At 57.3% G+C, this 92,220-nt stretch carries 83 protein-coding genes, 3 tRNA genes, 2 rRNA genes and 1 pseudogene (1 of these 89 running past the window's edge); 56 read left to right on the top strand and 33 right to left on the bottom strand.

The features are described 5' to 3' along the window. A 23S ribosomal RNA gene (locus ACN0XM_RS16120) occupies window positions 1-109 on the top strand; the annotation flags it as partial. 81 nt (window positions 110-190) lie between these two features. Further along, window positions 191-305, top strand: a 5S ribosomal RNA gene (gene rrf / locus ACN0XM_RS16115). Between the two features lie 67 nt (window positions 306-372). Here the strand turns inward: rrf and ACN0XM_RS16110 are convergent. The 8 genes from ACN0XM_RS16110 to ACN0XM_RS16075 all read right to left on the bottom strand — a co-directional run bounded on the left by ACN0XM_RS16110 (window position 373) and on the right by ACN0XM_RS16075 (window position 11,753). Continuing rightward, a complete protein-coding gene (locus ACN0XM_RS16110) occupies window positions 373-1,053 on the bottom strand; it encodes a sensor histidine kinase (RefSeq protein WP_417567957.1) in 681 nt (226 codons plus the stop codon). Further along, a complete protein-coding gene (locus ACN0XM_RS16105; RefSeq protein ID WP_417567956.1) occupies window positions 1,050-2,687 on the bottom strand; it encodes a response regulator in 1,638 nt (545 codons plus the stop codon). The genes ACN0XM_RS16110 and ACN0XM_RS16105 overlap by 4 nt, the downstream gene beginning before the upstream one ends. After that, a complete protein-coding gene (locus ACN0XM_RS16100; protein ID WP_417567955.1) occupies window positions 2,684-6,202 on the bottom strand; it encodes a NahK/ErcS family hybrid sensor histidine kinase/response regulator in 3,519 nt (1,172 codons plus the stop codon). Before ACN0XM_RS16100 ends, ACN0XM_RS16105 begins: the two co-directional genes overlap by 4 nt. Before the next feature lie 53 nt (window positions 6,203-6,255). Beyond that, window positions 6,256-6,762: a hypothetical protein gene (locus tag ACN0XM_RS16095; RefSeq protein ID WP_417567954.1), complete on the bottom strand. Its 507-nt coding sequence runs from the start codon at window positions 6,760-6,762 to the stop codon at window positions 6,256-6,258. Between the two features lie 97 nt (window positions 6,763-6,859). Next, window positions 6,860-8,626 carry a sodium:solute symporter family protein gene (locus tag ACN0XM_RS16090; protein ID WP_417567953.1) on the bottom strand — a complete coding sequence of 589 codons (1,767 nt, stop codon included), beginning with the start codon at window positions 8,624-8,626 and terminating at the stop codon, window positions 6,860-6,862. 6 nt (window positions 8,627-8,632) lie between these two features. Continuing rightward, entirely contained in the window at window positions 8,633-8,899 is a 267-nt protein-coding gene (locus tag ACN0XM_RS16085) for a DUF4212 domain-containing protein (RefSeq protein ID WP_417567952.1), read from the bottom strand. Between the two features lie 212 nt (window positions 8,900-9,111). Then, window positions 9,112-9,819, bottom strand: a complete 708-nt coding sequence (locus tag ACN0XM_RS16080) for a PolC-type DNA polymerase III (protein ID WP_417567951.1) — start codon at window positions 9,817-9,819, stop codon at window positions 9,112-9,114. Between the two features lie 17 nt (window positions 9,820-9,836). Then, window positions 9,837-11,753 carry a putative nucleotidyltransferase substrate binding domain-containing protein gene (locus ACN0XM_RS16075; RefSeq protein WP_417567950.1) on the bottom strand — a complete coding sequence of 639 codons (1,917 nt, stop codon included), beginning with the start codon at window positions 11,751-11,753 and terminating at the stop codon, window positions 9,837-9,839. Between the two features lie 128 nt (window positions 11,754-11,881). On the opposite strand from ACN0XM_RS16075, the gene smrA reads away from it, so the two are divergent. The 9 genes from smrA to ACN0XM_RS16030 all read left to right on the top strand — a co-directional run bounded on the left by smrA (window position 11,882) and on the right by ACN0XM_RS16030 (window position 19,532). Further along, window positions 11,882-12,505 carry a DNA endonuclease SmrA gene (gene smrA, locus ACN0XM_RS16070; protein ID WP_417567949.1) on the top strand — a complete coding sequence of 208 codons (624 nt, stop codon included), beginning with the start codon at window positions 11,882-11,884 and terminating at the stop codon, window positions 12,503-12,505. A gap of 62 nt (window positions 12,506-12,567) precedes the next feature. Next, window positions 12,568-12,759: a hypothetical protein gene (locus tag ACN0XM_RS16065; RefSeq protein WP_417567948.1), complete on the top strand. Its 192-nt coding sequence runs from the start codon at window positions 12,568-12,570 to the stop codon at window positions 12,757-12,759. 79 nt (window positions 12,760-12,838) lie between these two features. Beyond that, window positions 12,839-13,315: a (2Fe-2S)-binding protein gene (locus ACN0XM_RS16060; RefSeq protein WP_417567947.1), complete on the top strand. Its 477-nt coding sequence runs from the start codon at window positions 12,839-12,841 to the stop codon at window positions 13,313-13,315. 1 nt (window position 13,316) lies between these two features. Beyond that, the gene (locus tag ACN0XM_RS16055) at window positions 13,317-15,521 is read left to right on the top strand and encodes a molybdopterin cofactor-binding domain-containing protein (protein ID WP_417567946.1); all 2,205 of its coding nucleotides are present in this window, start codon (window positions 13,317-13,319) and stop codon (window positions 15,519-15,521) included. A 1-nt stretch (window position 15,522) separates the two neighbouring features. Next, window positions 15,523-16,518, top strand: coding sequence for an XdhC family protein (locus ACN0XM_RS16050; protein WP_417567945.1), 996 nt, complete (start codon window positions 15,523-15,525; stop codon window positions 16,516-16,518). 50 nt (window positions 16,519-16,568) lie between these two features. Further along, on the top strand, window positions 16,569-17,195 hold the full coding sequence (locus ACN0XM_RS16045) for a methylthioribulose 1-phosphate dehydratase (RefSeq protein ID WP_417567944.1): 627 nt from the start codon (window positions 16,569-16,571) through the stop codon (window positions 17,193-17,195). Further along, window positions 17,192-17,752 carry a 1,2-dihydroxy-3-keto-5-methylthiopentene dioxygenase gene (locus tag ACN0XM_RS16040; protein WP_417567943.1) on the top strand — a complete coding sequence of 187 codons (561 nt, stop codon included), beginning with the start codon at window positions 17,192-17,194 and terminating at the stop codon, window positions 17,750-17,752. Before ACN0XM_RS16045 ends, ACN0XM_RS16040 begins: the two co-directional genes overlap by 4 nt. Continuing rightward, window positions 17,749-18,441 (top strand): acireductone synthase, encoded by a 693-nt coding sequence (mtnC, locus tag ACN0XM_RS16035; protein WP_417567942.1) that lies wholly within the window; start codon window positions 17,749-17,751, stop codon window positions 18,439-18,441. Before ACN0XM_RS16040 ends, mtnC begins: the two co-directional genes overlap by 4 nt. A 35-nt stretch (window positions 18,442-18,476) precedes the next feature. Then, window positions 18,477-19,532, top strand: a complete 1,056-nt coding sequence (locus ACN0XM_RS16030) for a DUF3080 domain-containing protein (protein WP_417567941.1) — start codon at window positions 18,477-18,479, stop codon at window positions 19,530-19,532. Window positions 19,533-19,539: 7 nt separating this feature from the next. On the opposite strand, the gene ACN0XM_RS16025 is transcribed toward ACN0XM_RS16030, so the two are convergent. The 4 genes from ACN0XM_RS16025 to arsC are packed head-to-tail and all read right to left on the bottom strand — an operon-like array spanning window position 19,540 to window position 22,811. Next, entirely contained in the window at window positions 19,540-21,357 is a 1,818-nt protein-coding gene (locus tag ACN0XM_RS16025) for a GspE/PulE family protein (protein ID WP_417567940.1), read from the bottom strand. Between the two features lie 33 nt (window positions 21,358-21,390). Beyond that, window positions 21,391-21,750 (bottom strand): DUF2069 domain-containing protein, encoded by a 360-nt coding sequence (locus ACN0XM_RS16020; protein ID WP_417567939.1) that lies wholly within the window; start codon window positions 21,748-21,750, stop codon window positions 21,391-21,393. A gap of 58 nt (window positions 21,751-21,808) precedes the next feature. After that, window positions 21,809-22,414, bottom strand: a complete 606-nt coding sequence (gene wrbA / locus ACN0XM_RS16015; protein ID WP_417567938.1) for an NAD(P)H:quinone oxidoreductase — start codon at window positions 22,412-22,414, stop codon at window positions 21,809-21,811. A gap of 43 nt (window positions 22,415-22,457) precedes the next feature. Further along, a complete protein-coding gene (gene arsC / locus ACN0XM_RS16010) occupies window positions 22,458-22,811 on the bottom strand; it encodes an arsenate reductase (glutaredoxin) (RefSeq protein WP_417567937.1) in 354 nt (117 codons plus the stop codon). 68 nt (window positions 22,812-22,879) lie between these two features. On the opposite strand from arsC, the gene ACN0XM_RS16005 reads away from it, so the two are divergent. The 17 genes from ACN0XM_RS16005 (at window position 22,880) to ACN0XM_RS15925 (ending at window position 41,592) form a co-directional block, all read left to right on the top strand. Next, on the top strand, window positions 22,880-23,347 hold the full coding sequence (locus tag ACN0XM_RS16005) for a TlpA family protein disulfide reductase (RefSeq protein ID WP_417567936.1): 468 nt from the start codon (window positions 22,880-22,882) through the stop codon (window positions 23,345-23,347). A gap of 46 nt (window positions 23,348-23,393) precedes the next feature. Beyond that, window positions 23,394-26,876, top strand: coding sequence for a DNA polymerase III subunit alpha (gene dnaE / locus ACN0XM_RS16000; RefSeq protein WP_417567935.1), 3,483 nt, complete (start codon window positions 23,394-23,396; stop codon window positions 26,874-26,876). Window positions 26,877-27,016: 140 nt separating this feature from the next. Continuing rightward, entirely contained in the window at window positions 27,017-27,970 is a 954-nt protein-coding gene (gene accA, locus ACN0XM_RS15995) for an acetyl-CoA carboxylase carboxyl transferase subunit alpha (RefSeq protein WP_417567934.1), read from the top strand. After that, window positions 27,936-29,309: a tRNA lysidine(34) synthetase TilS gene (tilS, locus tag ACN0XM_RS15990; protein ID WP_417567933.1), complete on the top strand. Its 1,374-nt coding sequence runs from the start codon at window positions 27,936-27,938 to the stop codon at window positions 29,307-29,309. The genes accA and tilS overlap by 35 nt, the downstream gene beginning before the upstream one ends. A gap of 87 nt (window positions 29,310-29,396) precedes the next feature. Then, on the top strand, window positions 29,397-31,025 hold the full coding sequence (locus ACN0XM_RS15985; RefSeq protein WP_417567932.1) for a CTP synthase: 1,629 nt from the start codon (window positions 29,397-29,399) through the stop codon (window positions 31,023-31,025). 2 nt (window positions 31,026-31,027) lie between these two features. Next, window positions 31,028-31,873, top strand: a complete 846-nt coding sequence (gene kdsA, locus ACN0XM_RS15980) for a 3-deoxy-8-phosphooctulonate synthase (protein ID WP_417567931.1) — start codon at window positions 31,028-31,030, stop codon at window positions 31,871-31,873. Window positions 31,874-32,073: 200 nt separating this feature from the next. Continuing rightward, the gene (gene eno / locus ACN0XM_RS15975) at window positions 32,074-33,369 is read left to right on the top strand and encodes a phosphopyruvate hydratase (RefSeq protein WP_417567930.1); all 1,296 of its coding nucleotides are present in this window, start codon (window positions 32,074-32,076) and stop codon (window positions 33,367-33,369) included. 205 nt (window positions 33,370-33,574) lie between these two features. Continuing rightward, entirely contained in the window at window positions 33,575-33,847 is a 273-nt protein-coding gene (locus tag ACN0XM_RS15970) for a septum formation initiator family protein (RefSeq protein ID WP_417567929.1), read from the top strand. Between the two features lie 6 nt (window positions 33,848-33,853). Then, window positions 33,854-34,555 carry a 2-C-methyl-D-erythritol 4-phosphate cytidylyltransferase gene (ispD, locus tag ACN0XM_RS15965; RefSeq protein ID WP_417567928.1) on the top strand — a complete coding sequence of 234 codons (702 nt, stop codon included), beginning with the start codon at window positions 33,854-33,856 and terminating at the stop codon, window positions 34,553-34,555. Window positions 34,556-34,580: 25 nt separating this feature from the next. Next, window positions 34,581-35,060: a 2-C-methyl-D-erythritol 2,4-cyclodiphosphate synthase gene (gene ispF / locus ACN0XM_RS15960; RefSeq protein ID WP_417567927.1), complete on the top strand. Its 480-nt coding sequence runs from the start codon at window positions 34,581-34,583 to the stop codon at window positions 35,058-35,060. Further along, window positions 35,057-36,106, top strand: coding sequence for a tRNA pseudouridine(13) synthase TruD (truD, locus tag ACN0XM_RS15955; RefSeq protein WP_417567926.1), 1,050 nt, complete (start codon window positions 35,057-35,059; stop codon window positions 36,104-36,106). Before ispF ends, truD begins: the two co-directional genes overlap by 4 nt. 11 nt (window positions 36,107-36,117) lie before the next feature. Then, a complete protein-coding gene (gene surE, locus ACN0XM_RS15950; protein ID WP_417567925.1) occupies window positions 36,118-36,876 on the top strand; it encodes a 5'/3'-nucleotidase SurE in 759 nt (252 codons plus the stop codon). Then, window positions 36,873-37,529 carry a protein-L-isoaspartate(D-aspartate) O-methyltransferase gene (locus ACN0XM_RS15945; protein WP_417567924.1) on the top strand — a complete coding sequence of 219 codons (657 nt, stop codon included), beginning with the start codon at window positions 36,873-36,875 and terminating at the stop codon, window positions 37,527-37,529. Before surE ends, ACN0XM_RS15945 begins: the two co-directional genes overlap by 4 nt. A 2-nt stretch (window positions 37,530-37,531) precedes the next feature. Further along, window positions 37,532-38,515 (top strand): DUF368 domain-containing protein, encoded by a 984-nt coding sequence (locus tag ACN0XM_RS15940; RefSeq protein WP_417567923.1) that lies wholly within the window; start codon window positions 37,532-37,534, stop codon window positions 38,513-38,515. A 210-nt stretch (window positions 38,516-38,725) separates the two neighbouring features. Beyond that, window positions 38,726-39,616, top strand: coding sequence for a peptidoglycan DD-metalloendopeptidase family protein (locus ACN0XM_RS15935; protein WP_417567963.1), 891 nt, complete (start codon window positions 38,726-38,728; stop codon window positions 39,614-39,616). A 201-nt stretch (window positions 39,617-39,817) separates the two neighbouring features. Further along, the gene (rpoS, locus tag ACN0XM_RS15930) at window positions 39,818-40,813 is read left to right on the top strand and encodes an RNA polymerase sigma factor RpoS (RefSeq protein ID WP_417567922.1); all 996 of its coding nucleotides are present in this window, start codon (window positions 39,818-39,820) and stop codon (window positions 40,811-40,813) included. Window positions 40,814-41,016: 203 nt separating this feature from the next. Next, window positions 41,017-41,592, top strand: coding sequence for a chalcone isomerase family protein (locus ACN0XM_RS15925; protein ID WP_417567921.1), 576 nt, complete (start codon window positions 41,017-41,019; stop codon window positions 41,590-41,592). Between the two features lie 77 nt (window positions 41,593-41,669). Here the strand turns inward: ACN0XM_RS15925 and nth are convergent, their stop codons facing one another. From nth to metG, 8 genes are read right to left on the bottom strand one after another with little or no spacing between them, the layout of a single operon-like run. Next, entirely contained in the window at window positions 41,670-42,308 is a 639-nt protein-coding gene (nth, locus tag ACN0XM_RS15920) for an endonuclease III (protein ID WP_417567920.1), read from the bottom strand. Between the two features lie 26 nt (window positions 42,309-42,334). Beyond that, window positions 42,335-43,051 (bottom strand): electron transport complex subunit E, encoded by a 717-nt coding sequence (locus tag ACN0XM_RS15915; RefSeq protein ID WP_417567919.1) that lies wholly within the window; start codon window positions 43,049-43,051, stop codon window positions 42,335-42,337. Between the two features lie 2 nt (window positions 43,052-43,053). Beyond that, window positions 43,054-43,755 carry an electron transport complex subunit RsxG gene (gene rsxG / locus ACN0XM_RS15910; protein WP_417567918.1) on the bottom strand — a complete coding sequence of 234 codons (702 nt, stop codon included), beginning with the start codon at window positions 43,753-43,755 and terminating at the stop codon, window positions 43,054-43,056. Between the two features lie 3 nt (window positions 43,756-43,758). After that, window positions 43,759-44,808 carry an electron transport complex subunit RsxD gene (gene rsxD / locus ACN0XM_RS15905; RefSeq protein WP_417567917.1) on the bottom strand — a complete coding sequence of 350 codons (1,050 nt, stop codon included), beginning with the start codon at window positions 44,806-44,808 and terminating at the stop codon, window positions 43,759-43,761. A gap of 20 nt (window positions 44,809-44,828) precedes the next feature. Further along, the gene (gene rsxC, locus ACN0XM_RS15900; RefSeq protein ID WP_417567916.1) at window positions 44,829-46,655 is read right to left on the bottom strand and encodes an electron transport complex subunit RsxC; all 1,827 of its coding nucleotides are present in this window, start codon (window positions 46,653-46,655) and stop codon (window positions 44,829-44,831) included. Then, complete coding sequence (rsxB, locus tag ACN0XM_RS15895; RefSeq protein WP_417567915.1) at window positions 46,655-47,233, bottom strand: electron transport complex subunit RsxB; 579 nt, start codon at window positions 47,231-47,233, stop codon at window positions 46,655-46,657. Before rsxB ends, rsxC begins: the two co-directional genes overlap by 1 nt. Window positions 47,234-47,262: 29 nt before the next feature. After that, window positions 47,263-47,844: an electron transport complex subunit RsxA gene (gene rsxA / locus ACN0XM_RS15890; protein WP_417567914.1), complete on the bottom strand. Its 582-nt coding sequence runs from the start codon at window positions 47,842-47,844 to the stop codon at window positions 47,263-47,265. Window positions 47,845-47,876: 32 nt separating this feature from the next. Next, on the bottom strand, window positions 47,877-49,907 hold the full coding sequence (gene metG / locus ACN0XM_RS15885) for a methionine--tRNA ligase (RefSeq protein ID WP_417567913.1): 2,031 nt from the start codon (window positions 49,905-49,907) through the stop codon (window positions 47,877-47,879). Between the two features lie 198 nt (window positions 49,908-50,105). Between metG and apbC the strand changes: the two genes are divergently transcribed. The 4 genes from apbC to ACN0XM_RS15865 all read left to right on the top strand — a co-directional run bounded on the left by apbC (window position 50,106) and on the right by ACN0XM_RS15865 (window position 53,996). Beyond that, window positions 50,106-51,206 (top strand): iron-sulfur cluster carrier protein ApbC, encoded by a 1,101-nt coding sequence (gene apbC, locus ACN0XM_RS15880; RefSeq protein WP_417567912.1) that lies wholly within the window; start codon window positions 50,106-50,108, stop codon window positions 51,204-51,206. 274 nt (window positions 51,207-51,480) lie between these two features. After that, the gene (dcd, locus tag ACN0XM_RS15875; protein WP_070968270.1) at window positions 51,481-52,047 is read left to right on the top strand and encodes a dCTP deaminase; all 567 of its coding nucleotides are present in this window, start codon (window positions 51,481-51,483) and stop codon (window positions 52,045-52,047) included. Beyond that, entirely contained in the window at window positions 52,044-52,643 is a 600-nt protein-coding gene (locus ACN0XM_RS15870; protein WP_417567911.1) for a YjaG family protein, read from the top strand. Before dcd ends, ACN0XM_RS15870 begins: the two co-directional genes overlap by 4 nt. 75 nt (window positions 52,644-52,718) lie before the next feature. Continuing rightward, window positions 52,719-53,996 carry a valine--pyruvate transaminase gene (locus ACN0XM_RS15865; protein WP_417567910.1) on the top strand — a complete coding sequence of 426 codons (1,278 nt, stop codon included), beginning with the start codon at window positions 52,719-52,721 and terminating at the stop codon, window positions 53,994-53,996. On the opposite strand, the gene ACN0XM_RS15860 is transcribed toward ACN0XM_RS15865, so the two are convergent. The 3 genes from ACN0XM_RS15860 to purM form a co-directional block, all read right to left on the bottom strand. Beyond that, window positions 53,993-54,721: a DUF3108 domain-containing protein gene (locus ACN0XM_RS15860; protein ID WP_417567909.1), complete on the bottom strand. Its 729-nt coding sequence runs from the start codon at window positions 54,719-54,721 to the stop codon at window positions 53,993-53,995. The genes ACN0XM_RS15865 and ACN0XM_RS15860 overlap by 4 nt on opposite strands. A gap of 90 nt (window positions 54,722-54,811) precedes the next feature. Then, the gene (gene purN, locus ACN0XM_RS15855) at window positions 54,812-55,474 is read right to left on the bottom strand and encodes a phosphoribosylglycinamide formyltransferase (protein WP_417567908.1); all 663 of its coding nucleotides are present in this window, start codon (window positions 55,472-55,474) and stop codon (window positions 54,812-54,814) included. Next, window positions 55,471-56,535 (bottom strand): phosphoribosylformylglycinamidine cyclo-ligase, encoded by a 1,065-nt coding sequence (purM, locus tag ACN0XM_RS15850; protein WP_417567907.1) that lies wholly within the window; start codon window positions 56,533-56,535, stop codon window positions 55,471-55,473. Before purM ends, purN begins: the two co-directional genes overlap by 4 nt. A 219-nt stretch (window positions 56,536-56,754) precedes the next feature. Here purM and ACN0XM_RS15845 point away from each other — a divergent pair, with 219 nt between their 5' ends. From ACN0XM_RS15845 to ACN0XM_RS15825, 5 genes are all read left to right on the top strand, one after another. Continuing rightward, window positions 56,755-58,035, top strand: a complete 1,281-nt coding sequence (locus ACN0XM_RS15845) for a DUF2066 domain-containing protein (protein ID WP_417567962.1) — start codon at window positions 56,755-56,757, stop codon at window positions 58,033-58,035. 21 nt (window positions 58,036-58,056) lie between these two features. Continuing rightward, the gene (locus ACN0XM_RS15840) at window positions 58,057-58,617 is read left to right on the top strand and encodes a CDP-alcohol phosphatidyltransferase family protein (protein ID WP_417567906.1); all 561 of its coding nucleotides are present in this window, start codon (window positions 58,057-58,059) and stop codon (window positions 58,615-58,617) included. Then, window positions 58,614-59,312, top strand: coding sequence for a DnaA regulatory inactivator Hda (gene hda, locus ACN0XM_RS15835; RefSeq protein WP_417567905.1), 699 nt, complete (start codon window positions 58,614-58,616; stop codon window positions 59,310-59,312). Before ACN0XM_RS15840 ends, hda begins: the two co-directional genes overlap by 4 nt. Before the next feature lie 61 nt (window positions 59,313-59,373). Further along, complete coding sequence (locus ACN0XM_RS15830) at window positions 59,374-60,171, top strand: ParA family protein (protein ID WP_117620186.1); 798 nt, start codon at window positions 59,374-59,376, stop codon at window positions 60,169-60,171. A gap of 12 nt (window positions 60,172-60,183) precedes the next feature. Then, on the top strand, window positions 60,184-60,519 hold the full coding sequence (locus tag ACN0XM_RS15825) for a YqcC family protein (RefSeq protein ID WP_417567904.1): 336 nt from the start codon (window positions 60,184-60,186) through the stop codon (window positions 60,517-60,519). On the opposite strand, the gene nadC is transcribed toward ACN0XM_RS15825, so the two are convergent. Continuing rightward, entirely contained in the window at window positions 60,520-61,359 is an 840-nt protein-coding gene (nadC, locus tag ACN0XM_RS15820) for a carboxylating nicotinate-nucleotide diphosphorylase (protein WP_417567903.1), read from the bottom strand. A 245-nt stretch (window positions 61,360-61,604) separates the two neighbouring features. Here nadC and ACN0XM_RS15815 point away from each other — a divergent pair, with 245 nt between their 5' ends. The 4 genes from ACN0XM_RS15815 (at window position 61,605) to ACN0XM_RS15800 (ending at window position 67,572) form a co-directional block, all read left to right on the top strand. Continuing rightward, the gene (locus tag ACN0XM_RS15815; RefSeq protein WP_417567902.1) at window positions 61,605-63,836 is read left to right on the top strand and encodes a DUF1631 domain-containing protein; all 2,232 of its coding nucleotides are present in this window, start codon (window positions 61,605-61,607) and stop codon (window positions 63,834-63,836) included. A 69-nt stretch (window positions 63,837-63,905) separates the two neighbouring features. Continuing rightward, window positions 63,906-64,532, top strand: a complete 627-nt coding sequence (ampD, locus tag ACN0XM_RS15810; protein ID WP_417567901.1) for a 1,6-anhydro-N-acetylmuramyl-L-alanine amidase AmpD — start codon at window positions 63,906-63,908, stop codon at window positions 64,530-64,532. Beyond that, window positions 64,533-65,420, top strand: coding sequence for a histidine kinase (locus tag ACN0XM_RS15805; protein ID WP_417567900.1), 888 nt, complete (start codon window positions 64,533-64,535; stop codon window positions 65,418-65,420). A gap of 121 nt (window positions 65,421-65,541) precedes the next feature. Beyond that, the gene (locus tag ACN0XM_RS15800) at window positions 65,542-67,572 is read left to right on the top strand and encodes a methyl-accepting chemotaxis protein (RefSeq protein WP_417567899.1); all 2,031 of its coding nucleotides are present in this window, start codon (window positions 65,542-65,544) and stop codon (window positions 67,570-67,572) included. Window positions 67,573-67,608: 36 nt separating this feature from the next. Here the strand turns inward: ACN0XM_RS15800 and ACN0XM_RS15795 are convergent, their stop codons facing one another. The 5 genes from ACN0XM_RS15795 to ACN0XM_RS15775 form a co-directional block, all read right to left on the bottom strand. Further along, window positions 67,609-68,166 (bottom strand): cob(I)yrinic acid a,c-diamide adenosyltransferase, encoded by a 558-nt coding sequence (locus ACN0XM_RS15795; protein WP_417567898.1) that lies wholly within the window; start codon window positions 68,164-68,166, stop codon window positions 67,609-67,611. Between the two features lie 13 nt (window positions 68,167-68,179). Continuing rightward, window positions 68,180-69,073, bottom strand: coding sequence for a ketopantoate reductase family protein (locus tag ACN0XM_RS15790; RefSeq protein WP_417567897.1), 894 nt, complete (start codon window positions 69,071-69,073; stop codon window positions 68,180-68,182). Window positions 69,074-69,078: 5 nt separating this feature from the next. Further along, entirely contained in the window at window positions 69,079-71,931 is a 2,853-nt protein-coding gene (locus tag ACN0XM_RS15785) for a valine--tRNA ligase (RefSeq protein ID WP_417567896.1), read from the bottom strand. A 173-nt stretch (window positions 71,932-72,104) separates the two neighbouring features. Next, window positions 72,105-72,620 carry a DNA polymerase III subunit chi gene (locus ACN0XM_RS15780; protein ID WP_417567895.1) on the bottom strand — a complete coding sequence of 172 codons (516 nt, stop codon included), beginning with the start codon at window positions 72,618-72,620 and terminating at the stop codon, window positions 72,105-72,107. Then, window positions 72,607-74,100, bottom strand: a complete 1,494-nt coding sequence (locus tag ACN0XM_RS15775; RefSeq protein WP_417567894.1) for a leucyl aminopeptidase — start codon at window positions 74,098-74,100, stop codon at window positions 72,607-72,609. The genes ACN0XM_RS15780 and ACN0XM_RS15775 overlap by 14 nt, the downstream gene beginning before the upstream one ends. A gap of 242 nt (window positions 74,101-74,342) precedes the next feature. On the opposite strand from ACN0XM_RS15775, the gene lptF reads away from it, so the two are divergent. Both lptF and lptG read left to right on the top strand, forming a co-directional pair. After that, window positions 74,343-75,452, top strand: a complete 1,110-nt coding sequence (gene lptF / locus ACN0XM_RS15770; protein ID WP_417567893.1) for an LPS export ABC transporter permease LptF — start codon at window positions 74,343-74,345, stop codon at window positions 75,450-75,452. Continuing rightward, window positions 75,439-76,500, top strand: a complete 1,062-nt coding sequence (gene lptG, locus ACN0XM_RS15765; protein ID WP_417567892.1) for an LPS export ABC transporter permease LptG — start codon at window positions 75,439-75,441, stop codon at window positions 76,498-76,500. Before lptF ends, lptG begins: the two co-directional genes overlap by 14 nt. A gap of 24 nt (window positions 76,501-76,524) precedes the next feature. Here the strand turns inward: lptG and ACN0XM_RS15760 are convergent, their stop codons facing one another. Beyond that, window positions 76,525-77,079, bottom strand: coding sequence for an RDD family protein (locus tag ACN0XM_RS15760; protein ID WP_417567891.1), 555 nt, complete (start codon window positions 77,077-77,079; stop codon window positions 76,525-76,527). A gap of 141 nt (window positions 77,080-77,220) precedes the next feature. Between ACN0XM_RS15760 and alaS the strand changes: the two genes are divergently transcribed. The 9 genes and pseudogenes from alaS to ACN0XM_RS15715 all read left to right on the top strand — a co-directional run bounded on the left by alaS (window position 77,221) and on the right by ACN0XM_RS15715 (window position 83,300). Continuing rightward, on the top strand, window positions 77,221-79,851 hold the full coding sequence (gene alaS, locus ACN0XM_RS15755; RefSeq protein WP_417567890.1) for an alanine--tRNA ligase: 2,631 nt from the start codon (window positions 77,221-77,223) through the stop codon (window positions 79,849-79,851). A 104-nt stretch (window positions 79,852-79,955) separates the two neighbouring features. Beyond that, window positions 79,956-81,194 (top strand): aspartate kinase, encoded by a 1,239-nt coding sequence (locus ACN0XM_RS15750; RefSeq protein ID WP_417567889.1) that lies wholly within the window; start codon window positions 79,956-79,958, stop codon window positions 81,192-81,194. Between the two features lie 183 nt (window positions 81,195-81,377). Continuing rightward, the gene (gene csrA / locus ACN0XM_RS15745; RefSeq protein ID WP_417567888.1) at window positions 81,378-81,575 is read left to right on the top strand and encodes a carbon storage regulator CsrA; all 198 of its coding nucleotides are present in this window, start codon (window positions 81,378-81,380) and stop codon (window positions 81,573-81,575) included. A gap of 126 nt (window positions 81,576-81,701) precedes the next feature. Further along, window positions 81,702-81,791, top strand: a tRNA-Ser gene (locus ACN0XM_RS15740). 63 nt (window positions 81,792-81,854) lie between these two features. Further along, a tRNA-Arg gene (locus ACN0XM_RS15735) sits at window positions 81,855-81,931 on the top strand. Between the two features lie 26 nt (window positions 81,932-81,957). Then, window positions 81,958-82,034 (top strand) — tRNA-Arg (locus ACN0XM_RS15730). A gap of 128 nt (window positions 82,035-82,162) precedes the next feature. Continuing rightward, window positions 82,163-82,324: pseudogene (locus ACN0XM_RS15725) on the top strand (cytochrome D ubiquinol oxidase subunit II); the annotation flags it as partial. A gap of 200 nt (window positions 82,325-82,524) precedes the next feature. Beyond that, entirely contained in the window at window positions 82,525-82,716 is a 192-nt protein-coding gene (locus ACN0XM_RS15720; protein WP_417567887.1) for a hypothetical protein, read from the top strand. A 74-nt stretch (window positions 82,717-82,790) separates the two neighbouring features. Next, window positions 82,791-83,300 (top strand): BCAM0308 family protein, encoded by a 510-nt coding sequence (locus ACN0XM_RS15715; protein WP_417567886.1) that lies wholly within the window; start codon window positions 82,791-82,793, stop codon window positions 83,298-83,300. A gap of 8 nt (window positions 83,301-83,308) precedes the next feature. Here ACN0XM_RS15715 and ACN0XM_RS15710 read toward each other — a convergent pair whose 3' ends face one another. Beyond that, entirely contained in the window at window positions 83,309-85,138 is a 1,830-nt protein-coding gene (locus ACN0XM_RS15710) for a HAMP domain-containing methyl-accepting chemotaxis protein (protein ID WP_417567885.1), read from the bottom strand. A 278-nt stretch (window positions 85,139-85,416) separates the two neighbouring features. Continuing rightward, window positions 85,417-85,953, bottom strand: coding sequence for a DUF2058 domain-containing protein (locus tag ACN0XM_RS15705; RefSeq protein WP_417567884.1), 537 nt, complete (start codon window positions 85,951-85,953; stop codon window positions 85,417-85,419). A gap of 106 nt (window positions 85,954-86,059) precedes the next feature. Here ACN0XM_RS15705 and dbpA point away from each other — a divergent pair, with 106 nt between their 5' ends. The 4 genes from dbpA to ACN0XM_RS15685 all read left to right on the top strand — a co-directional run bounded on the left by dbpA (window position 86,060) and on the right by ACN0XM_RS15685 (window position 91,073). Next, complete coding sequence (dbpA, locus tag ACN0XM_RS15700) at window positions 86,060-87,433, top strand: ATP-dependent RNA helicase DbpA (protein ID WP_417567883.1); 1,374 nt, start codon at window positions 86,060-86,062, stop codon at window positions 87,431-87,433. 223 nt (window positions 87,434-87,656) lie between these two features. Further along, window positions 87,657-87,908, top strand: a complete 252-nt coding sequence (locus tag ACN0XM_RS15695) for an OadG family protein (RefSeq protein WP_417567882.1) — start codon at window positions 87,657-87,659, stop codon at window positions 87,906-87,908. A gap of 41 nt (window positions 87,909-87,949) precedes the next feature. Further along, a complete protein-coding gene (oadA, locus tag ACN0XM_RS15690) occupies window positions 87,950-89,737 on the top strand; it encodes a sodium-extruding oxaloacetate decarboxylase subunit alpha (RefSeq protein ID WP_417567881.1) in 1,788 nt (595 codons plus the stop codon). Between the two features lie 13 nt (window positions 89,738-89,750). Next, complete coding sequence (locus tag ACN0XM_RS15685; RefSeq protein ID WP_417567880.1) at window positions 89,751-91,073, top strand: sodium ion-translocating decarboxylase subunit beta; 1,323 nt, start codon at window positions 89,751-89,753, stop codon at window positions 91,071-91,073. A gap of 50 nt (window positions 91,074-91,123) precedes the next feature. Here the strand turns inward: ACN0XM_RS15685 and ACN0XM_RS15680 are convergent, their stop codons facing one another. After that, window positions 91,124-92,220 carry the final stretch of an error-prone DNA polymerase gene (locus ACN0XM_RS15680; RefSeq protein WP_417567879.1) on the bottom strand. 2,023 nt of this gene lie beyond the right edge of the window, so the window shows 1,097 of its 3,120 coding nt (coding positions 2,024-3,120); the start codon falls outside the window, past its right edge; the stop codon is at window positions 91,124-91,126.

The following is a 92,220-nucleotide window of genomic DNA, read 5'->3' as shown; positions in this document are numbered from 1 at the left end:
CTTGAGGTCCCTGAAGAGCCGTTCAAGACCAGGACGTTGATAGGTCGGGTGTGTAAGCGCTGCGAGGCGTTGAGCTAACCGATACTAATTGCTCGTGCGGCTTGACTATATAACACCCAAGACAATTGCGGATAACCAACGAAATCCACATCACATGTTCCATCTCGTCCCCCAGTGATCAACCGTTTTGCCTGACGACCATAGCGGTCTGGAACCACCTGATCCCATCCCGAACTCAGAAGTGAAACAGACCAGCGCCGATGGTAGTGTGGCGTTGCCCATGTGAGAGTAGGTCATCGTCAGGCGCCTAATGCCTAAACCCCAGTACCCAACGGTACTGGGGTTTTTTATTGCCTGAGAAATGGGTCTACATCAGGGCAGCCAGATCTCAAAAACACCCCCACCAAAGCTGCCGCCATTGTGCAGTTTGATCGAACCGGTTCTTGCTCCTTCGCTATGGAGCCTGGCAACGGAAGACGCAAAGAACAGTCCAAGGCTAGTGCTGCCACTCTTGAAATCCAGGGATTTAAAACTCAGGGTGCCAGTGTGATGCATGCTGGGAGGGTACCCCTCGCCGTCGTCTTCAACGCCGATTACGAGGTAGCCGTCCCTTTCGCCGGCGGTAAGGCGGATCTTACTCTTAGTGTAGCGTATGGCATTATTGATGGTGTTGTTGAGTGCGCCGGTCAAGAGATCTTCGTCAAAGAAGCCGTTAATCTCATCAGCCTCTATCGAGCAATCAATTCCCAAGCCATTGAGTAGCGGAGTATGCCGGGCCAGGTGCTCGGAGAGAAAGTCGGGCACAAAGTGCTCCTCGATATGAGCCGACAGGTTATTTTCTCCCAGCCGATAGATACCCAGGAGCTGAACCAGGTCGTTATGCATGCGTTCAGCTTCGTACTGCAGGGTATTGAATCGCTTAGATTCCCCCAGAGCTTCGTCATGCTCGGATCTCAATTCGTCCAGGGAATTCAGGAGCATGCCGAGGGAGTTCTTCATATCGTGAACAGCGGAGGCAAGTACCATGGAGAAATCAATATTCTGGTTGTTCATTCGGTAAGGCCCTTCAGCTTGCGTTGCAAAGCGATATAGCGTCGGTGTTGGCGGTGTTGCTCTGGCAGCTTTGACAACCGGTCCAGGCAGGTCTGGCAACGCCTGAGAAGATCCGTTTTACCCGGGTTGCTGTCGTATTCCTTCATCAGAACCTGGACCAGGTTCAGGTTCAGCGAGGCATGATCAGGAACAATTTTCAGGGCTTCGGTAAAGGTGTTCGCCGCCTCCTGTAGGTTCCCGGATTCAAATGCCCTGATGCCGTTGCGGTTAAGAGTGCGGGCCTTGATCTTTTGCCGAAAGCCGACAGGCTCGTCCAGGAGACTTTCGATTTGCCGCATCGTGTCTGGATCATCGCTGAAACGTTCGGCCATGTCGGCCAGTAGTTGTTTTGCCTCTGTCTCATGGTTCATCCGGAACAGGGTTTTTGCATAATCCAGCCCGGTTTGGGCATCCAGAGCTGCAGTATTTTCGAGCTCAGGTCGGATAGTTTGGAGCATCTTTGCGGCTTGCTGATTCTGTCCCTGGCCGGCATATACCCGGCACTGAATGATCTGACTGCGTACAGCGATGCCCTCTTCCTCCGCGAACCGCTTTTCCATTTTTCTCAACACAGCCAGCGCTTCCTTGGCCCGCCCAGCGCCTTCTTCGTCCAGATCTCCCTCACTCAGGTCTGACAGCGTTTGCCCGAGAGCAAGATAGTGCTGAGAGTTGTCGTGAATTGAGTAGGTTCCGAGTTGAACAGTTCGGCGCCATGCATCTGATGCAGTGTCCATGTCTTGATTAGAGTCGGCAAGTTCTGCCAGATGCTTCTGCCTGAGCAGGGCGTTAGGGGAGTGTTGTGCTGCCTGCTCCAGTATTTGCTGAGCTTGGGTCGGACGTCCCTGTCGCTCTAGGCCTTCCGCCAGGAGGTCATAGGCTTCCATATAATCCGGATGTCTGGCGATAAGCTCCCGAAGGCCATCAACGGCAGCGTCGAAGCTTCGGTTGGCAAGCAGTACCTTGCACCGGCCAAGCTTTGCCCATGAAAGCTCACGTTGGGCCAGCACATCGTCATAAACTTTGAGCGCGTGAGCGAGATCGCCCAAGCGAAAATAAAGGTCTCCGAGGGTTTTCATCAGCCAGGTTTTGTAGCGGGGTTGCCTGGGAAGTGCCTGGAGGCACAGCGAGATGGCTTCCGGATAGTTCTCCCGGTCGATTTCCCGGTTAATGGGCATCAGCGCGTTACGCTGATTGATGAGGCTGCCAATCCTTTTCTCCAGCACTGCCCGGTTGATCGGCTTGGTCAGGTAGGCGTCAGGCTGGTTTTCCCGTGCACCCATAACCATTTCTTTGGATGTCTCGGCTGTGACCATGAGAAACAGTGAGGAGCGTTTCAGGAGCTTCTTGTGACGGAGCTCCTCAAGTATGTGCTGCCCGTTTTTACCTTCCCCAAGGTTGAAGTCACAGAGCACCACATCCGCGTGATTGTACGTGCAGTACTGGATCGCCTGGTTGGCGTGGGCAACCAGCTCGATCTTGTCTGCGCCGCAGCTGCGCAGCATCTGGCGCATGGACAACCGGAAGTTCTCGAAATCGTCAATAATCAGGTATGTCAGCTTCCCGAAAGGATTGAAGCCGGCTTTAAAATCGGTCATGAGCGCTTCTGCTTAAGTAACTTGTTAACCAATGCGCGCAATGCAGCGGGTTTTACAGGTTTGTAGAGAATCTGATAACCACGGTTCATGGCATCTTGTCGGACCTCGGGTGCCATATACCCCGTGATAAGTATTCCCGGGATGTCCTCGCTAAGCGCGTCACGGATACTGTCCATGGCATCCAGACCATTCTTGTTATCATCAAGCTGGTAATCGGCAAGTATAATATCGGGTCTCTGGCCTTGCAGTTTTTCCATAGCATCTTCAAGGCTTTCTGCGGCGGTCACGTCACACTTCCAGTTACCGAGCAAAGCTACCATACCCTGAAGAATGGCAGGGTCATTGTCGATACACAGAAAGTGCAGGCCACCGAGGTTTGATACCCGTCGTGAGCTGGAGGCGGATTTGGTGACAGCTGGTTCGCTCTGTTCTGGCGCGGCGACGGGGACGGTAATTCCGAATACGCTGCCGCGGCCCTGGACTGAGTGTACGCTGACCGGATGGTTCAGCATGCCACTGATCCGGTCCACGATGGCGAGTCCGAGCCCGAGCCCTTTCTTGTCCCGACCGTGCTGAAAGCGACGGAATTCCTCGAAAATGTGTGCCAGTTGGTCTTCGGGTATCCCTGGCCCCGTATCCCAGACCTCAATGCGGATATACCCTTTCAATCTCCGACAGCCAAGCAGAATCTTGCCTTCAGGTGTGTAACGAATGGCATTGGACAGAAAATTCTGGACTACACGGCGTAGCAGTTTGGAGTCCGATCGGATCCAGGCGCTGCTCGGTACAACGTGCAATTCCAGATCCTGATCCTTGGCAATGGCCGAAAAGTCGGTCGCAAGATGGCGCATGATCTCATTGACCGGGAACACGCCGATATCAGGTTCCAGGGCACCTGCATCAAGCTTGGAGATATCCAGTAATGTGCTGATGATCTCTTCGGCGGCTCCGAGGGAGCTGTCAATATGGTCCACCAGATCTTTCATTTCAGTATCGTCTGCTTTACCAGCCAGGGCAGAGGTAAACAGACGGGCCGCATTGAGGGGCTGCAACAGATCATGACTGGCGGATGCCAGAAACCGGGTCTTGCTCTGGTTGGCCTGCTCGGCAACAGATTTGGCTTTCAGCATCTGCTCGTTGATGACCTGAAGCTCCTGTGTACGCTCCTTTACCCGCTGCTCCAAGTATATATTGGTTTCCTTCAGGGCCTGCTCGGTCCGCCGCATGGCGGTTATGTCCTGGAAGGTAGTGACATAACCTCCCCCGGGGATCGGGCTGCCATCGACCCGTAAGACCGTTCCATCCGGTCTCTGGCGCTCATAGGACATCGGGCGCCCCTCCCGCATGCTGGCGCATCGGTCCGCGACAACTTCATCAATCCTGCGAGCTGAGAGGTTGGCGTTCGTAAGGTTATACCGCATCAGATCTTCCACCGGGCGACCAACCCTCACAAACCCTTTGGGGTAGGTGAACAGTTCAAGGTAGCGGTGATTCCAGACCACAAGCTGTTGCTGGTGGTTGACCACCGAGACGCCCAGACTGATGTTTTCAATGGCTGACTGCAGCAGTTCACGACTGAACGTCATGGCCTGGGAGGCTTCATCGACAATGCTGACCACGTCCTCAATCTGCATGTCGCGACCGGTGAGCGTGGATTCCAGCACCACACGGGCAGTGGATGCCCCGATAACGGAAGCCAGTTGACGCTCAATATACTTCATAAGGTGAGCAGAGGCCGGGCGGTGCGGATGCAGCCGGATAGCGTTTCTCCGCTCGTAATTCCGGAATATCGTTTCAGAGCGCTCCTCACCCATAAAGCGGTCAGTAAGGGCCTGTAGGTCGGAGGTCAGAATTTCGCCCTGCCAGCTCTGGTGCTGAGCCGTTTCCGCCTTGGGTTGGGGATCGTGAAAGAACGAGGCAATCTGGATCTTCTCGCGAACACGCTGACGGGTCAGCATTGAAAGCACAATGTAGACTACAGTGTTGATGCCCAGGCTCCAGATGATGCCATGGCTGGTCTGGTCCAGTTCTGAGCCGAACAACGCTGTGGGCCGGGTCCAACTGAGGCCCCAGATTCCCAGCTCTATCAGGGAATCGGTTACCCATCCTGTAGTTGCCAAGGCTGGCAGGAGCAGGGTGTAGCACCACATGAGAAAGCCCAGCCCGAGGCCCCAGGCAGCCCCCATGAAATTGCCCCGCCGCCAGATAATGCCGCCAACCAGAGCCGGACCGAACTGCGCAGCGGCTGCGAAGGACAACAGCCCGAAGGCGGTGAGGCTGTAGTCCTCGCCGGCCATGCGATAGAAACCATAGGCCGTCAGAAGAACCACAAAGATAGCTACCCGCCGGATGCTTAGCAGCAGGTAACTGAGGTCGCTGCGCCGGTTCATGCCTGGCCGGAAGAACTTGAGCAGGGCGGGCATGATGATCTCGTTACTCACCATGGTGGCAATGGCTACAGAGCAGACGATAACCATGGCGGCGGCGGCCGAGCCACCGCCTAGAAAAGCCAGCACTGCAAGCCATTCCACACCGGCCATTATCGGCAACTGGAGGATCAGTGTGTCGGGGTTGCCCGCTGCCAGCTCAGGCGAAAGGAGGCCGGCAGCGGCAATTGGGAGCACAAAAGCGCTGGCAACGATCAGATAGATGGGCATGGCCCAGCGGGCTATTTCGAAGTCCCGGTGATCGGTGTTCTCGACCACCATGACATGGAATTGTCGTGGCAAGCAGATGATCGCGAGCATCGCGATAAGTGTCTGGGTAATGAAGGCTGGCGCCTCAATACCATCGGTAGTCAGGGTGCCGAGCAGGTCCGCATCTTTCGCCCGAGAAAACAGGTCTCCGAATCCGCCATACAGGCCGAAGCCTACAAAAAGGCCGACGGCGACGAATGCCACGAGCTTGATCAGCGATTCGAAGGCAATCGCCTGAATCATGCCTCGGTGGTGCTCTGTGGATTCAAGATGCCGAGTGCCGAAAAGCACGGTAAAGACTGCCAGAGCCAGTGTGATGTACCAGGCAGAATCGTTCCAGGCGGCCGAACTCAGCTCGCTATATCCCGGATTGGTCGCGGATAGCACATTAAAGCCCATGGCAATGGCCTTGAGCTGCAAAGCAATGTAAGGAACGCTGCCGATCAGGGCAAACGTGGCAATCATCGCTGCCAGAAGTTGGGATTTCCCGTAGCGTGAAGCTATGAAGTCGGCGATGGAGGTACTGTTATTGCGTTTGCTGATGTAGATAATTCGACGCAGTAGGGGCGCGCCGAACACAAAGACCAACAGCGGACCGAGGTATATCGGAAGGAAGCCAAGACCCTCCTGGGTGGCTCGGCCAACGGCGCCATAGAACGTCCAGGAGGTAAAGTAAACCGCCAGTGACAGGGCGTAGACATGGGTCCGTGCAAGGCGCCGGCGGTAAAGGCCCGGGTGCTTGTCGCCGGCCCAGGCGATCACAAACAGGATCGAGATGTAAGTGATGGATATCAGAACCAGCAGCCAGGCACTAATCATAAATACACATTTCCGTCGGGGTTGGCACGTTGTGGCGTCATGCTATCGTTGCATCACTCCACACAGACGGTTTTATACAGAGTGTCTCCAGGCTCCAGTACCTTCAGGTTGTCAATTCGTGGGGTTCCATCAGATCCCAGTGGCACCAGTTCCCGGGTCGCGCAATTGATAATGTGAATGCGATGGGAAACGGCGTCCGCCAGCTTCTGTTCAAAGCGGTAGAGAGTAAACCGGACGATGTCATCGCTGTTCGTGTCTCGGGCGATACTTTTGGTATCCACCGTCGAAAAAGCCGTGACATAGGGAAAAACAAAGGTCCAGGGCCGCCAGAGAATGCCATCAGTTTCGGTATTTACAACCACCGCTTCTTCCGGCAAGCGGGATTGCTTGTGGTCATACCAGGTGTACTCGGTGTAGATCAGATAGCCGAGCATGCCAGCGCCGGCAAAAACGGGGATGATCCACTTAGGGGCTTTGTTTCGGGTCGCGGCTCTGATACCGAGAGCGATACCTGCTGCACCCAGGCCGCAGACTACAGTGGCAACAAATGTCCAGAACATAAAATATTTTCCTTAAAAAAGAACGGGCTCCCTCATTGAGGAAGCCCGTTCAGTATCAACCTGTCAATTCAATGATTGAATCAGGTTGGGATGTTGCTTAGTGGTCTTGAGCTTGACCGGAACCACGCGGGTAACGGACGCTTTCAACCAGTTCCTGAATCTCAACGGGCGGTTCTTCAGTTGCGTTGGACACAACGAAGGCTACCGCAAAGTTGACGATTGCACCAACCGCACCGATAGACAGCGGGGAAATACCCAGAACCCAGTTTTCAGGGGTATCCGGCAGGTTATTGGTGCCAGGGATGAACAGCCAGCCTTTGTACACGAAGATGTACGCCAGGGTAAAGGCCAGGCCGGTCAGCATACCTGCGATGGCACCGACGTTGTTAACGCGCTTGGAGAAGATGCCCATCATCAGCGCCGGGAACAGAGATGCAGCGGCAATACCAAATGCCAAAGCAACGACCTGTGCCGCAAAGCCCGGAGGATTGGCACCGAGCCAGGTGGCCACCACGATAGCGACAGACATGGAAATCCGCGCCGCCAACAGTTCGCCTTTCTCCGAGATGTTCGGGTTGATTGAGCCCTTGATCAAGTCGTGACTCACTGCGGAGGAGATTGCCAGCAACAGACCCGCCGCTGTGGACAGTGCTGCTGCCAAGCCGCCTGCCGCGATCAGGCCAATGACCCAGCCGGGAAGATTGGCGATTTCCGGGTTAGCCAGTACCAGGATATCCCGGTTTACGACCAGCTCATTGCCTTTCCAGCCCCTTGCCTCAGCCTGTGGTGCGAAGGCCTCGCTATCATTATACAGCTGGATGCGCCCGTCTTCGTTCTTGTCGGTGAACTGAATCAGGCCCGTTACTTCCCACTCTTTCACCCAGTTCGGACGTTCATCGTATTGGATCGGTGCAGAAGCAGTGCCGTCCGGGTAAATGGTGGTCATCAGGTTCAGTCGAGCCATGGAAGCAACAGCAGGTGCTGTCAGGTACAGCAAGGCGATGAAAACCAGAGCCCAGCCAGCTGACCAGCGCGCATCGGCAACCTTCGGTACGGTGAAGAAGCGGATGATGACGTGTGGCAGGCCGGCGGTACCGATCATCAGTGACAGCGTAAACAGGACCATGTTCAGTTTGTTGTCCACATCCGCCGTGTACTCGTTAAAGCCCAGCTCAGTGATGACCTGGTTCAGTTTGGTGAGCAATGGTAGGCCGGAATCCACGTGGGTGGAGAACAGACCGAGGCCAGGGACAGGGTTGCCTGTGAGTTGGAACGAAATGAACACTGCCGGAATGGTGTAGGCGACGATCAGGACGCAATACTGAGCTACCTGTGTGTAGGTAATGCCTTTCATGCCGCCAAGCACGGAGTAGATGAAGACTACGACCGCAGCAATGATCAGACCCATTGTGGCGTCGACTTCGAGGAAGCGTGAGAAGGCAACACCGGCGCCTGCCATCTGGCCGATAACGTAGGTTATAGACGCTACGATCAGGCAGATAACGGCCACCAGACGGGCGTTCCTGCTGTAGAAACGGTCACCGATGAACTCTGGGACGGTGAACTTACCAAACTTTCGCAGGTACGGAGCCAGCAGCATCGCCAGAAGCACATAGCCGCCGGTCCAGCCCATAAGGAACGTGGAATTGGCATAACCACCAGCGGCAATGAGGCCCGCCATGGAGATGAAAGATGCCGCTGACATCCAGTCCGCACCGATAGCCATACCGTTGGTAATCGGGTGAACGCCGCCGCCGGCAACGTAGAAGTCTTTGGTGCTACCGGCTTTCGCCCAGATAGCAATACCGATGTAGAGGAGGAAAGAGCCCCCTACGAAGATGAGGTTAATGGCAAATTGGCTCATTCGTTCTTACTCCTCGTGCACGCCGAATTTTTCGTCGATCTTGTTCATACGCCACGCGTAGTGAAAAATCAGAGCGATGAACGTAAGGATGGAGCCTTGCTGGGCGAACCAGAAGCCCAGATCAGTACCACCAATGGGAATACCGGCAAGCATCGGGCGAAGCAGAATCGCAAAGCCGTAAGATACCAGGGCCCAGACAATCAGGCTCCCGAATATCAGGCGCAGATTCGCCTTCCAGTACTTCTCAGCGTCGTAGCTATGACCTGCTGACATAGGATCACTCCTGTGTTGTTTTTGTGGAGGTTGGGTGGGTTTTGGGTAAGGCACTACTGTTAGAGAATTTATTATTCATATAGGTATTTCTCCGACTAGTTGTCCCTACTGACTTTACTGGTCAAGCGATTTATAGATATTGGCAAAAGGTCTAATTCTCAATCATTTGCCGCATATTTGACCGAATTCTGCGCACTCGTTCGTACTTAGAGTCAAAAACGATGCATGTTTTGCAGTCGCCGGTGATAATGAAGCTTATCGTGGAGTCCCTTAAGGGTTTTGACGCCTTCTTTTCGGGCCTTATTCAGAGCCACCAGAGTCAATTCGGCGGTCGCCAGCGCATCGGACGCTGCGTGGTGCCTTTCTGTCACCTCCAAGCCGAAATAATCGGCCCAATGATCAAGGCCCTTGCCCCCCGTCTTTGCATTCGGAAAAAACGCCGGCATCAGGTCGGCAACATCCATCCAGGTATGGCTCAAAGTGTAGCCAAGCTCGGCCCTCAGGGTCTTTTCCAGGAATTTCTGGTCGAATGCCGAGTGATAGGCCAGCACCGGATCGCCGTTCATCCATTCCAGCAGATAAAGCAAAGCATCTTCGGTTTCTTGGCCCTGGGTCAGGGCCTCCGGGCCGATGCCGTGAATTAACACCGTTTCCCGTATATCCAGTTCTGGTCGCCGCAGTATCAGATCAAACTGGTCACCGAGGTGGATAAGGCCACCCCGGATAGCAACGGCACCGATCGCGATGACCTCATCCCTGGAGGGATTCAGCCCCGTGGTTTCCAGGTCAAGAACAATCAGGCGGCAATCAGAGAGCAGCTGCTCCCCCGGTGATTTGGGGTGGGGCAGATTGCCCGGGTCGTGGCTGCCAATCCTTCCCCCCCGGCGCTGCTCTATCCATTGTTTGATCTGTTCCAGCATGACGTGTTGCCTGACGGTCAGAGTTGGTACGTTACTTCGAGTTTCTGCTGCAACCGCTGAGCCTGTCTGAAGGACTCCCGGAGGATGCGTCGATCCAATGGATTCAGGTCATCCGGATCAATATAGTTGGTCAGTTCTTCGCCTTTTGCGAGCATTTCCTGGTGGGCCCGCATTCGGATAGCCTGGATCAGGCTATAGCCTTCCTTCCAGGCATTGGCATCTTTCGGATCAAAGACTCCTTTTTTGGCCAGCTCATCCATGCGCTCCAGGGTGTTTGCAGTTTCTACCCCGTTGGCGAGGGCAAAGACCCTGACCGCTTCCACGAACGGGGCTAGCCCTTGGCGTTTGAGATCGAGTGCATGCTTTTTTCCGTCCGAGACGTAGCGAAAATTCCGGAACATTGTCAGCGGCGGTTTTCTCTGGAAAGCGTTGCCGGCCAGCATCTTCTGGAACAGGGCGTTTTTCCGGATCCGCGAAAGCACTTTATCGAGCAAAACCTGCAGTGGTTCGGTGGGGCCGAAAACCGCTCTCATATCGAGAAAGATTGAGGAGTACACCAGGTTCTGGGGGGTCGAGGCATCTATGAACCGGATGAACCACTCGTCCCATTCCCGATCACTCAGGCACAGCTTCGGGTTGCTGGCCATGATGTTGCCTTTACACAGGGTAAAGCCGCACTCTGCTAACTCCTGGTTGACGTTCTGGGCGAACGGCAGCAGTTTCTCACGGACCTGCTCTTCGGTCATGCCGTCCGGAGTCTGGAACAGAATACCGTTGTCCTGATCAGTCAGCAGTGTCTGCTCCTGTCGACCTTCGCTGCCGAAGGTGAGCCAGGTAAAGGGAATGCCGGGATCGTGTTTCTTGATGTTCAGTTCCAGCACCCGCCTAACGGTTACGTCGTTCAGGGTAGTGATGATCTTGACAACCTGCCCGGAATCCGCGCCGTGGGCGAGCATGGCGTCGACCAGCCGAGACACATCGGTGCGCAGGCTGACCAGGGTGCGCAAGTGGGTCGCGGTGCCGATGGTGCGTGCAAGATTGACCAGATCCACCCGTTGCAGGGAGAAAAGATCGCGCTCCGATACCACACCAATAAGTTTGTGTTCATCATCGACCACGCACAAATGGGCGAAATGGTGTTCGGCCATCAGCATGGCAGCCTCAAAGGCATCCGCATGAGACGGAAGACAGCAGGGATCTTTGGTCATGACCTGCTGAATTGGCGTGTCCAGGGGGCCCTTTTCCTCGGCGATCATGGTGCGAAGATCCCGCAGCGTAAAAATGCCGGTGGGATGGCGGTTGTCGTCGGTAATGATAATGCTGCCGACGTTGTTGTCGTGCATGCGCGCCACCGCTTTGCGTACCGGAAGGTCCGGTGAGCATACAATCGGGTTGCGCAGCGCATAGCGCTCGAGGGGTGTGTCCAGTGATGTGCTGGAGCCCATCGAAGCCATGGCGCTGGACTGGATGCGCCGGTTTACCTGATCAAGAAGGCTGCTGACGCCGCGCAGACAGAAATCCCGAAACGGCTCGCTCTCGGAAAACAGGGTAATAAAGGCATCCTGTCCGATGCTCAGACAGAAGGTGTCTCCCGACGCACGGTGCAGGGTTCGGGTGGGGCGCTCGCCAATAATGGCAGCGAGTGGAAAACATTCACCCTGGCTGATTTCAAAGGTGGTTTCCGTCCGGTTTTCCTTTTCATTGTGCCGCTCGCCACGAATCCGCCCCTGTTTGACCACGTAGAATCTTTTGACGACGCCCTGGTCTGGGGAAAGAACAGCATCGCCGTCTGCGTAGAATTGGAGAGAAGCGTGCTCGGCAAAATGTGCGAGGTGTGAATCATCCATGCTGGAGAACGGTGCATGTTCCCGCAGAAAGGTCATTATTGCGCGGATGTTCTGGGGAAGGTTGCTTTCCGGATTTGCTGCGGCCATGTCCGTATCTACTCGCTCGTTATTATTTTCTTTTTGGAAGTGTAGTTCAGTGAATAAGGTCGTTGCCCTACGATTTTCGTCGCAAACTGACTGGCGCAAGTCAGTTTTCTTTGAGGGAAGGAGGCCGGGTGGTAAAGTTCCTCTCGAACCCGGCCATTAATTGTAATGCCATGACCACTAAAGACGAACGCCTAAGTTTCCTCGAGGAAATGAAAGATGTCCGGCGCATCCGCAAGCCCAACCGCGCCGAGGTATCGACACCCCGTGAACTGACGCCAGGTCATCTGGAGCGGCAGCGGGCCGCCGTGGAAAGTCCAATCCGGGACAAAAACCCACTGACCTCCGACATCGTCGAACCTCTCACCGCCCACGACGTTCTGAGCTGGCAGCGTCCAGGCATACAACACGGGGTATTCCGCAAGCTACGGCTGGGGCAATACCCCATTGAAGCCCGGCTGGATTTACACCGAATGACGGTGGAACAGGCCCGGAGAGAAGTGTTTTCGTTTGTCGGTGATTGCGTCCGGTATGGTCTGCGCTCTGTCATTATTCTCCACGGCAAGGGGGAGCGCAATCCGGATGGCATTGCACAGCTGAAAAGCTACCTCGCCAAGTGGTTGCCGGAACTGGCTGATGTCATGGCCTTCCATTCGGCCCAAAGACACCATGGTGGAACCGGAGCGGTTTATGTCATGGTGCGTAAAAGTGAACGGGACAAACTGCATAATCGTGAAGTTCACGGAAGCCCTTAGCGGTCTCAGTTTCTCAAGTCTTCAAATCTGGCCGTTCAAATGGCCAAACGGAGGTTATCGTCGTGAAAAAAGCAATGTTGGTTGTATTTGCAGTGCTGGCTCTTGCGGGCTGTAAGGATCGCGTAATCTGGAACGACAATGGCAAAGTGGATGAGGCAACCTCGGACCGCGAAGTCTGGGACTCCAATGGTCAGATGGAAACCGGGGAGCGCAAGATCTGGGTTAACAAGGACGGACAGGACGTCATCAAGTAAAGCCGGGTGAACTTGGGCGCCAAAAAGAATGACATATCCGGGGGACAGAACCGGAATGGTTACAACGGAGAGAGCAGGAATGGCATTGAGGCTGACAGTCAACGGCGAGCAGCATTCGCTGGATGTGGAGGGAGATACGCCCCTGTTGTGGGTTATCCGTGACGAGCTGGGGCTGAAAGGTACCAAGTTCGGTTGCGGTGCCGGACTTTGCGGCGCCTGCACAGTGCATCTGAACGGCCTGCCGATTCGCTCCTGCTCGACACCGGTTGAGATGGCAGTCGGTGGCCAGGTGGAGACGATTGAAGGGCTTGGTGGCGGTAATCAGCTTCATGCCCTGCAGGAGGCCTGGATTGCGCATGGCGTTCCGCAATGCGGTTACTGCCAGTCGGGTCAGATTATGAGTGCGGCTCATCTGCTGGCTAACAATCCGGCTCCCTCGCGAGACGACATTGTTGCCGCCATGACAGGCAATCTGTGCCGTTGTGGTACTTATTCCCGGATTATTGCGGCGGTGGAATCCGTCGCCGCCGGTTCATCGAACGGTCAGGGGGCGTGACATGGCGATGAATCGACGGGATTTTCTGAAGGTCAGCGCTGGTGCCTCTGGCAGCCTTGTGGTCTCTCTGGCTTTGCCGGGTTGTGCCGGAATCCAGACCGGTTATGAGCCTCAATCCGGCGAATGGCGGCCGGATGCCTGGCTGGAGCTGACTGAAGCCGATGAAGTGTTTTTCACCCTGGCCCGGGTCGAGATGGGACAGGGTACCTACACCGGGCTGACCACCCTGATCGCGGAAGAACTGGAAATCGAGCCGGAGAGGATTACCCCCCGTTTCGCGCCAGTTGCGCCTGAGTACCGAAACCCCCTCTACAAATTGCAGCTCACCGGGGGGAGCACCAGCGTGGCCACCAGCTGGGAGCCCCTTAGAATGGCGGGAGCCGAAGCCCGGCTGATGCTGATAATGGCTGCGGCCCGGGTCTGGAACGTGGACGCCGCCGAATGCCACGCCAGTGAAGGGCGGGTGGTACACCCGAACGGCATTGATTCCATGACCTACGGCAAGTTGGTGGCACTGGCTTCAAAGGAAGTGGTTCGCGGTGACATTGCCCTGAAACAGCCTAAACAATGGAAATACATTGGCAAGCAAGGAGGCAAGCTGGATGCTCGCGCCAAATCCACTGGTGCGGCTGTGTATGGTATTGATGTGGAGCTGCCGGACATGGTGTACGGGGTGGTCGCCCGGCCACCCAGACATGGCGGCCGTGTGCGAGGATTTAACGGCGATGAAGTCCGGGGCATGACCGGCGTGATTGACGTTTTTGAAACCGGGCGGGGCGTTGCCGTGGTTGCCGACAAGTACTGGCGCGCCCGGAAGGCACAGGAGGTGCTGAGCGTCGAATGGGATTTTTCGGACGCTTTGTCAGTGTCCACAGATGACGTTTTTGAGTCTTATCGAACCGCGGCCGATGAGGATCCGGGGGAGTCTGAGCGAAGTGAAGGCAGCTTTGATCGGGCGGTTGATGGAGCGGAGCGGGTGCTGGAAGCAGAGTATGCCCAACCCTATCTCGCCCACGCTACCCTCGAGCCGATGAACGCAACTGCCTGGTACCGGGGAGGGCGGATGGAAGTCTGGGCGCCGACCCAGGCGCCAGACCTTGGCCGGATTGCGGTTGCCAGGGTGACGGATCTTGAGCCGGATGACGTCACCATTAACACCACCTTCCTCGGCGGCGGCTTTGGCCGCCGACTGACCCAGGATTTCATCGAGGAAGCCGCTGCCGTGGCGTATCGGGTCAAGCGGCCGGTAAAAGTGCTCTGGTCCCGGGAAGAAGATACCCGGCACGACCTGTATCGTCCTGCCATGCTGCACAGAATGAAAGCCAGCCTTGCTGGCGGCGATCTCACTGGCTGGCATCACCAGATTGTCGGGCCTCAGATTCTGGACTGGTATGTGCGAAATGCCGCGCCCGCTCAGTACCCATGGGCGCCAAAGTTCCTGTATGACAGCCTGGGCAGGGTAGGCCTGATGGCCGAAGGCATTGCCACACCGAAGGATATGTCTGCCATTGAGGGGGCAGTCGAATATCCTTATCAGGTGGATAATATCGATATCCGCCATACCCACACGGACCCCGGCGTACCCGTCACCTGGTGGCGATCGGTAGGCTATTCCCATAACGGCTTCGCGGTCGAAACCTTCATGGACGAACTTGCCCACGAAGCCGGGGAGGATCCCTATGAGTTCCGTCGCCGGCTGGTGTCCTCGGAGCCCAGGCATCTGGAAGTGCTTGACCGGGCTGCGCGCCTTGCAAACTGGGCCGCACCTCTGCCACAAGGCCGCGCCCGGGGCATTGCGCTGTTCGGGAGCTTTGGCACCTACGTTGCGCAGGTGGTAGAGGCGGGAATCGAGAACGGTGCGATTCGGGTTTACAAGGTCTTCTGCGCGGTCGATTGTGGGCAGGTGGTTAATCCCCGCATCGTGGAAGACCAGATTGAAGGCGGTATCCTGTTCGGACTGACCGCCGCGCTCTATGGCGAAATCACGCTGGAGAATGGACAGGTCCAGCAAAGTAATTTTCACGACTACCAGCTGATGCGGCAGTATGAGCGCCCGGAAGTAGTGGTGGATATTGTGGACAGCGCTGAAGCGCCAACTGGTGTCGGCGAGCCGGGTGTGCCGCCGGTGATTCCGGCTCTTGGCAATGCGCTGTTTGCCCTGATCGGTAAGCGCCAGCGCAGCCTGCCACTGAAAGCGGAGGCCTGATATGCCGTTTCCCCGGTCGTCGCTCGCTGCGGGCCATCAATCCGTGATTCGTGACATCGCAGGCTGGCTAGAAAAGGGCGAGAGGGTCTGGCTGTGCACCGTCGTGGAAACCTGGGGCTCCTCGCCACGACCGGTGGGCTCGTGGCTGGCCATCGGCGAATCCGGCCAGTGGAGCGGTTCGGTATCCGGCGGTTGCCTGGAAGAAGACTTGCTCAGGCGCACAGCCGGCAACGGTCCGGATCAACCGGTCCTGATTGACTATGGCATTACCGATGACGACCGTGACCAGTTCCAGCTGCCCTGTGGCGGTCGAATCCGGCTTCTCGTGGAACCTCTTTACGATGCGGCGGGGTTTGATCACGTCCGGGCGCTGGCGGAAGCGCTGGGCAATCGGGAGCCGGTGACCCGACGGGTTCCTCTTCAAGGTGCAGCGACGCTTGAATACCGACACTCTCACGACCGTTACTCGGTCGCATTTGACGGTGAGGAGCTGGTTCATTCCCTGCAGCCAGAGTGCCGGCTGCTGCTGATTGGCGCTGGCGAGGTGGCCCGTTACGTGTCTGAGTTCGCCACAGCGGCGGATTTCTCCGTGACCCTGTGTGAGCCCCGAGAGGCGTTCGCTGATGGATGGGGATACCCCCACATTCCGCTGGCCCGCCGCTTGCCCGATGATCTGGTGGCGGAAGACTTCAATGACGCCTTTTCCGGCGTTCTGGCCCTGGCTCATGATCCCCGGATTGACGATCTGGGGTTGCTGGCGGCGTTGCAATCGAATGCATTTTACATCGGCGCCATGGGTTCCCGAAAAGCCTCTCAGGCAAGACGGGAACGCTTGGCTTCTCTGGGGCTGGGGCTGCAAGAGAAAATGCTTGGCCGTTTACGAGCGCCCATTGGCGTCAATATTCCAAGCAAGACGCCGGCGGAAATTGCCATCTCGGTCGTCGCAGACCTGATCGCCGCTCGACACCATTTGCGGGCCGCCCGTCCATCCCTATAATGTCGGCAAATGAGCGCGTCAAAGGCGCTTCGTACCCCAGGGGAGAATTCGTGTTTGATATAACCCGATACGCTGTTGCGGCTGACTCGATTGTTGAAGCCGGGCGCATTCTGTACCAGCGCGGCTGGTCACCGGCGACCAGCAGTAATTATTCTGCGCGTATAGATGCAGAGCACATTGCTATTACTGTGTCTGGCCGCCATAAGGGGCGGCTGGGCGCGGGCGATGTGATGGTGGTGGATCTGACGGGCAATCCGGTTCAGAGCAATGGCCGCTCTTCGGCCGAAACCGGCCTGCACACAGCACTGTATGAAATCTTCCCGGATGTCGGCGCGGTGCTTCATACCCACTCGGTGAAAGCCACGGTGCTGAGCCGACTGCTGACCTCGGGTCAGCCGCTGGAGCTGGAAGGGTATGAGCTCCAGAAGGCCTTTGCCGGCGTTGAAACCCACGAATCGGTATTAACCGTTCCGGTCTTCGACAACACCCAGGATATTGACGCTTTGGCGCAAGCCACCCGGGACTGGTTTCGGAAACATCCGGAGCAGCCCGGTTACCTTATTCGGGGCCACGGTCTCTACACCTGGGGTAAAACCATGGCCGACTGCCTGCGCCATGTCGAAGCCTTCGAATTCCTGTTTGAATGTGAGCTTGAAACAATGAGGGTCCGCCCATGACTACCTTGAGCATTTTTGATCAGAGCCTGCCAGAGACGGCCCGCACGGTCACGGAAAACCCGGCCGAAATCCGCGATCTGCTGGCCGGGAAGGGGATACGCTTCGAGCAATGGCCGACCCGGGATCTTCCGGCGGACGCGTCCCAGGAGGACATTCTGGAAGCCTACGGAGACGAAGTGGCACAGCTGAAAGCTGAGTGCGGGTTCCAGACTGCCGATGTGGTGAGCCTGAACCCGGACAACCCCCAGAAAGAGGCGTTCCGGAAAAAGTTTCTGGATGAGCACACCCACAGCGAGGACGAAGTCCGCTTCTTTGTTCGGGGTCAGGGCCTGTTTTACCTGCATTTCGGCGACCAGGTGTTCGCCGTGCTGTGCCAGAAGAACGATCTGATCAGTGTGCCGGATGGCACTCGTCACTGGTTTGATATGGGGCCGGACCCGGAATTTACCTGCATCCGCCTGTTCTCCAACCCGGAGGGCTGGGTTGCCGATTTCACCGGCGAGGACATTGCCACGCGGTTGCCGCGCTATGAGGCATTGGCAGGGGCGGCGGGATGATCCGGGTGGTTCTCACGGATATCGAAGGCACCACCAGTTCCATCTCGTTTGTCCATGATGTCCTGTTCCCCTATGCCAGTGAGCACATGCCGGACTTCGTTCGCGCTCAATGCCAGGACAACCCGGCGGTGGCAGAACAGCTGGATGCCGTGGCCGAGCAATCCGATGTGGCCCGTGAGGATGTCGATGGGCTGATCGAGGTCCTCGCGGGCTGGATCCGCGAGGACCGCAAGGAAACATCTCTCAAGACGTTGCAGGGGATGGTCTGGGAGCAGGGCTACCAGCAGGGTGAGCTCAAAGGCCATATCTATGCAGACGCTGCCGATTACCTCCAGCGCTGGCATGATCGGGGCCTGCGTTTGTTCGTATATTCCTCCGGTTCGGTCAAGGCCCAGAAACTGATTTTTGGTTTTACCACGGAGGGAGACTTCACCCCGTTTTTCTCCGGCTACTTTGACACCCGCATCGGCGGCAAGAAAGAACCGGCTTCCTACCGGAACATCCTGACAGAGCTGGGTGTTGAGGCCTGCACCGTGTTGTTCCTCTCGGACGTGGAAGCCGAGCTTGAAGCAGCTGAGGAGGCCGGGATGAAAACCGCATGGCTGGTCCGCGAGGGGGATCTGCCGGAAACCGAGCGTTTTGTGGCCCGTAATTTTGCGGAGGTCGATACCCTGCTGCAAAAGCGGTAGCCCTTGACCGAGATCCATCATCGCAGGAGGAAACCATGCCCGGAGCCGGATTGTTCAGAATAGCCATTCCGGTCCTGGCTTCGCTTCTTGCCGGCTGTAACCCCTTCTCCGATGCCCGCCCCATGATGGACGAATACGTGGAGCGGGTAGCCAGGGTCCTTGACGTCGACCCCGAGCTTTCCGACATTGATTCCGCAAGCCAGCTTCCCCGTCGCAGAGACAGAGTGCTGACCATCCCCGATCTGGAAATGGGCATGCTGGATTTCCTCTCGCTTTATGGCTGTGAGCTGCAACAGGTTGTCGGTCAGAAAAACTCAGTGATGGGTCGGGTCATGCAGCCCCTGAACCACCTGCGTTATGAGATCCGGTTTATCGAGGCGGCGAGGGAGTGTCTTCCCGAGATCGAGGATGAAGATCTTTCTGAAGAGCTGGTCGATGCCATTGAAAGCAAGCTGGAATCGCTGCCCATAGCCATCTGGAACGCCACCTGGGGCGTGGAAGAAGTCGAGAAACTGTTCACCCTTGCCAAGGGCGATTATCCGGTTTCACCGGAAGGAAATCCGGTCTCGGATCTGGCCCGGGACATTGGCAGGCTAAACGCGACTGTGTCCAGGTTGCTCTCGAACGATCTGTCGGTGTCACTGGAATTCGCAGGCGCGGTTCAGCAGCGTTGGCAGGCGGAGCACCGTGCGGGCCAGCTGATCAACAGTGCACTTCTGCTGACAGCGAGGTTGCAGGACGGCACCGAAATATTAAGGCAAAGGACTGAAGGCAGGCCCCTATGCCTGAACGGTAAGCCCAATAATCAGTCGGATATCCTGCAGAATATGTTCTTCAGCGTCTATATCGGTGAGGTGCAGCCATACATGAGCGAGCTTGCGCGGGCCCGGACCAGGTTGATTGTGCCGTTTGAGCAACTGGCAAAGATGCAGATTGAAACCATGCCCGAAAGCTTTCGGCCGTGGTATCAACGCCACCTGACACAGGATTCGCAGTCAAGCCTGTGGCACCAGCTGGACGTGGCCATGATGAACCACACCAGGGCCTGGCAAGACCTGCTCGAGCAGTGTGGTTTGCGCCCTGGAGCCTGATTTCGTATCAGCGCTGGCTTTCCGGCGTTACCCGCAGGATTTCCTCGACGGTGGTCTGGCCGGCCGCGACTTTCTGGGCGCCACTCAGGCGCAGCGATTTCATTCCTTCCTTGTAGGCGTCCAGCCTGAGCTGTTCCAGCTCACAGTGCTCGGTGATCTGCCGGAGCAACGGCCCTGAAAGGGTCATGATCTCATAAACCCCTGCGCGGCCCAGGTAACCGGTGTTGCGGCATTCCAGGCAGCCCACGGGCTGATAGAACTGCTTCGGAACTGGCGCCTTCCAGGGCCGGGTCAGGGTTTGCCAGGCTTGTTCATCGGCGGGGCCGGGCGACTTGCAGTGGGGGCACAGGGTTCGGGCAAGGCGTTGCGCCATCACGCCCAGCACCGTGGCCCGGATCAGATACGGGGGAATGCCCAGCTCCATCATCCGGGTAATGGCACTGGGGGCGTCATTGGTGTGCAGAGTTGAGAGTACCAGATGACCGGTGAGAGCCGCCTGCACCGCCATTTCAGCGGTTTGCAGATCGCGGATCTCGCCAATCATGATGATATCCGGATCCTGCCGAAGCAACGCCCGCACGCCGGCGGCGAAGGTCAGGTCAATGTTGGTCTGAACCTGCATCTGGTTGAACGCCGGTTCCACCATTTCGATGGGGTCTTCGATGGTGCAGACATTCAGTTCCGGAGAGGCGATCTGCTTCAGGGTTGAATACAGAGTTGTGGTTTTGCCGGAGCCAGTGGGCCCGGTCACCAGAACAATGCCGTGGGGCCGGGACGTGATTTCCTGCCAGCGCTGGCGGTCTTCCTTGCTGAACCCCAGTTGCTCGTAGGATTTCAGCAGCACGTCCGGATCAAATATCCGCATGACCATCTTCTCGCCGAACGCGGTCGGCATGGTGGCCAGGCGAAGCTCCACCTCGCTGTTATCGGGTTTTCGGGTCTTGATGCGACCGTCCTGGGGTCGGCGTTTCTCCGCCACATTCAAGCGGCCGAGAATCTTCAGGCGGCTGGTGACTGCTACCCCGACGTGTTCCGGGAATTCATAAACGTTGTGAAGCACGCCGTCGATCCGGAAACGGACCTGTGTGACGGACCTGCGAGGCTCGATGTGGATGTCCGAAGCACGTTGGTCAAAGGCGTACTGCAGCAGCCAGTCAACGATCTTGACCACATGCTGGTCGTTGGCATCCGGGTGTTCGCTGGCGCCCAGGTCCAGCAGCTGTTCGAAGTTCTGGTTACCGGCAACGCCAGGAGCCTGGCCACCACTGGCCTTGCTGACGGAGTTGGCAAGCTGATAGAACTCAACCGTGTAACGGCGGATATCCTCAGGGTTGGCCACCACGCGCCGGATGTCCTTGCGAACGGCCTGCTGCAGGTTCTGCAACCAGTCACTCCTGAAAGGCTCTGCGCTGGCAACCAGTACTTCCTCGGGCCCAATCTCCACCGCCAGGATGCCGTGGCGCTGGGCAAAGGCATAGGACATCACCCGGGCAATGGCCGGAGTATCAATCTTCAGCGGATCAATGTGGTAATAGGGCTGCCCGGCCCAATCGGCCAGCCAATGGGTAAGCCGGTCCAGATCGAGGATATGACCGCTTTTCTCACTGGTCAGGCTGGCAATGGCCGCCAGTTCGAGCGGGTGGCGTTTTCCGGCCTGCCCGCTGCTGGTTGCAGCACCAAGGTTTGCCGATAGTACCCGCTCAGCGTCTTTCTGGCTGACTTCACCGCTGGTCACCAGAGCGGTACAAACATCTCGAAGGGTCAGAGTGCTTCGGGGCGGGGCGGGTGGCCGCTGCACGGTTCCGGAGGTGTCTGTGTCAGCCATAAGCACTCAGTTCCAGGTATCGATCAATGGGTTTCAGTTCGTCACCGGTCGGTTCACTTTCAGGTGAATCATGGCAACAGTGAACAGCAGGAAGGTCAGTATCGTCAAAATGACAGGCCCGGGGGCGCCTTCGCTGAGCCAGGCTGAAACGACCGCCTGGGTGAAATAGAAGATCACCACGAACGACAGCCAGATATAGCCCCGGTTGTTGGCCCGGAATACCGGTATAGCGAAGGCCAGCAGCGGAATCAGCTTCACTGACAGCATCAATGAAACCGACACGCCCTCCACCGGCGCCGGGTAGAAGGTGGTGATCAACAGCGTCGCCAGCACGCCGATGTAAAGAGCCATTGTTGCCCGGGCAGTGTAACGGGCCTTGGGATTGTTCAGCATAGTGTGTTTCCGGCAAAGAGAAGTGGTTGAAATGGCCCGTTCCGGGCCAGGGCCTGTATCACACGGCGAGCTTCAGGGCCAGCCTTGCAAGCCGCTCGCCAAACGCCTGGCACAGGGCTTTTTCGTGATTACTGAGCGGCTGCTTTTCGCCGGTGCCGGACCAGTGGGTCGGGCCGTAGGGCGTGCCACCTGTTTCCGTTTCGTTCAGGCTTTTCTCCGAGTATGGCAGGCCGCAAATAACCATTCCGTGGTGGAGCAGCGGCACCATCATGGTCATCAATGTGGCTTCCTGGCCACCGTGAAGGCTGCCAGTAGACGTGAAGGCACCAGCAGGTTTGCCCTCAAGGGCGCCGCTGAGCCAGAGGTCCCCGGTGGTGTCCAGGAAATACTTGAGAGGCGCTGCCATATTGCCAAAGCGGGTCGGACTGCCGATGGCCAGCCCGGCGCAATGGGCGAGGTCCGACTTGCGGGCGTAGGGTGCGCCGGAATCCGGAACCAGCGGCAGCGAGGCGTCGGTGTCTGGAGACACCGGTGGTACCGATCGCAGCCTGGCCTCGATTCCGTTTACCCGGGCTACTCCCCGGCCGATCTGGCTGGCCAGCTCGGCCGTCTGCCCGTTACGGCTGTAAAAAAGTATGAGAATGTACGGCAGTTGTTCGGCCATCGTCAGCGATCCTTTGGGTCCGGCTCTTTCAAGGCGGTTTGGCTCAGAGAATGGAAAGTACGTTTTCCGGTGGCCTGCCAAGGGCCGCTTTGCCGTTTGCGAGCACAATCGGTCGCTCAATCAATTTCGGAGTGGCAACCATGGCGGTGATTAACTGTTCACGGCTAAGATCGGGATCATCGAGGCCCTGTTCCTTATACTCTTTTTCCCCGGTGCGCATCAGAGCCCGGGGCTCCAGATTCAGTGCGGCAAGAATATCCTGGAGCTGCTGCTCTGTCGGTGGCGTTTCAAGGTAGCGTATAATCTCCGGTTCAATGCCCCGTTCGGTAAGCAGTTCAAGGGTTTGGCGGGATTTTGAGCAGCGAGGGTTGTGGAAAATCCGGGTTGGTTCTGTCATCTTCATGCCTGATTGTCTGAATGGATACCATGATTTCCGTGGCCGGTAGTCTAACAGGAGGTTTTCCAGTGCAGTACCCTGATTCGCTGCGTGTACGTGCGCGGCTCGCCGCTGCCGGACTTTTGCTGATGTTTGTGGCTCTGGCGGGTTGCCAGAAAATTGAACTGGAGCGGGCCGGCGGCACAAAAATGAACTGGGATGCCTTGCGTGGCCAATGGGTGCTGGTGAACTACTGGGCGGAATGGTGCAAGCCCTGCCTGGAAGAAATCCCCGAGTTGAACGAGCTGGACAAAGCGCCCGATATCACCGTTCTCGGTGTTAATTTCGACGGCATACAGGGAGGCGCGCTGGTGGAGCTGGGTGATCGGATGGGTATCGGTTTTACCATGCTGGCGAAAGATCCGGGTCCCGGGTTTGGCTGGAAGTTACCCTTGGCTCTGCCGGCCACATTCGTCGTTAACCCGGACGGCGACCTGGTTGAAGCCCGTTTTGGTCCGCAGACTGAAAAAGACATCCGGGCCCTGATTGACGGCTGAAGGCTGTTGCCCTAATCGAATTTTACAGCAGGAATAACCTGACGTTATGTCGCAGACTTTTGTACACCTTCGTGTCCATTCCGAGTACTCCATGGTGGATGGCCTGGTACGGGTTAAGCCGCTGATCAACCGTGTTGCCGAACTGGGCATGCCAGCGGTGGGACTAACCGAACAATCCAACATGTGCTCGCTGGTGCGCTTCTACAAGGCGGCCATGGGGGCGGGCGTCAAGCCCATTATTGGAGCTGATCTCTGGCTTGAAAACCCGGATGAGCCGGAAAATCCGTTTCGGGTGACACTGCTGGCCCGGGACAACGACGGTTACCTGAACCTCACTGAGATTATTTCCCTGGGTTACACCGAAGGCCAGCGTTTCGGCAAACCAATCATTCAACGCAAATGGCTCGAGGCCCGGCCGAAAGGACTTATTGCGCTTTCCGGTGGCAAAATGGGGGATGTCGGTAAAGCCCTGCTGGCGGGCAAGCCGGAGTTGGCCCGTGAACGCGCGAGCTACTGGGTGGCGCTGTATCCGGAAAGCTATTACCTGGAACTGCAGCGCACCGGGCGCCCCGGGGACGAAGACTGCCTGCACCTGAGTGTTGAGCTGGCCCAGGCATTGGGCCTGCCAGTGGTGGCCACTAACGATGTCCACTTCCTGGATGCGGATGATTTCGAGGCCCACGAAGCCCGGGTGTGTATAGGCGAGAGCCGAACCCTGGATGACCCCCGTCGTGACCGCCGCTTCAGTGACCAGCAGTACCTGCGCAGTGCCGATGAGATGATCGAGCTGTTCAGCGATATCCCGGAAGCTATCGAAAACACGGTGGAGATCGCCCGCCGCTGTTCGGTCAAGGTGCGCATGGGTGAATACTTCCTGCCGAACTACCCGATTCCCGACGGGATGACCATGGACGAATACTTCCGCAAGGTATCGGAAGATGGCCTGGAAGAGCGACTTGCGAAGACCCTGAGCAAAGATGACCCCGAATACGATGCCAAGCGCGAGGCCTATTACACGCGTCTGAATTTCGAACTCGACATCATCATCCAGATGGGTTTCCCGGGCTACTTCCTGATTGTGATGGACTTTATCAAGTGGGCCAAGAACAACGGCGTGCCGGTTGGTCCAGGGCGGGGCTCCGGTGCCGGTTCCCTGGTCGCCTACGCCCAGCTGATTACCGATCTGGACCCGCTGGAATACGACCTGCTGTTCGAGCGGTTCCTGAACCCGGAGCGGGTTTCCATGCCCGACTTTGATGTCGACTTCTGCATGGAAGGTCGGGACCGGGTGATTGCCTATGTGGCCGAAAAATACGGCCGCGAGGCGGTCTCCCAGATCATCACCTTCGGTACCATGGCGGCGAAGGCAGTGGTGCGTGACGTTGCCCGGGTGCAGGGCAAGTCCTACGGCCTGGCCGACAAACTCTCCAAGATGATTCCCTTTGAACCGGGAATGACCCTCGAGAAGGCCCTGATTCAGGAGCCCCAGCTCAAGGACTTTCTGGATCAGGACGAAGAGGCCCAGGAAATCTGGGAAATGGCCCTGAAGCTTGAAGGTGTCTGCCGGAACGCTGGCAAACACGCGGGCGGCGTGGTCATTGCCCCCACCAAGATCACCGATTTCTCGCCGTTGTATTGCGACGACGAGGGCGGAAGCCTGGTTACCCAGTTCGATAAAGGCGACGTTGAAGACGCCGGCCTCGTAAAGTTCGACTTTTTGGGGCTGCGGACGCTGACGATCATCGACTGGGCCCTGAAGATGATCAATCCCCGCCGGGAAAAACGGGGATTATCGGCACTGGATATCAACGAGATTCCCCTGGCCGATGTGCCCTCGTTCGACATGCTGAAAAAAGCCGAAACCACAGCGGTTTTCCAGCTCGAATCCCGGGGCATGAAAGATCTGATTCGCCGCCTCCAGCCGGATTCCCTGGAAGACATGATTGCCCTGGTGGCCCTGTTCCGGCCCGGTCCGCTGCAGTCGGGCATGGTGGATGACTTTATCGACCGGAAGCACGGCCGGCAGCCGATGTCGTTCCCGCACCCGGATTATCAGTACGAGGGCCTGAAACCGGTCCTGGAACCGACCTATGGGGTCATCCTGTACCAGGAGCAGGTCATGCAGATCGCCCAGGTAATGGCTGGCTACACTCTCGGTAACGCCGACATGCTGCGCCGCGCCATGGGCAAGAAGAAGCCCGAGGAAATGGCCAAACAGAAGCAGTTTTTTCTGGACGGCTGTGAGCAGAATGGCATCAACAAGACCCTCGCGGAAAACATCTTCGATCTGGTAGAAAAGTTCGCCGGTTACGGTTTCAATAAATCTCACTCGGCCGCTTACGCCCTGGTGTCCTACCAGACCTTGTGGCTGAAGGCCCATTACCCGGCGGAGTTCATGGCTGCGGTACTCACCGCGGATATGCAGAACACCGACAAGGTGGTCACCCTGGTCGAAGAGTGCCGGAACATGAAGCTGGATCTTCTGGTGCCTGATGTCAGTCGCTCGGAATATACCTTCACGGTTAACGATGAGGGCCAGATCGTCTATGGTCTCGGAGCCATCAAGGGGTTGGGTGAGGGACCGATCCAGAGCATTGTGGAAGGACGCGGGGATGGCGAGCCGTACCGGGATATTTTCGATTTCTGTCGGCGGGTAGACCTGAAAAAAGTCAACAAACGCGCCATGGAGGCTCTGATCCGTTGCGGCGCGATGGACAAACTCGGTGCTGGCCGGGCCCAGCTGATGGCAAGCATTGAGAAGGCCGTGCAACAGGCCGGTCAGCAATCCCGCAACGAATCCGTTGGCATGACCGATATGTTCGGTGAAATGCTGGAGGCGGGCGAGGGCGGGGATCCCTATGAGGATGTCGCCGGAGTTCGCGAATGGCCCGAAAAACAGCGGCTCAAGGGCGAGAAGGATACCCTTGGCCTATACCTGACCGGGCATCCGTTTGATGAGTATGAAAAAGAGGTGCGTCGGTTTGTAAGGTCATCCATTGCCGACCTGAAGCCCAATAAATCGCCTCAGCGCGTTGCCGGGCTCGTAGTGGCCCAGCGAACCATGAAAACCCGCACCGGTTCCACCATGTGTTTTATTACACTGGACGACCGGAGTGCCCGGATAGAAGCTACCCTATTCTCAGAAGCGTTTTTTGAGAATCGGGAGCTGCTGCAATCCGATCAGGTGATTGTGGTTGAAGGGCAGGTAAGCCACGATGATTACTCCGGCCAGATGAAGATGCGAGTGAGTTCGGTAATGGATGTGGCGACAGCGCGGCAGCAGTTCAGTCGCGGACTTAAGCTGAACCTCCATGCTGATCAGTTGCAGAATGGCTTGCTGGAGAAGCTCGATAAGACGTTGCGGCCGTTCCGTTGCGACGGAAGCCCGGTGTGGATCGAGTACAGCAGTCCGGATGCGTCAACCCGGATTGAGCTGGGTGAGTCCTGGCGGGTCCAGCCGGACGATAACCTGTTGCTGGAACTCCGGTACCTCGTAGGCGACCAGTCGGTAGAACTGGTCTATGATTGAGTGAGCCCGAAAATTAAAACTATGTCAGATTGCGGACTTATACCAAGGTCCGCTTTAGCCCTTGGCAGGGCGCTGCTATCTTTGTTTCAAATTCTGGTTTGGCGGAGCGTTGTCCCGCCTGGCAAAAATGACGGACCATCATGAACCCTAATTATCTGGATTTCGAACAGCCAATTGCCGACCTGGAAGCCAAGATTGAAGAGCTTCGCATGGTCGGCAACGACACAGACATCAATATCTCCGATGAAATTACCCGGTTGAAGAAGAAAAGCGTCAGCCTGACGGAGAGTATTTTCTCTAATCTTCAGCCCTGGGATGTCGCCCGTCTGGCCCGGCATCCGCGCAGGCCATACACCCTTGATTACATCGAATCGATGTTCGAGGATTTTGATGAACTGCACGGTGACCGTCGTTACGCCGACGACTTGGCCATTGTGGGCGGCACCGCCCGGCTCGATGACAAGCCGGTGATGGTCATTGGCCATCAGAAGGGTCGGGAGGTCCGTGACAAGGTCAAGCGCAATTTCGGCATGCCCCGTCCTGAGGGCTACCGTAAGGCCTTGCGCCTGATGGAAATGGCCGAGCGGTTCAGAATGCCAATCCTGACCTTTATCGATACACCGGGGGCCTACCCGGGCATCGGTGCCGAGGAGCGGGGCCAGAGTGAGGCCATTGCATTCAACCTGGCGGTCATGTCGCGCCTGAAAACGCCCATCATTTCCACGGTGATTGGTGAGGGTGGTTCCGGTGGGGCGCTGGCCATAGGCGTTTGTGATCAGCTGAACATGCTCCAATATTCCACTTACGCGGTTATTTCTCCGGAAGGTTGTGCCTCGATTCTCTGGAAGAGCGCAGAGTATGCTGCCCAGGCCGCAGAGGCCATGGGTGTTACCGCCGACCGTCTGAAGCACCTTGGGCTGGCGGACAACGTTATCACTGAGCCCTTGGGCGGTGCGCATCGCAATCCTGAGAAAATGTCAGAGTCTCTCAAGGAAGTCCTTGCAAAGGGAGTCGCTGAACTCAGTCGCCTGCCCCTGGATGAGTTGGTATCGCGCCGCTATGAGCGGCTTACCCGCTATGACACCGGGCGCTGAGCCCGACTCCGGATTCTGCTGGCCGGAGGCCCTGAGTGCCCCGGTCAGAAATCTCTCTGATTTTTCCCGCCTGTGGGTCGCCTTGAGTGGCGGCCTGGACTCGACCCTGTTGTTGCATGTTGCAGCCCACTTTCACGGCGCTGCAGGAACCGTCAACGCAGTCCATATCAATCACCAGTTGCAGTCGAATGCTTCGGAAACCGAGGCGTTCTGCCGGGCGCTGTGCGCAGATCTGGAGGTGCGGCTGGTCGTCGAGCGGGTGTCTGTTGAGTCCAGTAATGATCGTGCCGGTTCCGGTGGCATTGAGGAAGCGGCCCGGAGAGCACGGTATGGGGTTCTGGAGGAGCTCATGCAGCCTGGGGACATTCTGTTGATGGCTCATCACGGCGACGATCAGGCCGAAACGGTATTGTTCAGGATGCTCAGGGGGAGTGGCGTGGCTGGACTGGCGGGCATGCCCGCCAGTCGAGTCTTGGGCGCCGGGCGCCTGGTTAGGCCATTGTTGCACCTGGAGCGGTCCGAGCTTGAGCATTGGGCGCAGGCGGCCGGACTGTCCTGGACCGACGACCCCAGCAATACCGACGAGCGCTTCGACCGGAACTTTCTCCGGCACCGCGTGCTGCCACTGGTGCGCTCCCGTTGGCCGGGGCTGAACCGCAGGCTGTGCCATACCGCTGACGCCTGCGCCGAGAGCGAAACCCTGAATCGGAAACTGGCCGCTTTGCAGTGGCAGTCTCTCGGTGGTGAGTGGGAGCGCTTGTCGACAAGTGGTCTGAAGGCACTCTCGGCGGTTGAGCAGAAGAACCTGATTCGCTGGTGGGTCCGGGAGCGTGGGTTTCAGCCGCCCTCGGTCGGAGATTGGCGGCAGAGCCTGCATGACCTGCTTTTCGCAAGAGAGGACCGGGAGCCCGAGTTGCGGGCTGAGGGCTTCAGTCTTCGACGATTTCAAGGTGACCTGTATCTCGTTATCGAGAAATTGCCATTGCCACAAGTGCCGATGGCTCTTGAACCCGGACCGTCTCGGCGCTGGGGCGAGTGGTCCCTGAAGCTGGAGCCGGTCGCTAACCCGAAAAGCTTGCCGCCGCCAATACGGATATTTACGAGGCAGGGCGGAGAGCGCATTCGCTTTCACCCTGACGGCCCTTCCAGATCTCTCAAGAAATGGCTTCAGGAGCTCAGGGTTCCACCCTGGGAGAGAGCCCGTCTGCCGTTGGTTTTTGCAGGCTCTGACGGGGCAGCGGAGCTCATTGCCGTTGGTGATTTGTGGCGTTCTGAACAATACTCGGGAGGCGCCCATGCCGCCGGTTGGCGGCTGGTTGTTGAACGGGAATGTGATTGAGTCAGTGGGGCCTTTCTGGTAGTCTGGCGTCCCATCTTGAGATGACAATCTCCCTCCTTCACAGAACCAGACAATCATGGAATCTGCATGACGCGTTATATTTTCGTCACCGGCGGTGTCGTGTCCTCCTTGGGGAAAGGTATCGCATCCGCTTCTCTGGCTGCGATCCTCGAGGCACGCGGCCTGAAGGTCACTATTCTCAAGCTGGACCCGTACATCAACGTGGACCCCGGCACCATGAGCCCGTTTCAGCACGGTGAGGTGTTTGTCACCGAAGATGGCGCGGAAACAGACCTGGATCTGGGCCACTACGAGCGCTTCATCCGCACCCCCATGAGCAAGCGCAATAACTTCACCACCGGGCGTGTCTACGAGGAAGTTATTCGTAAGGAACGCCGCGGTGACTATCTCGGCGGTACCGTCCAGGTCATCCCCCACATCACCGACGAAATCAAGCGTCGCGTTGTGGAAGGCGCGGCCGGTGCTGATGTGGCCCTGATCGAAGTCGGTGGCACTGTGGGTGACATCGAATCGCTGCCGTTCCTTGAAGCCTGTCGTCAGTTGAAAGTGGAAGTCGGGCCCCAGCGCGCGATCTTCATGCACCTGACCCTCGTGCCTTACATCGCCACCGCTGGTGAGATCAAGACCAAGCCAACCCAGCACTCCGTCAAGGAAATGCGCTCCATAGGCCTGCAGCCGGATATTCTGTTGTGCCGTTCCGAGCATGAGGTAGACGTAAGCTCCCGGCGCAAGATTGCCCTGTTCACCAACGTGGAAGAGCGCGCGGTTATTCCGTTGCAGGATGCCAAGTCCATTTACGCCATTCCGCGCATGCTCTACGAACATGGCCTGGACCAGCTGGTGATTGAACGCTTCAATCTCGATGCCCGCCCGGCGGACCTGAGTGAGTGGGACGAGGTGGTGGAATCCCTGATGAACCCGCAGCATGAAGTGACCATTGCCATGGTTGGCAAGTACATGGAGCTTCTGGATGCCTACAAGTCCCTGATTGAATCCCTGCTGCACGCTGGCATCAAGACCCGCACCAAGGTCAATATCAATTACATCGATTCCGAGGACATTGAACGTGACGGCACCGGTGTGCTGGAAAATGCCGACGCCATCCTGGTGCCCGGTGGTTTCGGCGAACGCGGGGTCGAAGGCAAGATCCGAACGGTTCAGTATGCCCGCGAGAATAAGGTTCCATATCTGGGCATCTGTCTGGGCATGCAGGTAGCGGTTATTGAATACGCTCGTAATGTGGCCGGCCTGAAGGACGCCCACAGTACCGAATTCCGCGAGCACACCCCGGAACCGGTAGTCGGCCTGATTACCGAGTGGCTGGACGCCACCGGTGAGCGTGAAGAGCGGACTGAAGAGTCGGACCTTGGCGGTACCATGCGCCTGGGCGCGCAGGACTGTGTGCTGAGTGATAATTCAACCATTGCCAGCTGTTATGGCAAGAAGACCATCCGTGAACGCCACCGTCATCGTTATGAAGTGAACAACCATTTCCTGTCGAGGCTGGAAGAGGCTGGTCTTAAAATCGCGGGCCGGTCTACCGACGGCAGGCTGGTGGAAGTGGTCGAGGCGCCGGATCATCCGTGGTTCGTCGCCTGTCAGTTCCACCCGGAATTCACCTCCACGCCCCGCGACGGCCACCCGCTGTTCAAGGGCTTTATTGAGGCAGCACTGGCCAACAAGAAAGGATCCTGAGTATGGCGCAGAGCAACGTAAACGTTTCGGGAATCGAGGTCGCCAACGACAAGCCGTTTGTGCTGTTCGGAGGCATGAACGTCCTTGAGTCTCCGGAAGTGGCCATGGAAGTGGCGCAGGCTTATGTTGAAGCTACCGGCAAACTCGGTATTCCCTACGTTTTCAAGGCGTCTTTCGACAAGGCCAACCGGTCTTCAGTGCACTCCTTCCGGGGCCCCGGCCTTGAGAAGGGGCTGCAGATCCTGGCGGACATCAAGAGCAAGTTCGGTGTTCCCATTATCTCCGACGTCCACGAGCCGGCACAGGCCGCACCCGCAGCGGAGGTATGTGACATCATCCAGCTGCCTGCCTTCCTGAGCCGGCAGACTGATCTCGTGGTTGCGATGGCCGAAACCGGTGCGGTTATCAACATCAAGAAAGCCCAGTTCCTGGCGCCCCAGGAAATGAAGCACATTATTAAAAAGTGCGAGGAAGCCGGCAACGACAAGGTGATCCTGTGTGAGCGGGGGAGCAGCTTCGGTTACAACAACCTGGTCGTCGATATGCTGGGCTTTGGCATCATGAAAGCCATGAATGTTCCGGTGATGTTTGATGTGACTCATTCGCTGCAAATGCCGGGTGGTCGCGCCGATTCTGCCGGTGGCCGTCGTGCGCAGGTGACAGATCTCGCGCTAGCCGGAATGTCTCAGGGCCTGGCGGGTTTGTTTCTGGAGGCTCATCCCGATCCGGACCGGGCCAAGTGTGACGGTCCCTGCGCCCTTCGCCTCAGCCAACTGGAGCCTTTCCTGCAGCGGGTGAAAGCTGTGGATGATCTGGTAAAAAGCTTTAAACCTATCGACACCGCCTGACTGGCGGTGTCTGTTTTATATGGGAGTACGAGCAGGTGGGGGATGGCTTTCCGAAACACGCTCCTTGCGGCACATCCATGTGACGCTTGGGCTCCGCCATCCATGGCTCCGCACAGTTTCGGAAAGCCATCCCCCACCTGCTCTATGCCCAACTTCGGATTAGAACCGTTTAGACATCGAAAATTTGGAGAATCATTCGAATGACCAAAATTGCCAACATCAAAGGCCGTGAAGTTCTGGATTCCCGCGGTAACCCTACTGTAGAAGCAGACGTTATCCTTGAAGACGGAACTGTGGGTAGTGCCTGCGCGCCGTCCGGTGCTTCTACCGGTTCCCGAGAAGCTCTGGAGCTGCGTGACGGAGACGCCTCCCGTTACCTTGGCAAAGGTGTTCTGAAGGCGGTTGAGGCCGTAAACACCAGGATTCGTGAAGCCCTCATCGGTAGAGACGCCGCCGATCAGCGTGGTCTGGACAACATCATGCTTGAGCTGGACGGCACTGAGAACAAGGCCAACCTTGGTGCCAACGCCATTCTGGCGGTTTCCCTGGCGGCTGCGAAAGCGGCGGCGATTTCGTTGGGTAAGCCGTTGTATGAGCACATTGCAGATATCAACGGTACCTCCGGCAAGTTTTCCATGCCGGTACCGATGATGAACATTCTGAACGGTGGCGAGCACGCTGATAACAACGTCGATATCCAGGAGTTCATGGTTCAGCCCGTTGCGGCCAAGACCTTTTCTGAAGCGCTGCGTATCGGTGCCGAGATTTTCCACAGTCTGAAGAAAGTGCTTAAGGCCCAGGGCCTGAATACCGCGGTGGGTGACGAGGGTGGTTTTGCTCCGAACCTGCCGTCTAACGAAGCGGCGCTGGCGGTGATTCAGGAAGCGGTTGAGAAGGCCGGTTACAAGCTGGGTACCGACGTGACTCTGGCTCTGGATTGCGCCTCCTCTGAATTCTACAAGGACGGCCAGTATCAGCTTTCCGGTGAAGGCAAGAGCTTTGACTCCGAAGGCTTTGCCGATTACCTGGCAGGATTGTGCGAGCGTTACCCTATCGTGTCTATCGAAGATGGCATGGATGAGAGCGACTGGGACGGCTGGAAGGTTCTGACCGACAAACTCGGCAGCAAGGTTCAACTGGTCGGTGACGACCTGTTCGTAACCAACACCAAGATCTTGAAGCAGGGTATCGACAAAGGTGTTGGCAACTCCATTCTGATCAAGTTCAACCAGATTGGCAGCCTGAGCGAAACCCTGGATGCCATCAAGATGGCCCAGGATGCCGGCTTTACCGCGGTAATTTCGCATCGTTCCGGGGAGACGGAGGACACCACCATTGCCGATCTGGCGGTAGCAACCTGTGCGGGCCAGATCAAGACCGGCTCCCTGTGCCGCTCGGATCGTGTTGCCAAGTACAACCAGTTGCTGCGTATTGAAGAAGTGCTGGACGGCAAGGCGCCTTATCGAGGTCTGAGCGAGATCAAAGGGCAGGGTTGATCGCCTGACTCGAACTGTCAGGGCAGGAAGCCCGACCGGTTTACAGTAAAAGAGTGTTAAGGCCATCGTGTTCTGGACGAAAGTTTAAGCACGATGGCCTTTTTGCACAGTCGGTTAGAAGTATTTGTTGCTAATCTACTCTAAGGTCTATACTCAACGTCCAGCGTTGTAAATTTGATTGGTTAATATTTAAACGGATTTGGCAATGAAGTTGCTTTGGGGCCTTATGATTGTTGTGATTCTCCTGCTTCAGGTTCGCCTGTGGGTCGGGGAGGGCAGCTTTGCGCAGGTTTGGGCGCTGGAGACCTCTATTGCCGAGCAACGTGAAGAAAATGCCGAGCTGGCTATCCGCAATGAACGCCTTTACGCTGAAGTGCGGAACCTTCGTAATGAGCAGGGCGCCGTTGAAGAACGTGCCAGGGTGAACCTCGGCCTGATTAGGGAAGACGAGACCTTTTTCCTCGTTGTTGAAAACTGATTGTCTATGACTGCACCGAGACTTTGGCTGATTGTCCCTGCCGCCGGCATTGGCCAGCGCATGCAGGCGGATCATCCAAAGCAGTATCTCCGGATTGGCCAGAGTTATATTCTGGATATCACCCTTTCCCGTCTGATGGGTTCTGCCCCTTTTGCCGGCTGCATGGTGCCACTTCACCCCGCGGATCACTGGTGGCCGGAAACGGAGGCCAGCCAGGACAGCCGTATACAGACCTGTACCGGCGGTTCCGAGAGAGCCTGTTCAGTGTTGTCCGCCCTGCACGCGCTGGCAGAGCAGGTCCGGGATGACGACTGGGTTCTCGTTCACGACGCGGCCAGGCCCTGCATTCATGCCAGGGATCTTGCCACCCTGATTGACCGGCTTTACACCCACCCTGTGGGTGGTCTGCTTGCCTCACCGGTCACGGATACCCTAAAAAAGGCCGTCCAGGGCGAACTTCCTGAGGTCTATGAAACCGTCGACCGAGGCATGCTCTGGCGGGCCCTGACGCCGCAGATGTTCCGGTACCGGTTGTTGGTTGAATCTCTGGAGAGCGCCCTCGAAGCGGGCCTTCCTGTTACTGATGAGTCCTCTGCCCTGGAGTTTTCCGGTAACATGCCGGTTCTGGTTGAGGGCCGGCCTGACAACATTAAAATTACGGTTCCTGCGGATCTGGCGCTCGCAGGGTTTATCCTGAGCCGGTTCTGATTTTCCGAGTTTCCCGGAGCACACTATGCGTATTGGTCAGGGCTTTGATGTCCATGCCTTCTGTGAAGGCGACTCTGTCATTATCGGCGGTGTGAGCATTCCACACTCCCAGGGGCTGAAGGCTCACTCCGATGGCGACGTACTGCTGCACGCACTGGCTGATGCACTCCTGGGTGCCGTGGCACTCGGTGACATCGGCCATTTTTTTCCGGACACCAGTGACGAGTGGGCGGGGGCAGACAGTCGTGATCTGCTGCGCCGGGTGATGGCCCGTGTGCGTGATGAAGGGTTCAGTGTGGTCAACGTCGATACCACAGTAATCGCCCAGGCCCCGAAAATGGCGCCTCACATCGATGCCATCCGGCTGAACATTGCCGGGGATCTGGGCGTTTCCACCAGCCGTGTCAGTGTCAAGGCAACCACAACGGAAAAACTGGGTTTCACCGGGCGTGGTGAGGGCATTGCCTGTCAGGCCATTTGCCTGCTCGAAGCGGTGGATTCGTGAGCCACTGGCGGCTCGACTGGCCAACCTCAGGTGGCGCGCGCGTGGCGCAGGCCCAGCTGAAGACGGCACCCGCGGATTTCTTCGTGGACGAGGTTCTGGGGCTGACCGGAGAGCTGACCGCGTCGGCGTCAACGGCGGTCGCGGGTAGCGGCGAGCACCTCTGCCTGAGGCTGGAGAAAATCGGCGACAATACCGAATTTGTCGCCCGTGAGCTGGCGCGCCTGGTTGGTTGCCGTAGCTTTGACGTGGGCTTCTGTGGCCTGAAGGATCGCCATGCGGTCACCCGTCAGTGGTTCAGCCTCTACCGCCCGGGCCGTGAGGCTGAGGATGCAGAGCTCATTCAAGAGGTTTCCGCCCGCTGGCCGGTTGTATCCGCCTTTCGGGACGCACGGAAATTGCGTCGCGGTGACCACCGGGGTAACCGTTTTGCAATTACCCTGAGGAATGTTGGCGGGGACAGGAAGGCTATCGAAGAGGTCCTCCAGCGGTTGGCCACTGTCGGCGCTCCGAACTATTTTGGTCCCCAGCGCTTTGGCAGGGATGGCGCCAACCTCGACCGGGCTCTCCATATCGATCCCTCCGCGTTGAACCGGCGTAGCCGATCAGGCGGAAAAGGTCGAGGAGGCAAGAAGCGCGCTGGAAGCGAGGGCGCTAAAAACGTATTGTATTTTTCGGCGGCTCGCTCCTGGCTTTTCAATGAGGTGCTTGCCGCCCGCGTCCAGGACGGCAGCTGGACTGAGGTTTCTGCAACCGGCCCACTGTGGGGTGACGGAGGCACTACGGCCTCGGGTCCGCTCGAAACCCTGGAGCGCGATATAGTGGGCCGGACCCCCGGACTGGCGGATCTGTTCTCCGTCACCCGTATGAAGCCGGAGCGCAGGCCCCTGGTGGCAAGGCCGGAAGATCTTGTCTGGCACTGGCTGAGTAACGACTGTCTGGAGTTGTCATTCTTCCTTTCGCCCGGGCAATATGCCACGACGATTCTTAATGATGTTTTCGAGCTTGAGGACATGAGCCTCGGCCGACATAACGAACAACAAGGCTAGCGGAGAACACTGTGCGTATTCTGTTGTCGAATGATGACGGCGTTCATTCACCGGGGCTGATTGCCCTTTACGAGGGGTTGAAGGGGCTTGGTGACCTTGAGGTCGTGGCGCCTGACCGCGATCACAGCGGTGCCAGTAACGCGTTGACCCTGAACCGCCCCCTGACCGTAGAAGAACATCCGAATGGGTTTCGTTCGGTGGATGGAACGCCGACGGACTGTGTCCACCTGGCGGTAAACGGCCTGTTCCGGCAACCCTTTGACCGCGTGGTTTCCGGCATCAATACCCACGCCAACCTTGGCGATGACATTATCTACTCGGGTACCGTTGCCGCGGCCACCGAAGGGCGCCATCTCGGACTGCCCGCTATTGCCGTTTCGCTGGTTAACAACGGCCATTTTCATTACCAGACGGCGGCCCGGGTTGTCCGTATGCTCCTTGAGAGCGAGCGTCCCTTGGTCCTTGGGCCGCGCTCCATTCTCAATGTCAATGTCCCGGATGTGCCCTGGGAGCAGTTGGCCGGTATTCGTGTCACAAGGCTTGGGCATCGTGAACGGGCCGAAGGTGCGGTTCCGATGACCTGTCCCCGGGGCAAGGAGCGGTACTGGATCGGCGCCGCCGGAGCGGGCGGTGATGCTGGCCCCGGAACGGATTTTCATGCCGTTCGTGAAGGCTACGTGTCTGTGACGCCCGTTCACATTGACATGACACGTCATGAGGCACTTGTTCCGCTCAGGGAATGGGTGGATGCGCTGGAGGGCCACGGATGACCGCTCAGATCGAAGGCATCGGGATGACCTCCCGTCGCACCCGGATGCGGCTGGTTCAGCGTCTGAGGGAAGCCGGCATTGAATCAGACAAAGTGCTCGAGATTATGGCGGAGGTGCCCCGGCACATCTTCCTGGATGAAGCTCTTTCGCACCGGGCTTACGAAGATACATCCCTGCCGATTGGCTATGGGCAGACACTTTCCCAGCCTTACATTGTGGCTCGGATGACAGAACTGATGCTGGCTCACGGGCCCTCAAGGGTGTTGGAGCTTGGCACCGGATCTGGCTACCAGACCTCTGTACTCTCGCGCCTGTTCTCGGAAATCTACAGTGTTGAGCGCATCAAACCGCTTCAGGACCGAGCCCGGGAGCGGCTGCGACAGCTGAAGGCCAGAAATGTGTTCCTCAAGCACGCCGATGGTGGCATGGGCTGGCCCGAGCGTGGCCCGTTTGAAGGCATAATCGTGACTGCCGCACCGATTGAGATACCCGCCGAGTTACTTGCCCAGCTTGCAGACGGAGGTGTTCTAATTGCACCGGTCGGGGAGGAACGTCAGGTACTGGTGGAAGTGATTCGTCGCGGTGACCGTTTTGACCACAAGGAGCTCGAACCTGTCCGGTTTGTGCCTCTGCTCGGAGGGGTCGTCCGATAGTTATGAATAGTCTCGAGTCGAAACATACCAGTCCCGAATCTTCCAGAAGCCATCACCCAGCGGCGGTTTTTCTTCGCGGTATCGCCATGGGCGCCGCCGATATTGTGCCGGGTGTGTCCGGCGGTACCATTGCATTCATTACCGGCATCTACTTTCGATTGCTGGAAGCCATTAATGCTTTGCCCGTTGCGGTTTTCCGGCACCTGTTACGGGGCAATGTCAGGGCGTTCTGGCGCGCTTGCGACGGCACCTTTCTGGTATGCCTGCTGACGGGCATTCTCACCAGTATTGCGACGCTGGCTTCTGCCATCAGTTATGTCTTGGTGGTATACCCCATTCTCATCTGGAGCTTTTTCTTCGGCCTGATCGTTGCCTCGGTGTGGCATGTGGGCCGTCAGATTCGACACTACCGAGCAGCGCTGCTGGTGCCGCTACTGGCCGGTATTGTGGTTGCCTGGTGGATTACCACCCTGTCCGCGGGGCAGGTTTCGCCGTCTGGTCTGGCGTTCTTCGGTGCCGGGGCGCTCGCCATCTGTGCCATGATTCTTCCCGGCATTTCCGGCAGCTTTATTCTGGTCATTATCGGGATGTATGCGCCTGTCCTGGCTGCCATCAAATCATTGGACATGGGCATTTTGCTACTGTTTATGGCCGGCTGTGTGGTTGGTCTTTTATCGATTGCACGCCTGATTACCTGGGCGTTTCATCATTTTCACGACATGGTGCTGGCTTTGCTGACAGGATTCATGGTCGGCGCTCTCAACAAGGTCTGGCCCTGGAAGGAAACGCTGAGCTGGCGCACCAACAGTGCTGGCGAGCAAGTGCCGCTCCATGAGGTTAGCATCTGGCCCTGGACGTTCGCCGAACAGGCGGGGCAGGATCCCCAGGTCGCATTGGCATTGCTGATGGCACTGGCCGGTTTCGGTCTTGTTTTGCTGGTTGAGTGGATCGGCTTTCGCAGCCGGAACGCTGCTCATGCCGTGTAGTGGTGCGACGAAATTGTGCCGAAGTGTTACCTAACGCACAAAACAGGTGTTTCGGCAGGTAACAGGGATGGCCGGGTAGTAACTTGGATTCCATCGGGAAATGTGCAATATATTAGCAAGTTACTATTAAAACTTTAGGATTTGCTTCTACAGGCTGGGTGGCTTATACGGATTTTTCATAACTGGGCTGGTTTTATTCCCGTGAGATTTTTGCGTGGGTTGTTCAATGCCGTCTTTTCGGCGTCCCCGCGGTTCCCTTCCGGTGCCTGTGAATCCTCTCGCCGTTTAAAAAAAGCGCCGATTTCGTCCGGTGCCCTGTTCCCACTGATCGCATTGCTGCTGCTTTCCGGTTGTAACACCCAGGCTCTTTACCAGGATGACCTCTACAACCCTCCTGTCTATTGGGGCCGACACGTTGTCAAACCGGGCGAAACCCTCTATAGCATAGCCTGGCGGTACGGGCGGGACTATCGTGAGCTTGGTAGTGCCAACAAGATAGGCCCTCCCTGGAACCTGAAAGCCGGGCAAGTGCTGCGCCTTGATCTTCGCGGAACTGTAACCTCTGGCAGTCAGACTGGTTCAGCAAGCCGGCCTGCGGTATCAGCGTCCAGCACTCAAGGTCGGGCTCCAACCCCGAGACAGACGGCGGCTACAGCGCCGAAACCCTCGGTCACCAGGGCGCCTCGCAAGGATGCGCCGCTGGGGTCCCAGACCCAGACTGTCGCCCGCATTGAGTGGCGCTGGCCGCATATTGGCACCGTAATTGCTGGATATTCAACATCCGGAAAAGTCAATAAAGGTATTGATATCGCCGGGCAAGCCGGGGATGCTGTAAGAGCCGCAGCTACGGGAAATGTGGTATACGCTGGCAGCGGGTTGCTTGGGTACGGTAATCTCATTATCGTGAATCACAACGAGCACTATTTAAGTGCTTACGCTCACAACCGGAAGATTCTGGTGCAGGAAGGGGAGGATGTGAAAGCCGGGCAGGTGATTGCAGAGCTCGGTAGCAGTGGTGCTGAACGACCCATATTGCATTTTGAGATCCGAAAAAATGGCAATCCGGTCGACCCAGTCCATTATCTGCCACCGCGCCAGTGAACCGAGCAGTCAGCAGGCTGCCTGATCATATACCCCGGCACTGACAGAAACACCGCGTTCGCAAGAAAAACAAAAAGCGTAAAGGCCGTAACAGGCCGACCAACAAAATGTCCTGAAGAAGAAAGATGAAGACAAAAACGTCCGCAATAACAAGAAGTATCGGGCGAACATCCAGGATTATTGAGAGGCGGGGCAAGACAAATGTCAGCAGAGCAAGAAGACATCATCATGGATCGTGTGTCAGATATTGATGACTCAGAAGATCAGCTATTAGCTGAAGAAAAAGTCGACAAGGAAGTAACCGAAGAGGTTGCAGAGGTCGAAGAAGATTTTCCCACCAAGGGTCGTTATTTCACCAGCCAGAAACAGCTGGATGCCACTCAGCTTTATCTCAACGAAATCGGTTTTTCACCACTCCTGACTCCTGAAGAAGAAGTCTATTTTGCCCGCCTGGCGCGCAAGGGCGAGGAGTCCGGCCGCAAAAGGATGATTGAAAGTAACTTGCGGCTGGTGGTCAAGATTGCTCGGCGCTACGTGAACCGGGGCCTGACGCTGCTGGATCTGATTGAAGAAGGCAACCTGGGCTTGATCCGGGCCGTTGAAAAATTTGATCCTGAGCGCGGGTTCCGTTTTTCCACCTATGCAACCTGGTGGATTCGCCAGACGATTGAACGGGCTATCATGAACCAGACCCGCACCATTCGTCTGCCGATTCATGTCGTCAAGGAATTGAACCTTTACCTTCGGGCCGCAAGGGAACTGACCCAGAAGCTGGATCATGAGCCCTCGGCGGAAGAAATCGCAAAAATGGTAGACAAGCCGGTTGCGGACGTGAAACGCATGCTGGGCCTCAATGAGCGTGTCGCGTCCATGGATACGCCTATTGGCAGCGGTGGCGAGAAATCTCTGCTGGACACAGTGGCGGATGAGGGTGCGTCTGATCCGGCCGATCTCCTGCAGGACAACAACATGTGTTCCTGCCTGGGGAAATGGATCGATCAGCTTAGCGACAAGCAGCAGGAAGTGCTTTCCCGCCGTTTTGGCCTGCGTGGCTACCCGGTGAGCACACTGGAAGAAGTCGGGCAGGAAATCGGGCTGACTCGCGAGCGTGTTCGCCAGATACAGGTCGAGGCGCTCCGACGGCTCCGGGAAATCCTGGAGAAGGAAGGTCTGTCAGGAAACCTGCTGTTCAAGTAAGTCCATTGGAGTGTTCGATTGAAAAGCCGGTCCGGGTTCGCCTGACCGGCTTTTGTGTTTCAGGATCGCTGCAAATGAGAACCAGGTTGCGCCTTACCAACCAGTCTCGTTGATAGAATGCCGGGACCGGGCGGGGATAAGGGTGTCGAAACCCGGTGCACGAATGAAACACGTCAATAATAACGATCGAAAAGGAAAGGACTATGAAGAATGCTCTTACAACCGGCTTTGCCTCCCTGCTGATGACAGCCATGCTGTCTGCACCGGCCTCTGCGCTGACCGTCGAAGGTGTTGATGTCCCGGATACCTATTCGGCCATGGATACTGAACTGAAGCTCAACGGTGCAGGTACCCGTTCCAAATGGTTCATGGACCTGTACGTGGGTGGCCTATATGTACCTCAGACCATCAACGACGGTCAGGCGGTCATCAATGCAGATGAGCCACAGGCCATCACTTTGCATATCATCTCCGGGATGATCACCAGCGACCGCATGACCGAAGCAACGCTCGAGGGTTTTGAAGCATCAACCGGCGGCAATATGTCCGCTATCCAGAAGGATGTTGACCAGTTCATGGCGGTGTTCGAGGAAGAGATCACCGAGGGTGATGTGTTTGATCTGGTTTACCTTCCGGGCGAAGGCGTTAAGGTCCTCAAGAACGGTGAGCACAGGGACACTGTGGGTGGCCTGGCGTTTAAGAAAGCGTTGTTCGGGATCTGGCTCTCAGATAAGCCTGCCCAAAAGGATCTGAAGGAGAAGATGCTAGGGCAGCGTTAAGGCACTATCGCACCCTGGTAAAAGAAAGCCGGCTCTATGCCGGCTTTCTTGCAACTGTTGGCTGAGCCGGGGCTGGCTCAAAGATAGTCACGCTTTTGTTTGAATTCGCACAGATCTTCGATGATGCAGGCCCCGCATCTGGGTTTCCGGGCGGTACAGGTATAGCGCCCATGAAGAATCAGCCAGTGATGGGCGTCCAGAAGGAACTCCTTCGGAACCAGCCGCACTAACCGCTGTTCCACCTCCAGAACGTTTTTACCCGGTGCGATGCCGGTTCGGTTCGAGACGCGGAAGATATGGGTGTCCACGGCCATCGCCATGTGACCAAACGCCGTATTGAGAACCACATTCGCGGTTTTGCGACCAACTCCTGGCAGGGCCTCCAGATCTTCCCGACTTTCAGGTACCTGGCTACCGTGCTTCTCAATCAGGATGCGGCAGGTCTTGATGACGTTTTCGGCTTTGCTGTTAAAAAGACCAATGGTTTTTATGTACTCTTTGAGACCGTCAACGCCCAATGCCAGTATGGCTTCCGGAGTGTTGGCGACAGAAAACAGCCTCTCCGTTGCTTTGTTCACGCCTACGTCGGTTGCCTGGGCCGATAATATGACCGCGATCAGCAGTTCGAACGGACTGGAGTAATTCAGCTCAGTGGTCGGGTTTGGGTTGGCGTCCCGCAGTCGGTTAAAGATTTCAGTGCGTTTTAGTTTATTCATCAGCTCTCATTCAACGGCACAGGTTGTCAGGAGACGTTCCCGGTAACCCGGACTCGTTTGCTACCGGCCGCTACCGGAGCCGGCTCACTGGCTTTGCGGCGTTCTTTCAGGTGGTTGTCGATGCTGTTCTTCAGTGCAATCAGCACGCCCAGGCCAATAAAAGCGCCCGGTGGAAGGACCATGAACAGCATATCCGGGTAGTTCTCGAAGGGGCGGATGACCCAGTCAGCAGCGGCGGGACCGAGTAGCAGGTTCATGTCAACAAACAGGCTGCCCTGGCCGATGAGCTCCCGCATGCCACCCAGAACCACCAGGACGGCAAGAAATCCGGTCCCCATCATGGCGCCGTCCAGCAGGGCAGGCCCCGCCGGATTCCGAGAGGCAAAAGCGTCGGCCCGGCCGAGAATCGAGCAGTTGGTTACGATCAGCGGTATGAAAATGCCCAGTATCTGGTAGAGCTCGTAGGTGAACGCCTGCATCAACAATTCGGCGCAGGTTACGAAGGAGGCGATGATCATGACGAAAGCCGGCAGGCGCACGGATTCACTGACAAAGTTGCGAATCAGTGACACGGCAAGGTTGGAACCCATAAGCACCATCAGGGTTGCCACGCCAAGACCAATGGCATTAACAACGGTGCTGGTAACGGCCAGCAAGGGGCACAGCCCGAGAACCTGCACCAGTGCGGGATTATTGTCCCATAGACCGTCGCGGATGATTTCGCTGGAAGATTTGGTCGCCATGATCAGGAATGCTCCGTGTTGGACGATTCGCCGGCAATCGCTTCCGGTTTGAGGGCTTCGTTCCTCGGAGACGGCATCTCCTTGAGTCGCTCCCGGATAACCTGTCGATTCTCTCGATAATAGATCAGCGCTTTCTGAACAGCCTTTACCACGGCTCGCGGAGTGATCGTGGCACCGGTGAACTGGTCAAAGTCGCCGCCGTTCTTTTTTACGTTCCACTCCCGGTGGGGTGGCCGGCCCAGAGAGCGACCTTCGAAGCTTTTGATCCAGTCCGATTTCTTGGTCTCGATACGGTCACCCAGCCCTGGGGTCTCCCGGTGGTCGGTTACCCGGACGCCAAGGATGGTACCCTGCATGTCAACGCCAACCAGCAGGCGGATCTTCCCGGAGTAGCCGTCAGGCGCAACAATGGGCATGATCATTCCAATTGGCTGGCCATTCTTCCGGGCAACCCAGACTGTCAGAGGGCCGGGCTGAGCCAGGCGTTCACTGGCCGGCAGCTGTACGGTATCCCTGAGCAGATCATTGGTGTGTCGGCTTTCGGGAATGATCTCGAACAACGCCTGTGCTTCGGCTCGGGCTGCCTGCTCTTCAATTCGTTCCTCAGTGGCTACCTGAGTCACTGCAATGGTGCCACCGGTAATGATAGCGAACAAGCCGAGACCGATGGCGCTGCGGCGCATGGACTGTGCTATGGCGGCCATGGTTTACCCCTGATTGCCCGGAACACCCCGGCGAGCCTTGTGATGGCCGTAAGTCCGCGGAGGTGTGTAGTGATCGATAAATGGCACGGCGAAGTTCATCAGCAGAACGCTGAAAGCGACGGCGTCCGGATAATTGCCCCAGGTACGGATCAGGTAGATCAGAATGCCGGTTCCCGCCCCGTAAATCAGTTTACCCTGATGGCTGGTAGCCGCGGAGACGGGGTCGGTGGCGATAAAGAAGGCACCGAGCATGGTACCTCCGGCCAGTAGGTGGAGTGATACCGGCGCATACAGGTCTGCATTGTTGCCAAACGCCAGACTCATCAGGGCCAGGCCGCCCAGAAAACCGGCTGGAATATGCCAGCTGATAATGCGAAAGCCGATCAACAAGAGGCCGCCCGCAAGAAAGGCTGCATTCACCCATTCCCAGCCCTTGGCGATACCGTCACCAAAGGTCGGGTGGGCCAGTACCTCGGCCGAGGTGTGGCTGGCGATTTTGTGTTTGTATTCGTCAAGTGGCGTTGCCATGGTCCAGCCGTCTACTGCTGTTTGCTGGCCCGAGGCGATGGTTGCGAGGGTTTCGCCGAAGCCCGGAGCACCGTCCCAGAGCATGGCTGGTTCTGCCCAGTTGGTGGTCATGGCGACCGGGAACGACACCAGTACCAGCGCATAACCTACCATGGCCGGGTTGAACGGGTTGGAGCCGAGCCCGCCGTAAAGCTGCTTGGCGACAACAATGGCGGAAATGACAGCAACCATTGACACCCACCAGGGGGCAAATTGGGGTAAGGAGAGGCCAAGCAGTAAACCGGTTACCGCCGCCGAATTGTCCCGGATAACGAACGCTACCGGCTTTTTCCGGAGCCAGAGCAGCGCGGCCTCGGAAAGAACGGCGACGGCGATGCAGAAGACCACATTTATGAGGTTGCCCCAACCGAAAAACAGGGTTTGGGCAAGCAGGCCGGGCAACGCCGCAATGATCACCCACAACATCACTCGGGATATTGGCAGGGCCTTATGGGCATGGGGTGAAGACTGCTGAACAAACGCCATGTGTTTCGAGCCTGATTCCGTTATTGGGTGGATTGGGGTTCGGTTGGCCGGGTGGCCAGTTTGTCCCGGGCTTCAGCCAGCGCTTCTTCGGCGCGCTTTACCCGGTCATGGTTCTTTGCTACCGCGCGCTCAAGTTTCTCCACATTGTCAGCCTGTTGCGCCTTGGCCTCATCGAGCATCCCCTGCATGGTTTCCAGCTTGGATTGGGCCTGGTGAAGCTGCTTTTCCAGAGTTTCTGTGTCCGGTAATTCTTCCGCTGTATCGGCCGTGGCTGGTGGCTGGGATGCCTCGGTTTTGGCTTTCTTGCGGGCCAGGGCCTGCTCGACCAGAGCAGCTTTGGCAGAGCGTTCATCAACGGCCTCGCCCTCGGCTGCTGCTTTCTCTGCTTCGGCCTCTTTCTTTGCCTGGGCATCGGCCGCGGCTCTTGCCCGTTCCTTGCGCCTTTGTTCTTTCTCTTCCCGCTCCCGCTCCAGGCGGGCCTGGCGAGCTTCGAAGCGTTCCCGGGCGCGGTCGGCTTTCAGCTGCTCTGCCCGCTGAATGCGAATTTCTCCTTTGGCGAACCGGTAGTATTGCACCAACGGGATGGAGCTCGGGCATACGTAGGAGCACGCGCCGCATTCGATGCAGTCAAACAGATTCAGGTGCTCGGCCTTTTCGAACTCCGTTGATTTGGAGTACCAGAATAGCTGCTGTGGTAGCAGCTCCATGGGGCAGACTTCAGCGCACTGTCCGCAACGGATACAGGGTTGTTCCGGTGGTGGCTCCGGTAGCTCACTTGCCGTCGCGGCGATGATGCAGTTGGTGGTTTTTATCATCGGAACGGCTTCAGTTGTGAGCGTATAGCCCATCATGGGGCCGCCGAGTACGAGACGGCTGAGCCTTTCTTGCTGAATGCCAGCTTGTTCGAGCAGATATTTAATAGGTGTGCCAATCAACGCCTCGAAATTGCCGGGCTCACCTACGGCCTCGCCGGTAATGGTTACAATTCTCGATATCAGCGGTGTGCCTTCAAACACAGCCTGGGCCACGGCAACGGCGGTGCCGATGTTCTGGCACATCACGCCGATATCGGCCGGGATGCCACCACTGGGCACTTCCATGCCCGTCAGTATCTGGATCAGCTGTTTCTCACCACCCGAAGGGTATTTGGTTGGAATGACGGCGATTTCTGTCTGGGTGCCTTCGGTTGCCTTGCGCATCGCCGCAATGGCTTCCGGCTTGTTGTCTTCAATACCAATGACGCAGCGCTCCGGCCTAAGAATCCAGGCCATAACCTTCAGGCCGCCAACAACCTCCTCGGCTTTCTCCCGCATGGTCATGTCATCTGCGGTGATGTACGGCTCGCACTCCGCGCCGTTAAGGATCAGTGTGCTTACCTTGCGGTCCCGGGGGGGGCGGAGTTTGATGTTGGTGGGAAATCCTGCGCCGCCCATGCCGGAAATGCCGGCATTCCGGATAATCTCAAGAACCTGGTCACGGTCGAGGGCGCGATAGTCAGTCACCGGGTTACGGTCGCACCATTGGTCTTCGCCATCCGGTCTGAGTGTAATGCACCAGTCTGCCATTCCCGAAGGGTGAGGAACGGGGTGCTCGATAATGCCCTCAATAAGACCGGACGTCGGGGCATGAACGGCAACGCCCATGCCGGTTTTTACATCTGCGATTTTCTGCCCTTTGAGAACCCGCTCACCCACTTCAACAATCGGTTCAGCCGGGTCTCCGATATGCTGCTGGAGCGGCAATACCAGCAGTTCCGGAATTCCCGCGCGACGAACCGGTCGGGCCGTTGAGATGTCTTTGTGCTCCGGCGGATGAATGCCACCGGAAAAACCCCACAGTTGTGTCATCAGGCGCTGGCTCCCTGGCGGTCGGTGGCAATGAGTCGCGAGGTTGGCGGCGTCCACGTCCAGGCACGGATATCCGGTTCAACAGTCACCATATCGATACAGTCGACCGGGCAGGGTTCCACGCAGAGGTCGCAACCGGTGCATTCACTCTCAATAACCGTATGCATATGTTTGGCCGCGCCGAGAATGGCATCAACCGGGCAGGCCTGAATGCACTTGGTGCAGCCGATGCACTCGTCCTCGCGAATCACCGCAACCCGCTTGGCCTGCTCAACGCCATGCTCAGCGTCCAGGGGTTCCGGCTCGACGTCCAGCAGGTCGGCAAGGGCCTTGATAGTGGATTCACCACCGGGCGGGCACTTGTTAATGGGGCCGCCCTCAGCGATGGATTCTGCATAGGGGCGGCAACCCGGATAGCCACACTGTCCGCACTGCGTCTGGGGCAGGAGCGCATCGATCTGTTCAACCAGTGGATTGCCTTCTACCTTGAACCGTTCAGCGGCAAAGCCCAGCAAACCTCCGAACACAACAGCCAGGGCCAGAAGAACCAACACGGCTACAAGAACGCTTATCCACATAAACTGCTCCTCCTAATCCAGCAACCCGGTCAAACGCTGACCAGGCCGCTAAAGCCCAGGAATGCCAGTGACATCAGCCCGGCCGTAACCAGCCCGATCGCCGCACCGCGAAACGCAACTGGAACGTCGGAGACGGCGATGCGCTCACGCATGGCGGCAAAAAGAACCAGAACCATGGAGAAGCCGGCCGCTGCGCCAAAACCGTACAAAACCGACTCAACGAAGTTGTTGTTTTTGTTGATATTCAGGAGAGCGACCCCAAGCACCGCGCAGTTTGTGGTGATCAGAGGGAGGAAAATGCCCAGCACCCGGTAGAGCAGGGGGCTGGTTTTGCGCACTACCATTTCAGTGAACTGGACCACAACAGCGATCACCAGGATAAACGTGATGGTCCTGAGAAATGCCAGGTCTAACGGCTCGAGGAGGTAGGTGTAGGCGAGGTAGCTGCAAACCGAAGCCAGAGTCAGCACGAAGGTGGTGGCCAGGGACATACCCATGGCCGTTTCCAGCTTGCCGGAAACGCCCATGAATGGGCAAAGGCCCAGGAACTGAACCAGCACAAAGTTGTTCACCAGAATGGTGCTGACCAGAATCAGCAGATATTCGGTCATATGCCTTGCTCCCTTGACCCGGCTGCCGGCCGTTACATGATCCGCATGCCGGGCGTGGCCCCGGAATCCGGAGAAAGGATAAAGATGTCCTTGCCCCCTGGCCCCGCTGCCAGAACCATGCCCTCGGACATGCCAAATTTCATTTTCCGGGGCTTGAGATTGGCAACCATGACGGTCAGCCGCCCCTCAAGTTCTTCCGGTTTGTATGCAGACTTGATACCAGCAAACACGTTGCGCTCGCCATGCCCTACGTCAAGAGTGAGGCGAAGAAGCTTGTCGGCACCTTCAACGTGCTCCGCTTTTACTATTTTAACGACTCTGAGGTCCACTTTCGCGAAATCCCCGAATTCTATTTCGTCGGCGACCGGCTCAAGATTGGCGTCAGGCGCCGGCTTGCCGGTCGCTGCGGGCAACTCTTCCTTGGAGGAGTCCAGCATTTTCTCAATCTGGGCCATGTCCACCCGGTTCATCAGTGGCTTGAACTTGTCGATGCCATGGTTTTCGAGGCGCTGACCACGGTTGTTCCAGTCCAGCTTCGCGTTCAGGAACGCTTCCGCGGCCTTTGCCGTCTCCGGTAGCACCGGTGCCAGGTAGGTCATCAGCAGATGGAACATGTTAATGGCGTTAGAGCAGATGGCCTGCAACTTTTCATCCTGGCCTTCCTGCTTGGCGATCACCCAGGGCTGTTCGTCATTGACGTACTGATTGGCAATGTCTGCCAGCTCCATGATCCGGCGCATGGCCCGGCCGAATTCACGGCCTTCGTAGAACTCCTCAATCTGCTGGCCGGCATCGACAAACTCCTTCAGCTTGTCGTGTTCGGTGATCCGGCCCAGCCGGCCGTCAAACCGTTTGGTGACAAAGCCGGCGCTGCGGCTGGCAATGTTCACTACTTTGCCCACCAGGTCCGAGTTTACCCGGGCAGCAAAATCGTCGAGGTTCAGGTCCATATCATCCACGCTGCCGGTCAGCTTGGCCGCGAAGTAGTAACGCAGGTATTCCGGGTTCAGATGGTCCAGATAGGTGCGGGCCATGATGAAGGTGCCCCGGGACTTGGACATTTTCTTGCCATTCACGGTTACGAACCCGTGGGCCCAGACCGCCGTTGGCGTTCGGAAACCGGCATCGTGAAGCATGGATGGCCAGAACAGGGCGTGGAAGTTGATGATGTCCTTGCCGATGAAGTGATACACCTCGGCGGTGGAGTCGGCCTTCCAGAAGTGCTCGAAATCGATGCCTACCCGGTTACACAGATTCTTGAAGCTGGCCAGGTAGCCAATCGGGGCATCCAGCCAGACATAAAAGTATTTTCCCGGTGCATCCGGAATCTCGAAGCCGAAGTAGGGTGCATCACGACTGATATCCCATTCCTGTAGCCCGGCGTCCAGCCACTCGGCCAGCTTGTTTGCTACCTGTGGCTGCAATGTGCCGCTGCGGGTCCATTTGGCCAGGAAATCGGCAAAGTCCGGCAGTTTGAAGAAGTAGTGCTCGGATTCCTTCTCAATGGGTGTCGCCCCGGACACCGCCGAACGTGGGTCGATCAGCTCCGCTGGCGTGTAGGTCGCGCCGCAGGCTTCACAGTTGTCGCCATACTGATCCTCGGTCTTGCACTTCGGGCAGGTACCCTTGATAAACCGGTCCGCCAGGAACATCTTCTTTTCCGGGTCGTAGGACTGGGTAATCTTGCGTGTGGCGATGTGCCCGTTTTCCTGCAACTGGCGGTAGATGTACTCAGAGAACTGACGGTTTTCCTCAGAGTGAGTGGTGTAGTAGTTATCAAAGTTGATATGGAAGCCGCTGAAATCTTCCTGATGCTCTTCGCGGATACGATCAATCAGCTGCTCGGAAGTGATGCCTTCCCGCTCCGCGCGGAGCATAATGGCCGTGCCGTGGGCGTCATCGGCGCAAACGTAGTAACAGTTCTGACCGCGCATTTTCTGATAACGCACCCAGATATCCGTCTGAATGTATTCCAGCAGATGGCCCAGATGAATAGGGCCGTTAGCATACGGCAGGGCGCTGGTAACCAGAATGTCGCGCTGTTGCTTGCTCGCTTGCGTCATGGTGATGTCCGAACCTTTTGTTGACACGGGTTGGAAAGACAAAACGGGATCCTGGCGGCCATCGGATTGGATTGCGCCAAGTAAAGACCCCATATGGTCAGAAACGGGCACAGATGATACCTTCCGAGCAGATATTTTTCATCCAAATCACCCGTTTCCGTGCTTAAAATCGCGCATTAGCTTATTCCGGAGAACCCCATGACACAGATTTCAGAGCAGGCCTTGCAAACAGCGGTTCGCGAGTACCGAGACCCGTATCTCAATAAGGACCTCTACGAACTGGGTGCGGTAAAATCCCTGAACGCGGACGACAGCGGAAAAGTGACCCTCATGGTCGAGCTGCCATATCCGTCGAAAGGCATCGCCGGTGCCTTGAAGGAAATCGTGACCAACGCGCTGGAGTTTGTCGATGGTGTAGAGAGTGCCGACGTTCACGTAGGCCAGAAGATTCACTCTTATAAGGTTCAAAAAGACCTGCCATCCGTCCCCGGCGTGAAAAACATTATCGCCGTTGCTTCGGGCAAAGGCGGTGTCGGCAAATCCACCACCGCCGTCAACCTCGCCCTGGCGTTGCAAGCGGAAGGCGCCAGAGTCGGCATCCTCGATGCCGACATCTACGGCCCCAGCATCGGCATGATGCTCGGTGTACCCGAAGGCAAACGCCCCGACACCCGTGAAAACAAATACTTTGTCCCCATGGAAGCCCATGGGTTGCAGGCCAACTCAATGGCCTTCGTCGTCACCGACAAAACTCCTATGGTCTGGCGCGGCCCCATGGTCAGCGGCGCCGTAATGCAACTGCTGCAACAGACCCTGTGGAACGAACTGGACTACCTCATCATCGACATGCCCCCGGGCACCGGTGACATCCAGCTCACCCTGGCCCAGAAAGTCCCCGTCACCGGCGCCGTCATCGTCACCACCCCCCAGGACATCGCGTTGCTGGACGGTAAAAAAGGCATCGAAATGTTCCGCAAAGTCGACATCCCGGTACTGGGTGTGGTCGAAAACATGAGCGTCCACATCTGCAGCAACTGCGGCCACGAAGAACCCCTGTTCGGCCACGGCGGCGGCGCCCGCATCGCCGAAGAATACGGCACCACACTTCTCGGCCAGCTCCCGCTGCACATGACCATCCGCGAACAGACCGACGGTGGCACCCCCTCCGTAGTTGCAGAACCAGACTCCGAAGTCGCCCGCCGCTACCGGGATATCGCCAGAAGGGTAGGGGCTGAACTCTCCACCCGGGAGCACAATCTCAGCGGTTCGATTTCAAGCGTTTCAGTAACCGAGCACTAGCTGACACTCCCGGGACGGCAGCTACCAAAGTCCGTTCGCGGGCGCAGGAAAGGTCGTCCAAAAATGTTGGAGGCCAAGGATGGCCGGAAACAAGCGCACATGGACGTGCTTGTAGCGGTTTTTGGACGACCTTTGCTGTGACCGCAGCCTCCAAGGTCCAAGGAGTGCAGTCTCTGAATTGAGGTGGAGAAGTAAGCCCGCGAAGCTTCGACAGACTCCCGGGGAACAGGTAAACTACGCCTCAATTTTTCCCAGTGATTACGAGACTTCGCCAATGAGCATCAAAGCCGACAAGTGGATTCGCCGGATGTCCGAACAACACGGCATGATCGAACCGTTCGAAAGCGGACAGGTTCGTGAAACCGAAAAAGGCCGCGTGATCTCCTACGGCACCTCCAGCTATGGCTATGACGTACGCTGCAGCAACGAATTCAAAATCTTCACCAACGTCCACTCCGCCACCGTGGACCCGAAGAACTTCGACGAAAACAGCTTCGTCAACTACACCGGCGACGTCTGCATCATACCGCCGAATTCCTTTGCCCTGGCCCGCACCGTGGAATACTTCCGCATCCCACGCAGCGTGCTCACCATTTGCCTGGGTAAGTCCACCTATGCTCGTTGCGGGATCATCGTCAACGTCACCCCGCTTGAGCCCGAGTGGGAAGGCCAGGTTACCCTGGAGTTTTCTAACACCACCAACCTGCCGGCTAAAATCTACGCCAACGAAGGGGTGGCTCAGATGCTGTTCTTCGAATCCGACGAGATCTGCGAGACCAGCTACAAAGACCGGGGCGGCAAATATTTCGGCCAGACCGGCGTAACGTTGCCCAAGACATGAACGCCAACCAGTTTCTCAAAGCAGTCTCACAGTTGCAGGGCTGGCGCGAATGCGCCTTCCTGCTCGCTCTGGCCGAGCGTTCATTCCCCAACTACGCCTTGTTCGCAGACGCCGTTGACCTGAAAACCGGCGCCAAGATGCGCCAGCTGCTGGACCTTGGCTGGGATCTGCTCCAGAAAGATGTCTCGGAGTCCGCCATTCCCCAGCTGCTGGCAAAGCTGGAAGCCCTGTCTCCGGATGTGAACGCTTACGATGCCTACGGCGTGTACCCGGCCTTCGACTTCTGCCAGTTGCTGGAACAGGCTCTGCTCAGTCGCCTGAATCCGGGTAAACACCGGGCAACCGATGCCTCGCAGATGGCAACAGCAACAGTGGTGAACTTCATTGAGCTCTCCGAGGGTGAAGATCTCGACGAAGATGAGCTGGTTCGCTTGCTGGATCAGCATCCGCTGATGAAGGACGACAAGGCCTTCCAGCGTGAGCTGGTGCTTGACCTCAAACGCCAGCGCACGCCCACCGATCAATTCGTGGCCCGCCTGCGGGAAGAGGCTGGCAACGACGGCGTCAGCAACCTGGGCATCTCCCTCAGCGAATAATTGCAAAGCCCGCGGGCGAGCTACACTTTCAGTGTGGTTGTTTGATGTCGGCACTGGCCAGATGGAATTTACCTCATGAAACTCTCTGCTTTTGGACGCAAATTTACCGCCGATGCCGGTATCACGTCTCTGATGGATGACCTTGGTAATGCCATGGCATCCGGCGATGACATGATAATGATGGGCGGCGGTAACCCCGGGCACATTCCCGAGATCCAGCAGCGAGTGCAGGAAATTCTGGCCGACATGAGCCGCAATGAAGGCGATGTCCGGCGTCTGGTGGGCATTTACGATCCGCCCCAGGGCGAAAAGCGGTTTATCGCCTCGCTCGCCGAGATGCTGAACCGCGAGTACGACTGGGGCCTGAAGCCCGCGAACATCGCGCTTACCAATGGCAGTCAGGCCGCCTTCTTCATGCTGTTCAACATGTTTGGCGGCGACTACGGTGAAGGACTGCGAAAGCATATTCTATTGCCTCTGGCACCGGAATACATCGGCTACGCGGATGCCGGCATCGAACCTGGTCTGTTCCACGCGGTTCAGCCGGATATTTCCTTTACCGATGCCCACGAATTCAAGTACCGGGTGGACTTCGATGCCGTAGAGGTCACTGGCGAGACGGGTGCCATCTGCGTATCGCGACCCACCAACCCAACGGGCAATGTGGTCACTGATGAAGAGATGGCGCGCCTGGAACAGTTGGCCCGCGAGCACGACGTGCCCCTGATCGTTGACGGTGCCTATGGAACACCGTTTCCGAGCCTGCTTTTCGTCGACGCAACGCCCACCTGGAATGAGCAGATTATCCTTTGCCTGAGCCTTTCGAAACTGGGCCTGCCGGCGGCGCGGACGGGCATTGTGATTGCGTCTGAGCCGATCATTAAGGCGCTCTCGGGCATTAACGCCATCATGAATCTGGCCACCGGTAGTTTTGGAGCCATGCTGGCGGAACCCCTGGTGCGCTCGGGCGAGATCCTGTCATTGAGTCGGGATGTGGTATGCCCGTTTTATAAGGCGAAAATGCAGAAGGCGGTAGCTGTTTTTCGGGAGGCCATGGGTGAGGACAGTGGCCGTTGGTATGTCCACAAGCCTGAGGGCGCGATGTTTCTCTGGCTTTGGTTCCCGGATCTACCGATTACCAGCCTGGCGCTTTACCAGAGGCTGAAAGCTCGTGGTGTGCTGGTCGTTTCTGGCCACTATTTCTTCCCGGGGCTGCCGGAGGATGACTGGAAGCACCGGCACGAATGCCTGCGGGTTACTTATTCCCAGGAAGATGAACGGGTTGCCGAGGGGCTGCGGATCATCGCGGATGAAGTCAAAACGGTGTGGCGTGAGGCTGGGCGCGAAATCTAGGGGCCAAATTCCGCCGCTTTCAGTTTCAGCTCGTAGGTACTGCCGTCCGGCTCCACCTGAAGCAGTCGTACGAGAAGGAAATCCTGCTCGGGTGAGAACCACATCAGGGTTTGGCGCTTGGAGTTTTTGCGGACCTTTTCCGCTTTCAGCGTCCCGGTGCGGTCGCCACCGGTACTGATTTGCCCGCCGTTTATGACTGCAAATGTTTCTTCATCAATGGACCGGCCATCAATGACCTTGTAGGTCATGTCACGTTTCCCGCCCCGGATATCCTGGTGTAGCTGGAGCTGATAGCCGAGCGGATCCAGTACGCCGCCCTCCAGTTCGACTTCAAAGGGCTTGCCTTTGTACTCTCCAGTGGCCACACCTGCCGGCCAGTCGAAATCGATCGAATGTTTCCTGTCTTTTATCAGAAACCCGGAAAGGTGGTAGCGGTACCTTATCGGAACGACCCGGCCTTTCTCCCACCTGAGGATCAGGGATTCATCAATGTTTGCAATAAAGGAGTTCACATCGGTTCGGTAGAGCCAGATATCGTTGCCCTGAGATGTCAGGGTCCGTTTTGCGGTGCCATTGAGGGACATGCCTTTTTGCAGGACCGCCGTGTAGCTGGCTTCAAAGGGTGTGAGTCCTGTGTTCGTCTCCGCCAGGACAGGGTCTGCCAGAATGCCGAGGCACAGCAGAAATGCTGCGCCCCGGAGTGTGTAAGCTAGTAGTGAGCGCATATCGTTAAACCTGAACAAATACCGTCATCGATGGCGACAGTGTAGCTGCTCGGGTTAGATGCGGAGATGACAATTCGTTCAGGCCATTGATCAGTTATCAGGCAGGCGCATGGGTGTGCTCAGGGGTTCGCCATCAAACATGACATAATCGCTGCCCAGCTGAACCCGCCCCTCACAGAACCATCGGACCACGATGGGGTAAAGCACATGTTCCTTTTCCTGAACCTTCTCCGCCAGGGACTCGGGGGTGTCGTCTGGTGCGATTAACACCTCTGCCTGGGCGATGACCGGCCCACCGTCCAGTTCCTCTGTCACGAAATGAATGGAAACCCCATGAACTTTGTCGCCGGCTTCCAGCGCTCTTTGATGGGTCTTCAGGCCGGTGTATTTCGGCAGCAGGGAAGGGTGGATGTTGAGTATCTTGCCCCGGAAGGCCCGGACGAAATCGGTGGTCAGAATCCGCATGAAACCCGCCAGCACGATCAGATCCGGATTATGGCGGAGAATCTCCGCCATAAGGGACGCATCAAACTCTTCCCGGGAGCCGAAATCCTTGTGGTTTACCACAAAGGTTTCAATGTTGGCTTGAGCTGCACGCTCCAGGGCAAAAGCCCCCGGCTGGTTACAGCCGACGGCAACAATCTGCCCTGGAAATTCCCGTTCACGGCTCGCGTCAATCAATGCCTGCAGGTTGGTGCCGCTGCCAGAGGCCAGCACCAGAATTCTCGGCAACGGGGTCTGGTCAGCCTTCATACCGACAGAAGTCCTGGTGCGTAGCGAACGGCCGAATCTGCCTCTTCGCTGTCTGCACTTTCCATGATGCCGACCTGCCAGGCATGTTCCCCCAGTGCTTTCAGGGTATCCAGAGCCAATTCCTTCTGGTTTGCAGGTACGCAGACGATCATGCCGATGCCGCAGTTAAAGGTTCGGTACATCTCCTCGCTGGCCACGCCGCCATTGTCTTTGAGCCACTGGAACACTGGCGGCAGCGTCCAGCTCGTGGTATCGATTGCGGCTACGCTGCCCTTCGGCAGTACCCGGGGAATGTTTTCTGGCAGTCCGCCGCCGGTGATATGGGACAGTGCACGCACGTCCACTTCGCGAATAAGCTGTAGCAGATTTTTCACGTAAATTCGGGTGGGCGCCATCAGGGCGTTGGCCAGGGTGGTCTCGCCCATGGGCTGATTCAGGTCGGCACTGCTCACTTCGAGTATTTTCCGAATCAGCGAATAGCCATTCGAGTGGGGGCCAGATGATCCCAGTGCGAGCAGAATATCACCGGACTGAACGCGGCTGCCGTCGATGATTTCACTGCGTTCGGCAACGCCGACACAGAAGCCGGCCAGGTCGTAGTCGTCGCCTTCGTACATGCCCGGCATTTCGGCAGTCTCACCGCCCACCAGTGCACAGCCCGCCTGTTCGCAACCTTGGCCGATTCCGGCGACCACCTGGGCGGCAACGTCGACATTGAGTTTACCGGTGGCGTAGTAATCCAGGAAAAACAGGGGCTCGGCGCCGCCGACCACGAGATCGTTTACACACATGGCGACCAGATCAATGCCAATGCTGTCATGCTTGTTCAGCTGCATCGCCAATCTCAGCTTCGTGCCAACCCCGTCGGTGCCGGAAACCAGGACCGGCTCATTGTATCCGGCGGGAATCGAAACCATGGCGCCGAAGCCACCGAGGCCACCCAGAACCTCCGGGCGGCGGGTGCGCGCTGCGGTTTCCTTGATGCGGCTGACGAGTTCATTGCCGGCGTCGATATCAACGCCGGCATCGCGGTAGGTCAGGGAGGGCTTCTGTTCGCTCATGGTGTACTTAACCGTTGGCCAGTGGGTCAGGCGGCGGATTTTAACAGGTGCAGTGTGGCGCTCCAAATGTATATTGCTTTTCTGAAATCTGGCGCCGCTACTCACACTCTGGGCCATGGTGTATCCTATGCGCCATTCATGCGAACTGCAGGGTGTTTCATGACAGTATCAGGACAAAAGCCGGCACATAGGTCAGTAACGGCAGCGTGGGTTTTCGTGTTGTTCACGTTTCTACTGGGGGGCATGGCCGGCCCGGCGGCGGCGGTAACGGTGTCCGGTTTGTATTCTGCCAGGGTGCCGGTGGCCGGCGCCTCCCCTGGTCAGCTGGCCGAAGGGTATTCAGATGGTTTGAGCCAGGTTCTGGTTCGTGTCTCGGGCACCCGGGATGTGCTGTCCATAGAAGGCGTCGAAGCGCTGCTGTCCGATGCTGAATCCTTGCTACTCTCTTATCAGGTAGCCCGGGATGATTCTGGTCAGAGCGTCCTGGACATGTCCTTCGGCGCGGTAGGTGTAAACCGGGCCCTGGCCTCGATCAATGCGCCGGTGTGGGGCGCCAACCGCCCCCTGACACTCGCCTGGATCGCGGCCGAGGAGCGGGGCTCCCGCACCCTGGTAACTGATGATGCGCAGGAGGCCGCGATGGGCACCCGGGAAACCAGTGGAACCTGGCAAGCGGCCTTTGACGCGGCAGCGAGAAAGCGGGGGTTGCCTGTGGCGCTGCCTCCGGCAAGTTTCACCACGGACCGGGAACTGTTGTCAGACATCTGGGGCCAGTTCGTGGGTCGCGTGAAGGCGGCATCGGGTGATCTGGAGCACGATGTGCTGGCATTGGTGCGAGTCAGTCGCGTTGGCGATCAGTGGCGTGCCGGCTGGGTTTTTGATGGTATGGCGATGAACGCGGGCGAGGAATCGGTAACCGCTCCGACCCGTGACGCCCTGGCCGAGGCGATGATTAATCGCTGGGCCGAGCTTTACGCCAGCCGCTATGCTGTCGATGCTGCAGAGGTTGGCGAGTCCCCGCAAGTGGATATTGTGGTTCGTGGTGTAAGCTCGCTCGAGGACTATGCCAGGGTGAACCAGGTGCTCGGGGGGCTGACGCCTGTGGTCAGTGTGGGTGCCCACCGGGTAAGAGATGACCAGCTGACGCTGAGAGTCGCTTTTTCCGGTGAGCTGGATCAGCTCAAGGAGTACATTGCACTCGATCCGAGATTCGTCTCGCTGGGAACGGAAAATCCGTCTGTTCCAGCTGAAGTTCCGTCGTCATCCAGTCAGCCGCCTTTGGACAGTCAGCCGCCTTTGGACGTGCCAGAAACGGAAATCGCCCCCGAGAGTGCTGGATCGCAGCCATCGGTGGGAGATTTAGACAGTCCGTCCATGTTTACCTATGAACCGGTGCCTGTTGATGAAGAGGATGCCAGACAGGCGTTCGAATCCCTGTACCAGGTCCTGTATTATCGTTGGCAACCGCAGTCTGTCATCGGGAGCGATGGCGGAGGGTAAGTCGTTACCGGAGGGAGCCTTTTGAATTTGCACAGCTGGCGCTGGATTCCTAATGCCCTGACGTTTCTGCGCGTTCTTCTGATAGCTCCCTTTGCAGGTGCGTTGCTGGCCGGAGATTACCGGCAGGCGTTGGTCATTTTTTTCCTGGCTGCTGGCACCGATGCAGTTGACGGGTTCCTTGCCCGACACTTTAACTGGCGCTCCAGGCTCGGTGCCATTGCTGATCCTCTTGCCGACAAGGCCTTGCTGATCACCGCCTACCTCATGCTTACACTGACCTCTGTCCTGCCGGTATGGCTGTTTATAGTCGTTCTGGGGCGGGACCTGCTGATCGTCGCTGGCGCGCTGGCGTACCATTATGGAGTTGGCCGCTATGATATGGAGCCGAGTATCCCTGGTAAGGTGAATACCTTTGTTCAGATTCTGGTGGCTCTGGCGATCATCGTGCTGCTGGCCGATTTGCCCATGCCGCCCTGGGTGGTGGATGTCGGCATCGTGCTGGCGGCCGCCTCTGCGGTGTTCAGCGGTGTTCATTACATCTGTGTCTGGGGTTTGCGGGCCTGGAGGGCTAAGCGGTCATGAGTGCATCCCAGCTGGTACTTGGCGTCAAGCTGCGTGACGATGCGCGCTTCGATAACTTCCACGGTGATCGTAATACGGATGCTGCGAAACGTCTGGAGGCGGTGTGTCATCAGCCCGCCGGGGTCCCCGTGGTTGCCCTGTGCGGAGATTCCGATACCGGGAAAAGCCATCTCCTGCAGGCGGTTTGCCATTACGGCGAAAACCAGGGCAAGGCTGTGGTCTGCATCAGTATTGCCGAGCTCCAGCCCTTTGGTCCCGAGGCACTTTCCGGCCTTGAGGCCCAGGAGATCATCTGTCTGGATGACCTGGACCGCATTGCGGGTGACCGGGTCTGGGAAGAAGCCATTTTCCATTTGTATAACCGGATACAGGATCAGGGTGGACTGTTGATGGTGAGCTTGTCGGACCTGCCGGCCAACCTGCCATTCGAACTGCCAGACCTGGTATCGCGGCTCAGCCACGGTTTGACCATCCAACTGGGTATTTACCGGGATGATGATCGACTGAAGATCCTGATGGCGCGGGCTGAAAAACGCGGTTTGGTGATGGCCGATGATGTCGCTGGCTACATTATGCGCCGCGCGCCCCGACGGTTGGGGGATTTGCTGGGCATTCTGGATATACTGGATGAAAATTCACTTCAGGCTCAGCGAAGGCTCACGATCCCTTTTGTGAAAGCGGTCATGGGATGGTGAAAGCCCGCGAGGTTAAAGTGGCATTAAAACAACGATACGTGCATATCAAGGGAGAGGCGAAATGAGACGGGTGGTATTCAACCAGAAAGGCGGTGTCGGCAAGTCCAGTATCACCTGCAATCTTGCTGCTATCAGCGCAGCTCGGGGAAAACGAACGCTGGTTGTGGATCTGGACCCCCAGGGGAACTCCACCCATTATCTGTTGGGAAAGCCGGCCAGTGAGCTCAAGGATACCGCCGCTGATCTGCTTGAACAGACCGTTGCATTTACAGTGTTCAATCGCCGTCCGGACGAATTCGTTCATGCTACACCGTTCAAGAATCTGTTCGTGATGCCGTCCAGCCCGGAGCTGGACTTCCTTGAACGCAAGCTGGAGGCCAAGCACAAGATCTACAAGCTGCGCGAGGCTCTCAAGAAACTGGAGGAAACCTTTGACGCCATTTACATCGATACGGCGCCAGCGCTCAACTTTTACACCCGGTCAGCGCTCATAGCGGCCCAGCGCTGCCTGATACCGTTCGATTGTGACGATTTTTCCCGACAGGCTCTTTACAACATTCTCAACGAAATCCGCGATCTCCAGGAAGACCACAACGAAGACCTGGTTGTTGAGGGAATTATTGCTAATCAGTTCCAGCCCCGGGCCAGTTTGCCGAGACAGCTGGTCCGGGAGCTCATCGAAGAAGGATTGCCGGTGTTGCCGGTGCGGCTGTCGAGTTCGGTGAAAATGAAAGAGTCCCACCAGAGCCGACAGCCCCTCATTCACATGGCGCCCAAGCACCCATTGACTCGCCAGTACGAAGACCTGTTCCGGGTTCTTCATGGTGAAACCGTGGAACTGGAGCCACTGATTGACTGAAGAGAGACTGATATGACCAAACCCGACAATCCGATCGGGCAGGTTGCAGACCGCCTGTTGAAAATTGAGATGGAATTACGTCAGCTCGGACTTTGGGAGTCCAAGCCGCCTCCGGAGGAGGCCTTTCAGAGTACCCAGCCGTTCTGCATCGATACCCTGGAGTTTCACCAGTGGCTGCAGTTTGTGTTCGTGACCAGAATGAAAGTGATTATCGAGAGCGACCACCCGCTGCCGGCGATTTCCGGCATAGCGCCCATGGCTGAGGAGCATTTCCGTGGCCGGCCAGAACCTGGCAGCGCGCTGGTCAGGGAGCTGGAGGAAATCGACCGCTTGCTGTCCGGAGGCTGATCAGTCCAGCCTCATGGACAGATCCACGGCCCTGACGTCCTTGGTCAGTGCGCCAATCGAGATGAAGTCCACACCGGTTTCTGCGATCGGTACCAGTGTGGTTGGGTTTATGCCGCCAGACGCCTCGAGCTTTGCCCTGCCAGAGGTCATGGTGACCGCCGTGCGCATGTCTTCCAGCGAAAATTCGTCCAGCATGATGATGTCGGCACCGGCATTGAGGGCCTGGTCCAGTTCGTCAAGGTTTTCGGTTTCCACTTCCACGGGTTTGCCAGGTGCAATCCGTTGAGCTGTAAGAACGGCATCGGCGATGGAGCCGCAGGCGGCAATGTGGTTTTCCTTGATCAGAAACGCGTCCCACAGGCCGATGCGATGGTTGTAACAGCCGCCACAGGTAACGGCGTACTTCTGGGCCAGCCGCAGCCCGGGCAGGGTTTTCCGGGTATCCAGCAGGCGAACGCCAGTGTGGGTCACCCTGGCAGAATACCCTGCGCAGGCGGTGGCGACGCCAGAGAGGGTCTGCAACCAGTTCAGGGCCGACCGTTCCGCGGTGAGCAAGCTTCTTGCAGGACCTTCCATGGTGAACAGTACCTGATCGGGTGACACGGTATCTCCATCGGCAACCTGCCAGGCAAGCGTTACCGACGGATCAACCTGCCGGAAAACCTCTTCAACCCACTCTCGACCGGCAACGGTGGCGGCCTCCCGGGTAATGACCCGGCCGCTGGCGCGCTTTTCCGACGAAATAAGCAGTGCTGTGATGTCGCCTTCTCCAATATCTTCCCGCAGGCTCTGGGCAACATTTTCGATTCGGGCCTGGCGGAGAAGTTCTGCAGTGATCATAGGGAAGCACGTCCGGTGGTTTTGGGGTGGAACATTGATGAAGGTGGTCATTCTAAAGGGCCCTCAGTGAATCACCAAGCTCGCGACGCCCACCTGCTACTCTTAGTGTTGGGTTTACAAAGTGTGATGCAGGTCAGGTCTACACAAAAGGTGACAAATTCTGACACAACCTGACGCAGGCAGCTCGTATCATGTGAAGTGGAGAGAAGTTCAGATACTTGTCGATCAAGACCCGGAGCAGTTTCATGGCGCACGATAACAAGGTTGTCAGCTTTTCAGGCCAGAAAGCGCCTGCCCGGTTTTCGTTGCCGGCTGCGCTGGTTCGCCTGCGTGACGCTTCGGGTCAGTCACTGAAATCCGTTCTTGCCAGCTTTTTTGATCGCGCCGATGATGCCCTGTTCGAGCTTGCTGACCGGGCAGGCACAAACCTCGACCAGACCGCTTATTTTGATGCCATGCGTGAGCTCAGGCTACGCCGCAAGGCCATGGTGGTGTCGATGCTCCAGTATGTCAGCCAGGCGTTCAACGAAATCGGAAAGTTCCAGCCCCAACTGGCAACGGGCACTCTGGAGGACATTGATCAGGATTCTCTCAGCCTGGTGGACCATTCGCAGCTGGAGCAGCAGGTTGCCATCGATAACCTGATTAATAAGCTCCGGAATCGTAATACCGAACAGATCCGCCTGCTGACCGTGCGGGTTGGCTATGTGGTACCGGGTATTAACCTGAAAGATGCACAGATGCCGCTGAGCCCGGAAATTATCTGTGGCGGCGTGGCTGAAGCCTGTGCCGACCTCGACATAGACATACGGGCCAAACTGGTGGTCCTCAAGCTGTTTGACCGTCTGCTTGCCGACACACTGGGTGACTTTTACAAAGAGGCGAACCGCACGCTGATCAATGAGGGCGTGTTGCCAGAGATGAAGCGTCCGCCGGCAGGAAAAGGGCCAGCCCGGTCCGGTCAAAGGTCCGGAGTTGGTGGCACGGGTGCTGCCTCCGGCGCTGATGTTCCGTCGGGACCTGCCGGTGAAAGCTATGGCGGGCCCTCATCCCAGGCGACGTTCTCCGAGCTCAGCGCCCTGTTACATCAGGGCGATGCCACATCCGGTGGCGGAGGCTATGGCGGTGCAGGTTACATTGATACTGATCGTCTCATGGCCCGCCTGACGGAAGCACAATCCAATAGCGGCCAGTGGGGTGACGGTGTCGTCGTGCCCCTTAATGAGCAGCTAAAACCCATTCTTCGTTCCGGAGAAGGTCAGAATCTGAATCCGGGGCAGATGGACAGTGATGTAATCAATCTGGTGTCCATGTTGTTCGACTTCATTCTGGAAGATCGGCAGTTGCATCCGGTCATGAAGGCATTGATCGGGCGGTTGCAGATCCCGGTGCTGAAAGTCGCCCTCAGTGACAAGAACTTCTTCAATCGGGGTGGTCACCCGGTTCGCAAACTGCTCAATGAACTCGCGCTCTCGGCAATCGGCTGGACAGAGAAAAAGACTGGGCAGCGTGACCCTCTGCGGGAGAAAATTGAATCTGTGGTGGGTCGTGTTCTGAACGAGTTCACCAATAACGTGGCACTGTTCGAGGAGTTGCTGGAGGACTTCAGCCACTTCATGGACCTTGACCGCAGGCGGCGGGAGCTGGTGGAACAGCGACTTCGCGATGCGGAAGAAGGGCGGGCCCGCCAGGAACGCGCTTCCGAAGCAGCAGAAGGGCTAGTGCAGGATCTGAGTGGACAGCGTGATATTCCGGAGCCGGTTGCAGGCTTACTGAATGAGCCCTGGACCCGGTATTTGCAGTGGGTTGTATTGAGGGAAGGTGAGGACAGCGCGCGCTGGCAGCATGCCCGGAACCTGACCGAGCAACTGGTCTGGAGCGTCGATCCACGCCCGGTCAGTGAAGCAACCCGTAGCGAGTTGTTGCGGGCTATTCCTGCCATCGTTGATGACCTTCGTAAAGCACTGCAGGAAATCTCCTGGGATCCGTTTGCCACCGATGCGGCTATCCGCGATCTGGAGCTCGCTCACGTTGATGTGTTCCAGCGACTTGTCACCGCGCCGTCCCGGAAAGCGCCTTCTGAAGAGGATGCTCGATCGACGCCGCCAGAGACGCCGGGCGAGGATGTGGCTCAGCCGGAACCCTTGCGCCCGGCGGACGAACCCGCACAGGTGGCACCAGAGGCCGATCCGGTATCGCCACAGTGGCTGGAGAAGGCGGACAGCCTTCGGGTGGGGTCCTGGATCGAACTCACCCGTGAAGAAACCAAGGTTCGATGCAAGCTTGCCGCTTTTATCAAAGCGACGGGCAAGTACATCTTCGTCAACCGAAGTGGCGCCAAGGTTGCGGAATACCATCGTCAGGAACTGGCTGCGGACATGGAGGCGGGCAGGATCAGCATGCTGGATGATGGTCTGATCTTTGACCGCGCACTAGAGTCGATCATCGATAACCTTCGTAGCAGCCGCAAAGACTGATTCATGGCAACCAGGGCAGGTTTGTGATTCAATCAGAGGCTGTAATCCTCTGAAACTTTTGGAATTACTTTGCCTTATTCAGACGTTTTGTCCGCGAGCTCTCCCGATTCCGGTGCCGACCGAAATGCGCTTCGTGAAACCGGCAGGATTCCTTTTGCACGCTGGTGTCCTTCTCCAAATTTCGGTCCTCGTCCTGAAGGGGTTTCGATCTCCCTGCTGGTTGTCCACAACATCAGTCTTCCCCCAGGGCAGTTTGGTGGCCGGGAAATAGAAGACTTCTTCTGTAACTGCCTGGACCATTCTGCTCATCCCTATTTTGAAGCCCTGGCTGGCATCCATGTGTCGGCCCACCTGTTGATTCGCCGTGATGGCGCCGTTGTGCAGTTTGTCAGCCTGCTGGATCGCGCGTGGCACGCCGGGCGTTCGTATTTTGAGGGTCAGGAAGAATGTAACGATTTTTCCATTGGTATCGAGCTTGAGGGTACCGATGACACGCCTTACACCCCGGAACAATATCGCAGGCTGGCACAGGTAGCGGACCTGATTATGGCCGCGTGGCCGGACATAACTGACCGACGCATTACTGGCCATTGCGATATCGCCCCTGGCCGGAAGACCGATCCTGGACCGGCGTTTGACTGGGAGCATTTTGCGGCAGTCCTTGATGATAACCGGTCGGCAAGGAGGGGAGCGTAAATGGTCCTGATCGTGTTTCTCCTGGCTTATATGGTTCGCCGGCGCCTGGACTCCCTGGACTTACTCAACGGTGATGACGTTTGGCGCCGTTGGTTTCGCAATGGCAGCCGGGTAAAAGCGGGTCAGGAGACCGGAATTATGGCCGGGCTTGCATTGGTCGTTCTTCCGGCATTCTTGCTGGCGCTGGCGGAGTATTTACTGACCTCTTCCGGCTGGCGGATGGCAACGTATCCCATTGAGTTCCTGGCTCTGGTGGTCCTCATGGGAACACCCGGTTGGCGACCGGTATTGCGGGCCTATGCAGAGGCATGGCAGCGGGGAGATATGCAGTCGGCCTGGCTCCACGTAAAAGACCATTTGCCCGGCGCAGAGCGTGGTGCTGCGCTGTCCCCGGAGGCAATGCATCTCTCCCTCTCCAAGGCGCTGATGATGTCGGTATTTCAGCGCTTCTTCCTGGTGGCCTTCTGGTATGTCGTCGGTGGTATCGGTTTGGCGGTGTTGGCCCGGGGGCTTGTGGCGCTTGCGGATCAGTGGCCTCAGGCACCGGCTCGGTCCAGGTTCGCTGGAATGGCCGAATGGGCGGAGTGGGTTCCGGCCAGGCTGCTGTCACTCACCTTTGGAGTTGCCGGGGACCTCGCCGGCTGGCTGCGGGAAACCCGCCATACCCTGACAGGAGTGACAAAAAAATCCGGTGAAGTGCTCATGATTTCCGCCAACGGGTCGTTAACCGGATATGCACTGGATCCGGCCCGATTCTCGCGGATTCATAAAGATGAGTGGACAGCTTTTGGGGGGAGAAGTCTCAGTGCAGTAAGGGATTTGCTGAACAGAAGCATGCTGGTATGGATCTGCACCCTCGCTTTGCTGGTTATTTCCGGTGTTGTCTGACCGAAATTTATAAAACATTACAGTTTAACAACAAATAATGCTTAAGTTTTTAAGACTTTAAGCGACAATATAAAAAAAAGAATACTTATTCAGTTGTTAAAGCTCCAGCGCGAGGTTCACCGTGAAGCAACTCATTAATCCCGCTATTGCACTGATGAACCGGCTGCCGATGGTCTACAAGTTCAGTCTCATTAGTATTCTGTTTCTATTACCTATTGGCGGACTGTCCTGGCTTGTTATCTCCGAGCTCAATCGCTCGGTTCAAACCATGACCCGCGGCGTTGAGGGGCTTGAACAGTTGCAGCAGGTTGACCGGCTCGTGGATGCCGCAATGAATTATCGCGACTACCGCTCTCCCGCTGTCATCAAGGAGGAAAGTGCCATCAAGGCGCTGTCGGAGGACGCTGCAGCTTCTTTAGACGCCACTCTTGAGGCCCTGGTCAACGAGAATCGTTCGTTTGATACCTCCGGTTCGTGGGCTGAACAGGTAGAAGCCCTTCGGCAGGAATGGAAGGGCCTTCGAGCCGATGAGAACTATCTGGGTAATTTCGATTCCCAGTTCAAGTACTACCAGGAGTTTGTCCAGAAGGCCCAGGCCCTATTGCCCGCCACGATAGAAATATCCGGCCTGGGGCAAGGAACTTCCAGAGAAAACCAGCTTACTCTGGGTCTGATCCGTGATTCACTCCCGGCGGCACGTACGGTTATCGGCCGGGCAAAGTCCTACGGTATGTATGCGCTGGTCGAAGGTCAGGTTGGTTACGCCCTAAGCGAAACCCTGAATGAAGTTTATGACCAACTGACCAATCGCAGCTCGCTGCTTTCGCCAGCGTTGTCTGTGGTCTCTGAATCGTCGCCGGATCTGGTGAGCCAAGCGGGTGATGCGATCACCAGGGTTGAGGAGAGCCTGACGGTCGTCCGTGATCAGCTGGACCGGAATGTCATTACGCCCATGCGCCTTGAAATGCCCTGGCAGGACTATGACGAATTCATATCAGCCGAGCTGGCTCATTTTGATCGGGTCAAAGCCGCGGCATTCGATGTGGTTGAGACCAACCTCCGGTCAAGGCTCGACAGTGAGATCAACCAGCGACGACTTATTATCATTGCACTGATTGCCATCCTGCTGGTGGTTGTTTATCTCTACATCGGTTTCTTCATGTCAGTGCGCACGGCCATCAATCGGTTCAGCCAGGCCGCGAGGAGTGTGGCGGCGGGCGATATGACGACCCATATCTCATTGAGCAACCGCGACGAACTGGGTGAGCTGACGACCGAATTCAATAATATGACAGACCGGATTGCCGACCTGATTCGCTCCGTCGGCCGGACCACGGCCGATGTGGACCAGCAGGCAACCCGGGTCAATGACACGGCGGCGGCCAACAGCGAGGCGGTGGCACGCCAGATGGAAGAGAGCGGCCAGATCAATGAGGCCATGAACCAGATGGTCGAGGCGGTTCATGAGGTGACTGAGAGTGCTCACCGGGTAGCCGACAGTGCCGGCAATGCCGAGCGGGATACTGAAACCGGGCGGGGCGTGGTTGCCGACACGGTCGGCACGATCAACAAACTGGCCACCGAGATCTCCGGTGCGGTTGAGGTGATCAATCGGGTCAGCAAAGACAGCGACAACATCAGCCAGGTTCTTGTGGAAATCAAGGCCATTGCAGAGCAGACCAATCTTCTGGCGTTGAACGCTGCAATCGAAGCAGCCAGAGCAGGTGAGCAGGGGCGCGGGTTTGCGGTCGTTGCCGATGAAGTCCGGTCGCTGTCACAGCGTACCCACAAGTCGACCGAAGAGATTGAAGGGATGATCTCAAGGCTGCAGAGCGGTGTTAAGGAAGCTGTGTCCGCCATGACTAACAGCCGGGATGTGACCGAAACAACGGTGCAGAAGTCGGGTGAAGTGACCGAAGCTCTGGACCGGATAGCGAACGGTATCGCGGTCATTGTGGATATGAGCCACCAGATTGCTCAGGCTGCGGAGGAACAGTCCGCCGTCGCGAAGAACGTGAATTCGAACGTTGAGCAGATTGGCGAGCTCGGCAAAAAAACCGCTGCCAACGCCGAGGAGACGCTGGGTTCATCAAGGGAGATGTCAGAACTGACGGCTTCGCTTCAGCGGTTGGTTGATGCCTTCAAGGTCTGATCATAAGATCCAGTCTGTTGTAGAAAAATCCGGCCCTCAGAGGCCGGATTTTTTTTGCTCCCAGAGAATTTCCTCGCCACCTTCACGGCGAGCAAGCACCCGGGCGATAACGAACAGTAGATCTGACAGCCGGTTGAGGTAGTGCCGCGAGGCCGTGTTAATGGAATCCTCATGGCCAAGGGCAACGACCACGCGTTCGGCTCGACGGGAAACGGCACGGGCCAGGTGACACTGGGCTGCTGAGGGGGTGCCGCCGGGCAGGACAAAGTTCTTAAGTGGTGGCAGATCCTCATTGTGCTGGTCCAGGGTGTTCTCCAGCCATTCAATGTGGTCATCACCAATCACGCGGCTGCCAGGAATGGCAAGCTCGCCGCCCAGGTCAAACAGGTGGTGCTGAATGCGTCGCAGGCTCTCAACCAGTTCGTCGTCACTGTCGAGAGTTTCGATCAGTAAGCCGATATGGCAGTTCAGCTCGTCGGCGGTTCCCATGGCTTCGACCCGCTGCGCGTTTTTGGCGATGCGATTGCCATCGGCAAGGCCTGTAGAGCCATCATCTCCCGTGCGCGTATAAATCTTGGAAAGGCGGTTGCCCATCGGTCTGCTCCTGTTAATGTGTCGACAGTTGTTGTACCCGTTGAGTGAGCATTTGGTTCACCGGTGTCTGGATCCCGAGGTCCTTCCCCAGCTTCGCAAGATAGCCGTTGATGAAGTTTATCTCGGTGGTGCGGCCGTTGAGAACATCGGCACGCATGGACGACGTGTTTCTGGCGGTCTTGCGGGCAACGGTTTCTATCTGGTGACGAAGGGCTTCCGGAGTTTGCTCACCTTGGCCGCTGGCCCGCATCAGCTCGGACAGTTCGTGGCATAGCCTGTCGATGGTGTCCTGATAGAGGGCGGAGGCAAGGATATCGCCGTTGGGGCAATCCAGCAGGGCGGTGTAGGGGTTGATTCCGGCGTTGATAACGAGCTTTTGCCAGAGTCGCTGCAAGATGGCTTGCTCGGGGTGTATGGTCAGACCGCTGGCGTTCAGCAACTCGACGACAGTGTTGAGTTGGTGGCCAGCGGATTCGGTCATCGGCCCGACCCAGGTGTCGCCCGTTCCGGCGTGGACCAGCAGATCCGGCTCCGGCCGGTTGGCGCCTTCGGTGGTGCTGGCCGCCAGAACAGGATGTTCCGGCCATCGGGCGGCCACCCTTTGCTGGCTGCCGAGGCCGTTCTGAAAGAGAAGGATCGGGGTTTGCCGGGGAAACCGGTCGATTACTCCGGCAATTGCCTCAAAGGTGTCGCCAGCCTTGGTGGTGACCAGAACCACTTCGGGAATGTCGCCGGCGGTCAGCCAGGGAACGTGGATGTCCGTTTCTGGTCCATTGAAAGGCCGGAACCGATAGCGAATGCTGGCCCCGGGCAGCTCAGCAGGCCGGGCAATGAATGCAACCCGGCCGGAAGGCAATGAGGCGGCCCACAGCCGCCCCAGAGAACCTGCGCCCAGAATGGCGATCATGCCGGTTACATGGCCTCGATGTCGGCCCGCTGCTGGCTCAGACGGGTCTGGCTGCTCTGGGCGTCACGAAGCTTTTCCTGCTCTTTCTCGACCACATCCGCCGGTGCCTTGGCAGTGAACTTTTCGTTGTTCAGCTTGCCTTCCAGGCGACCGATTTCTTTCTGCAGTCGCTCCAGCTCCTTGTCCAGGCGCTTGAGTTCCGCATCTTTGTCGATCAGGCCGGCCATGGGGACCAGCACTTCCATTTCGCCCACAAGCTGGGTGGCAGACATGGGGGCCTTGTCGCCCTCAAACCAGTCGAGGCTTTCCAGCTTGGCCAGGGAGCCCAGGAACTGGCGGTTGTCGTCCATGCGGCGTTGGTCTTCGGCATCTTTGCCTCGCAGCAACACCGGGATCTTTTTCGCCGGGGAGATGTTCATCTCACCACGGATGTTCCGCACAGCCACGATGACGCCTTTCAGCCACTCGATATCGGCGGAAACGGCAGCGTCCTGTTTGCTGGTGTCCGGCTCGGGGAAGGGTTGCAGCATGATGCTGTCGCCGGTTTTGCCTGCCAGGGGCGCAATGCGCTGCCAGATTTCCTCGGTGATGAACGGCATCATCGGGTGCGCGAGGCGCAGGACAGCTTCCAGCACCCGGACCAGGGTGCGGCGGGTGCCGCGCTTGGCTTCAGGACTGGCGTTCTCATCGTTCAGAGCCGGCTTGGACAGTTCCAGGTACCAGTCGCAATACTCGTTCCAGATAAATTCATACAGAGCGTAGGCGGCCAGGTCAAAGCGGTATTGATCCAGATGGCGGATCACCTCCTGCTCACAGCTTTGCAGCTCGCTGATAATCCAACGGTCGGCCAGGGAGAGTTCCACCGGTTCGCCATTCACACCACAGTCTTCGCTTTCGGTGTTCATCAGTACGTAGCGGGCGGCGTTCCACAGCTTGTTGCAGAAGTTGCGGTAACCTTCCAGGCGCTTCATGTCCCAGTTGATGTCGCGGCCGGTGGTGGCCATGGCTGCCAGGGTGAAACGCAGGGCATCGGTGCCGTGGGCGGCAATGCCTTCCGGAAATTCCTTCTCGGTGCGTTTGCCGATCTTCTCGGCCAGCTTGGGCTGCATCAGGTTGCCGGTGCGCTTTTCCAGCAGGTCGGGCAGGCTTATGCCGTCAATCATGTCCAGCGGATCGATCACGTTGCCCTTGGACTTGGACATCTTGTCGCCGTGTTCGTCTCGGATCAGGCCAGTCACGTAAACAGTGTGGAAGGGCACCTGGGGCGTGCCATCTTCGTTTTTCATAAAGTGCATGGTCATCATGATCATCCGGGCAACCCAGAAGAAGATGATGTCGAAGCCGGTGACCAGCACGTCGGTGGGGTGAAAGGTCTTCAGACGTTCGGTAATTTCCGGCCAGCCCAGGGTGCCGAAGGTCCATAAAGCCGAGCTGAACCAGGTGTCCAGTACGTCATCGTCTTGCTTCAGGTCCAGATCGGGGGCCAGGCTGTGCTTCTGGCGCACTTCCTCTTCGTTGCGGCCCACATAGATATTGCCTTCAGCATCATACCAGGCGGGAATCCGGTGGCCCCACCAGAGCTGGCGGGAGATGCACCAGTCCTGGATATCACGCATCCAGGAAAAGTACATGTTCTCGTACTGTTTGGGCACAAACTGGATGCGACCGTCTTCCACCGCTTCAATGGCCGGCTTGGCCAGGGTCTTGGCGTCGGCGAACCATTGATCCGTGAGCATGGGTTCGATGATCAGGCCGGAGCGGTCGCCACGGGGCACGCTCAGGACATGATCTTCAACCTGCTGTACCAGGCCGGCGGCCTCCATGTCGGCAACGATCTGTTTGCGGGCTTCCTCGCGGGTCAGGCCTGCGTAGGCGGTGGGCATGGTGCCGTCGAGATCGGTGTTCTCAGTACCGTCCGCATTGAACACCTCGGCCAGGTCCCGGATGTTGGCATCCTGGGTCATGACGTTGATCATGGGCAGGTTATTGCGTTTACCCACAGCGTAGTCGTTAAAATCATGGGCCGGGGTGATCTTCACGCAGCCGGAGCCTTTTTCCGGGTCGGCGTGGTGATCGGCTACAACCGGAATCCGGCGGTTCACCAGAGGCAGCAGCACGTGCTTGCCGATCAAGTGCTGGTAGCGCTCGTCGTCCGGGTGCACGGCGATGGCAGTGTCGCCCAGCATGGTTTCCGGGCGGGTGGTGGCAACCACCACGTAGTCTTTGCCGTCTTGCGTTTTCGCGCCGTCAGCCAGCGGGTAGCGCAGGTGCCAGAAAAAGCCTTTCTCTTCCTTGTTCTCCACTTCGAGATCGGAGATGGCGGTGTGCAGTTTGGGGTCCCAGTTCACCAGCCGTTTACCACGGTACACCAGACCTTCATCATAAAGGCGGATGAACACTTCCTGAACGGCCTTGTAGAAGCCGTCGTCCATGGTGAAGCGTTCGTTGTCCCAATCCACGGAGTTGCCGAGGCGGCGAATCTGGCGGGTAATGGTGCCGCCGGAGTGCTCTTTCCAGTCCCAGATGCGTTTGATGAATTCTTCCCGACCCAGGTCGTGGCGGGTTTTGTCTTCTTCGGCGGCCAGTTTGCGCTCGACCACCATTTGAGTGGCAATGCCGGCGTGGTCGGTGCCGACGGTCCACAATGCGTTACGGCCCTGCATGCGCTTGAAGCGGGTGAGGGTATCCATGATGGTGTGTTGGAACGCATGGCCCATGTGCAGGCTGCCGGTAACGTTGGGCGGCGGGATGGCGATGCTGAATGATTCACCTTCGCCGGAGGGGCGGAAGTACCCTTTGGATTCCCAGTTTTCGTACCACTGGCGCTCAATGTTTTCTGGCTGGTAGGTTTTTTCCATGGGTTTCTGCAGTGACCGTTGGTTGATTCACAAGGGAAAATTGAGACGCTCGATTATACATGGTCGCCGGTGATGCGGCGAACCTTGGAGGTGAGTTCTGTCAGTAGCCTGCTGGTTGTATGCGAGGCGTGAAAAATGTAGGTCGGGTTAGCGAAGCGTAACCCGACACAAACCTACCCCCGCTTTCTCTGATCATGCACCCTCGGTTCGATCCCCAATGTCCGCAATTGCTTGAAATGCGATCGCGCCTGGTTCAGAACATTCGGGTCGTTATGGGCAACCAGTGCAAGCCGCTTAAAGCGGTCAGCAGCCGGCGGCAAAGCGGACGACAGGATGATGACTGTGTCCCAGTCTTCAGCGACCGGAGGGCATAGCAGGATGCCGACGGGGTCGGTGCATGTGGTGGCCGAGTCCGGGACGACGCTGTGGGGGATGAACGCATCGGGGCTGAAGTTCCATAACAGGTCATCCAGTTCCTCGGCTTGTTGCTTGGTGTCGCAAACGATGCATACGCGGTCGCCCTGCTGCCAGGCCTTGTCCACAAGTTTGACGGCGTGGAGGTTGCGGGCGGCGGGGGTGTTCTGGGCGAGGATGTGGAACCAGTAGCGCTGGTTCCGGTCTTCCTGGCCGGAAGGCCCGGTAGCTGGGCTGCCGGGTTCCGGAGAAGGCGCCGGGTTATTTTCCTGCATGGGACATCAGGTAGTCGACCAACATGGGTACCGGGCGGCCTGAGGAGCCCTTGGCTTTGCCGGAGTGCCAGGCGGTGCCGGCGATATCCAGGTGGGCCCAGCGGTAGTCTTTGGCAAACCGGGACAGGAAGCAGGCGGCGGTGATGGTGCCGGCCGGGCGGCCACCGATGTTGGCCATGTCGGCGAAGTTGCTGTCGAGCTGGCTCTGGTATTCGTCCCAGAGGGGCAGGCGCCAGGCGCGGTCACCGGCGCGTTCGCCGGCAGCCAGTAGTTCGTTGGCCAGTTCGTCGTTATTGGCGAGCAGGCCGGTGGCGTGGTTGCCCAGAGCGATGATGCAGGCCCCGGTGAGGGTGGCCAGATCAATGACCGCGGCCGGGTCAAATTTCTTCACATAGGTGAGGGCATCGCACAGTACCAGGCGGCCCTCGGCGTCAGTGTTGAGGATCTCAACGGTCAAGCCGGAAAGCGTGGTGACGATGTCGCCCGGGCGCGAGGCGCCCCCGTCCGGCATGTTCTCAGCTGCGGCAATCACGGCTACGACGTTGATCTTGGGCCGGGTTTCGGCCAGGACTTGCATGGCGCCGAATACGCTGGCGGAGCCGCCCATGTCGTATTTCATTTCGTCCATGCCTTCGCCGGGTTTGAGGCTGATGCCGCCGGTATCGAAGGTGATGCCTTTGCCCACCAGGACATGGGGCTTGTCCTTGTCCTTGCCGCCACGGTATTCCATTACGATCAGTCGTGGAGGCTGGGTACTGCCCTTGCCGACCGCCAGGATGGTGTTCATGCCCAGCTTTTCCATCTGTTTTTCGTCAAGCACTTCGGTCTTGATGCAGTCGTGGTCCTTGGCGAGTTTCTTGGCCTGTTGGGCCAGCCATTCAGGGTGGCAGATGTTGGGCGGGGTATTACCCAGGTCGCGGGTGAGATTCATGCCACGGCCGGTTGCGAGGCCCAGGTTGAACGCATCTTTCAGATCTTTGGCAGCACTTGAGGCAACGACAACGACCTTGTTCAGTTTGCGGGGTGCCGGCTTTTCGCTCTTGAAGTCGCTGAAGGTGTAAAGCTGATCTTCCAGGGTGCGACCGATAAGGCTGAGGCGGGCGGCTTCAGAGCTTACCGCGTCGTCGCCGGTTACGGGGGTGTCTGCCAGGGCGACGGCAATGCTTTTTGAGGGGCCGTCTTTCAGCGCGGTCATCATGGCGATCAGGGCTTTACGGTAATTCGCAGGCGTTCGATCCGTGTCGTTGCCGGTACCAACCACCAGTAGACGTCCCCAGGGCTGGTCCGTCAGCGGTATCGCCGCCGTGGTGGCATTCTTGCCGCTAAGGTCGCCGGCTTTCTGGAGTTTCCTGATCAGCCCGCTCAGCGCCTCGTCTGCCTGGTTGGTAGATTGCGGCCAGGTGCCTTTTTCGGGCAAGCCGACAACAAGGCAGTCTGCTTTGGTGCTGGCGATGGCTTTATTGCTCAGGCTGAAATTCATGGCAACTCCTGTTGATTGTTCGGGGGACGTCCGCCAGAGGCGGGAATCGTGCTTGAATGTGATCTAGTCTAGCATTGGGGCTGGCACGGAAATTATCAAGCAGTTGGTACCGCTTGCTGGCCTTCACGGCCCTTCATGCCAGTGTAATACCGCTGCTCTGTCATTCGGCATCAAGGTTACATAGAATACGCGCAGTTCCCAGCATCCTCCATGTTTCACCGGATACGGCCAGAGAGACCGATTTGAGCATCATCTTCCGTTACCTCATTCGCCAGGCCATGATCAGCATGGTTGCCGTTTCGGGCATCTTGTTGCTGGTGTTTATGAGTGGCCGCTTCCTGAAGTACCTCGACAGCGCAGCTGAAGGGAGCATTTCGGCCGGGGTGTTGTTTGAAATCATGGCCTATCGATTCCCCGGTTTTCTTGAGCTGATACTACCGCTCGGGCTGTTCATCGGGATTCTTCTTGCTTATGGCCGGATGTACCTCGAAAGCGAGATGACGGTGCTCTATGCCTGTGGTGTGAGCAACAAGGCATTGCTCGGTAAAACCCTGATTGGCAGCTTGCCGGTGATGATCATCGTCGGGGCCATGAGCCTCTATGTTTCTCCCTGGGGAATGAAGCAGGTTGAAGACATTATCAACGAGCAGCGCAAGGCCACGGAGTTTGAAATGCTGGCGCCCGGGCGGTTCCAGGATTTTTCCTCAGGCGGGCGGGTAACCTATACCGAAAGTCTCAGTGAGGACAAGCGCCAGCTGCGGGGGGTGTTCATTGCCGATTATGCGGAGGATGGTAAGGGCCTGACCATTATCACCGCCGAAACCGGGTCACAGCTGATAGATTCGGAAACCGGCAGCCGCTTTCTCATTCTCGAAGGGGGAGGCAGGTTTGAGGGCGTTGCAGGTCAACTTGATTACAATCTGATTGATTTCGAAGCCTATGGCCTGAGGATCGACAGCGGTAAAGCCGGAGCCCAGGAACTTGAAAAAGGTATCAACACCCTTAGCCTGATGCAGTCAGACAGCCTCCAAGACCGAGCATTACTTCACTGGCGTTTTTCCCTGCCTCTGATTGTTCCTGTCGTCGCCTTGCTGGCGGTGAGCCTGAGCCGGGTTAACCCCCGTCAAGGCCGCTTTTTTCACCTGTTGCCGGCGATGCTGGTCTACATCACCTACCTCGGCCTGCTTATTGTGGCCCGGGACTGGCTCGCGGCGGGTAAGGTTCCCGAGTGGGTCGGCCTGCTCTGGGTGCATGCTCTGTTCACGGCACTGGGGTTCTGGCTCCAGTTCGGTCCCGGCTGGCTGCACCAGCGGCGTATAGCCAGGGAGGGAGGTGCTCATGCGCAGGGTTGACGGCTATGTAATGCGTACGGTTGGCGGCGCCATGTTCCTGGTGATGGTCGTTGTGCTATCGCTGGATCTGGTTTTTGCGTTCATTGCTGAGCTGGAAAATACCCGCAACGACTATCAGACGCTCCAGGTGCTCTGGCATATTCTCCTGACGGTTCCGCGCCGGATATACGATTACCTGCCGCTTGGGGCTTTCATGGGTTGCCTGGTCGGTCTCGGCTCCATGGCCAGCTCCTCGGAGCTCACGGTCATTCGCGCAGCCGGGGTATCGCTCAGGCGCATTGTCTGGTCGGCCATGAAGCCGGCACTCGTGGTGGTCTTGCTGGGCGTCCTGATCGGCGAATATGTTGCACCTTCGGCCGAGCGCATGGCCCAGAGCGACAAGGCAGTGGCACTCGGCGCGGGACGAAATGTGGCTTCGGCGTCTGGCGTCTGGCATAAGGAGGGGGATGTCTATATTCACCTGAACGCGGTTCAGCCGAACGGCGTGCTGCACGGAGTCTCCCGATTCCGCCTCGATGACGATCGTCTCTTGGTTTCGGCCAGTTTTGCCGAACGGGCAATTTTTCAGGGCGACCACTGGCTGCTGGAGAATGTCCGCACCACCAATTTTGAGGATAATAGAGCCATTCGCTCTGAAAGCCAGGCCCTTAGATGGGAGACAGGTTTGTCTCCGGGGGTGTTGAGCGTTCTGATTGTTAAGCCTGAAAATCTCTCTATGACAGGGTTGTACACCTACGCCAGGTATCTCGGGGAGCAACGCCTGAATGCCTCGCGATACTGGCTTGCCTTCTGGAAAAAAGCACTGATGCCACTGGGTACGGCCGTGATGGTGCTGGTTGCTATCTCCTTCATCTTCGGCCCTTTGCGTTCAGTCACCATGGGATTCCGGGTGTTCACGGGACTGCTGGTGGGGCTTCTGTTCAAATACATGCAGGATCTGTTGGGACCCATGAGTCTGCTCTATGGGTTTAACCCGATGCTGGCGGTGTTGGTGCCAATAGCAGTCAATGCAGTGGTGGGCGCCATTCTGATGCGCCGGGCCGGATGATGGGCCCGGTTACACCGCCGGTTTTCACCGGTTTGCAGATTGCTTCTTTCCGGATTCCTTGGGTAAGGAGACAACGACGCTGTGTGACAGCCGGTCTGTGACGGACAGGCCGTTGATGGGGTAGAACAGGGCGACCATAGCCGGAATGGACAGGAAGAGTGTTGCTGCGCTCAGGTAATAGCTTGCGAGCAGGGTCAGGAAGAGGACTGCTGCGGCCGTGACATAGCGAATCAGCGCCTGGGTCCAGCTCACAGAAGTGCCGTCCAGGTTCTCGATGCGGACTCGCCACACCTGCATCCCCAGGGTCTGCCCGACACGCGTCCAGAAATAGGCAAAAAACAGGTACAGCACCAGGAACAGGACGAAGGTCAAAGCGGGATCACCGGAAATCTGGCCTGCCTCGGCCATCTGCTCGTATTGATTCCAGCCGGTTATCCATCCGGCGACCATGGTGTAGGCCCAGGTGGCTACCAGTAACACGGCAATGCTGATCAAACCGTCGTAAATAATCGCCAGGGCACGTTTCAAGGCAGTGGCTGGCGGCAATAGTTCCTCGGCGTCATGGAAGCGTCGGGGCATGGAATCTCCTGTGATGTTTCACGTTTTTCCTGTTCTCGGCGTGTGCTAGAGTAGCGGATTTGCACAAGCATGTAAGTATTCGTATTCAATCGCGGACCCGGCGGTATTCCCGGCGGGTTTCTGGAAAGGTATCAAAGGGCTATGAAAACCGCAGAGTTGCGACAGGCATTCCTCGATTATTTCAAACAGCAAGGTCACACCATTGTTCCAAGCAGTTCGCTGGTACCCGCGGACGACCCCACATTGCTGTTTACGAATGCGGGAATGAACCAGTTCAAGGATCTGTTCCTTGGCCGTGAAGAGCGCGACTATACCCGGGCCACTTCCTCCCAGAAATGCGTCCGCGCCGGTGGCAAGCACAATGACCTTGAGAACGTGGGTTACACCGCTCGCCACCACACTTTCTTTGAAATGCTGGGCAACTTCAGCTTCGGGGATTACTTCAAACGCGAGGCCATCAATTACGCCTGGACCTTTCTTACCGGCAAGGACTGGCTGAACCTGCCCCAAGACAAGCTCTGGGTAACCGTTTACGCCGAAGACGACGAAGCTTTCGAGATCTGGAACAAGGAAATCGGTGTTCCGGCAGACCGGATCGTCCGTATTGGCGATAACAAGGGCGGTCGCTATGCGTCTGACAACTTCTGGCAGATGGGCGATACCGGCCCCTGCGGCCCCTGCACCGAAATCTTCTTCGATCATGGCCCGGATGTGGCTGGTGGACCGCCGGGTTCTCCGGACGAAGACGGCGACCGTTATATTGAAATCTGGAACGTGGTGTTCATGCAGTACAACCGCACTGCGGACGGCGAGATGCTGAAGCTGCCCAAGCCTTCCGTGGATACCGGCATGGGGCTGGAGCGGATTACCGCTGTGCTTCAGGGGGTTCACAGTAATTATGAGATCGACCTGTTCCAGGACTTGCTCACCGCGGCGTCGAAAGTTCTCGGTGGTGCGTCAACCACGGAGGCGTCTCTGCGTGTGGTGGCGGACCATATCCGCTCCTGCGCCTTCCTGATTGCAGATGGGGTGATGCCCTCAAACGAGGGTCGCGGATTCGTTCTGCGCCGGATCATTCGCCGCGCAGCCCGCCACGGCAACAAACTGGGAGCTACCGGGCCGTTCTTCTACAAGCTGACCGGTGCCCTGGTCGAACTGATGGGGGATGCCTTCCCGCAGCTGGTGAGCAGTCGCAAACAGATCGAGAAGGTGCTGCTGCAGGAGGAGGAGCAGTTCGTCAAGACTCTGGATAAGGGGCTGCGCCTACTGGAGCAAGACATTGCGGAACTCAAGGGTACGGAAATACCGGGTGAGACCATCTTTACCCTGTACGATACTTTCGGTTTTCCGGTGGATCTGACCAATGATATTGCCCGTGAGCGGGGCCTGACGCTGGATTACGATGGCTACGAGAAAGCCATGGAAGTCCAGCGTGAGCGTGCCCGGGCAGCCAGCAAGTTTGGCATCGACTATAACGCTGGCGGCCTGCAGATCGAGGGCAAAACCGAATTCACCGGGTACGAGAACATTGACGGCCACGAAAAAATACGGGCGGTGATCGTAAACGGCGAAGAAAAGACCGCCGAAGCCGGGGATGAAGCGATTGTGGTGCTCGATCGCACACCGTTTTACGCCGAATCCGGCGGCCAGGTGGGTGATACCGGTCTACTGACCTGGAGTGGGGGCCGGTTCAAGGTGACTGACACCCGCAAGGAAGGGAATAACCATCTGCACCTCGGTACTCTCATCGAAGGCGAGTTGTTCCCGGGGTTGGAAGTGGACGCGCGCATTGATCATGCCCGGCGTGAACGCACCAAACGCAACCATTCCGCTACGCACCTATTGCATGCTGCCTTGCGCAAGGTGCTGGGCGAGCACGTGAGTCAGAAGGGCTCCCTGGTGGATCCGGACAAACTGCGTTTTGATTTCTCCCATTTCGAGGCGTTAACGCCTGAGCAGCTGCGGGAAATTGAGCGCCAGGTGAATGAGCAGATTCTGGAAAACAGCCCGGTGCAGACTGAAATCACCGATATGGAAAAGGCCCAGGAAAAGGGTGCCATGGCGCTTTTTGGCGAGAAATACGGCGATGTGGTCCGGGTTCTGAGCATGGGTACTGACAACTTCTCCGTAGAGCTATGCGGCGGTACCCACGTCAGCCGGACCGGCGATATTGGCCTGTTCAGGATTACCTCGGAAAGCGGTATCTCCTCGGGTGTACGTCGGATTGAGGCGGTGACCGGCATGGGCGCGCTCAACTGGATCGATGAAACCGAGCGCACCCTGCGTGAGACCGCGCGCCTGGTAAAGGGCACGCGGGAATCCGTGGTCGAGAAAGTTCAGCAGACCATTGACCGCAACCGTCAGCTTGAAAAAGATCTTGATGCTCTGAAGGCTAAACTGGCCAGCTCTGCGGGCAGCGACCTCGCTGGTTCGGCTGTGGATGTTGCCGGCCTGAAGGTGGTGGCTTCGGAGATGCAAGGAGCGGACCGCAAAGCGCTGATGGAAACCGCTGATCAGCTCAAGAACAAGCTGGGCGAGGGCGTAGTGGTTCTGGCCAGCGTTGAAGACGGCAAGGTGACCCTGGTTGCGGGTGTTACCAAATCCGCCACCGGCAAGATCAAGGCCGGGGACCTTATGAAACATCTTGCGGCCCAAGTGGATGGCAAGGGCGGTGGTCGCCCTGACATGGCCCAGGGTGGCGGCAATGATCCCTCCAAACTGGCCGAGGCGCTGGCGGGTATTCCGGCCTGGGTCGAAAAAAATATCGCTTAAGCAACTGTTTTAAGGAGCGGGCTGGGGTTTATAATCCCGCCCGTTTATTTCAAGTGGCGGATCAAAGTTCCGCTGTGAGTCCCCGTTTCGGAAGTTGAAAGACAATGGCTCTGTTGGTTCAGAAATTTGGTGGCACCTCGGTGGGGACCACCGAGCGTATAGAAGCGGTTGCCGAGAAGGTTTGCCGGTTCCGCAAGGAAGGTCATGACGTTGTTGTCGTGGTTTCCGCCATGAGCGGTGAAACCAACCGGCTGATCGCCCTCGCCAACAACATCATGGAGGAGCCGACTCCCCGTGAAATGGACGTGCTCGTGTCCACGGGTGAGCAGGTGACGATTGCACTTTTGTCCATGGCTCTCCAAAAGCGTGGCTGCGAAGCCCGCTCATACACTGGTTCCCAGGTGCGGATTGTTACCGACAGCACCCATACCAAGGCCCGCATCAAACAGATCGACGAGCAGCGTATGCGGGAAGACCTTGATGCCGGTCGCGTGGTTGTTGTTGCGGGTTTTCAGGGCATTGACGAGAAGGGAAATATCACAACGCTGGGCCGTGGAGGTTCGGATACCACCGCAGTGGCTCTGGCGGCAGCGCTGAAGGCCGATGAGTGCCAGATCTACACAGACGTGGATGGCGTGTATACAACCGATCCTCGTGTGGTAGACAGCGCCCGACGCCTTGAGCGGATTACCTTCGAAGAAATGATCGAAATGGCGAGCCTTGGCTCCAAGGTTCTTCAGATCCGCTCTGTAGAGTTTGCAGGCAAATATAACGTTCCATTAAGGGTTCTTTCCAGCTTTCAGGAAGGGGAAGGCACCCTGATTACTCTTGAGGATGAAAACGCCATGGAACAACCGGTTGTTTCCGGCATTGCTTTTAACCGTGATGAAGCCAAACTGACAATATCCGGAGTGCCCGATACCCCAGGTAGCGCGTTGCGGATTCTCAAGCCCATTAGCGATGCCAATATTGAAGTGGACATGATTGTCCAGAACGTGGGTGAGGATAACAAAACTGCATTTACCTTTACGGTGCACCGCAATGATTTCAAACGTGCCAAGGAAGTGCTCCAGGGCGTTGCCGATCAATTGGGTGCCCGAGAAGTGGGCGGCGACAGCAAGATTGCGAAAGTCAGCATTGTGGGCGTTGGTATGCGGTCACATGCTGGTGTTGCGACTCAAATGTTTGAAGCGCTGTCCAATGAAGGCATCAACATACAGATGATCTCCACATCAGAAATCAAGATTTCCGTGGTGATCGATGAGAAATATCTTGAGCTTGCGGTTCGTGCTCTTCACAGTGCATTCGATCTCGACAAGCCCGGGGTAGATGAGGCCCGATAACGCAGGCACCAGGTCGATCTGCGGGGCGGTATAAAAAAGAGATTCATTGACTGAGCCTATGGCATCACGGCCCCGTATAAGGGAATGTGCGTCTGTTGTCCGGTTAGAGATCTCACTATAAACGTAAAAAATAGATAAAAACCATTTGTCGGAACAGGTAGCTCTGGATAGGGAGTAAGGGATATGTTGATTCTAACTCGCCGCGTAGGCGAAACTTTGATGGTCGGCGACGACATTACCGTCACCGTCCTGGGAGTAAAGGGCAATCAGGTACGCATTGGCGTCAATGCCCCGAAGGAAGTAGCGGTACATCGCGAAGAAATCTATCAGCGAATTCAGTCGGAAAAAGGGGCCGAAGAGCCTGAGCCCGGTAACAGCTGAAAGACAGAAAGCCGTTCACGGGAAACCTGAACGGCTTTTTTGGTTATCGGGGATATCGAGGCTGAAAAAACTCGTGTCAACCCTATGAAATCAGAAAAATTATGGTAGTATACGCCCCGTTCTCAAGGAGAGGTGGGTGAGTGGCTGAAACCAGTTCCCTGCTAAGGAACCGTACGAGCAATCGTACCGAGGGTTCGAATCCCTCCCTCTCCGCCATTTCCTTTTTCGGGAAAATGAGACGGGTTGATGTAGCATTCAACCAAAGCAAGTGATCAATGTGCGGCTGTAGCTCAGCTGGATAGAGTACCTGGCTACGAACCAGGCGGTCGGAGGTTCGAATCCTCCCAGCCGCGCCATCGATCAATCTTGCCACCTGTTTTAAGCGGCTGTAGCTCAGCTGGATAGAGTACCTGGCTACGAACCAGGCGGTCGGAGGTTCGAATCCTCCCAGCCGCGCCATATCAAATAAAGAACCCCGCCTTGAGCGGGGTTTTTTATTGCCTCAGCATTTCCCTTCTAAACGTTCTGCAATGTGGATCGAAATTTAGACAGTGCATCAAGTGCCTACTATTTTTAGCCGCGTAACTCTGGTGACGGGTGGTGGGCCAGGCATCATGGAGGCAGCTAACTGTGGTGCCTTCGGTCGGGGCGCCAAATCGGTCGGGCTCAATATAACCCTCCCGCACGAACAGTACCCCAATCCCTATGTCACGCCGGACCTGTCTTTATACCATTGGCGGACTCTCCGCTCACGCCGACCGGGTTGAACTCGTGGCCTGGTTCCGCCGAGTCGGAAGCCCCGGGCGCACTAAGGGGCGCCCTTGAGCCTGTTTTGGGTCTTTCCGATGTTTGCTCCAGATCAATCTCTGGGCGGTTAAAAATTGCACAGATGTGGCGCTTCTGCCTATTCTTAAAATTGAAGTGCACTCATTTTCAAGGAGCTGAAATTATGAATAAGACCATCAATGGTGCCTATGAAAATTACGACCAGGCCCGGAATACCTGGGACGATCTAATTGCGTCTGGCATCCCCAGAGACAACATATTTATCGATGAGGAGGCCAAGGTCGTGAAGGTGAGCGTTCCCTCGGAAACGGAGCGGGAGATTCTGGAGATTTTCGGGCGCCACAAGCTTCATTGAGCTGGCTGTTGGAGAGACAAGAGAAGAAATGTTGCCACTTGGTACTCGGGTAATCCTGGGAAAGGAGCTATGAAATGAGCGGCAAAGACAGGGATTTGGCTGGGCGCGGGCGCGGGGACCGAATTCTCAGAGAGGAGATTCACGATCCCTATATGGCCAGAAGCAAGCCTAAGGAGCCGACTGTGTGCCCCGGGTGCGGCGCCGTTTTCCATAAGGGGCGCTGGCAGTGGGCAGCCGAGCCCGCAGGGCAGGCTCATGAGCTGATGTGCCCTGCCTGTGAGCGAATCCGGGATGATATGCCCGCTGGCATACTTACGCTCTCTGGCGGCTTCCTCGCGAAGCACCGTGATGAAATTCTGAAACTCATCCACAACAAGGTTGAGGAAGAAAAAGCCGAGCACCCCATGAAGCGGCTGATGAGCGCTGAGGACGGTAAGGAGGGGGAGCTGATCGTCAAATTCACCGACCTTCATCTTCCCCGGGGCGCTGGGGAAGCCGTCGAGCGAGCCTACGACGGCGAGTTGGAAATCCAGTACACCAAGGAATCGAATCTGGTCAGGGTGTACTGGAACCGGGATGAGTGAGTGATGGCTTAGAGCCTGAAACGGGAAACCAGGTTCTGCAGCTCGCTGCCGAGCCTGGCCAGTTCGCTACTGGAGCTCGCGGTCTGGTTGGATGAGGCTGCTGACTGATCGGTCACGTCACGGATGCTCGTCAGGTTCTGGTTGATTTCCTCAGCTACCGATGTTTGTTGTTCGGATGCAGTGGCAATCTGGCTGTTGTATTGTTTGATATCCTCAACGGCTCTGGTTATGAGCTCAATGGTAGCTCCTGTCGCTTTGGCGCGCTCCAGCGTGTTGGAGGCCATGGTGGCGCTGGATTCCATCGCGGATACCGAATTTCCCGCACTGCTCTGCAACGACGTTACCAGGGTTTCGATTTCCTTGGCCGACGACTGGGTCCGTTGGGCCAGGGAGCGCACTTCATCAGCAACCACGGCGAAGCCCCGGCCCTGCTCGCCGGCGCGTGCCGCCTCAATGGCCGCATTCAGTGCAAGAAGGTTGGTCTGCTCGGCCACGGATTTGATGACATCCAGAACGGTACCGATGTTGGCAGTTTCCTTTTGCAGGCCGTGAATGGTTGCCATGCTCTGGTTTACTTCCCGGGCCAGGTTGTTGACCTGCTCGACTGTTTCCCGAACTTCCCGCTCACCCTCGTTAGCCTGGCTGGCGGCATCGGTTGCGACAGAAAATGCCTGCTCCGCGCTGCGCGCAATCTCGCTGACGGTGGCAGTCATCTCGTTCATCGCGGTTGCAACCTGATCGGTCTCCTGTTTCTGGCGATTGATACCATCACTGGTCTGGCTGGTGACCGTTGAAAGCTCCTCAGCCGAAGCAGCGATGTTCGAGGCGCCTGATTCAATGCTTCTAACCAGTTCCCGCAGGCTTGTCACCATGGTTGCCAGGGCTGCCATTAACCGACCAATTTCATTGGTTCCGGCCGCATCTATCTCGACAGTCAGGTTGCCTGAGGCAACTTCAGACGCTATGGCCACTGCCTGATTGACCGGAGAGACGATCGCGCGGGTAATGAGGTAGGCCATTAATACGCCCAGTACAACCGCGATGCCCGTTGCGCCAAAGATCAGCCAGGACGCCTGCTGGCGGTCGGCTTCCATCTTTTCAACCTGAAGTGCGCGGAGGCCGGTGGCAGAAACGATGGCGCTTCGTGCGGTACTGACCATGTCATCCGAGAACAGGCTGCCGGTTTTGGTCAGGTCGACAACTGTCTGGAACTCGTTGATATAGGTATTGAGCGCTGCGTTGATCTGTTCTTTTTCTTCGGCAGTGATGGCAGCTGACTTCAGCGGGTTCTGGACCCTTTTGGCGTCGCCAAGAAACGCCTTGAGGCTGGCTTCATCATGCTCGATCAGAAACTTGCGCTCTGACCGGCGCATATCCTCAAAAATCGCTGAGGCAAAGAACAGCGAGCTGTGGGCCTTGAGGGATGATCCGAAGATTCTGGCACTGGTTTCAAGACGCTTCAGGGCCTCTTCTCGTTCACTGATGTTCTTCTCAACGGCTCCCATCAGTTGCTGATACTGTTTTACATCAGACTGAATACTTTCCAGTTTTTTAACGTCTTCGCTAACGACCAGCAGCGGTTTAATCTCGCCGGTTAATTCGAGAACGCGATCGCCTTGTGATTGGGTTTTGGTGACCGCATCGGCGTCGCCAGTCAGGAGAAAGTTCTTTTCTTCGACGCGGGCTTCGGTGAGGTCAGTATTCACTTGCCCGAGCATGGCAACGATATTCGACCTTTGGCCGTAGCTGTCCAGGGCGCGGTCACCCACTATGCCCACCAGAATGGTCAGCAGCAGCAGGATGGCAAACCCGCCGGCGAGCCTGGTTCGAATGGTCATGTTGGTGAGGAGCTCTGGAAAGCGCATTGTTGTAATGTCCCTGGACGATGTGAGAGTTGCCGTTCCGACCTTTACAGCTCAACTCTCCAGTTAAAAACCGGATGGCTTTTCTGATACGTTTTGAAGGCTGAAGGCGGGTGATGTTTGACTAATATTAAGTCGGTTTACGGCTGTTTATTCCAGAACTTTACAGTTACAGATGATTACCGGGTGTATTTTGACGTGATACGGAATAATGAACGTCTGGCTCTGAGCGCTATCAGAACCAGGCGATTCGATTACCACATCAGATCATCAGGGATCTCATAACCCGCATAGGGGTCGTCTTCTCCCGCGTCATCCTTGTTGCGGTCGTGGAGTACGACAACGGCTTTCTCATCACGCTCCATGATCTTCCGGGCAACGCCCTCCGCCAGGATCTCGTAATTGTCGTTGATATGGACAATGGCCAATCGGCCACGGGAAAGCTGATCGACCATTTTGTCGTCTACAAAAATTTTCTTGATCTTTTTGTCGTGGACAAACTGATAGGAGGTTTCACCCCGGCTTCGGTCAAGGCGATTCGATTCGACCAATTGGCGTATCTGTGCCTGGATCGCTTTTTTCTCAACTGCCTGCTGGCGCTCAAGGTTCAGCTGACGGTCCCGCTCTGCCTTTTCTTCGCGGGCCTGGCGTGCACGGATCTCTGCTTCGTTAACCTGAACCGCGCCTTTGGGTTGCTGCTTGCGTTGCTTGCGCTTTTCACTGCGGATGGTTTTGGCTTTCTTCTCATCGGCAAGGCCGGCTTTCAGCAATTGGTCCTGAAGGGTTGCCATCAGTAACTCCATTCTTTAGTTGCAAATTCTGGTATCATTTGGATCTAGTATACGCCCTCATTATTGCCTTCATAACCAGCATCCGCTGATTCCGGGATTTTCTTTTATGTCTTCTTTTAACGACTTCGGTTTGTCTTCTGCCATGCGTGCAAATCTTGAGCAGCTGGGTTTTGCAAAACCCACCGAGATACAGGCAAAGGCATTGGCGCCAGGGCTTGCCGGTAAGGACGTGATTGCCATGGCAAAAACCGGGAGTGGTAAAACCGCGGCATTTGGCATCAGCCTGATTGAGCGGCTGAATCCACGGTTGTTTGCGGTCCAGTCACTGATTTTATGTCCCACCCGAGAGCTCGCGGATCAGGTGGCCAAGGCGTTGAGGGAGCTGGCCCGCGCCCGGGAGAACATCAAGATCCTGACCCTGTGTGGAGGCGTCTCGATCGGGCCACAGATTGGTTCGCTCAGCCACGGGGCGCACATTGTGGTTGGCACACCGGGCCGGATTCAGGACCACCTGCGCAAAGAAACCCTCTCGCTCGCGCGACTGAAAACCGTGGTTCTTGACGAAGCAGACCGTATGCTGGATATGGGTTTCCAGGATGCAATGGAAGACATCCTTTCGCAGACACCGGGCTCGCGGCAGACCATGATGTTCTCGGCCACCTGGCCGGCCCCGATCCGTGAGCTCAGCAAGCAGTACCAGAATGGGCCGGTGGACGTGCGCGCCGATATGGCGGGCGAGAACCCGGACATTGAAGAGCTGTTCTACGAGGTATCGCCTCAGCGGAAGGCGGATGCCATCGTGGCCCTGCTCTCAGGGAGGCAGCCCGACTCCTGCATCGTTTTCTGTACCACCAAGCAGCAGTGTGACGAGATGGCGCAAGACCTGGGTAATCGGGGGTTTTCGGCGCTGGCGTTGCATGGCGATCTGGAGCAGCGGGATCGTGACAGCGTGCTGGTGCGTTTTGGCAATCAAAGCTGTTCGATTCTGGTTGCTACCGACGTGGCCGCCCGTGGTCTGGATATCAAGTCCCTACCGCTCGTCATCAATGCCGACCCGGCGCGGGATCCTGAAGTTCATACCCACCGCATCGGGCGTACCGGGCGAGCAGGGGAGCAGGGGCATGCGGTCACCTTCTGCACGCCTGCCCAGGGGCACAAGATCAGTCGGATTGAATCCGGGCGGGGGCATAGCGTGGTCTGGGGAGACACGGAATTGCTTCTGGCTACGCAGGTAAAGCCTGTTGTTCCTACCATGCGAACCCTGTGCATCGCCGGTGGTCGCAAGGACAAGATCCGGCCAGGAGACGTGTTGGGGGCGCTAACAGGTGATGCTGGCATTCCCGGCAAAGCGGTTGGCAAAATAGATCTGTTTGATCATCAGTGTTTTGTGGCTGTTGCGAAGTCGCAGGCAGGCGAAGCTTTGTCCAGGTTGGAACGAGGCAAGGTCAAAGGCCGAAAAATACGCGTTCGATATGCCTGAATGAGAATTGCTTCAGGAGCAATGGCAACGGTCATTAGGGGCCTCGACGCTCGGAAACTCCGTATAGATTTTCGTATTCAGGTTGCCCGGGGCCACTGAAAACGGTAAATTACGCAGGATTTTGCCCCCCGAATTGTTGCGGAGTGGCGTTAGACATTAGTCTAACTGGTCAGGCCGGGCAGGGTTCGGGAGAAACATAAATCAATACAGGTAGCTGTTCGATATGAATGACCTGATGTCACAAGCCGTCGATCTGATGATTGCCGGAATGGGGTTCGTGTTCGTGTTCCTGATTGTTCTGGTATTCGCGACACTCCTCATGTCCAAACTCATAGGACGGTTTGCGCCGCCAGAGCCGGCAACCCCGGCCAAAACACCACGTGCCAAGCCGAAGGCGCCTGCGTCGGTTGACCCCGACACTGCCGAGGCCATCAAAAAGGCGATTGCAAAATTCCGGGCGCGCCACAAGAAGTGATCCGGTAAAAAGATAGAACCTTTAAACAGAAGGCTGACACGATGACTGACACAAAGAAACCGCTGGGGATTACGGACGTTATCCTGCGTGACGCCCACCAGTCCCTGCTTGCCACCCGTATGCGGCTGGATGACATGCTGCCTATTGCCGAGAAACTCGACAAGGTCGGTTTCTGGTCTCTGGAATCCTGGGGCGGAGCCACCTTTGATTCCTGTATCCGTTACCTGGGCGAAGATCCCTGGGAGCGTATTCGCGAGCTGAAAAAGGCCATGCCCAACACGCCGCAGCAAATGCTCCTGCGTGGTCAGAACCTGTTGGGTTATCGTCACTATGCTGATGATGTGGTCGATAGGTTTGTTGAGCGGGCCGCCGAGAACGGCGTAGACGTATTCCGCATCTTTGATGCGATGAATGATCCGCGCAACCTGGATACTGCCATCAAGGCCGTTCGCAAGACTGGTAAACACGCTCAGGGAACCATTTCTTACACCACCAGCCCGGTGCATACCATCGAAATGTGGGTGGAGCTGGCAAAGGAAATCGCGTCCATGGGTGCGGATTCCATCGCCATCAAGGACATGGCTGGAATTCTCAAGCCATACGTCGCCTTTGATCTGGTCAGCCGTCTGAAAAAAGAGCTGGACATCCCGATTCACATGCAGTGCCACGCAACAACTGGCATGTCTACGGCGACCGCCATCAAGGCCGCGGAAGCCGGTATCGATAACGTGGATACAGCCATCTCCTCCATGAGCATGACCTACGGCCATTCGCCGACCGAAGCCGTGGTTGCGATTCTTGAAGGTACAGATCGTGACACCGGTCTGGACCTGAACCTGCTGGAAGAGATTGCCAGCTACTTCCGTGAAGTGCGTAAGAAATATGCCAAGTTTGAAGGCAGTCTCAGAGGTACCGATTCCCGTATCCTGATTGCTCAGGTGCCAGGCGGCATGCTGACCAACATGGAGAACCAGCTGAGAGAGCAGAACGCTGCCGACAAGTTCGACGAAGTACTGGCCGAGATTCCCAAGGTTCGTGAAGACCTGGGCTACATTCCGCTGGTAACCCCCACCTCCCAGATTGTTGGCACCCAGGCGGTACTGAACGTTCTGACGGGTGAGCGTTACAAGTCAATCTCCAAGGAAACCTCTGCCATCCTGAAGGGCGAGTACGGTTCTGCACCGGCGCCGTTCAATAAGGAGCTGCAGGAGCGGGTTCTGGACGGTAAAGAAGCTATCACCTGTCGCCCTGCTGACCTGATAGAGCCGGAAATGGACAAGCTGACTGACGAGCTCAAGAGGCTGGCAGACGAGAAGGGGATCAAGCTGGCCGAGAACACCGTAGACGATGTACTGACCTACGCGCTGTTCCCGCAGATCGGTCTGAAGTTCCTGGAAAACCGTGGCAATCCGGATGCGTTTGAGCCGGTCCCGACCGCTGAATCTGCGGTCCCGGCCAAAAAGGCTGAAGGCCCCGAGACCTACACCGTGGAAGTGAACGGCAAGAAGTTCGTGGTTGCTGTTTCCGAGGGTGGTGAAATTACCCAGGTTCAGGGTGAGGGTGGCGCAGAGTCTGCGCCGGCGGCTTCCGCCGCACCGGCACCTGCGGTGGGTGAAGGTGAGCCGGTTGTTGCGCCTCTGGGTGGCAACATCTTCAAGGTTCTGGTTTCCCCGGGTGATGCCGTGGAAGAGGGCGATGTGCTGATCATTCTCGAGGCCATGAAAATGGAAACCGAGATTCGCGCACCGAAGGCCGGTACTATCGGCGAAGTCTTCATCAAGGTCGGTGATGCCGTCTCCCCTGATGATGAAATGCTGACAATCGCATAAGGGCCAGCATTCCATGGAAAAATTATTGACGCTCTGGACAGGCAGTGGCTTGTTCAATATGACACCAGGCCAGGCGGTCATGATCGCTGTCGGCCTGCTTCTTCTGTACCTTGCGATTCGCAAAGGATTTGAGCCTCTGCTGCTGGTGCCGATTGGCTTCGGTGGCATCCTGGCGAACATTCCGGAGGCAGGCCTCGCCCTGACTGCGGCTGAAAACGCGATCCACTATGGCAAGCCGGAAGTACTGGCAGCGCTTGCCAGCGCACTGGATGTTGCCTATCAGGCTGGCCAGGCGGTGACGCCGGAAATCATGGATGCCTTCAAGCACGCCTATAAAGAAGGTAGCTCTGCCCAGGTCGCCATGGCTAATGGCCTGGCGCAGGACTTCGGATACGGCAACGGCATGCTGTACAACTTCTATCTGGTTGTTATCGGTAGCACCGTGGGCCCGCTGATCATCTTCATGGGAGTGGGTGCCATGACGGACTTCGGCCCGTTGCTGGCGAACCCCAAGACCATGCTGCTGGGTGCGGCGGCCCAGTTCGGTATCTTTGGTACGGTACTGGGTGCGGCTCTGCTGGACTGGGCCGGTATCCTGGACTTCACCATTCTGGAAGCGGCAGCCGTGGGTATCATCGGTGGTGCTGACGGCCCGACATCGATCTACGTATCGAGCGTTCTGGCGCCGCATCTGCTGGGTGCGATTGCGGTCTCGGCCTATGCTTACATGGCGATGGTTCCGATGATCCAGCCGCCGATCATGAAGGCACTGACGTCTCCGGAAGAGCGCAAGATCAAGATGTCCCAACTGCGCCCGGTGAGCAAGAAAGAAAAGATCATCTTCCCGCTGGTGGTATTGATTGCTGTGGTTCTGTTCCTGCCGGATGCGGCGCCGCTGCTGGGTATGTTCTGCTTCGGTAACCTGATGCGTGAGTGTGGCGTGGTCGAGCGTCTGAACGACACCGCCCAGAACGCACTGATCAACATCATGACCATTTTCCTTGGGCTGTCCGTGGGCTCCAAACTGATGGCAGACAAGTTCCTGGACACCCAGACCCTGGGCATCCTGGCGCTTGGTATCTGCGCCTTCGGTGTCGGTACCGCGTGCGGTGTTCTGATGGCGAAGCTGATGAACAAGTTCACCAAGGAACAGATCAACCCGCTGATTGGTTCAGCCGGTGTCTCTGCGGTGCCGATGGCAGCGCGGGTCTCCAACAAGGTTGGTCTGGAAGCCAATCCGCACAACTTCCTGCTGATGCACGCCATGGGGCCGAACGTGGCTGGTGTTATCGGCTCTGCGGTAGCGGCTGGTGTGATGATCAAGCTTCTGACCTGATCGTCACCATTGCCCCAAAACCCCGTCCGGCGTGAGCCAGGCGGGGTTTTTTAATGAAAGTTTCGCGAGCTCACCGGCAGGCTTCTGATCAGATGACTGAGATCAGACAACTTGCCGGCCATCACATGCACAATATCTCCCTCTCGCTCCAACACCCCTTTCACGTGCAATAGCCTGGAGGTTAGCAGCGGCTTGCGTTGCCGGCGGGCGGTTTCCAGCCATACCACCACGTTTACATTGCCGGTTTCGTCTTCCAGGGTGACGAAGGTGACGCCGGACGCGGAGCCGGGGCGTTGGCGACCGGTGACAAGGCCGGCGACCTGGACGGGGGTGCCGGCTTTGGTGGTCAGGAGCTGTTCGGCACTGAGGCAGAACCGGAGGTGGCCCTGCTCCCGGAGTAGGGCCAGAGGATGGCGATGGAGAGTGAGGCCCTGGCTGGCGTAGTCGGCGAGGACGTTCTGGCCTTCCGTAGGCTCCGGTAGCTGGTGGCAGTATTCCGGCTGGTATTCGACAGGGGCTTCTTTGGCGAACAGTTCTGCAGGTTGTTCGTGGTCGAGTAACTGCCAGTAGGCCTGGTGCCGGTTGGCGGTGAAATCCGGCATGGCGTTGGCGCCGGCGAGGAGTTCCATATCCCGCTGGTGGAGAGCGGCCAGGCGTCGGAGTTCGCTGGCGGAGCGGTAGCCGGTGGCAGGGCGGTTCTGGTGGATACGTTCGGCGCCAGCGGATGACAGGCCCTGAATGAGCCTGAGGCCCAGACGGAGGTGGCGGTTGGGGCCTTCCAGTGTATGGTCCCATTGGCTGTGGTTCACATCGACCGGTAGCATGGTAACGTCGTGGCGCCGGGCGTCCTGAACCAGCTGCGAAGGAGAATAGAACCCCATGGGCTGGCTGTTGAGCAGGGCGCAGTAGAAGGCCGCCGGGTAATGCCGTTTGATCCAGGCGGAGACGTACACCAGCAGGGCAAAGCTGGCGGCGTGGGATTCGGGGAAGCCGTAGCCGCCGAAGCCGCAGATTTGCAGGTAGAGCCGTTCGGCGAAGTCGGCGTCGTGGCCCCGTTCAAGCATGCCGGTGATCAACTTTTCCCGGAACGGGGTCAGGTCACCGTGGGACTTCCAGGCGGCCATGGCGCGACGAAGCTGGTCGGCCT

Origin of the sequence: Marinobacter sp. (genome assembly GCF_048269445.1) — a bacterium.
Lineage (GTDB): Bacteria > Pseudomonadota > Gammaproteobacteria > Pseudomonadales > Oleiphilaceae > Marinobacter.
This window is presented reverse-complemented; position numbering and strand designations above follow the sequence as displayed.

Coding starts and splice junctions, on each gene's coding strand:
- ACN0XM_RS16110 (WP_417567957.1), bottom strand. CDS start 1,053: ATGAACAACCAGAATATTGATTTCTCCATGGTACTTGCCTCCGCTGTT.
- ACN0XM_RS16105 (WP_417567956.1), bottom strand. CDS start 2,687: ATGACCGATTTTAAAGCCGGCTTCAATCCTTTCGGGAAGCTGACATAC.
- ACN0XM_RS16100 (WP_417567955.1), bottom strand. CDS start 6,202: ATGATTAGTGCCTGGCTGCTGGTTCTGATATCCATCACTTACATCTCG.
- ACN0XM_RS16095 (WP_417567954.1), bottom strand. CDS start 6,762: ATGTTCTGGACATTTGTTGCCACTGTAGTCTGCGGCCTGGGTGCAGCA.
- ACN0XM_RS16090 (WP_417567953.1), bottom strand. CDS start 8,626: ATGAGCCAATTTGCCATTAACCTCATCTTCGTAGGGGGCTCTTTCCTC.
- ACN0XM_RS16085 (WP_417567952.1), bottom strand. CDS start 8,899: ATGTCAGCAGGTCATAGCTACGACGCTGAGAAGTACTGGAAGGCGAAT.
- ACN0XM_RS16080 (WP_417567951.1), bottom strand. CDS start 9,819: ATGCTGGAACAGATCAAACAATGGATAGAGCAGCGCCGGGGGGGAAGG.
- ACN0XM_RS16075 (WP_417567950.1), bottom strand. CDS start 11,753: ATGGCCGCAGCAAATCCGGAAAGCAACCTTCCCCAGAACATCCGCGCA.
- ACN0XM_RS16060 (WP_417567947.1), top strand. CDS start 12,839: ATGGCATTGAGGCTGACAGTCAACGGCGAGCAGCATTCGCTGGATGTG.
- ACN0XM_RS16055 (WP_417567946.1), top strand. CDS start 13,317: ATGGCGATGAATCGACGGGATTTTCTGAAGGTCAGCGCTGGTGCCTCT.
- ACN0XM_RS16050 (WP_417567945.1), top strand. CDS start 15,523: ATGCCGTTTCCCCGGTCGTCGCTCGCTGCGGGCCATCAATCCGTGATT.
- ACN0XM_RS16040 (WP_417567943.1), top strand. CDS start 17,192: ATGACTACCTTGAGCATTTTTGATCAGAGCCTGCCAGAGACGGCCCGC.
- mtnC (WP_417567942.1), top strand. CDS start 17,749: ATGATCCGGGTGGTTCTCACGGATATCGAAGGCACCACCAGTTCCATC.
- ACN0XM_RS16030 (WP_417567941.1), top strand. CDS start 18,477: ATGCCCGGAGCCGGATTGTTCAGAATAGCCATTCCGGTCCTGGCTTCG.
- ACN0XM_RS16025 (WP_417567940.1), bottom strand. CDS start 21,357: ATGGCTGACACAGACACCTCCGGAACCGTGCAGCGGCCACCCGCCCCG.
- ACN0XM_RS16020 (WP_417567939.1), bottom strand. CDS start 21,750: ATGCTGAACAATCCCAAGGCCCGTTACACTGCCCGGGCAACAATGGCT.
- wrbA (WP_417567938.1), bottom strand. CDS start 22,414: ATGGCCGAACAACTGCCGTACATTCTCATACTTTTTTACAGCCGTAAC.
- arsC (WP_417567937.1), bottom strand. CDS start 22,811: ATGACAGAACCAACCCGGATTTTCCACAACCCTCGCTGCTCAAAATCC.
- dnaE (WP_417567935.1), top strand. CDS start 23,394: ATGTCGCAGACTTTTGTACACCTTCGTGTCCATTCCGAGTACTCCATG.
- accA (WP_417567934.1), top strand. CDS start 27,017: ATGAACCCTAATTATCTGGATTTCGAACAGCCAATTGCCGACCTGGAA.
- tilS (WP_417567933.1), top strand. CDS start 27,936: ATGAGCGGCTTACCCGCTATGACACCGGGCGCTGAGCCCGACTCCGGA.
- ACN0XM_RS15985 (WP_417567932.1), top strand. CDS start 29,397: ATGACGCGTTATATTTTCGTCACCGGCGGTGTCGTGTCCTCCTTGGGG.
- kdsA (WP_417567931.1), top strand. CDS start 31,028: ATGGCGCAGAGCAACGTAAACGTTTCGGGAATCGAGGTCGCCAACGAC.
- eno (WP_417567930.1), top strand. CDS start 32,074: ATGACCAAAATTGCCAACATCAAAGGCCGTGAAGTTCTGGATTCCCGC.
- ACN0XM_RS15970 (WP_417567929.1), top strand. CDS start 33,575: ATGAAGTTGCTTTGGGGCCTTATGATTGTTGTGATTCTCCTGCTTCAG.
- ispD (WP_417567928.1), top strand. CDS start 33,854: ATGACTGCACCGAGACTTTGGCTGATTGTCCCTGCCGCCGGCATTGGC.
- ispF (WP_417567927.1), top strand. CDS start 34,581: ATGCGTATTGGTCAGGGCTTTGATGTCCATGCCTTCTGTGAAGGCGAC.
- ACN0XM_RS15945 (WP_417567924.1), top strand. CDS start 36,873: ATGACCGCTCAGATCGAAGGCATCGGGATGACCTCCCGTCGCACCCGG.
- ACN0XM_RS15940 (WP_417567923.1), top strand. CDS start 37,532: ATGAATAGTCTCGAGTCGAAACATACCAGTCCCGAATCTTCCAGAAGC.
- rpoS (WP_417567922.1), top strand. CDS start 39,818: ATGTCAGCAGAGCAAGAAGACATCATCATGGATCGTGTGTCAGATATT.
- ACN0XM_RS15925 (WP_417567921.1), top strand. CDS start 41,017: ATGAAGAATGCTCTTACAACCGGCTTTGCCTCCCTGCTGATGACAGCC.
- nth (WP_417567920.1), bottom strand. CDS start 42,308: ATGAATAAACTAAAACGCACTGAAATCTTTAACCGACTGCGGGACGCC.
- ACN0XM_RS15915 (WP_417567919.1), bottom strand. CDS start 43,051: ATGGCGACCAAATCTTCCAGCGAAATCATCCGCGACGGTCTATGGGAC.
- rsxG (WP_417567918.1), bottom strand. CDS start 43,755: ATGGCCGCCATAGCACAGTCCATGCGCCGCAGCGCCATCGGTCTCGGC.
- rsxD (WP_417567917.1), bottom strand. CDS start 44,808: ATGGCGTTTGTTCAGCAGTCTTCACCCCATGCCCATAAGGCCCTGCCA.
- rsxC (WP_417567916.1), bottom strand. CDS start 46,655: ATGACACAACTGTGGGGTTTTTCCGGTGGCATTCATCCGCCGGAGCAC.
- rsxB (WP_417567915.1), bottom strand. CDS start 47,233: ATGTGGATAAGCGTTCTTGTAGCCGTGTTGGTTCTTCTGGCCCTGGCT.
- rsxA (WP_417567914.1), bottom strand. CDS start 47,844: ATGACCGAATATCTGCTGATTCTGGTCAGCACCATTCTGGTGAACAAC.
- metG (WP_417567913.1), bottom strand. CDS start 49,907: ATGACGCAAGCGAGCAAGCAACAGCGCGACATTCTGGTTACCAGCGCC.
- apbC (WP_417567912.1), top strand. CDS start 50,106: ATGACACAGATTTCAGAGCAGGCCTTGCAAACAGCGGTTCGCGAGTAC.
- dcd (WP_070968270.1), top strand. CDS start 51,481: ATGAGCATCAAAGCCGACAAGTGGATTCGCCGGATGTCCGAACAACAC.
- ACN0XM_RS15870 (WP_417567911.1), top strand. CDS start 52,044: ATGAACGCCAACCAGTTTCTCAAAGCAGTCTCACAGTTGCAGGGCTGG.
- ACN0XM_RS15865 (WP_417567910.1), top strand. CDS start 52,719: ATGAAACTCTCTGCTTTTGGACGCAAATTTACCGCCGATGCCGGTATC.
- ACN0XM_RS15860 (WP_417567909.1), bottom strand. CDS start 54,721: ATGCGCTCACTACTAGCTTACACACTCCGGGGCGCAGCATTTCTGCTG.
- purN (WP_417567908.1), bottom strand. CDS start 55,474: ATGAAGGCTGACCAGACCCCGTTGCCGAGAATTCTGGTGCTGGCCTCT.
- purM (WP_417567907.1), bottom strand. CDS start 56,535: ATGAGCGAACAGAAGCCCTCCCTGACCTACCGCGATGCCGGCGTTGAT.
- hda (WP_417567905.1), top strand. CDS start 58,614: ATGAGTGCATCCCAGCTGGTACTTGGCGTCAAGCTGCGTGACGATGCG.
- ACN0XM_RS15830 (WP_117620186.1), top strand. CDS start 59,374: ATGAGACGGGTGGTATTCAACCAGAAAGGCGGTGTCGGCAAGTCCAGT.
- ACN0XM_RS15825 (WP_417567904.1), top strand. CDS start 60,184: ATGACCAAACCCGACAATCCGATCGGGCAGGTTGCAGACCGCCTGTTG.
- nadC (WP_417567903.1), bottom strand. CDS start 61,359: ATGATCACTGCAGAACTTCTCCGCCAGGCCCGAATCGAAAATGTTGCC.
- ACN0XM_RS15815 (WP_417567902.1), top strand. CDS start 61,605: ATGGCGCACGATAACAAGGTTGTCAGCTTTTCAGGCCAGAAAGCGCCT.
- ACN0XM_RS15805 (WP_417567900.1), top strand. CDS start 64,533: ATGGTCCTGATCGTGTTTCTCCTGGCTTATATGGTTCGCCGGCGCCTG.
- ACN0XM_RS15795 (WP_417567898.1), bottom strand. CDS start 68,166: ATGGGCAACCGCCTTTCCAAGATTTATACGCGCACGGGAGATGATGGC.
- ACN0XM_RS15790 (WP_417567897.1), bottom strand. CDS start 69,073: ATGATCGCCATTCTGGGCGCAGGTTCTCTGGGGCGGCTGTGGGCCGCC.
- ACN0XM_RS15785 (WP_417567896.1), bottom strand. CDS start 71,931: ATGGAAAAAACCTACCAGCCAGAAAACATTGAGCGCCAGTGGTACGAA.
- ACN0XM_RS15780 (WP_417567895.1), bottom strand. CDS start 72,620: ATGCAGGAAAATAACCCGGCGCCTTCTCCGGAACCCGGCAGCCCAGCT.
- ACN0XM_RS15775 (WP_417567894.1), bottom strand. CDS start 74,100: ATGAATTTCAGCCTGAGCAATAAAGCCATCGCCAGCACCAAAGCAGAC.
- lptG (WP_417567892.1), top strand. CDS start 75,439: ATGCGCAGGGTTGACGGCTATGTAATGCGTACGGTTGGCGGCGCCATG.
- ACN0XM_RS15760 (WP_417567891.1), bottom strand. CDS start 77,079: ATGCCCCGACGCTTCCATGACGCCGAGGAACTATTGCCGCCAGCCACT.
- alaS (WP_417567890.1), top strand. CDS start 77,221: ATGAAAACCGCAGAGTTGCGACAGGCATTCCTCGATTATTTCAAACAG.
- ACN0XM_RS15750 (WP_417567889.1), top strand. CDS start 79,956: ATGGCTCTGTTGGTTCAGAAATTTGGTGGCACCTCGGTGGGGACCACC.
- csrA (WP_417567888.1), top strand. CDS start 81,378: ATGTTGATTCTAACTCGCCGCGTAGGCGAAACTTTGATGGTCGGCGAC.
- ACN0XM_RS15720 (WP_417567887.1), top strand. CDS start 82,525: ATGAATAAGACCATCAATGGTGCCTATGAAAATTACGACCAGGCCCGG.
- ACN0XM_RS15715 (WP_417567886.1), top strand. CDS start 82,791: ATGAGCGGCAAAGACAGGGATTTGGCTGGGCGCGGGCGCGGGGACCGA.
- ACN0XM_RS15710 (WP_417567885.1), bottom strand. CDS start 85,138: ATGACCATTCGAACCAGGCTCGCCGGCGGGTTTGCCATCCTGCTGCTG.
- ACN0XM_RS15705 (WP_417567884.1), bottom strand. CDS start 85,953: ATGGCAACCCTTCAGGACCAATTGCTGAAAGCCGGCCTTGCCGATGAG.
- dbpA (WP_417567883.1), top strand. CDS start 86,060: ATGTCTTCTTTTAACGACTTCGGTTTGTCTTCTGCCATGCGTGCAAAT.
- ACN0XM_RS15695 (WP_417567882.1), top strand. CDS start 87,657: ATGAATGACCTGATGTCACAAGCCGTCGATCTGATGATTGCCGGAATG.
- oadA (WP_417567881.1), top strand. CDS start 87,950: ATGACTGACACAAAGAAACCGCTGGGGATTACGGACGTTATCCTGCGT.
- ACN0XM_RS15685 (WP_417567880.1), top strand. CDS start 89,751: ATGGAAAAATTATTGACGCTCTGGACAGGCAGTGGCTTGTTCAATATG.